The organism is Arthrobacter sp. KNU-44, assembly GCF_051843155.1.
GTDB lineage: Bacteria > Actinomycetota > Actinomycetes > Actinomycetales > Micrococcaceae > Arthrobacter.
Genome location: NZ_JBPXNG010000002.1, coordinates 802208 through 917550 on the forward strand (window position 1 = coordinate 802208; position 115343 = coordinate 917550).

Consider the following 115343-nt stretch of genomic DNA (forward strand, 5'->3'; position numbering starts at 1 on the left):
GTGGGCTGCGGTCCGCGGCGTCGAAGACCTTGTCGCTTTCGGCGAGCAGACCGGCTGGCCGATTGTCTTGAAGACCCCCCGCGGGGGCTATGACGGCAAGGGCGTGCGCATCGTCCATTCCGCCGAGGACGCACGCACCACCGCGGACTGGTTCGAAGCCATGAGCCCGCTATTGGCCGAAGAGAAGGTTGACTTCAGCCGCGAGCTTTCCGCGCTCGTCGCAAGGACCCCCGACGGCGCATCCCGCGCCTGGCCGGTAGTCCACACCGTCCAGGTGGACGGCGTCTGCGACGAAGTGATTGCGCCGGCCCAGGACATTCCCGTGGAAGTCGCTGCGGCAGCCGAAGAGGCAGCGCTGCGAATCGCCAATGAACTCGGAGTCACGGGCGTCATGGCTGCGGAGCTCTTCGAAACGCCCGGCGTCGGAGTCGGGTTCCTCGTCAACGAACTCGCCATGCGGCCGCACAACACCGGCCACTGGACGCAGGACGGCTCCGTCACGAGCCAGTTCGAACAGCATTTGCGCGCAGTCCTCAACCTCCCGCTGGGTGCCACAGATGCCCTGGGCGCGGTGGTGGTCATGAAGAACTTCCTGGGCGGCGACAACCAGGATCTCTACAGCGCCTACCCCAAGGCCCTCGCCTACGAACCTGCCGCAAAGGTCCACTGCTACGGCAAGTCCGTGCGGGCCGGCCGCAAGATCGGGCACGTGAATCTCGTCGGCAACTCGACAGCGGACGTCGACTCCATCCGACGCCGGGCCACCGTAGTGGCCGACATCATCCGCGACGGCCGCATGCCGGCCGAGACCACCTCAGAGGAGACCGCATGAGCACAGGAAACGTCAGTGCCGAGAACGCGATTGCCGGAAACGCGGGCGCGGCGAACGCTGCTCCGATCGTAGGCCTCGTCATGGGCTCCGACTCCGACTGGCCTGTCATGGAAGCCGCGGCGGACGCCCTGGCCGAATTCGGCATCCCCTTCGAAGCCGACGTCGTCTCCGCCCACCGCATGCCCACCGAAATGATCCGTTACGGCCAGGACGCCCATGAGCGCGGCATCCGCGTCATCATCGCCGGGGCAGGCGGCGCCGCCCACTTGCCGGGCATGCTCGCCTCGGTCACCCCGCTGCCCGTCATCGGCGTCCCGGTACCGCTGAAAACCCTGGATGGCATGGATTCCCTGCTGTCCATCGTGCAGATGCCCGCCGGTGTTCCCGTTGCCACGGTTTCCATCGGCGGCGCGCGCAACGCCGGCCTCCTTGCAGTGCGCATGCTGGCGTCCGGAACCGACGAGCTGGCCGTCCGGCTTCGTGGCGAGCTGCTCGAATTCGCCCGGGAGCTCAACAACACTGCTACCGAAAAAGGGGCCAGGCTCCGTGACAAGGTCGCCGAAGTCTTCTCCAGCGCGAACGTCTCCGCCCGCAGCAGCCGCTAAGGGCCTGAGCAGCCGCTAGAAGGTCATCCCCGGCACTCCCGAATGAACCCTCCGCAATGACAAGGATCCCCTGCCGTGTACCAGCTTGAGAATGTTCTCCGCCCCTATGCATGGGGATCGACGACGGCGATCGCCGCTCTGCTGGGAAGGCCCGCCTCGGGTGGTCCGGAGGCAGAGTTGTGGATCGGAGCGCACCCGGACTCGCCGTCCGTGGCCACCCGTCCGGATGGGTCTTCCGTCGCCTTGGACGCCCTGATCAACGTGGATCCCGTGCACTTCCTTGGTGAAACGAGCGTGGCTGAATTCGGTCCCCGCTTGCCGTTCCTCACCAAGCTCCTTGCAGCCGACAAGCCCCTGTCCTTGCAGGTCCACCCTCGCCTGCAGCAGGCCAGGGACGGCTTCGCGAAGGAAAATGCCGCGGGTATGGCAGCGGACGCACCGGAGCGCAACTATCGCGATGACAACCACAAGCCGGAGATGATCTTCGCGCTGACTCCGTTTCACGCCCTCTGCGGTTTCCGTCCCGCGGCCGATTCGCAGCGTGTCTTCGAGCACGTCGGGACCCTCCTGGACCTAGCCGCCGTCGACGTTCCTGATGTCATCACCGGAGTCATCGCGGACCTTTCCGGGTCCGACGAGCCCTCGGCACTCAAAGCTGCGTTCACCCGGCTGATTACCGGCGGGGACGCCGTCTCCGCCGCGACGGATCAGGTGGTTTCCATCCTGAAATCGGGCGCGCCGATGGGTCAGCACGCTGCGGAGCTCTCCACCTTGGTGGACATCAACAGTGAGTTCCCGGGCGATCCCGGTGTCCTGATTTCCTTGCTCTTGAATCTTGTCTTCCTGTCCCCGGGCGAATCGGTGTACCTGCCGGGCGGAAACGTCCACGCCTACCTGAAAGGCCTCGGCGTGGAGGTGATGGCAGCTTCGGACAATGTGCTCCGTGGCGGGCTCACCCCCAAGCACGTCGATGTCCCCGAGCTCCTGAAGACCATCGAATTCGCTTCCCTCGGCGTACCGCGCATCGAACCCCGGACCTCCGGATTCGGCCAGGATCTCTATGTGCCCCCCTTCAAGGAATTCCAACTACAGCGCATCGAGTTGGCTCCCGGAGCGGAACCCGTGCCGATGGCCCAGGCCGGTCCCGCCGTCGTCGTCGTGGTTTCGGGTTCCGTGGTGCTCGACTCCCCCAAAAGCGAGCTCGCCGTGGAGCGCGGCGGGAGTGCGTTCATCCCGGCATCCGAAGAGCCCGTCATGGTGCACCCGGTTGCCGGCGCAACGGGAACGAGCGTTGCCTTTGCCGTCACAACGGGCTTGGGGAACTAGAGCGTGGAGTATTTCCTGCAGACGCCCGCATGGGCGTCCTTCCAGCGATCCCTCGGCCGTACCGTGCACGAGGAGTCCGGCCTGGGCTGGCGTTTCCTCGCCGTGGAGGAAAAGAACCCGGCAGGCAAGGTCATCTACACGCCGTACGGACCCGTGGCCGATTCGCTGGAGGCCTTCGACGAAGCCCTAGCCGCACTCGTGGCGATCGCGCGCCGGAGCCGGGCGGTGTTTGTCCGGATGGAACCGGTCACCGCCGGGTTCGAAGCCACTGAAGCCGGTGCGATCCTGCGGGGACGCGGCCTGCAGCCTGCGCCGTCCAACCAGCAGCCGGAATTGAGCTGGATTGTCGATCTGGAAGGCGATTTCAAGGACGTCCTCGCGGGCATGAAACCCACCAACCGGAACCTGTACCGCAACATCCACAAGAAGGGTGTCACCTTCCGGTCCTCGCAGGATCCTGAAGAGATCTCAGTGCTTCTCAACTTCCTGCACATGACTGCCGCACGCAATGGCTTCAAGCCCCAGAGCGACGACTACCTCGGCTCGGTGGCCCGCTCCCTTATGCCCGCCGGTGCCGCCACCCTGTTCATCGCCGAACTCGAGGGCGAAGCCATTGCCGCTGCCCTGGCGTACGACTCCGTCGACACGCGCACCTACGCCCACGCGGCGCTCGATGACACGCACCGCAAGCTCAGCGCGGGCATTCCATTGCTCGTGACGCTGATGGCGGACGCCAAGGACAAAGGGCTCAAGCACGTCGACCTGTGGGGCGTGGCCCCGGAGGACGAGCCGGACCACAAGTGGGCCGGATTCACCGCCTTCAAAAAGTCCTTCGGCGGCCGCGAAATAGCCTACCCAGGCACGTGGGACCTTCCCGTCAACAAGTTCCGCTACGGCGCCTACCAAGTCGCCCGGAAGCTGCGCGAAAAGCTCCGCTAGGGTTCCTCCGCGCGAACTGGCAGCAGATGACCTCAAAATCCAATTTTGCGGGCATCTACTGCCAACTCGCGGCGTCCCCGCAGCCCCCGGCGGACTTTTTCCACCACTTCTGGCCGGGGCCCGAGCAAATCCTCATGGTGGACCCGGACTTCGCGCCAACCCAGCCGTTCCGTCAACGCCTGGCGCCTGATGTCCCGCTGGTACTGCTCAGCTTCCCCATGGTGCCGCCCGTCGTATTGGAGGGCGACCCGCTCCTTGAGGTAAGCGGCATCGGGCCACACAGCGGGAGCGCCCCATTCGTTGACGATGACGTGGTTCAGCGTGGGTTCAGGCAAACCTGCATGCAGCAATATGAGGCGCATTTGCGTTTCCTGCGGCGAATCCGCGCCGGCTCGAACCAGATCCAGGGCCAGCCGGGCTTTGCGGACGCCTCGCATGCCGGGATGGGCTGACACCATCGCCTTCAAATCCTCAATGGTTGCCAAAGCCTTGCGCGGCCTGGGATGGTTTTCGCCATGCTCGACGACGATCGAGTCGCCCGCCGCGATAATGTCGTCGATACTCATCAAATGGGCCAAGTCCAGCCACGTCCGGGCAGGTGAGGTGAGTCGGACGCCGTCCAGCTTTATCACTTCACCCGGTTTGAACGTGAGTTGGTGCCCAACAACATTGCGCCTCCGTGGTTTCCATCTCTCGCCCGGGCGAGCCAAGTGGATCCGCCAGTCCTCTTCAAGCGCCTTGGGCAAACTGATGCCGAGGATCCGCGCGGCGGAGCCATGGCTCAGGCAACATTCGGGGTCGAACTCGATATAGCCCCGCAAGTGTTCCGCCACCGTCCCCGTGCTGTGCAACGGCAGGCGCAGTCCCCGCGACAACGTGACAATGCCGTCGCGGACCTTCTCCCAGTTAGCCCGACGGAAGTCTGCGGGCGCGCAAAAGGGCGGTGGGATCGTGACAGCGGCGTCAGAATCGACGAGGAACGAGGAGATAGCCGCCGAGCGATCGTGCCGCCCTTTTGCACTAAGCCGGGTCCTACTTGCGGGCGTAGCCCTCCCACTTGCTGGCCTGGTGCTCGCCGTCGACGAAGCGGATGGTGCCGGACTTGGAGCGCATCACGATGGACTGGGTCAGGACCTTGTCCTTCGAGTAGCGCACGCCCCTGAGGAGGTCGCCGTCGGTGATGCCGGTGGCTGCGAAGTAGCAGTTATCGCTCGTGACGAGGTCGTTCGTCGAGAGGACGCGCTCGAGGTCGTGTCCAGCGTCGATGGCCTTCTGCTTCTCGTCGTCGCTCGTGGGCCACAGGCGGCCTTGGATGACACCGCCGAGGGACTTGATGGCACATGCTGCAACGATGCCTTCCGGGGTGCCGCCGATGCCCATCAGGGCGTCGACGCCGGTGCCGGAACGTGCGGCCGCAATGGCGCCTGCTACGTCGCCGTCCATGATGAACTTGGTGCGCGCACCGGCTTCGCGGATTTCCTCCACCAGCGGACGGTGGCGGTCGCGGTCCAGGATCATGACGTTGAGCTGGTTGACCTTAACGCCCTTGGCCTTTGCGATCAAGTGCAGGTTCTGCTTCACCGGCAGGCGCAGGTCCACCATGTCGGCGGCTTCGGGGCCCGTGACGAGCTTCTCCATGTAGAACACGGCGGAGGGATCGAACATGGTGCCGCGTTCGGCCACTGCCAGGACGGCGAGGGCGTTGTTGATGCCCAGGGCAGTCAGTCGGGTTCCATCGATCGGGTCGACGGCGACGTCGCACTCCGGCCCGGTGCCGTCACCGACGTGCTCGCCATTGAAGAGCATGGGAGCTTCGTCCTTTTCACCTTCGCCAATGACAACGACGCCGTTGAAATGGACGGTGTGGAGGAAAGAGCGCATGGCGTCGACGGCGGCGCCGTCCGCCTTGTTCTTGTCGCCGAATCCAACCCAGTGGCCGCCTGCAATCGCGGCGGCTTCGGTAACCCGGACAAGTTCGAGGGCCAGGTTGCGGTCCGGCTCATCGGTCCCGACGGCGAGCGCCGGCGAAATCGTGGAATACTTCTGGGACATTGGCGCTGGAGACACGTGAACCTCTTCTTCGATGACGCGATTCGTGGGACCAGGAATGGCTGGGCTTGTCGGCCTGAATGATTCCTCTAGAAGAGATCATAGTCGGGGCGGGGCGCCTCGGTCATGGGATGACCAAGTCCCGGAACGCCCCTTGCACTGACCGGCCGATGTGTATTAGCCGCTTGGATAGGAGACTATTGAAGCGTGAGTGAAACGCAAGACAAAGCAATTGCCGCCGCCCCCTCCGGCAGCGAAGGCGCGGGCGCAGCTGGTGCCGGCGACGCCGGTCAGCCTGCGGTCAAGCCCGTAATCGCGGCCAAAGCAGCCAAAAGGGCCAACGCTTCGGTCATTGGCATGCTCATCGCGCTGCTCCTCTGCGTGCTGGCGTTCCTGCCGATCGTGCTCATGAATCCGGCGCCAAAGAGCAACGGTTACAAGCCCAACGTGGATGTAGCCGCAACCTCAGCCAACGCGAAAGATGTGGCGGGTTTCACACCCGTGGCGCCGGTTACCGGCGACACATTTAGTCCGAACTACGCCCGCTGGGTATCGGGCACCGGCGACGGCGTACCCACATGGGAAGTCGGATACGTCACGCCCAAGCAGGCCTTCATCGGAATTGTCCAGACCCGCAAGGCCAATCCGACCTGGATTTTCCAGCAGGCCGGCAGCGCTCCGGTGACCGGCACGCGCAGCGCCGGTGGCCACGACTGGGAACTCCATGACACTGCCAAAGGCAACCGCAGCATGGTCCTGAACTACCGCGGCACCACGATCATCCTGAGCGGCAGCGCGGGATTGGACGAGTTCTCCACCTTGGCCGCGGCCGTTGTCAAGGCAATGGACGCGGCTCCTGTCGCTTCCGCGGACGCGAGCACGAAGCCGGGCGACACAGTTTCGCAGCCTGCTACCTCAAAGCCGTAAAGTAGCGCCGTGGCTACTTATCTGACTCCTGCCCTTGCCTGGCGCCGTCTGCGCGAAGGAAACGAACGCTTTGTCGCCGGGGAGTCCTTGCATCCCAACCAAGATGCTTCCCGCAGGCATTCCCTGGTCGAGGACCAGCATCCCTTTGCCGTGATCTTCGGTTGCTCGGATTCCCGCCTGGCCGCGGAAATCATCTTCGACCTCGGTCTGGGCGATGCCTTCGTGGTCCGCACGGCCGGGCAAGTGATCGACGACGCCGTCCTCGGTTCGCTCGAATACAGCATCTCCCAGCTGCATGTTCCGCTCATCGTGATCCTTGGCCACGACAGCTGCGGCGCAGTGACCGCGACCAAGAGTGCCGTCGAGACCGGTGAAATGCCCGCGGGTTTCATCCGTTCCCTGGTGGAGCGCATCACCCCTTCCGTCCTCACCGCTATGCGCAACGAGCAGACGGACGTCAACGAGATGGTCGTGGAACACGTCAAGCAGACGGCCCGCCGCCTCGCCGACAGTTCCCGTGTGATTTCCGACGCGATCGACGACGGCCGGGCCGCCGTCGTCGGGCTTTCCTACAAACTGGACGAGGGCCGCGCGGCGCTTGTTTCCGGGATCGGCAAGCTCTAGTCCGGATGCCGGGCCGCCCCCGAGGGGGCGGCACACAACGGCCGTAGCTTTGCTCCGCCGGTTTTCGGTCAAGCGGCTGCTCGCCATAAGCTAGCCCCATGACTTCCACTCAAGAATCCAACACGGCCGAGTTCCGTATTGAACATGACACGATGGGCGAAGTTCGCGTTCCTGTGAACGCCCTGTACCGCGCCCAGACGCAGCGCGCCGTGGAGAACTTCCCGATCTCCGGCAAGACGCTTGAGCGCGCACACATCGAGGCCCTGGCCCGCGTCAAGAAGGCCGCGGCCCTGGCGAACGCTGAACTGGGAGTGCTCGACGGCGAGCTCGCCGAGGCGATTGCCAACGCTGCCGATGAGGTTGCCGCCGGAAAGTACGACGGCGATTTCCCCATCGACGTCTTCCAGACCGGTTCGGGCACGTCCTCCAACATGAACACCAACGAGGTCATCGCCGAGCTGGCAACGCGCGCCCTCGCGGCCGGCGGGAGTGACAAAGTTGTCCACCCGAACGACCACGTCAACGCTTCGCAGTCCTCCAACGATGTCTTCCCGACGTCGGTCCACGTCGCGGCGACGTCGGCCCTGATCAACGACCTGATCCCGGCCCTCGAGTACCTGGCTGCTTCCCTGGACCGCAAGGCCGTGGAGTTCAAGGACGTCGTCAAGTCCGGGCGCACTCACCTCATGGACGCCACTCCGGTGACCTTGGGCCAGGAGTTCGGCGGCTACGCCGCGCAGGTCCGCTACGGCGTCGAGCGCATCAACGCCGCCCTCCCCCGCGTCGCCGAGGTCCCCCTGGGCGGAACCGCGGTCGGCACCGGCATCAACACCCCGGAAGGCTTCCCGGAGCGCGTCATCGAGCTCCTCGCAGCCGACACCGGCCTGCCGCTCACCGAGGCGCGCGACCACTTCGAAGCGCAGGCCAACCGCGACGGCCTCATCGAAGGCTCCAGCCAGCTGCGCAACATCGCCATCTCCTTCATGAAGATCAACAACGACCTGCGCTGGATGGGTTCCGGCCCCAACACGGGACTTGGCGAAATCTCCATCCCGGACCTCCAGCCTGGCTCGTCGATCATGCCGGGCAAGGTCAACCCGGTCATCTGCGAAGCATCGATCATGGTCTGCGCCCAGGTCATCGGCAACGACACCGCCATCGCCTGGTCCGGCACGAACGGTGCCTTCGAACTCAATGTCGGCATCCCGGTGATGGCTGCCAACTTGCTCGAATCCATCCGGCTCCTGGCCAACACCAGCCGCGTCATGGCCGACAAGATGATCGACGGCATCACGGCCAACGTGGAGCGTGCACGCTTCCTGGCCGAGGCTTCCCCGTCCATCGTGACCCCGCTGAACAAGTTCATCGGTTACGAAGCGGCGGCAAAGATCGCCAAGAAGGCCGTTGCCGAGGGTTTGACCATCCGCGAAGCCGTGATCTCCCTCGGCTACCTTGAGCGGGGCGAACTGACTGAAGAGCAGCTCGACAAGGCCCTCGACGTCACCACTATGACCCGCCCGGCCCACAAGGCCTAGTCTCCCTCCAGCCCCGCTGGCCAGCCCGACGGCGGCCGGCGCCTTCCCCACGGAAGGTGCCGGCCGCCGTCGTCGTTTCCGGCCACAGAAATTTTCTTGCACTTTTGGACAGTAAGTGCAAAACTTTACTTTGTGGAAAATAGTGCAATTAATGACGGCGGACTCCGGGAGCGCAAGCGTGCTCAGACCCGCGCGGCGATCTCCGCCGTCGCAAGGTCCCTGACCGCCCAACGCGGACTCAACGGTTTCACCGTCGAAGAAGCCTGCGAACAGGCCGGGATCTCTCGGCGGACGTTCTTCAACTACTTCCACACCAAGGAGGACGCGGTGATCGGCTCGTTCTCCGACGAGCTTCCCGAGGACGCGCTGGAGGCCTTCCAACGCAACCCCGCCCGTGCCATCGGCACGATCTCCGACTCGCTCTTGTCCGCACTGCGCCGCTTCACCCTGGCCGTCCTCGAGCGGTCCACCGTCAGCCCATCGGAGATCCGCCAGCTCATCGCGGCAGTCACGGCCGAGCCCCAGCTCCTGGGCCGGTTGACCCGCGAAGGCGAAGTCCGCGAGCGCCAGTTCGCCGAGCTCATCGCCGCCCGGGAAGGCCTCACCGCGGACCACCCCGAGATCATCATGGCCGCCGCGGTCTTCGGCGCGGTCACCAAGAAGACGAGTAAACAGTTCTTTTCCGAAGAGAACACCGAGCCCTACCGCGAATTGCTGGACCAGAACCTCAGGGCAGCACGCGCGCTCTTCGCCCAACCGCTGGACACCAACCCCGTCGAACCCCAGAAGGACCAACCGTGAGTACCACTCTCAAGACCAAAGCGGCCGCGCCGCTGCTCTTGACCCAGAGAAGGATCTGGATCATTTTCTCGGCGCTCATCGCCGGAATGCTGCTCTCCAGCCTGGACCAGACCATCGTGTCCACGGCCATGCCCACTATTGTCGGCAAGCTCGGCGGCGTGGAGAACCAGGCCTGGATCACCACGGCCTACTTGCTCGCCACAACCATCGTCATGCCGATCTACGGCAAGTTCGGTGACATCCTGGGCCGGAGGAACCTGTTCCTGATTGCCATCGGTTTGTTCACCGTAGCTTCCATCGGTTGTGCCTTCGCCACCGACTTCTGGGGCTTCGTGGTGTTCCGCGCCATCCAGGGCCTGGGCGGCGGCGGACTGATGATCCTGTCGCAGGCCATCATCGCGGACATCGTGCCTGCCAAGGAACGCGGCAAGTACATGGGCCCCCTTGGTGCCATCTTCGGCCTCTCCGCCGTGGCCGGTCCCCTTCTGGGCGGCTTCTTCGTCGATCACCTGACCTGGGAATGGGCCTTCTACATCAACATCCCCGTCGGCATTGCGGCGTTCACCATCGCTTGGTTCACGCTCACCCTGCCGAACAAGAAGGCCGAAAAGCGCATCGACATCCTTGGAGTCCTGCTGCTGTCTGCTGCCACGGCCTGCCTGATCTTCTTCACCGACTTCGGCGGCAAGAAGGACCAAGGATGGGACTCCCCCCTCACCTGGGCCTTCGGCGCCGGCATGGTGCTCGCTGCCTTCCTCTTCGTCCTCGTGGAGCGCAAGGCAGAAGACCCCATCATTCCGCTGAGCCTGTTCAAGAACCGGATCTTCATCAACGCAACTGCCATCGGCTTCACCCTCGGCCTGGGCATGTTCGCCGCCATCGCTTTCGTGCCGACGTTCCTGCAGATGTCCTCCGGTACCTCAGCCGCCGTCTCCGGCCTGCTCATGCTGCCGATGATGGTTGGACTCATGGGTACGTCCATCTACTCCGGTATTCGCATCTCCAAGACCGGCAAGTACAAGATGTTCCCGATCCTCGGCGCGAGCCTCACGATCGTTGCGATGTTGTGGCTCACCACGCTCACCGCGGCAACTCCGATCTGGGTCATCTGCATCCAGCTGTTCATCTTCGGCGCAGGCCTGGGCCTGATTATGCAGGTCATCGTCCTGGTGGTCCAGAACGCGGTTCCCGCCGAGCAGATCGGCACGGCAACGAGCACCAACAACTACTTCCGCGAGGTCGGGGCTTCGTTGGGCGTGGCCGTTTTCGGCTCGATCTTTACCACGCGGCTGGCCGAGTCCCTCACCAAGGCATTCACGGGCGCCGGGGCTTCTGCTGCACAGGCTGCACAGTCCACCAGCAAGCTTGATCCTCAGACGCTGGCCCAACTGCCGGTTCAGGTCAAGGACGCGATCGTCAACGCCTACGCCGATTCACTGGCACCCGTGTTCTGGTACCTGATCCCGTTCATCGCCATCGCCCTCCTGCTCGCGATCACCCTCAAGCAGATCCCGCTCTCGGACACCGCCGGAATGGTGGCCCGGGGCGAGGCAGTCGGGGGCCAGGAAGCGGAACGCCTTGAAGCCGAACGCCTCGGAGGAACCGCCGAGGGGGCCGTCGGGGCGTCCGTCGACCCAGCCGCTGAGCCGGAGTCCGCAACGGTGGGCGACAATGACGGTGAGCTCGCCCGGCGCTAACGCCAGGACATTCCCGGCCTTGGCTCGGACCAGTGGACATATGGGGAATGTGCCCACTGCCCGGATGCAAAGCCGGGCATGTCCACCGGGCCGGGCGTTTGGCTTAGGCTGGAACCCATGAGTTCAGAGCCCGAAGAATCCGCGAACATCAGCCCGGCCGTTCGATGGGGATTAGGGGCAGTCCTTTTCGGCCTTCTGGCCGTTTCCATAGCCTCTGCCAAGGGAGAATGGTGGACCATCGTGGGTGCTATCGCCTGCGGTGTCGCCGCGTGCCTCTTCGCTGCCCGCGCGATCCTCGCGGCCCGTCAATCGCGCTGATACGCGACGGCGGAGCCCGGCTCCAACGCCAGTCGGATGGTTTCGCGGTGGCCGGCGCTGATCTCAGGCAACTCGTCAAGGGCAAACCAGCCGACGGCGATTGACTCGTCGTCGTTGACGCGGGCCTCCCCCGAGACATAACGGCATTTGAAGGCAATATCCAGGAAGTCGCACACGTCTCCGTTGGGATACGTGACCGGGCCGATCACGCCCACCGCCAGGATGCGCTCGGTTTCGGCCACGACTGCGGTCTCCTCGAAGATCTCGCGGAGCAAACCGGGGGCCGGGTGCTCCCCCGGTTCCAGCATTCCGGTGATCAAGGTCCACCGGCCATTGTCGGCCCGTTGGCACAGCAGGACCCGGTTCTCGTCATCCAGGACTACGCCCCTAACGCCGGGTAGCCACAGCGGGTCGTTGCCGATCTTCTCGCGGATTTCCCGGATGAATTCGGGGATCGCCACGGCCTAGCCCGCTTCCGTTGAAACAGTCATCACCAACAAGAGCACTGCCTCCGCTTCCGGATCGGGCCCTCCAGTAGGGCGAGTATCCCACCGGCGATGCGCGAATGACAGCGGGCAAGCCCGCTCAAACGGTCCTCCCGCGCTCCCTTTCGCTCGCGGCTTCTCACGCCGGCAGGGCAAACATCGCCGCGGCGGCACCCGCGAGCATGAACGGACCGAAGGGTATTGATGATTTCAACGTTCCCCGCCGGGCAGCCAGGACTCCCAGACTCCACAGCCCGCCGAAGAGGAACGCCGCAAACGTTCCCGCGAAAACATGCGCCCACCCCAGATAGCCAAGGTATAGCCCGAGCACACCGGCCAATTTGACGTCGCCGAAGCCCATCCCTGGCGGGTACACCAAGCGCAGGATGAAGTAGAACACCCAAAGCGCTGCTCCCCCGGCCACGATTCCCAAGGCGGGAACGCCCAGGAAGGAGGCACCGCCGTCGGGCGCTGGCCCTGCCGCTCCCTCGGCCAGGGTGACGGCTACCGCTGCGCCGAGCAGCAACACACCGGCGATGGCATAGGACGGGAAGACGATCCGGTTGGGGAGCAGGTGGTGACGCACGTCGATGACCGTGAGCCGGGCAGCCATGACCGCAAAGTACACGCAAGCTGCGAGCAGCAGCCAGAAGGCCGGGACACTGGTCCCCCACAATTCGCCGAGTCTTCGGATCACCCTCGGATGTTATCGGTTTTCTCAAAGCTGCGCCGGTCACGCACCCTTAGACTGTGGATATGGGGCGTTACAGTGCAGAAATCCAAGGCGATTCCGACGCCGACATGTCCTCCAACTTCCGAAACCTCTGCCGTTCCTCCCCGTGGAAATGGACCAGCCTGAGGTTCGAATACCTGGACCGTCCGGGCAACGCGGATGCCACAGTGCGTGCATGGCTGCGCCGCCCGGGAGCGCTTCGGCTCGAGACCGTCGATGGCGCGTTGCTGCATAGCACCACGGGCATCAACGACTCCCGCGACGGGCTTTACCTTGGTTCCAAGCGCAAGTCGTGGCTGTTGCCGGCCCACTTGGTCACCCCCGTTTACGACTCCGCGGGCTTGGTCCGCCGGCGCCCCGAAGCGGCCTACGGCGAACCGTCGTTCGGGAACGGTCGGCTCGCGGCAGCCCTCGATCCTGTCGAGCTCGCCGGGAACGCTCCCGTGCCGATGGAGTTTCCCGAGTCCAATCGGGTGTCGTTCGGCCCCATCCGGGAAGTGGATCACGAAGGACGCCCGGCTCTCGAAACCATCGCGACGCCGGGATCCAGCTACGTGGCGTCTGACGCGGCGACGCCGCTCTGCTTCCCCGGACGCACGCTCTTGCGCGTGGACTCGGGAACGGGCGTGTGCGTTTCCAGCCAATCGCTCGACGGCGATACCGCAGGTCAGGGGCATTGGATGCGGATTCTGGGCGTGGATGAATACATGCTGGACGATCTGTTCCTCGCCGAATCGATGAACCTCACCGACGTCCGGAAGCACATTAGCTGGGACATCGGCCCCCGTTCGTAAGGGCGGGCCCCCAGGAACCCCCGCTCACCTATACGCCCCTTCCGCCCAACCCCCGAAAGTTGTCAAGCTGTGTGGAGTCACTGGGCTAGTTTTTGGGGTGTTTTGGTCTGGGGGAGGTTGATCCCGGCGTATGTGGCGGGGGCCGGTGTGGTGGGTCGGCGGCGGAATCTTCCCGGGTGTCGTTCGTAGTAGTCCTGGTGGACTTTGTCTCGCTTGGTCCAGAGTTCTTTCCACGACCCGTCGTGGACCTGTGATGGTGAGAACAGTGCGATGCCGGAGTGTTTGTGATCGGTGCTGTACCAGTGCACGTAGCAGGTGAGGTACTCCCTGGCGGCCTCGAGATCGTTAAAGATCCGGGGGTAGCCGGGCCGGTATTTCATCGTGCGAAAGCCTGACTCCGAGAAGGGATTGTCGTTGGAGACGTACGGGCGGTTATGGCTGAGTTCCACGCCGTGGGCGGTGAGGGTGTCACGGAGCAGGGTTGATCTCATGGCCGGGCCTGAATCGGCATGCACGATGCGCGGGGCGCCGTGCCGGGCGATGGCTGTCTTGAACATCTGCGCGGCGAGGTGGTCGGACTCGCGTTCCTCCACCCGCCAGCCGACGATTTCCCGGGAGAAGATGTCCATGATGGAGTACACCTTGAAAACCTTGCCCTGCCACTTGGCATAGATGTCGGTGATGTCCCAGGACCAGACCTGGCAGGGTCCGGTGGCCTTGACCACCGGCTTTTCAGAGGAACCACGCGTGCCCCAACGCTTGCGCGGGATGGTTGGGCGGGCCTGCTGGTCCTCGTAGTCTGCCGCGATCCGCCACCACGAGCGGTTGGAGGCGAGCAGCTCGCCGTTGTCCCAGGCTGTGGCGAAGGCATGGTCAACGGAGTTGCCCTTCTCCCAGCTGGCCAGGATGAGCCCCAGGATCCGGTCCTGATGCGCGGAGCTGATCCGGGATTCGTAGGCCCGGTCGCTCTGGTGGATCGGGTGCTGCACCGCCGGACGGGGATTGGACCGGTAATGCCAGGTCCCGCGCGAGAGGCCCGCCAGCTTGAGCGCTGTCCGCTGGGAGCCGATGATCACATGCAGTTCCAGGACCAGAGTGTTCTCGGCCGCTATGAATCGTTGTGAGCGCTCGTCGGGGTTGTATCGGGCTCTGGCACGCTCAACTCGTGCAAGAGCCCGATAGCTTTTCCCAGCGCGGAATTCGTGTCCTCCAGCTCCTGCACCCGCTTCTGGAGTTTTTCGACTTCGGCACGGTGGGCAGCCATTTCCTTCGCGCGTGCTTTTTCGAACGCGGAGAGTTCACGATTCGTCGGGACCATGCCTCCATGCTCCCGCGGAATCAGGCCACGGTCGATATCGCCCTGGACCATCATCTTGCGCCACCGGCGGAACGTCCATTCCGAAACGGACGTCGAGGCCATCCATTCCTTCCTCGACCCGTGCGGCTGCAAATAGTACTCATGCATGAACTCACGGATCTCTTCACGCGTAAAACCCTTGTTATCAACGGCCATCGCCGGCTCCTTCAATCAAAAGGTAATGAATGACTCACAACCAGCTTGACGATGAGGGCCTCGCTCACCTATACGCCCCTTCCGCCCAACCCCCGCTCACCTATACGCCCCTTCCGCCCAACCCCCGCTCACATATACGCCTGCGGCCGTATGGTTTTGTGAGACAGCTTGATGGGAGCCTCAGTTTCAGATGACCACCCGCAGAAAGACATACGACGCCGCGTTCCGGGAGGAATCGGTTCGACTGGTTTTGTCTTCGGACCGGCCGGTGAAGCAGATCGCGCAGGAGATCGGGGTGAAGGAAAGCACGCTGGGAAACTGGGTACACAAGTCCCGGGACAAGCAACCGGACACCCCTGCCCAGCCCGAGGACCGGGGGCCGGTGGCGTGGGATGAACACCAGAAAGCGCTGGCCGAAAACGCCAGGTTGAAGGCCGAGGTCGAGTTCCTGGGAAAAGTCAGCGCCTTCTTTGCCGCGAAGCAAAAGTAGAGGATTTCTACGAGTTCATCGAAGCGGAGAAGGCCAACCATCCCGTGGTGTGGCTATGCCGGAAATTGAACGTCTCCCGGGCCTCCTATTACCGGTGGCGCAAACCTGCCGGCCCTTCACCGCGCACCGTGCGGCACGGGGAGCTGGTCACCGCGGTCACCAAGCTCTACACGAAGGAGTCCGGGCGTGCCGGGCGGGACCAGCTGACCCGGCTCCTGAACGCGGCCGGGACCAAGGTCTCCGCCCCGACCGTGGGGGCCATCATGCGCGAGCACGGCCTGCGGGCCATCCGCACCCAGGCCTGGAAAAAGACCACGCTCCAGGACCCGCAGGCCAAGACCGCCCACATCCAGAACCACATGCTCGATGACCAGGGCAGGCGCGACTTCACCTCCGCGGTGCCCGGGACCCGGCTGGTCGGGGACATCACCTACCTGCGCACCGGCGAGGGCTGGCTCTACCTGGCCACGGTCATCGACCTGTTCTCCGGGATGGTCATCGGCTGGGCCATGGCCGAACACATGCGCGCCAGCCTGTGCACCGCGGCCCTGCGGATGGCCCGGAACCACGGCCACCTCATCGGCGGCCCAGTCGTCTTCCACTCCGACCGGGGCACCCAGTACACCTCGGAGGAATTCCAACGATGGTGCGCCCAGAACGAGGTCACCCAGTCCATGGGCAAGGTGGGGGTGTGCTGGGACAACGCGGTCGCCGAGAACTTCTTCTCACACCTCAAGACCGAGTTCTACCACCACCACCGCTTCGGTTCCAGGCTCACCGCACGGACCGCCGTGATGGACTACATCGAGGGCTGGTACAACCGCCGCCGACCCAACCGACGGGCCGGCGGCATCCCGCCAGCCACCGCCCACGCAAACCACCACACCAGCGTCCAGGAACCCCTGGCCGCCTAACCAAAACAAACAACGAAAATGTCTCAAAAACTTGACGACCGCAGCCCCTTCCGCCCAACCCCCGCTCACCTATACGCCCCTTCCGCCCAACCCCCGCTTGGTCTTGCGCCCCATCCAGGACGCTGACATCCCGGCAGCGGTCGGGGCAGCCCTCAGCGGCATTCACGAGTCAGGGAGGTCCCCCTTCAGCAATCCCTGGACAGAACTGCCCGAAGATGAGTTGGGTGCCAACATGGCCCGGTGGTACTGGCGCTGCCGTGCAGGAATGACTCCGGAATCATGGACGCTCCTCCTCGGCATCTGGCACGACGCCGATTTCATTGGCTGCCAGGATCTGGAGGCGAAGAACTTCGCATCGTTGAAGACTGTGTCCACCGGCTCCTGGCTCAAGAAAGGCGCTCAAGGCCAAGGCCTCGGCAAGGAGATGCGGGCGGCCGCCCTCAGCTACGCCTTCGACTACCTGAATGCAGAAGTAGCGACCTCCGAAGCTGCCATTTGGAACAAGCAATCCTTGGGCGTTTCCGCCAGCCTCGGCTATGAACCCAACGGCATTTACCGCGACCAATGGGGCACCGACGTCGTGGAAGTCCAACGCGTTCGTCTCCCCACGGGGTCCTTCATCCGGCCCGATTGGAAGCTAAAGGTAGAAGGCCATGAGGCCACAGCAAGGTTCCTGGGCATGTGAGCGAGCGTCCGCCCGAAACCCCACATACGTGAGCGAGCGTCGCCAGGAAACCCCACATACGTGAGCGAGCGTCCGCCCGAAACCCCACATACGTGAGCGAGCGTCAACCGGCTCGAGGAAACGATCGAGGATCGGTGAAGGGCCGTGGCCCGGCGAACCCGGCCACGGCCCTCCGCGCAAATGCAGCTTAGATTTCCGCCCCTTCAAGCAGTTCCGTCACGAGGGCCGCGATCGGCGAGCGTTCGGAGCGGGTCAGGGTGATGTGGCCGAACAGCGGGTGCCCCTTGAGGGTCTCGACGACGGCGGCAACGCCGTCGTGCCGGCCCACGCGGAGGTTGTCGCGCTGGGCGACGTCGTGGGTCAGGACGATCTTGGAGTTCTGGCCGATGCGGCTCATGACCGTGAGGAGCACGTTCTTTTCGAGCGACTGGGCCTCGTCTACGATCACGAACGCATCGTGGAGCGAACGTCCCCGGATGTGGGTCAGCGGCATGACTTCGAGCATGCCCCGGTCCATGACTTCTTCGACGACTTCCTGGCTGACGAGTGCACCGAGGGTGTCGAAGACCGCCTGCGCCCAGGGGTTCATCTTCTCTGCCTCGGAACCGGGCAGGTACCCGAGTTCCTGTCCGCCCACCGCGTACAGCGGCCGGAACACAATCACCTTGCGGTGTTCCCGGCGCTCCAGGACGGCTTCGAGTCCCGCACACAAGGCCAAGGCCGACTTTCCAGTGCCCGCCCGGCCGCCGATCGAGACGATTCCGACGCTGGGATCCATGAGCAGGTCGATCGCAAGCCGTTGCTCAGCTGAGCGGCCGTGCAGTCCGAAGACATCACGGTCCCCCTTGACCAGCCGCACTTGCTTGTCCGCGCCCACGCGGCCCAGGGCGGAGCCCCGGTTGGAGAGCAGCACCAGGCCCGTATTGACGGGAAGCTCGGCCGCTGCCGGGATGAAAACCGGTTCGTGCCCGTACAGGGTGGTGATTTCGTCCTCGCTGGCTTCGATCTCCGCCATGCCGGTCCAGCCGGAGTCCTTGACGAGTTCATTGCGGTATTCGTCCGCGAACAGCCCCATCGCGGAGGCTTTGACGCGCATGGGGAGGTCTTTGGAGACGACCGTGACGTTATGGCCTTCGTTGGCGAGGTTCTTGGCGACTGCCAGGATGCGGCTGTCGTTGTCCGCGCCGCGGAATCCTGCCGGCAGCACTTCGGTTGACACATGGTTCATCTCGACACGCAGCGTGCCGCCGTCGGATCCGATCGGGATAGGTTGATTCAACCCGCCATGCTCAATGCGCAAGTCATCCAGGAGCCTGAGGGCCTTGCGCGCGAAGTAACCCAATTCGGGGTCGTGGCGCTTGCCCTCCAATTCCGTGATCACCACGATCGGGACAATGACTTCGTGCTCCGCGAAGCGCAAAAGGGCGTGCGGATCGGAAAGCAACACGGAAGTGTCAATCACATAGCTTCGGCCTGTCGGGGTTCCGGACTTTGCAGTCCGCCCATCGTTGGCCCGCTTGGTGCGAGAGGTAGCTGAACTTTCCCCGTCGGAAACGACTACGGGCAGTTGCTCAGAAATAGCCACATCGACTCCAGCCCCGGGCGAACCCGGCTTATTCGTGAGGCGGCTCGGCCGGAAGGCCGGGCGCGGCCCCCCACGTAACTGGTGCGATGATTCGCTCCATCTACTGGCCTCCCCGATCAGCAGGCGGTTTGCCTACTGATGGGATTAACGTATTCCCGTGCGATTACATTTCCGGTTAGCCCAAACGGCGATTCGTGTAGACAAAATGTGAACTTCCCGTAAACGGGTGCGCACCGGGAAGTTCACCGTCTCAGGAACCGAAGCGGCGCTGGCGGCCGGCATAGTCCCGCAGGGCCCGCAGGAAATCAACCTTGCGGAACGCGGGCCAGAGGGCCTCGCAAAAATAGAACTCGCTGTAGGCGCTTTGCCACATGAGGAAACCTGACAAACGCTGTTCACCTGACGTGCGGATCACCAGATCGGGGTCCGGCTGGCCGCGTGTGTAGAGGAAACGCGAGATATCGTCCACTGAAAGCTCATCGGCCAGCTCGGTGATGTCGCGGCCGTGCGCGACCGCGTCGTGCAGCAGTTCCCGCACGGCGTCGACGATCTCGCGCCGTCCGCCGTACCCGACGGCCACGTTCACATGGAGCCGCTCGCGGATCGGTGTGCGGGCCGTGAGCTTGTTGAGCCGCTCGGCGAGATAGTCCGGAAGGAGCTCCGGCGCACCCATGGCGTGGACCGAGATATCGGCGTCGTCATCCAAGCGATCGAGGGTGTTGGCGATGATTCCCATAAGCAGTTCGAGCTCTTCGCCGGAGCGGTTCATATTGTCCGTCGAGAGCATGTAGAGCGTGACGACTTTGACTCCGAGTTCCTGGCACCAGCCGAGGAATTCGTGGATCTTGTCCGCGCCAGCTTGATGGCCTTCGCTGGTGGGAGCGTTGAATTGCCGCGCCCAGCGGCGGTTGCCATCAACCATGACGCCGATGTGCCGGGGAATCTTCTCTTGTTCGAGCGAACGGAGCAGTTTGCGCTCGTAGAAGCCGTAGAGGAAGCCGGGCCACTCCATCCGGACACTCACCTGACTTCCTTTGAACAGCACGTGAAAAGCGAAACAAACGACGACGGCGGCCAGCCTGGTTGGCAGCCAACCCTTCAGCCAAACAACGATCGGCACCTCGCGACTTCTGCCGTAGGCGCACCACCAAGGCTACCTTCCCAAGGCGGACAGTCGGCACACCTGAGCAGCGGAAAACGATCGCAAAACGTGCTACTCGGCAGTAACTTATCCGCCCGCGGGTTACGCTTTAACGATGTCGGAGCTGCTCACAACCAAACCAAGGTGGCGCGGCTGGATACATGCTGTGGCCACTCCTTTCGCCGTCGCGGCAGGGATCGTCCTGGTGACGATGGCGCCTACGACCGATCGCAAAATCGCGTCCGCCATCTACGCTTTGACGGGTGTACTGCTCTTCGGCGTGTCCGCGGTCTACCACCGCGGCAATTGGGAGCCGAAGACCAGGATGGTCCTCAAACGCCTGGACCACACCAACATCATGCTCGTGATCGCGGGCAGCTACACACCCCTGGCGTGGTCCCTCCTGGAGCGCCCCAAGGCCGTGCTCCTGTTGTGGGTGATCTGGTCCGGAGCACTACTGGGAGTGCTGTTCCGGGTTCTCTGGACCGGCGCTCGACGTTGGCTCTACGTGCCCATCTACGTCGCACTGGGCTGCGGGGCGTTGTTCTATTTGCCGGAGTTCTTCGCCGCGAACGTTCCGGCCGCGATCCTGATCTGTGTGGGCGGGGCCCTCTACATCGCTGGCGCCGTTTTCTACGGGATCAAGAGGCCCAACTTCAGTCCGTTGAACTTCGGCTTCCATGAACTCTTCCACGCCCTCACGGTGCTGGCCTTCGCCGCACATTTCGCCGCAATCATGATTGCCGTGCTGAGCTAGCCTGCGGCCTCAGTCATCGCGTCAAGGCGCTGCACGAGTTCCTCAACGGAGCCAAGCGGCAGGTCACAGACCATCCCCCGGCACAAGTACACCTGTGGCGAGCCGTCCGCGGCAGCCGTGCGGGACTCAAGCAGTGGCACCTCCGGTTCCTTGGCGCGGGACCCGGGCGGCGCGCCGTCGTCGTCGGCTTTTTCGCCAGCCATACCGAGCTGGACGGCCACCACCAGCCCGGGACTCGGCGAAGCCAACAGAGCGCGATGGAGTTCGCGCTGCTTCCCGCCTGGAGGGCCGGATACGGCGGCCTCTATGGGACCGGCCACGGCCGCCTGGGCGGTCGCAAGCAGCCATCCCGCCACCCTGGGCGCCCGCCCGGCTATCGGCGGCAGGAGCGACAGGATGCTGCTTGCCATGGCTCGGTGCTCGTGCGAACCGGAATACGCCGCATAGCTCAGCAACACTCCGGCAAAGGCCGCCGCCCCGCTCGGCGCCGCATTGTCGAAGGGGTCCAGGCCCGCGTGCTGTCCCTGCGCGTTGAATACCTGGGCCGATTCCCCCACGGAGTCCGACAATCTGCCGTCCACCACGAAGCGCGCGCAGGCGCCGCTGATCAGCTCCTCCGCGAACACGTACCAGCGCCGCTGGCCAGTCACGGCGTAGAGAGCCAGGAAGCCTTCGGCACAAAACGCGTAGTCTTCCAGCAGACCGCTGATCCCCCTCGCAACGCCGTCGTGCGAGACCCTGATCAGCACCCCCGCCCCGGGCTTTGAGGTGCCGGCATTTGAGGCACTGAAAGTTTCGGGGCCGGCCGCCGGACGCCAATGCACGCGCATGAGGTACTCGGCCACGCTTTCCGCCGCGGTCACAAGTTCCGGCCTGTCCAGGACCGCTCCGGCTTCGGCAAGCGCTGCGATGGCCAGGCCGTTCCAGCCCGCCACGACTTTGTCGTCCCGGGCCGGCTGGGGGCGGGCCGAGCGTGCGGCGCGCAGGGCGGGCCTGACGCGGTCCCACAACCGCGATTCCGCCCCGGACAGCCGGCGCCCGGGATGCAGCGGAGATCCAAGCTCCGAGACTCTCCCGGACGGCCCCACGTTCATGAGCCGGGCCACGGCCGCCCCGTCCCCCGGTCCAAGCACGGCTTCGAGGCTCGCAGGAGTCCACAGGTAGGACGCGCCTTCATGATGCACTCCGTCCACCACGGTATCGGCGTCGAGCGAGGAAGCGAGTCCGCCCGGGATTGCGGGATCGCCCACACCCAGCGAATCCAGCATCCAGTCCGCCACCCGGGACGCGACACTCGCGGCCTCGCCGGCAGGCAGGACCCAGTCGCCGCTCAGCCGGACCCAGTGGACGTAGGCGCGGAGAAGCTGGGCATTGTCGTAAAGCATCTTCTCGAAATGCGGCACGGACCAATCCGCGGTCACGGAATACCGGGCGAAGCCGCCGTCGAGCTGGTCGCACAGTGCGGAACAGGCCATGGCGGCGAGAGTGCGGCCCGCCATGTCGCGGGCGGCGTCCGAGGTATCCGACGGCACGGCAGCGTGCCGTATCAGGAACTCAAGAACGGCCGACGGCGGGAACTTGGGAGCGCCGCCGAAGCCACCACCGTCGGGGTCTTCCGAGCGGGCGAGGAGACGCACAGCTTCGGATAGCAGGCTTCTGTCCAGGCTTTCGGACGGCCTGTCGAGGAACACCGCCGAGGCGAGCTGGGCATTGGCCATGCCGGCGGCGAGCCGTCGCGCGTTCTGCTCGACGGCGTCGCGGCGTTCCAGCCACGCCTCGTGGACCGCTTCGAGCACCTGGCGGAAGGACGGCCTCCCGGGCTGGGGCGTTGGCGGGAAGTAGGTGCCTGCATGGAAGGCCAAGCCGTCGGGAGTCAGGAAGACGGACATCGGCCAGCCGCCCTCGCCGCTGATGGCCTGGGTGGCTGCCATGTAGATCGAGTCCACGTCGGGGCGTTCTTCGCGGTCCACCTTGATGGCCACGAAGTGTGCGTTCAAGTAGTCGGCGGTGTCTTGGTCTTCGAAGGACTCATGGGCCATGACGTGGCACCAGTGGCACGCGGCATAGCCGATGGAGAGAAAAACGGGTACATCGCGGGCCGCCGCGAACGCGAAGGCCTCATCGCCGAACGGCCTCCAGTGCACCGGATTGTCCGCATGCTGGCGGAGATAGGCGGACGGTTCCAAGCCGAGGGCGTTGGACGCCCCCGGCCATTCCCGGGTGGTGCCCGGGTCAGCGGGCTCCGGAGCCGGCATCGCCGTCGGATTCTTTAACGCCCGGCTTGCCCGGGACGACGCCGCCGGTCCCGGCGCCGCCGATCGCGGTGCCGTCGATCTCAGTGCCCTCAGCCTCAGCGCCGTCGATCTCAGTGCCGTCGATCCCAGTGCCCTCAGCCTCAGCGCCGTCGGCCTCGCCGACGAGGGCTTCCTCAACCTGGGCGCGGTAGCGTACCCGCCGGATCCTACGCACCATGTCAACGATCAGGAAGGTCGTGAGCACCACGATGAAGGCAGTCAGGACGAAACCCCAGGTGCCCGGGGTCACCTGGTCTTCCGACAAGCCGGGGCGCAGCGACGGGGTCGGGGTAGGCGACGGGGTCGTGGCCAGGGCGATGAGAAAGTGGTGCACGGTTCAAACCTTCTATGGGAGTTTCCAGCCGGTGGCGACTTCTACGCTTGATAGAAATCGCCGGCGATCCTATCTTAGCCCTGCGAACAGGTCCTTTTCCGGCAGTTCAGCCGGGATACGGGAGTCGACCAGCGTGTAGTCCTCCCACGGCCAGGCCCTGCGCTGCATCTCCGGGGATACCGCGAAGAAGAATCCAAGGGGATCAATCTGGGTCCGATGCGCCCTGAGTGCGTCGTCACGGGCCTCGAAGTAGTCACCGCAATCCACTTGCGTAGTGGTCTGGTGCATCGGCCTCGGCGGAGTATGGCCTTCCGCATCGGCTTCGAGCCAGGAAGCCAGGCGTTCGGCATAAGGCGATTGCAGGCCCGCCTCTTCGAGTGCGAAATGCAAGGCGCGGAAACGGTCGGGGCTGAAGGCGCGATCGTAGTACAGCTTGCTGGGCGCCCAGCTTTCGCCTGTCCCGGGGTAGCGCTCAGGGTCACCGGCAGCGTGGAAAGCTTCGACGGCGACCTTGTGGGCCATGATGTGGTCCGGATGCGGATAGCCGCCGTTTTCGTCGTAGCTCACGATGACGTGCGGCTTGAAGTCGCGGACCAAGCGGACCAGCGGTGCCGCCGCCCGCTCAAGGGGCTGAAGCGCAAAGCAGCCGGCGGGCAACGGTGGCAACGGATCGCCGTCGGGCAGTCCAGAATCCACAAAACCCAACCAACGCTGCTTGATTCCCAGGACCGCGGCAGCTTGCTTCATTTCCAAGCGGCGGGCGCCTGCCATGTCCCGCTTCGGGTGCGGAGCGGACTCCATGGCCGGGTTCTGGATGTCCCCGCGGGAACCGTCAGTGCACGTAGCCACCATGACCTCCACGCCGGAAGCCGCATACATCGCCATAGTTGCCGCGCCTTTGCTTGACTCGTCGTCCGGGTGTGCGTGGACGGTGAGCAGCCGAAGCTGCGTGTCGGGGCTGGTGGATGTGCTCATCCGGTACGGTTCCTCTTTCCAGGTAATGCTGTTCTGGGCTTGCTGATGGCTTTCAACTGATCAGGTATTTCTAACGCGTGCGACTCCGCTGTGTGCGGGCAGGCGCCAGAAGCCCACTAAACTAGGTGGGTGACTTCGGAAGACCCATCGGGCACGGCGCTGCCGGCAACTACCAGCCTAGCCAATCGCTACGGCAGCCAAAAGCGCGCCTTCGGAGGGAAAACCAAACGGAACATCGTCATCGCCGCCCTCCTCGTGGCCATCGGGCTCTTGTTCTGGGTCACCACGTCTTCCTCGCAGTCGTCTGTGTCGTTCAAGGACATCGGCTACAGCGCCACGGACGCGACCCAGCTGTCGGTCGATTTCCAGGTCACCAAGAATCCCGATGCCACGGCAAAATGCGCGGTCAAGGCCATGGACTCCAAGTTCGCGGTGGTCGGCTGGAAAGTCGTCGAGATCGGGCCGAACGCCCCCAAAGCAGGGGCCGACGGCGGCCAGACAACCGCCCAAAGGACCATCCTTCGCACCGAGTCCGAGGCCGTGTCCGCCGTCGTGGACAACTGCTGGATTGTAAACGGCAGCAAATAGCAAAGGTGTGACCCGCGACTCAGTGAGCTTGGGTTTGTCCACAGGATTGACTACACTGGATCAATACCTTAACCCCGCTGAGTTGGTTGCTGAGTTCCACGAGTGGCCTGCACCGGCGGGGTCTTTGCTTGTCAGATCCATAAGGAGAAGTCCGTGTCGACCACCAACAGCGCGCCTGCAGCTTGGCTTACCCAGGACGCATTTGACCGCCTGAAGGCAGAGCTGGACCACCTTTCCGGCCCCGGCCGTGCGGAGATCGTACAGAAGATCGAAGCCGCCCGCCAGGAAGGCGACCTCAAGGAAAACGGCGGTTACCACGCCGCGAAGGAAGAGCAGGGCAAGATCGAAGCCCGCATCCGCCAGCTGACCGCGCTCCTGCGCGACGCCCAGGTGGGCGAAGCTCCGGCCGACGACGGAATCGTCGAGCAGGGCATGGTCGTGGTTGCCCGCATCGCCGGTGACGAAGAGACCTTCCTGCTCGGATCCCGTGAAATCGCCGGCGATTCCGATCTCAACGTCTTCAGTGAGAAGTCCCCGCTCGGAGTGGCGATCATGGGCCACAAGGAAGGCGACAAAATCAGCTACGTCGCCCCCAACGGCAAGGAAATTCCGGTGGAGATTGTTTCCGCCAAGCCGTTCGCCGGCTGATAGTCCCCACCGCCACCCTCGCCTCGCAAGCTCGGCCAGGGAACCCTGGCGGCGTGGGCCCACGCGGTGTTGTCGTTTCGCCGGCCCACCCCTTCGCGGGGCGGGCCGGCGTTTTGCTTTGTTCCCCCAACTGACTCGCATTTGTTGTCGTTTTGGGCGCCCAAAACGACAACAACTGCGAGCTAGTTGGGCTGGGCCACGGTGCGGCGTCAGTTGGGCTGGGCCACGGTGCGGGGACGCGGGCGCAGCAGCACTGCAGCCACCACTCCCCCGACGGCCCCGCCAAGATGCGCTTGCCAGGAAACGAAACCCATCACGGTGGGCAGCACGCCGAACAAGATGCTGCCATACGCCAGGAAGAGCACCACGGACAGCAGGATTTGCCACCAGCTGCGGTTGAAGAACCCGCGCACCAACAGGAAAGCGAACAGTCCGAAGACCAGGCCCGAAGCGCCCACTGTCACGCCTCCCCCGCCGATGAGCCACACCGTAAGGCCTGAGCCTAGCCAGCTAAACGCGAGAGCCGTCAGGAACACCCGGAGACCGGACAGGAACACCAGGAATCCGAAGATGACCAACGGCAGCGCATTGGACAGAAGGTGGCCGAAATTGGCATGGAGCAAGGGGAACGTCAGGATGTCGAAAACCCCGTCCGCGCTCCGCGGCCGCAGCCCGAAGATGGCGTTGAGGCTGTGAAACATCAAGGTGTTGACCAGTTCGATCACAGCCAACAGCACAACGAAGCCACCCATGAACAGCAATCCGCCCCTGGCACGGATGGCCAGTGAATCCTTCGCCGGTACCCGCCTGTCCCTGTTGTCGTAAAGCGCCATGGCCAGCAGCCCGTCAGTGGACCACGATCGGGTGGAAGCCCTCGGCGCGAAGGGCTGCGAGGACCTGCTCACTGTGCTCGTGGCCTTTGGTTTCCAGGTTGACGGTGATGGAGACGTCGCCCATGCTGATCGCGCCGCCCACGCGGGTGTGGTCCAAGCCGGTCACATTGGCATCGTTTTCGGCGATGATGCGGGCGATGGTGGCCAAGGAACCCGGCCGGTCGTCGAGCATCATGCGCACGGTCATGTAGCGTCCGGCCGCTGAGAGGCCGCGCTGGATCACCTTGAGCATCAGCATGGGGTCGATGTTGCCGCCGGACAGGATGACGGCGGTGGTCCCCGGGTTTTCGATCTTGCCGTCCATGAGGGCGGCGACGCCGACAGCACCGGCCGGCTCGACCACCATCTTGGCGCGCTCCAGCAGGAAGATGAGCGCACGGGCCAAGGAGTCTTCGCTCACGGTCACGACGTCGTCTACGAGTTCGCGGATGATGCTGAACGGCAGCTGGCCAGGGCGACCGACGGCGATGCCGTCCGCCATGGTCGAAACCTTCTTGAGCGGCACCAAGGCATCAGCGGCGAGCGACGGCGGGTAGGCAGCCGCATTCTCAGCCTGCACGCCGATGATCCGGATCTCGCGTCCCAGCTCTTTTGCCCTCGCTTTGACGGCCACTGCGACGCCGGCGAGCAGGCCGCCGCCGCCAACTCCCATGAGGATGGTGTCGACGTTGGGGACCTGATCCAGTATTTCGAGCCCGACGGTTCCTTGGCCCGCCACGACGTCGACGTTGTCGAAGGGGTGGACGAAGACGGCGCCTGTTTCATCCGCGTAACGCTGCGCCTCGGCCAGGGCCTCATCGACGTTATGTCCGTGCAGGACAACTTCAGCGCCGTGGCTGCGGGTAGCAGCAAGCTTCGGAAGCGCTACACCGAGCGGCATGTAGATGCGTGCCTTGATCCCCAGGCTTTTCGCCGCCACTGCAACGCCTTGTGCGTGGTTGCCTGCCGAAGCCGCGACCACGCCGCGCTTCTTTTCCTCGGGAGACAGGCGCGCCATGCGCACGTACGCACCACGGACCTTGAAGGAACCTGCCCGCTGGAGGTTCTCGCACTTGAAGAAGACCTCTCCGCCTACCATGGCTCCCAGGGCCCGTGAGGACTCGATAGGGGTCTTGGTAATAATGCCCTCGAGCAGCTCCCGCGCCTTAAGGACATCGTCCAGGGTGACGGGCAGGGTATCGAGGGTATTCACGGGTTAGTCTCCTTTGTTGGTGTGCTCTGCGGCATCCTTGGGGAATGTCCGTTCCGCAGCCGCGTGCTGACCTGCGGCGCCTTCGCCGCTGTTGGACCGTGCGCCCGCGTCGGCGCCGGGACGGTGGATTTCCTTGATGGTGGGTTCCTCATCGGAGTCCGGTGGTGCAATCCCTGCGCCGGCGTACGCCGTCATCAGTCCTTCATCATGTTCCCACGTCCGCGCGGCAATATAGCGAACCGCCGTATTTGCTACGGCGAGGAGCGGAACGGCGAAGAGCGCTCCCGGAATTCCGGCCAGGTAGGAACCGGCTGCGACGGACAAGATCACTGCGACAGGGTGCAACGATACTGCCTTGCCCATGATGAGCGGCTGGAGGATATGGCTTTCGAGCTGTTGCACGAACAGCACGATGGCCAACATGATGAGCGCGTTAACGGGACCATTGGCCACCAAAGCCAGGAGCACGGCGATGGCTCCCGTCACGAGGGCACCGACCACCGGGATAAATGAACCAATGAACACAAGGACACCCAGCGGCAGGGCGAGCGGAACCTGGATAATCGCTGCGCCGACGCCGATCCCCACAGCGTCCACGAACGCCACAAACATCTGGATGCGCACGTAGCTGACCATGGACGACCAACCGCGCCGGCCGGCGCCGTCGGCGGCGGCGCGTGCAGTCCTGGGCAGGAGCCCGACGATGAACCGCCAGATCCTCGATCCCTCCAGAAGGAAGAAGATCAGGATGAAGAGGGCCAGGACCATGCCCGCCGCAAAATGCCCGGCCGTGCTGCCGAACGACAGGGCGCCGCTGAGGATGCTGCTGCTGTTGTTCTGCAGGGCCGAGGTGGCGCTCTGGATGTAGGTGTCGATCTGGTCTGCGGTCAGATGCAGCGGCCCGTCGGCCAGCCACGCCTGGATTTGCTGGATGCCCGTAAGCGCTTCCTGCCAAAGCTCGCCGAATCCCACTGCGAGCTGCCGGCCGACCAACGCCAGTGCTCCCGCAAGGATCCCGAGGAACCCCACCACCGTGATAGCGACGGCCGCTCCACGCGGGATCTTGAACTTTCTGAGCCACCGCGTGACCGGGTAGAGCAAGCCGGCAAGAAGGGAGGCGACCATGAGCGGGATGATCAGGAAGCTAACCTTCCCCAACAGCCAAATAAGGGCTCCAACTACCACCAAGATGAGGCCCACCCGCCAGGCCCAGGCGGCAGCGATCCGCACTCCATACGGGATGTCCTGCGCAATGTGATGCTCTGACACCGGCCTGGGCGCGGCCGAAACGGGGTCACTTGATGGCGTGGCGTCCTGTGCTGGCGTCATTCCCCCATAATTCCGCAGGGAGTGCCGGATGGGAAACCCATCTAGAGCGTGCCCAAAATTCCCCACCTCATGGTGAAGGTCCCGCCTGGTTCAAGCCACCGGAGCCCCTCCCCCGAGTTGAAGGCGTTGGCGGGACCGGTCATGGGCTCGATCGCAACGGCTTTCGAGCGGCCAGGAAAGGTATCCGTGACGAAGACATGGACGTAGGCGCAGTTTTCGTCCTGCTCCAAGGAGACGCTCCGACCATCCGGCGCCGACAGCGTTTGGCGGGCGATGCCGCCGTCGAACTCCAGATCCGTGAATGCCACATCGACATCCAGGCCGCCCACGCTCCGGCCGCCGCCAAAATCAAAATCGCCCTCGACAGGCACCGAACTACGCGGGATCAGCCGCTCGTCGGCCACGAGCCGTGTGCCGGCGTGGACAGTCAGGACCATCTCTTCCGGCGGAACGTCCCCGACGCGCAAATACGGGTGTGCCCCGAGTACGAAGGGCGCGGGTGCCGCCGAATCATTGATGAAACTCTGGGAGACCCGCAGTGCGAGCCCGGGGTCGATCTCGTAGCGGACCCGGTGCCGGGCAAGGAAGGGGTAGCCATGCTGCGGGAAGATCACGGCTTCGAGGGTCACGGAGAATTCGTCCTCTGCCACGAGGGCGTAGGAGGAGTTGCGCAGGAGCCCGTGGCTCGCGTTGTTGCGGGACACCTCCGTGATGTCCAGTTGCTGCTTCTTTCCGTCGAGGTACCAGATCCCGTCTTCGATTCGGTTGGCCCACGGAGCCAGGGTAATTCCGGTAGCGCCAGGCGGTAGTTGCCCGTCCCCGTAGCTCTCGGTGAGTTGGACGCCGTCGCGGCTGAACAACCGCAAGCCCGCGGCGAGCTCAGTCACGACGGCGAGCGCGTCACCGCGGCGGATCTCGAATTGGCGTCCGCTGGCGAAGCGGCGGGATACGGTCTCTTCGCCCGGCGCGGAAATCGGTGTAGTGGGAGGCATGGCACCACCGTACTGCATGCCGCGCCTTGCTTGACCCCACCCTTAATGTTCTTTTTTGTTAGATATTTTGCCTTTTTGAGCACTCTGTGGCACCATGAATCCATGACTCGCCTTACCAGCACACGCCTCGCCGATGGCCGGGAGCTGATCTATTTCGACGACGCCGGCTCGCCGGAGCGCGATCCCGGCTCGCTGACGGATCACCGTGAGCTGCCGCCGCGAGCTGATCCGGGCGAGCTTCGCTACGACGCGCTGAGCGGCGAATGGGTCGCCGTCGCGGCACATCGCCAAAGCCGCACCCATCTTCCGCCCGCGGACCAATGTCCGATCTGCCCCACCACTCCCGCGAACCCTTCGGAAATTCCCGCGCCGGACTACGACGTCGTGGTTTTCGAGAACCGCTTCCCCTCACTGGGCCCGGCGGTCGGCACGATTCCAGGCACCCCTGCATGGGGAACGGCAGGCCCCGCCTACGGCCGATGCGAAGTTGTCTCGTTCACCCCCAGCCACACCGGATCCTTTGCCGAGCTTGGCGAAACCAGGGCCCGCACTGTTATTGAGGCCTGGGCGCACAGGACCGAGGCACTCAGCGCGCTCCCTGGAATCCAGCAGGTTTTTCCGTTCGAAAACCGGGGCGCGGACATCGGGGTAACGCTCCACCACCCACACGGACAGATCTATGCCTACCCCTACGTCACGCCGCGGGCGGCAAGCCTTGGCGCCGCTGCCAGCCGGCACTTCGACAACTCCAAGGGCCGGGAATCGCTGACGTCCTCGATCCTCAAGGCCGAACGGCGGGACGGGAGCCGCATGGTGCTCGAAGGCGAGCACTTCAGCGCTTACGTGCCGTTCGCCGCCCGCTGGCCGCTGGAGGTGCACCTCGTCCCGCATCGGCAAGTTCCAGACCTCGCCGCCTTGAGCGGCGAAGAACGCGACGAATTGGCCCACGTCTACCTTGAGTTGCTCAAGCGCATGGATGCCCTGTATCCGACTCCCACGCCGTACATTTCCGCATGGCACCAGGCACCCCTCGATGCTGCCTTGAGACCGTCGGGCCACCTGCACCTGCAACTCACCTCCCCACGCCGTGCCGCCGACAAGCTCAAGTACCTTGCCGGTTCCGAGGCCGCCATGGGAGCCTTCATCAACGACACCACGCCCGAATCCGTGGCAGAACGGCTGCGCGCCGTCGCCAGCGATTCGCAGCGCGCCATCCCGGAAGGGGCCCCAGCATGACCTCCACTCCCGACGCCCCGGCCGTGAGTGCCCTGTCCGGGCTTTTCGAGTCGACTTTCGGTTCAGCCCCCGACGGCGTGTGGCAAGCACCGGGACGAGTGAACCTCATCGGCGAACACACCGATTACAACGAGGGTTTCGTGTTGCCTTTCGCCATCGACAAGACCGCGAAGGTTGCAGTCCGGATCCGCCATGATTCACGAGTCCGGCTGCTGTCCACTTTCGGCGGGCAAGGCCTGGTCGAAGCCGACGTCGACATGTTGGTCCCGGAAGCAGCCAAGGGCTGGACGAAGTATCCGCTCGGCGTGGCCTGGGCCTTGCAACAGCGCGGCATCCTTGTCCCGGGCTTCGACCTCCTCATGGATTCGGATGTCCCCCTTGGCGCGGGACTGTCCTCGTCGCACGCCATCGAATGCGCCGTCATCTCGGCCCTCAACGAGCTGACCGGCGCGGGACTGGGCGCCGAAGACATGGTCCTCGCAACGCAGAGGGCCGAAAACGACTTCGTGGGCGCGCCCACCGGAATCATGGACCAGTCGGCGTCGCTTCGCGGGTCAAAGGGCCATGCGGTCTTCCTGGACTGCCGCGACCAGAGCGTCCAACTGGTCCCCTTCGACGCTGAGGAAGCCGGGCTCGTGCTGCTGGTCATCGATACCAAGGTCTCCCATTCGCATGCGGACGGCGGCTACGCCTCCCGTCGGGCCTCCTGCGAGCTCGGGGCCCAAGTCCTGGGCGTCCCGGCGCTCCGCGACGTCGGCATCGGCGACCTGGAGGAAGCCAGTGGCCTCCTGGACAGCACCACCTTCCGGCGGGTGCGGCACATCGTCACGGAGAACGACCGCGTGCTGCAGACCGTGGAACGCCTCACCACGGAGGGCCCCGCCCACATCGGCAGGCTCCTGGATGCGAGCCATGCGTCCATGCGCGATGACTTCGAGATCTCGTGCCCGGAGCTGGACCTGGCGGTGGAAACCTCCCGCGCCCACGGCGCTATCGGTGCCCGGATGACCGGAGGCGGTTTCGGCGGCTCAGCCATCGCCCTCACCCCGGTGGGCCACGAGCAGGAGGTGCGCGACGCCGTCGTACGCGCGTTCGCGGCGGCAGGTTTCACGACCCCGGACATCTTCACCGTGACTCCGGCCGCCGGGGCCACACGCCTCGCCTGACGTCGGTGCATCCGCCGCCTTTCGGCGAGCGGGCCCCGGCGTAAGCTGGGGGCATGACTGAGGCTGTCATCGTTTCCACTGCCAGAAGCCCGATTGGACGGGCCTTCAAAGGGTCCCTCAAGGACGAACGTCCTGACGACCTCGCAGCGGCGATGGTGGCTGCCGCGCTCGCGAAGATTCCGGCCTTTGATCCAGGAGCACTGGACGGCCGCGGCCTCGATGACCTCTACCTTGGCTGCGCCGAGCCGAGCGGCGAGGCGGGTTCGAACATGGCCCGGGTGGTGACCGTCCTGGCCGGCCTGGACACGGTCCCCGCGGCCACGATCAACCGCTTCTGCGCCTCGAGCCTGCAGACCCTCCGGATGGCCTTCCATGCGATCAGCTCCGGGGAAGGCCATGCCTTCGTCTCAGCGGGGGTAGAAACGGTGTCCCGTTACCAGAACTGGGTCGGTGCCGGGGAAACGGACACCAGCCTTCATAACCCCCTGTTTGAAGCCGCGCGCGCCCGCACGGCCGCCCGGGCCGCGTCCAACACGCCGTGGACGGATCCCCGCATGGGTGGACGGATGCCGGACGTCTACATCGCGATGGGACAGACCGCTGAGAATGTCGCCACGAGCCACGGAATAAGCCGGGCGGAGCAGGATCTGTGGGCGGTCCAGAGCCAGAACCGCGCTGAGGCGGCCATTGCCTCGGGCTTCTATGCCCGGGAGATCACGCCGTACACCCGCAGGGACGGCACCGTCGTCGAGCGCGACGATTCACCCCGCGCCGGCGTCACCCTTGAAGCGGTCAGCGCCTTGGAACCGGTCTTCCGCAAGGAAGGGACCGTAACTGCTGGCAACGCATGCCCGCTCAACGATGGCGCCGCCGCTGTGGTGGTCATGAGCGATGTCAGGGCCCGGGAGCTTGGCCTCGAACCGCTGGCACGCATCGTCTCGACCGGCGTCAGTGCCCTTTCCCCGGAGCTCATGGGCATGGGACCCGTGGAATCGTCCCGCCGGGCGCTGGCCTTGGCGGGGCTGAGCATGGCAGACATTGACCTCGTGGAGCTCAACGAAGCCTTCGCTGTCCAGGTGGTGGCGAGCGCCCGCGAACTGGGCATCGATCCGGAGAAGCTCAACGTCCATGGCGGCGCCATCGCCCTTGGCCATCCCTTTGGCATGACAGGCGCCCGCATGACCACCACCTTGCTCAATGGCCTCCGCGAACGGGATGGCACCTTGGGACTGGCGACGCTGTGCGTCGGTGGCGGGCAAGGCATGGCGGTGGTCTTCGAGCGGCTGTCGTAAGCCGCTTCGGAAAGACACGTAGTGCCCCTGAAGACGGATCTTCAGGGGCACCACGCTCAACAAGTCCCGGGAGGTTAGTCGTCGCCGCGCAGGATCGCCAGCAGGCGGATGATCTCCACGTAGAGCCACACGAGCGTGACGGTCAGGCCGAAAGCGGCTGTCCAGGAGTATTTCTCGGGAGCGCCCTGCCGGACACCCTGTTCGATGCTCGTGAAGTCCATGACCAGGGAGAACGCGGCCAGGCCGATCGCCAGGACGCCGATGAAAACGCCCAGCGGGATGCCGAAGATGTGCACGCTGCTGCTCAGGCCGAACGGCGACTGGACGGCGCCGGTCCACACCAGGACCATGTTGATGACTGCGAAGACGAGGTAGCCGAGCGTCGCGATCATGAAGAAGCGAATTGCCTTGGGGGTGGCGCGCACCTTGCCGCTCTTGAAGAGAGCCAACGTGACGCCGAACACCGCGAGGGTACCAATGACTGCCTGCAGGCCGACTCCCGGGAACATGCCATCCAGGAGGCGGGTCAGGCCACCGAGGAACAAGCCCTCAAGTCCGGCGTAGCTCAGGATCAGCGCCGGGGACGGCTGCTTCTTGAAGGAGTTGACCATGCCCAGGGCGAAGCCGCCCAGCGCTCCGACAATCATGAGGAGACTTGCCGTGCCGGGAGCCACGAACAATGTGACGGCTGCCCCAAGCAACAGCACCGCAAGGCAGGCCGCAGTCTTGACGATGACGTCGTCGAAAGTCATACGGCCGGTCTCGGCCGGACCGGCTGCGGGCTGGTTGTACATCTGCTGCAGCTGATCGCTGGTCATCTGCGGCTGTGCCGTCCAGGCGGGCTGGCCGTACTGGTTCTGGCCGTATTGGTTCTGGCCGTACTGGTTCTGGCCGTACTGGTTCTGGCCGTACTGGTTCTGGCCATAGTGGTTCTGGCCGTGGGAATAGCTGGGAACAGGCGGAGCCTGTGTGGCTCCACGGAAATTCTTTCCGTTGAAGATCGGGTTGCCGCCGAGTGCCATGGTGGGTGTCCTTCTTGCCGTGGGTGCGAAGTGATAGTTCACGCTACCAATTCCCACGCTTGGTCCGCACCGAAAGTTCCACCAGGGCTGATGCCGGCACCCTCCTTGTTGTGAGGGTGCCGGCACATGCGGTTATCCGACGCCGAGGTACGCTTCCTTGACCGCCGGGTTGGCGAGCAGCTCCTTGCCGGTTCCCCTGTGCGTAATTGACCCGGTTTCCAGGACAAAAGCACGGTTTGCGCGGGCGAGGGCCTGGTTGGCGTTTTGCTCCACCAGAAGCACCGTGGTGCCTTGCTTGTTGATCTCCGTGACAATCTTGAAGATCTGGCGGATGAACTGCGGAGCAAGCCCCATGGAAGGTTCATCCAGCAGCAAGAGCTTCGGGTTGGACATCAGCGCCCGGCCAATCGCGAGCATCTGTTGTTCGCCACCGCTCATGGTGCCGCCAAACTGCTTGATGCGCTCCTTCAACCGGGGAAACAGGTCGAAGACGCGCTCCAAATCGTCTGACACCTTGGTCCGGTCCTTGCGGCCGTAGGAGCCCATGTCAAGGTTCTCCTCCACCGTCATGCCAGGGAAGATTCCGCGTCCCTCAGGCGCCTGCGAAATACCTTGGACGACCCGGATGTGCGCTTTCATCCTGGTGATGTCCCGGCCTTCGAAGGTGATGGAGCCGGCCGAGGGAGTCAGCAATCCGGAGATGGTCCTCATGGTGGTGGTTTTGCCGGCACCGTTGGCACCGATGAGCGAAACGATTTCGCCCTCCTCCACGCTGAATGACATGTCCGAAATGGCTTGGATCCGGCCGTAGTGGACGGAAACGTTCTTCAGCTCAAGCAAGGTCATCTTCAGGCTCCCCGAGATAGGCGGAAATAACTTTCGGGTCGTCGCGGATAATCTTGGGCAAATCATCCGCGATCTTTTTCCCGAACTCGAGGACCACGATCCGGTCGGTCACGCCCATGACCAACTTCATGTCGTGCTCAATGAGCAGGACGGTGTAGCCGTCGTCACGGATGGTCCGGATCAGGGCCATGAGTTCTTCTTTTTCCGCGGGATTGAACCCGGCCGCAGGCTCATCCAGGCACAGGACCTTAGGGTCGGTGGCCAGCGCCCGCGCGATTTCCAGGCGGCGCTGGTATCCGTAAGGAAGGTGCCGCGACAAGAAATGGGCATGATCAGCGATGCCCACGAACTCAAGCAATGCCATGCCGCGTTCAATGGCGGTTTTCTCTTCCCGGACATGGGTCGGCAGACGAAGGAGTGCCCCGCCGACACTCGTGCGGTGGCGTGCATCGAGACCGACAACCACGTTTTCCAAAGCTGTCATCTCACCAAAAAGGCGGATGTTCTGGAAGGTCCTGGCCAAGCCCCGCCTGGTGATCCGGTGCTGCGGCAGTCCGTTGAGCAATTGGCCTTCGAGCAAGACCTTTCCGGACGTCGGCTTGTATACGCCTGTCATGGCGTTGAAACAGGTGGTTTTGCCGGCACCGTTGGGACCGATCAGGCCGAGGATCTCGCCTCGGTTGATATCGAAAGTGACATTGTCCAAGGCCGTCAGGCCACCGAACTTGATCGTCAGGTTTTGAACCTGGACCAAGGCTTCGCCCACCTTGGTGACAATGTCCCTTTCAGGCGCTACCTTCCCGGCGACCTCAAGGTCCACACCTTGTTCCTTGAGTGCTTCCACATCAATATCCGGTTCAATTGCTTCACTCATTGTCAGCCCCCTTTCCCGGTTCCAAAACGACTTTGCCTGAAGGAGGGATGTCGCCTACGGCGCCCTTGAGCTTGTTGTAAGCCAAGCGTCCGTACGCGAGGAGGCTCTGGCGTGCCGGCAGAAGTCCCCCGGGGCGGAAAATCATGATGACCACCAGCGCCGCACCAAAGATCAGGTACTTGAACTCGGCAATCGCGGTAAAGCGGAGCGGAATATATGCCACCAACGCACCACCAAGAATCGCACCGACCTTGTTTCCCGTGCCGCCCATGACAACAGCAGCGACGAACAGGATTGAGGTGGCGATGTCGAACTTCTGGTTGTTCACAAAACCCACCTGGCCGGCGAACAAAGCACCCGAGAGTCCGCCCACGGAAGCACCAATCGCGAAGGCCCACACCTTGTACTTGAACGTGGGGACGCCCATGATTTCCGCGGCATCTTCATCTTCACGGATGGCAATCCACGCGCGTCCCACGCGGCTGCGCTCCAGGTTTCCGGCGGCCAAGAGCACCAAAATGATGATGGTCAGCGTCAACCAGTACCACGGAGTTCCGCTCGAGTTCAGGAAGATTGGTTGGCCGCTTGAATCCGTTCCCGGAGGGTGTCCGACATTCTGGAAACCAACCTGGCCTTTCATCGCCGGAATGATGGTGGCCAAAATGCGCACGATCTCGCCGAAGCCGAGCGTGACGATAGCCAGGTAGTCGCCGCGGAGGCGAAGAGTAGGCACACCCAGGACCACGCCAAAGAACATGGCAACCGCCATCGCCAGGGGCAGCGTCCACAAATAGGGAATGTGCACATACGGCGAATCCGGGCTGGTAAACATTGCTGCCGTGTAGGAACCCAGGGCAAAGAATGCCACGTAGCCCAAGTCAAGGAGGCCCGCATAGCCGACCACCACATTCAAGCCCACAGCCACCAAGGCATAGACGGACATTTGCGCGAGTGCAATTTGCCAATTGTTGCCCGGTTCCGTCGTGATCAGCGGCGGATTGAGGATGGGAAGCAAGTACGCAATGACCACCACGACGATCAGGATCAGCCATTGGGTTTGGCGCGGGAGAGCGTTCCATTTGTCGCTCAGTCCCGGGAACCAGCCTTTGCGCTGCCGCATCTTGGCTTCGCGGTCGGCGATCTCCTGTGCTGAAGCATCATCGGGAATAAGCGTGGGGCCGTCTGTCGTGCTCATGCCTTACTCTTTCCAAGCGAGCTACCCAAGACACCTTCGGGTCGCACAATCAATACCAACACCAAGACCACGAACGCGACAACGTCCGTCCATTGGGAACTACCCAGGAGCACCTGGCCGTAGTTGCCAATCAAACCGATCAGCAGGCCGCCCAGCAAAGCACCGCGCACATTGCCGATGCCTCCGAGGACAGCGGCCGCGAAGGCTTTGACGCCGAGGATGAATCCGCCGTTGTATTGCACGCCGGACGGGATTTTCATGACGTAGAACAAGGCAGCTGCTCCGGCCAGGATCCCGCCGATGATAAAGGTGGTCACGATGATCTTTTCCTTGTTGACACCCATCAAGGTTGCGGTGTCCGGGTCCTGCGCCACGGCACGGATGCCTCGTCCGGTACGGGACCGCCTAATGAACTGATCAGTGGCGATCATGAGGATAATCGCAGCGACGACAATAACCACCTGCTGCGAATCGACGATTGTCCCGAAGACGTCGAAAATTGCGAGCGGCCGGAACATCGTCAGCGCAGCCTCCGGGCTCGGTCCGCGCCACCAGTAGATCGTGTACTGAATGGCGAAGGAAACACCGATGGCGGTAATCAAGAATGCCAGGCGGGGCGCCTTGCGCTGCCGCAAAGGTTTATAAGCCACGCGTTCCACGATCACTGCCATCAACGCTGAGGCGATAATTGCGACGACGAGGGCGAGGACAAGGTTTCCCACGATGGCCCAAAAACCCAGCCTCGGAGCTGAGGGGCCGAAATTAAGGGCGCTGAGGGTAAAGAACACTCCATAACAACCCGTGATGAACACTTCAGAGTGGGCAAAGTTAATGAGGTTGAGAACGCCGTAGACGAGGGTGTAGCCGAGGGCAACCAATGCGTAAATTGCCCCGAAGGTCAACCCGTCAAAGGTTGAGCTCCAGAAGTTTTGGGTAAACGAGTTTACGTCGAACGTGATCCACGTGTCGTCCACGGGAACCGAGTGGAGCAGGTTGGGAATTACTTCACTGATCATGGCACTTCCTGATGTAATCAAAAGAAATGCTGGGGGTCGGCATGGATGCTAACCCCCAGCATTCATCTGGGCTCGGTGTTATTTTCCGATGACGCCGATGGGAACGATCTTGCCGTTCTCAACTTTGTAGCCGTAAACATCAGGCGTTGCCAGTTCGCCGGTTGCATCCCACTTGTAGTGCTTCGACAGGCCGTCTGCATCGTAGGACTTGACCCAGGAAAGAAGGTCCGCGCGGGACTGCTTGCCCTTGTCGATACCGGAGAGCAGGACCGTGGCTGCGTCGTAACCTTCAATGGAGTAGGTTCCGGGCTCAGCGTTGGCAAGCTTCTTGTACTCGGACTCGAAGCTCGGGATCAACTCGCCGGGGATGCACGGGCAGGTGAAGTACGAGTTCGACGACGCGTCGCCGGCCTGCTTGATGAACTGGTCATCCTTCACGCCATCCGGACCCACGAAGGAGCCTGTGAATCCCTTTCCAACCAGCTGCTGGTCGAAGGGAGCGCCTTCTGCGTAGTATCCGGCGTAGTAGACGGTGTCTGCCTTGGCGTTCATGATCTTGGAAATCACGGCCGAGAAGTCCTTCTGGCCTGTGACAACCTTGTCGGAGCCCACCATCGCGGAGCCAAGGGCCGCGGACGTTGTGGTTCCCAAACCGATGCCGTAGTCAGAATCGTCCTGGACGAGGTAGACCTTCTTTGCCTGCAGCTTGTCCGTGAGGAACTTCGCCGCAGCCGGACCCTGGACGGCGTCATTGCCGAGGGCACGGAAGAAGGTGGTCCAGCCGTTCTTCGTCAGGCTCGGGTTGGTTGCGGAGGGCGTGATGTGCACCAAACCCTTCTGCTCGAAGATGTTGCCGGTGGCTTTGGATTCTCCCGAGAACGGCAGACCCACCACGCCGACGATGTCCGGCTCGGACACAATCTGCGTCACGGGGCCCGTGGCCTTGTTCGGGTCGCCTTCAGTATCGAATTTCTTGAACTGGACCTGGCAGCCGGGGTTCGCGGTGTTGTGCTGGTTGATGGCCAGCTGGATGCCGTTGAAGATGTTGATACCCAGCTGGGCGTTGGGTCCTGTCTCTGCACCGGCATAGGCAAGGGTAGTGGTTGACGGGCATTTTGCTTTGCCATCGCCTGCTGGCAAAACAGCTCCGGCAGGAACGTCGACTTTGGAAATCGCAGGGATGTTGATCCTGCCGCCGCCACCCGAGGTCTCGGTGCCGCTAGGGGCAGTCTGATTCGCACAGCCCGCCACGAGCATGCCAAGGGTGGCTGGCCGCTGCAATCGCCGAAATGACTTTCTTCCTGTACATAAATAGCCTCCGCGGTGCGTCTGATTCGTGGTCATTCGCCCGAAGTCACTTTCACTTCGAACATGTTCCATGAGAGTACTACCAAATATGTGTCGTGGAACACATATATGCAGGTCAGGATCTAATAACGGTGGATCACTGCCACGCCCGGACGGCCCTTCGCATGAACACGGGGTTAATTTCCCGTCACGGCACAGCCTGGCGCAACACGGGGGGCGGCACGGTTCGCATTTCGCGTGCGTGCCCCAGGTGGGACTCGAACCCACAACACGCGGATTTTAAGTCCGCTGCCTCTGCCAATTGGGCTACTGGGGCGCCCGGATAATGGTAACCCAGCGCACTCCCCTCCTTTGCCTCCTAGAGTCCTTGGAATGGCGCGGCATAACGAAAGGTTCCGCTGACGCCGTCGGGCCATGCTTTGAGGGGCAACAGCTGGAAATGGTCCCCCCACCCGGCGTCGGGGGCCATCACGCCCAGCGTGCGGGCGGGTAGAAATCCGAAGCGCGGATAGTACCCGGTGCTGCCCAGCAGCGCGATGCCCGGTTCGCCCGCATCGTCGGCCCGTCGGACGGTTTCCCGCAAGAGCGCAGATCCGATGCCCCGACGCTGCAGGTGTGGCTGGACGCTGATCGGGCCCAGCCCCAAAAGCCGGAGCTCCCCGATCCAGCCGCGGGTACTGATGACGTGGCCTACGATCTCACCGGCAATCTCGGCCACGATGCTGAACTGCGGCAAGTACTCATCGCAGTCGAAGAGTTCACGCAGCAGCGTCACTTCGGCCGGGACTCCTTCGACGGGCAGCCCGGTGACCGGGCTGGTGGAAAAGGCGGCAGCAGTGAGCGCAAGCACGGACTCGCGATCCACCTCCCTCTCCGATCGCAGCACCACACCCTGGCCCAGCAGTCCAAGCACTTCCATGGCGTGCCCGCGTTCGGCAGATGGAACCAACAGGTGGTCGTGATGGAATCCGGCCAGGACGTTGCAGCTGATACCGGCTGCAGTGAGGGCCGCGCTGACCGCCGCGGTGAGCCCCACAGCTTCCAACGCGGAGTGGATCTGAAGGGTGATCCACGCCGCCACGAAATCGTAGGCCAGTCCCAAGCGCCCGGCCTCCTCCCGCCGCACCACCACGGTAAGGCCCTCCGCCTCGCGGACAGCGGCTTCGATATGGCCCTCAAGCGGTTTGCCGTGCGGCCACAACGCGTACACGTAGTCACCGTCTCGAAGCACGGGGTGCATGGATCTCAGGAGAGTCGTCAGATCGCTTTCGCCAGCCATGCTGCAAGTCTAGGACCCGCTATTAAACGACGACGGCGGCCGCCTCCCGCGTGGGAGACGGCCGCCGTCGTCGGTACTACTTGGGGTTCGCTACTTGGCGTCAGCCGTGACCGGAGCCTTGGCTTCAGCAGGCTCGGCAGCCGGCGCGGGTGCGGCGGCCGGCTTGGGAGCCGGGGTGGCAGCGGCCACGAAGGCTCCGCGCGGGTTGTCGAGGTCCAGCAGCTGCGTGGTGTCGCGGCCCATGGTCATGCCCAGGAGCCAGTTGAAGATCACGCGGACCTTGCGCTCACCGGTGGGGATGGCCAGGCCGTGGTAGCCGCGGTGGGCCAGCCAGGCGAGTCCGCCCTTGAGTCCGATACGGCCCAGGATGTTGATGTTGGCAACGCCCTTCCATTCGCCGAAGCCGGCAACCGCACCGAGGTTCTTGTGCTTGTAGTCGCCCATGGGCTTGTCCCAACGGGAGGCCCACAGGTTCTTGGCAAGGCGCTTGGCCTGGCGCAGGGCGTGCTGGGCGTTCGGGACACAGGTGCCGTCCGGCAAGCCGCTGCCCGTGAGATCGGGAACGGCAGCGATATCGCCGGCTGCCCAGGCGTTGTCGATGATGCCTTCGTCGCCCGCAATGCGCAGGTCCGGGAGGACACGGACACGCCCGCGCGGCTCGAGCGGGAAGTCGGTGGAACGGATCATCGGGTTGGCCTGCACGCCTGCGGTCCACACGAGGGTGTCGGCTTCGAACTCCTGGGCAGGGGTCTTGTCCGGCAGGTTGATGAGCTTGAGGCTGCCCTCTGCGTTGTCGAGGGACGTGTTGAGCAGGACCTCGATGCCGCGGCTGCGCAGGTGTTCAACAACCCACTCGGCCTGGGCTGCGGTGACCTCGGGCATGATGCGGCCCATGGCTTCGACGAGAACGAAGCGGACCTCTTCCTGGCGGACGCGCGAGTTGTTCTTGACCGCAGCGCGGGCGAGGTCTTCCATCTCGGTGATGCACTCAATACCGGCGAAACCGCCACCGACGACCACGAAGGTCAGGGCCTTGGCGCGCTCGGCAGCGTCCGTCATGGTGGAAGCGAGCTCGATGCGCTCAAGGACCTTGTTTCGCAGGGCGACTGCTTCTTCGATGGTCTTCAGGCCAATGCCTTCGTCAGCAAGGCCCTTGATGGGGAAGGTCCGGGTAATGGCACCGGCGGCAACCACTACGTCGAAGTAGGGGATCTCGAAAGGCTCTCCACCGTCGGCCGGAGCAACAACGGCGGTGCGGTTCTGGTGGTCGATGCTGGTGACGCGGCCCTGGATGAGTTCCGTCTGCTTGAGGTGCTGGCGGTGCGAGATGACGGCGTGGCGTGCCTCGATGTTGCCGCCGGCAACCTCGGGGAGGAAGGGCTGGTAGGTCATGTAGGGAAGCGGATCGACGACGGTGACGATGCCGCCGGCGTTCGCGATCTTCTTCTGCAGCTTGAGTGCTACGTACAGGCCGACGTATCCGCCGCCGACAACGAGAACACGGGGACGGTCAATGAGCTCAGGGGTGGTTGCCATAAGAATAGAGTACAGCACCTTGTGAAAATCTTCACTAACTATTTCGCGGAGCTACACCCTACCGCCGGGGGCTATTTCGGGCCGCTCGGATCCACGACGTCCACCGCGCCGGTCGCGGACTCGTCGGGCAGTTCCGGTGTGGTCCGGTAGGCGCGCCTCAATTGGACGGAGGCGCCCGCAACGATCGCCACGAAAAGCGAACCGAAGCCGATGACCACAGCGGCCGGAACCGCCGTGTCGGCCTGCGAGGGCGCCTTCGCCGCAGGAACTGTGGGATCCGCCAAGGTGGCCGCAGGTATGCCCGGCTTCGATGTTGACGGAGGTGTGGGGCTGCTGAGGTCGCCGCGCCGATGCACCCGGATCCAGTCCGCAATCGATCCCACCGGATTGCTCGCTACCTCGGGTACATCGGCTTTCAGGGCCGCCTCGGCGTTGAGGATGCCGTACCCGTAGATGGGGTCCTTGCCGGGCGCCCCTGCATCCTCGGCCGTCGACACAATTCTGTTGATGACCTGCTTGGCGCTCATATCCGGCCATTTCGAGCGAATAAGAGCCGCGACTCCGGAGACAATCGGCGCGGAGCCGGACGTGCCGGCCCAGTCTTCATAGCTACCCCCAGGCAGTCCGCCCACCAGTTTTTCCGCGGGCGCCGAGACGCCGATGCTGATTCCCTGCGAAGAGGCGTCGACGCTGGCCGTGCGGTTCCGGTCGAGTCCCGCCACGGTCAGTACACCCGGAATCGTGGCCGGCGCGCCGACCTGGACGTTTCCACCGATCCGGTTGCCCGCCGCGGCCACAATGACCACGTCCTTCTGTTCGGCATAGAGGAACGCCGCGTCCCAGCTCTGGGGCCAATCGGGCGATGTGCTGCCGAGGGAAATATTGATGACCTTGGCGCCGTTGTCCACTGCCCATCGGACAGCTTCGGGAATCTGTTCCTGGTCCGTCTTCCCCGCGGGATTCGGCGAACCGAGCCAAGCGGAAACGGACAGGATCTGGGCCTCGGGCGCGACGCCGACGATTCCGTCCGGGCCGACACTGGAACCGGACGAAGGAGACGACGCCGGCGACGGAGACGAGGGAGCGGTCGATGGACTGGCCGAAGCGTGTCCACGCCCTGCGAGGAGCGTGGCGACGAGGGTCCCGTGCTCGGGTTTGGCGCCGATGCTCTTCTGGCCGTTCGGATCTCCCGCACCCGAAGCGTCGGTTCCGCCGACCACCGCGCCCTTGAGGTCGGGGTGTTGCCCGTCCACTCCGCTGTCGATGATGGCCACCTTCACCCCGGCGCCCTTCGATACCTGCCAGGCGGCGGAGATGCCGTACTCGTTGAGCCAGTATTCTTTGTCCCGCCAAGAGTCGGCGAACGCCGAAGGGGCAGTGAATAGCGCACCTGCAAGGCTTCCCCCGGCCAGCATCGCGGCCAGCGCGGCCGATGATGTCCGGCGGCGCCAACTGTGTGGCAACGTCATCAGCGAATACCCATGCTCAACGGATACTCAGCGCGATACCGTCGAGGATGTCGTGCTCGCTGGAGATGGCAGCAGTGATGGAGCCCTCTCCGAGTTCTGCCAAGCGCTGGAGGATGCGGCGCCATACGAGGGCTCCGGCCCCGATGACGTCAACGCGTCCGGGGTGCATGTAGGGCAGCCGGGCACGTTCCTCGCGGCTCATTTCCAACAAACTTGTGGCCGCGTCGCTGATGGTCACCAGGTCCAGGCTGGCACCGTGGATGAGTGCGGGATCGTACTCGCCCAGGCCCAAAGCATGCGCCGTGATGGTGGTTACGGTGCCGGCAACGCCCACGACGGCGGTGGTCCGGCCCAGCGGGACCGTGCGGGCCACGAGGTCCATGGCTGCGTCGACGTCGGCTTCCGCGGCGGAGATCTGCTCCGGCGTCGGAGGGTCGCTGCGGAGGTGCCGCTCGGTCAGCCGCACGCAGCCGATGTCGACGGATTTGGCGGCAATGACGCCGTCTGCGTCTCCGAGGACGAACTCGGTGCTTCCGCCGCCAAGATCCACTACAAGCACCGGGTCCTTGCCGCGCGAAGGCAGCACACTGCTTGCGCCGGCGAAGGACAGCGAGGCTTCTTCGTCACCCGAGATGACCTCGGGTTCGACGCCCAGCAGTTCCCGGATCCCGTCAACAAAGACGTCCCGGTTACGGGCGTCCCGGCTGGCAGAGGTCGCCACGAAACGGACGCTCCCGGCGCTATGACGGCGGATCAGCTCGGCGTAGTCGGCGGTTGCCGCAAAGGTGCGTTCGAGCGCCTCCGGGGCAAGTTCGCCGGTGGCGTCGACACCTTGTCCGAGGCGCACAACGCGCATCTCGCGGACTACGTCCCGTAACGGAAAGCCTGCGTCCGCGCCGTTCGCATCCGCGATCAGGAGCCGGATCGAATTGGTACCGCAGTCGATGGCAGCTACCCGGTTCATACGTTGGGCTCCCCTGCGGCTGGTTCCCCTGATGGCTCTGATGGGTGGGGGGACTTGGATTTGCGGACCGGGGCGGGACGGCCCACGATGTCCGGCAGGCCCTGCGGTCCGTGGCGGCTGAGGTCCCGGGATGGGGCCTCCCCCGCACTGTCCCACGCGCCGTCGCAATAGCAGCGGTCCGCGGTCCACCATTCGCTGATCGCCCCGATGGCCTCATCGCCAAGCGGATTGACGCCGGGACCGGCGGCCAGGGAATGGCCCACCAGCACGTGCAGGCACTTGACGCGGGTGGGCATGCCACCGGCCGAGACGCCGGCGATTTCTGGAACGTCGCCGGTGCCGGCGCGTCCGGCAATCTCGTCACGTGCCTGGAGATAGGCTTCGTGGGCGCTCCTGTAGGACGCCGCCAAAGGCTCGTCAGCGGTGAGGCGTTCGTTCATCTCATTCATGAGCCCGCCGGCTTCCAGCCGCGACACGGCGGCGGTGATGACGGGGTGCGTCAAGTAGAACGTCGTGGGAAACGGCGTGCCGTTGCTCAAGCGCGGAGCGGTCGCGGCGACCAGCGGGTTGCCGCACACGCAGCGCGCCGGGATTTCGACGACGTCGCGCACCGGCCGTCCGAGCTGACGGCTGAGGATCTCGAGATCGTGTGCTGATGGCTTGCGGGCCTCCTGCGATGCAGGTGCCGAGTTGTCTTCCACTGGCGCTGCCATCCTTCCTGCCCTGTTTGGCCGCGCCCCTCAGGGCGCGACGGCGGCGGGCACCGCGTCTAGTCTGTTGCCGAGCGCCTGATGGATTCCCACAGGCCATCCACCCATGGCAGATTGGACGGGCTTCCGGAGGCTCCCGAGCTGGTGCTTCCGCCCGGTGTCCCGGCGGGAACGTCTCCACCAAACACCCAGTAGCCTGCTTCACCCGGCATAACCATGTTAATGCGATCCCGGGCTTGTTGTTTCACATAGTTGGGGTCCTGCCACCGCGTGATCTGCTTCTGGAGGCTCGCCTGCTCGGCCTGTTTGCTGACAATATCGGCTTCCAAGCTGGAGATTTCCGCCTTTTTCTCCAACCAGATCTTGACTGTGGGCGCGAGCATGATGGTGATCGCGATCATCACCACAGCGAGGGCAAGCATCCGGCCGGAGAACGCCTTCGCGGGCACAGGGCGCGCGCTGTGGTCCTTGTCGGTGTGCGTGGAGCCGGCACCGAACGTTTTGTTGGATGCCTTGCCGACAACCGGGGTGCTTCCCGTTCTGCCCGGAAGCGGACGTCCCGGCTTCGCCGCAGAACCAGCCTTGGATCCGGACTGGGCCTTGCTTTGCGTGCCGTCTTCGTCTTTGACATTGGACGACGTCCTGGACCCGGCGTTAACCGGGTTCTCTCGCTGGGCAGCGCTTGCCTTGCGGGATTCACCGAAGTCGGCACGGATGACATGGCCACCGTCGGCATTTTTTTGGGGCGAGCGGCCGAGGGCATCTGCCCGGGGGACCTTGGGGCGGCGGGTGGCCATGACACTCCTGTAATGCCTGGTGCTTGCCTGGCGGGTTGCTGCGCGTTGCGTGCCTCACGGAGCCTGCGGTTTGCCGAAGTGCTCGCACATTTCGTTAAACAGAACCGGTGGCTATGGTCTTTCCACCATAGCCACCGGTCAGCTGTTTCAGCGGATACTAGCCCTTGAAACGCGGGAAAGCGCTGCGGCCGGCGTAGCGAGCGGCATCGTCGAGTTCTTCTTCGATGCGCAGCAGCTGGTTGTACTTGGCGACGCGCTCGGAGCGGGCCGGGGCACCGGTCTTGATCTGGCCCGCGTTGGTGGCAACGGCGATGTCAGCAATGGTGGTGTCCTCGGTTTCGCCGGAGCGGTGCGAGGTGATGGTGGTGTAACCGGAGCGCTGGGCCAGGGAAACGGCGTCCAGGGTTTCGGTCAGGGAACCGATCTGGTTGACCTTGACGAGCAGGGAGTTTGCCGTGGCAGAGTCGATGCCCTGCTGCAGGCGGATCGGGTTGGTGACGAAGAGGTCGTCGCCAACCAGCTGGACCTTGTCACCGATGGTGTCGGTGAGGGTCTTCCAGCCTTCCCAGTCGTTTTCGTCCAGCGGGTCCTCGATGGAGACCAGCGGGTAGTCGGCAACGAGTTCGGCGTAGTAGGCGCTCATCTCGGTGGCCGAGAGTGCCTTGCCTTCGAACTGGTAGGCGCCGTCCTTGTAGAACTCGGAGGAGGCGACGTCGAGCGCAAGTGCGATGTCCTTGCCCGGGGTGTAGCCGGCGTTCCTGATGGCTTCCTGGATCAGGTCCAGTGCGGCGCGGTTGGACGGCAGGTTCGGCGCGAAGCCGCCTTCGTCGCCGAGGCCGGTGGAGAGGCCCTTGGCCTGCAGGACCGACTTGAGGTTGTGGTAGACCTCAACGCCCCAGCGCAGGCCTTCGGAGAAGGTCTCCGCGCCGATCGGGGCGATCATGAATTCCTGGATGTCGACGTCGGAGTCGGCGTGGGAACCACCATTGAGGATGTTCATCAGCGGGACGGGCAGGACGTGGGCGTTCGGGCCGCCCAGGTACTTGTACAGGGGAAGGTCCGCGGAGGCGGCGGCGGCGTTGGCCACTGCGAGGGAAACGCCGAGGATGGCGTTCGCGCCGAGCTTGCCTTTGTTCGGGGTGCCGTCGAGGTCGATCATGGCCTGGTCGATGCTGCGCTGGTCCGTGGCGTCGAAGCCGATCAGGGCCGGGGCGATTTCGTCGATGACCGCGTCAACGGCCTTCTGGACGCCCTTGCCGAGGTAACGGCCCTTGTCACCGTCGCGCAGTTCAACGGCTTCGTGCTCGCCGGTGGAAGCACCGGAGGGAACTGCCGCGCGGCCGATCTGGCCATCGGAAAGCAGAACTTCAACTTCTACTGTCGGGTTTCCGCGGGAATCAAGGATCTCGCGGGCGTGGATGGCATCGATAAGCGCCATGGACTGCTCCTTATGGTGAAGCGATTTACTGGGAATCTTGAGGGAAATTCTCGACGTCCTCGTCGCCACTAGCCTAGTCGAGACCGGCCAAGGTTACGGAACAGCGTCGGAACCCTCACGTTTTGTGGCTTCGCCGTCGCGGCCCTGGTACCGGCGGACGGCGCCGCGCAAGGCCCGTTCGGCGTCGAAGCCCTTCTCCCTTGAGCCCGCGACGACGGCGAGCAGCAAGTCTCCGAGCGCAGCTTCGGAGTCGGGAACCTCAACCGCCGCCACGTGACGGCCGTCCCGTTCCGGGCCGCCTGCGCGCTCTGACCGCTCGGCACGGTCAAGCGACTTTTGCGCCAGGGCGAGGGCAGGAAGGTGAGGCGGTATTCCTTCGAATGGATCCGAGCGCCCGGGCTTTTCGGCCTTCTTCACGGCGTCCCACTTTTCGACGATCTCCTCCACGGTGGCCGGGAAGGATTCCTGCAAGGACCCGTCCGGCTTGAAGACGTGCGGGTTGCGCCGCACCATCTTCTCCGTGATGGCGCGCGCGACGTCGTCGAACGTGAACTGTCCTTGCTCCTCGGCGAGCCGGGCGTGCAGCACCACTTGGAGCAGCACGTCGCCCAGCTCGCCCCGGAGTTCGTCGGCAGTATCGGAACCGGACGCGCCGGCTTCGATCGAGTCGACCACTTCGTACGCTTCCTCGATCAGGTACTCGACGAGGGACTCATGGGTCAGCGCCCCCATCCACGGACAGTGCTCGCGCAAAGAGGCAATTTTCCCCAGCAGCTCCCCAACCTCGCAAGCTCGGCCGGGGACCCCTGCTGCCGTGGGCCCATCAAGCAGCTCCCCAACCTCGCAAGCTCGGCCGGGGACCCCTGCTGCCGTGGGCCCAACGAGCACGTCTGCGGGCCGTTCAGGAGAACCGACGCCTGCAGGAGTCTGCTCAGCCAAGGTTGGCGTAGGCGTCGTTGATGTACTCCACCAACGCCTCTTTTTCATCCAGCGGCAGGAACGACGACTCGGCCGCGTTGAGCGTCAGTTCGAGAAGGTCGTCCAGATCGTAATCGAAGGTCTCCACGAGAAGCTCGAACTCGTCCGTGAGCGTCACGCCGCTCATGAGCCGGTTGTCGGTGTTGATGGTGACGTTGAAGCCCAGCTGGTAGAGCATGTCCAGCGGGTGGTTCTCGATGCCTTCGCCGAAGTTCGCGATTGCGCCGGTCTGCAGGTTGGACGAGGGGCAGATTTCCAGGGCGATTCCGCGGTCGCGGACCCAGCCGGCCACTTCACCCAAGGTGACCATGCCGACGGTGTCCTCGGCGTCGTCGTCGGCCTCTTCGCCCTCGGCGTCTTCGAACTCAACGGTGATGTCCTCGGCGATACGCACGCCGTGGCCCAAGCGCAAGGCGCGGCCGTCCACAAGGGCGGACTGGATGCTTTCCAGGCCCGCGGCTTCGCCGGCGTGCACGGTAGCCGGGAAGTTGTGCTCGGCCAGGTAGGTGAAAGCGTCCTTGAATCGGGAAGGCAGGAAACCGTCTTCGGCTCCGGCGATGTCGAAGCCGACAGCTCCGTCGTAACGGTGGCGCACGGCGAGCTCGGCAATTTCCTGGCCGCGGTCCGCGTGGCGCATCGCCGTGATGAGCTGGCCGACCTGGATTTGGCGCCCGGATTCCTCAACGGCGTCCACTCCGGCGTCGAGCCCTTCCTGGACGGCGTCCACAACCTCGTCCAGGGTGAGGCCCTTCTGCAGGTGCTGTTCGGGTGCCCAGCGGATCTCGCCGTACACGACGCCGTCGTCGGCCAAGTCCTCGACGAATTCCTTGGCGACGCGCGCCAGGCCTTCCTTGGTCTGCATGACAGCAATCGTGTGATCAAAGGTTTCGAGGTAGCGGACCAAAGAACCGGAGTCGGCGGACTCCCGGAACCACTGGCCCAGGGCTACGGGATCGGTGGAAGGCAAGGTATGGCCGACGGCCTCCGCCAGCTCGATGATGGTGGCCGGGCGCAGTCCCCCGTCCAAGTGGTCGTGAAGGGAAACTTTCGGCAGGCTCTTCAGGTCGAAGTCAAGGGCAGGGGCGGCATCAACAATAGGCTCAGTCACGTCTCAACTCTAGGGGGACGGAAGAAGCTTAGCCAGCAGGGTTTGAGCGGTCGACACCGGACGCCGCGTTAACCGCGGTACCCGCGTCTGCTGCGGCTGTTTCCGGGGAAGCGGCTTCCTTCTTCTCGCCGTCCTTCTTTTCGAGGTGCTTGTGCCACCAACGCAAGGTGTGGTCCACGATGACGCCGAGTACCACGGCGAATGCCACGGCAATCCCCACGCCGAGGAGCGGGTTGTTGTGCACCCAGTGGCCAGCCAGCGATCCAATGCCGATCGAGTAACCTACCCAAGTGAAGCAGGCGAAGGCATCCAGGAAGAAGAAGGTCTTGTGGCGGAAGCCAGTCTGTCCGGCGACGTAGTTGACCGCCACCCGGCCCCACGGTATGTATCGGGCCGTGAAGATGAGCACGGCGCCGCGCTTGTCCAGCTCATAGTGCGCCCAAGCGAACATCTTTTGGACCTTCGGCTTGCGCATCCATTTCCAGCGGTCCAGGCCGATCTTGCGGCCCAGCATGTAGGCCATGTTGTCGCCGGCCATGGCCCCGACAAGCGCAGTAGCGCCGAGGAGCCACAGGTTGGGCTCACCCCGGTGCATCGCAAGGGCCGAAAGCCCGACGATCGCGGTCTCACTGGGAAGGATCGTGGCAAAGCCGTCGATGAAAAAGAAAACCAGGAGCACCGGGTAGATCCACGGTTGCCCGGCGGCATGCTCGAGCATGTGGTTCATGAATTCCACGCAGGCATTGCTCCTCAAGGAAAGTCACACGGTCGCGTGACATAGATCGCTATCCAGTGTCCCACGGCCCGGGCGTCGTTCGCTACGCCCCGGCCGGGGTAGAACACACTTTAAGGCTAGCTCGAAAGTCGAAGTGGAAGCATCCACCCGTGGAGGGATCTTCCGGTGCCAAGGGCTCATACCAAGGGAGGAGACGGCTCCCCTTGGCTACGCCTGCTACACGACGGATTCCTCTTCGGGCTCCCCGGTTTCTTCGCCCTCTTCGGTGGAAGGCGTGGCCCCGCGGACTTTGCTGATGATCCGGTCCACGATGATTCCCAGGATGACGGCCGCGCCGATCGCGATGACCGCTCCGAGCAGGTGGTTGTGCTCGAACCATTGGCCGAAGAACACGCCGATGGCGACCGAATAGCTGGCCCACAGAACGGCGGACATGGCCGTGAGCGCCACAAACATGCCGTGCGGGAAGTGGGTTGCTCCGGCTGTGAGGTTGACCGCCACACGGCCGATGGGGATGAACCGGGCAACCATGATCAGCGACGCGGCCCGGCGTCGAAGTTCCCTCCCGGCCCAGCGGAAGGCACCCTGCATCCTTTGGGAACGCATCCACCGCCATCGGCGAACACCTACTTTGCGGCCGATCAAGTAGGCGATGTTGTCGCCAGTGAAAGCCCCAAGGGCACCCACCAGGATCAACAGCCACGTGTTGGGCGTCCCGGCGGTCACGGAGACTGCCGCGAGTCCCACTACCATCGACTCGCTCGGAATGGGCGGGAAGAAACCGTCGATCACGCGGCAGGCGAAAACCAGAAGCAAAACCCAAGGCTGCCCGGCCGCGGCGAGGATGAAGTCGTTGATGGCTTGCACGGTCTTCCTAACGAATGGCCGCAGGGATTGTCTCCCGGGCATCCCGAATTGCCCGGGAGATCAGCCTAGGAGATCCGGTCGATGATGAGCCGTTGCGCCGGCCGTGAGCCTTCCGGCGCAATGAGCACAGCGCCTTCCAAGGCTTCCGTTGCCCTGTCGAACTTTTCCGGGGTGTCGGTCAGTAGGGTCATGAGTGGTTCCCCCGCCCGGACCAAGGCGCCCGGTTTGGCGTGCATGCGCACTCCTGCGCCGGCCTGGACGATGTCTTCCTTCCGGGCACGTCCGGCGCCCAGGCGCCACGCAGCCACGCCCACGGACAAAGCGTCGAGCCCCACGAGGACGCCGTCGGCCGGAGCCTGGATGACCTCGGATTCCTTGGCCACCGGCAGGGCGGCACGCGGATCGCCGCCCTGGGCTTCAATCATGCGGTTCCAGACATCCATCGCGCGGCCGTCCTTGAGGGCGGCCGCGGGGTCGGCGTCGTGCACTCCGGCGCACGCGAGCATCTCTTCGGCGAGCCTGACGGTGAGCTCGACGACGTCTTCCGGGCCGCCGCCCGCAAGCACCTCCATCGATTCCTCCACCTCGATCGCATTACCCGCGGTCAAGCCCAGCGGCGTGCTCATGTTGGTAAGGAGGGCCACCGTGTTGACGCCCGCATCCTTGCCAAGGGCCACCATGGTTTCGGCCAGCTCGCGGGCGCGGGCTTCGTCCTTCATGAACGCCCCCGAGCCCACCTTCACGTCGAGTACAAGGGAGCCTGTGCCTTCGGCGATCTTCTTGCTCATGATGGACGAGGCAATCAGGGGAATGGCTTCCACGGTGCCCGTGACGTCGCGCAGGGCATAGAGCTTCTTGTCCGCCGGAGCCAAACCCGTGCCGGCGGCGCAAATGACAGCGCCCACGTCCTGCAGCTGGGCCAGGATTTCCTCGTTGCTCAGGTTCGCCCGCCACCCGGGAATTGCCTCGAGCTTGTCGAGCGTGCCGCCCGTGTGGCCCAGTCCCCTGCCGGAAAGCTGGGGAACCGCCACCCCGAAGACCGCCACAAGCGGCGCAAGCGGAAGGGTGATTTTGTCCCCGACGCCCCCGGTGGAGTGTTTGTCGGTGGTCGCTTTCACGCCACCGTCGGGCCGCCGAAGGCTCGAGAAGTCCATCCGCTCTCCCGAGGCGATCATCGCCTCGGTCCAGCGTGAGATCTCGGCACGGTCCATCCCGTTGAGCAGGATGGCCATGTTCAGGGCCGCCATTTGCTCGTCGGCAATGACGCCGCGGGTATAGGCGTCGATGGTCCAGTCGATCTGCTCCGGGCTCAGGGTTCCCTTGTCCCGCTTGATGCTGATGATCTGTACGGCGTCGAACGCTTCAGTCTGTGTCACCGGTTCTCCTCCAGGTTGTCGGGACCGAAGGCATCTGGCAGCACTTGGTCCATGGTCTTGATGCCCTGCGTTGTCATGAGTTGCATGCCGGGTGCCCGGAATTCATACAGCAATTGCCTGCACCGGCCACATGGCATGAGGACATTGCCTTTCGCGTCGACGCAATAGAACGCCCGCAATCTGCCGCCGCCACCCATATGGAGGTCCCCCACGAGGGCGCATTCGGCGCACAGGGTGAGTCCATAGCTTGCGTTCTCGACGTTGCATCCGCTGACGATCCGCCCGTCCTCGGTGAGGGCGGCAGCCCCCACCGGGAACTTCGAATACGGAGCGTAGGCCTTCCCCATGGCGGCGACTGCAGCGGCCTCGAGGGCCGCCCAGTCTACGTCGGTATCCGTGAGCGCCATGGTCAGCCCTTGACGTACGGTATGCCGCTTGCCGCCGGCGGCCGGGACCTGCCCACCAATCCAGCGACGGCGAAGACAGTCAAGGCGTAAGGCAGCATGGCCATGAACTGGCTCGGCACGGGCGATCCGATGATGGTGATGACGCTCTGGAGGTTGTCCGCGAAGCCGAACAGCAACGCGGCCAGGAAGGCACCGATCGGGTTCCAGCGCCCGAAGATCAGCGCCGCCAGGGCGATGTACCCGCGGCCACCGGACATGTCCTTGCTGAACGCATCCACGGACACCAGCGTGAAGAACGAGCCGCCGATGCCCGCGATCGCACCGCCCATGAGTACGTTCCAGAATCGGGTCCGGTTGACGTTGATGCCCACGGTGTCGGCTGCCTGCGGGTGCTCGCCGACGGCCCGCACGCGCAGTCCCCATTTCGTGTGGAAGAGGCCAAGGTAAACCACGATCACTGCGATGTACATCAAATAGCCCACTAGGGACTGGTGGAACAGGATGGGGCCGATGATGGGGATATCGGACAGGAAGGGGATGTCCACCGGAGGCAAGCGCCCCGGCTTGTTGAGCCCATCAGGGTCAGCCGTCAGCAGCGTCGAAAAGAGGAAGCTCGTCAGTCCGCTGATGAGGACGTTGAGCACGACGCCGACGATGATCTGGTTGACGAGGTACTTGATGCTGACCACGGCCAGGACCAAGGAAACAAGCGTCCCGGCGACGGCCGCCGCGACCAGCCCGGCGTAGACGTTGTGCGTCACCGTGGCAACAACGGCTGCGGAGAATGCTCCCAGCAGGAGCTGTCCTTCAATGGCAATGTTGACCACGCCGACGCGTTCGCACAGGACGCCGGAAAGGGATCCGAAGACGAGCGGCACGGCCAAGGTGACGGATCCTGCGATCAGTCCGGCGAGGGAGATCGACGGCTCATTGCCATTTCCGCCAGCGACGATCCAGACCATGAACCCGATGAGGAACACTGCGGCAAAGGTGCCGCCCACCCAGCGGGGTGCAGCCCTCTTCGCCTGGGTGAGATACACCGTGTAGCCGGCCAGGCCAAGAAGGATCACCGCAGCGATCCAGCCGATGGCCGCGGAAGGGAGCGTGATCTTGGAAACCTTTGCCACTCCGAGCGCGGCAAGGCCAAGGACCACGACGGCGGCGACGGTGGATGGGGGCAGCCAACCCGGTACCGTGCCTGAACCTGACCCCGTGCCTGAACCGGAGGTGAGGCCTGAACGACGGCGGACGAACCACAGGTATCCGAGACCAACGGAAAGCAGAAGGGCCAGGACGAACGTGACCAAAGCAGCGACACTGGAGGCCGCTTCATTGGCGGCCTCGGCAATGCCGAAGCCTGCCGACTTCGAGTTGGACATGAAGCCGAACAGCACGGTTCCCAGGATTGCGAGCAGGGATAGTCCAATGCCGGCCTTCCAGCTCACCAGCTCGGTGGCACCCGTTTTTCCCGGGCCCGCCGGGGCGTTTCCGGCGGGGGTGCCACCGCCGGGCTGAGTTGTTGTGGTGCTCATGCTGTTGCAGCTCCGCTCTCGATTTTTCCGGAGGGGATGGTTCCGGAGCCGGGGCCGCCAGTGGCCTTCTTCTTTTTCCGCGGGTTCAGCCCGAAGATTGCCCGCACCAGCGGCGGTGCAGCAATGAACAGGACGATCAACGACTGGATGACCAAGACGATGTCGATGGGGGTCTGGGTTTCAGCCTGCATTGCGACGCCTCCCGCACGGAACGCGCCGAACAGGAGCCCGGCGAAGAATGTTCCCCACGGCGTTGAACGACCGAGCAGCGCGACCGTGATGGCATCGAATCCGATGGAAGCAGCGACACCTCCGGAGAGGTATTTCTCCGTTCCGGATACCTGCGCAATGCCGGCCAGGCCTGCAAGCGCACCCGCAATCGCCATCACGAGGATTACGGCGCGGGGAACGTTGATTCCGGCGGTGCGTGCCGCGCTCTGGTTGGCGCCCACGGCCCTGAATTCAAAGCCGAGCGTGGAGCGCTTCAGGAGCCACCAGACGAAGACCGTTGCCAGCACGGCAAGGAGGAAGCCCGCGTGGAGCCTGAACTGGGGGCCGAGCAACTCCGGGAACAGTGCCGACTGGTCCAGGAAGGGCGAGATCGGGTTGGTCGAGCCCTTGCGCTGGAAAGCGGGAGTGGTCAGGAGGAACAGGAGCAGGAAGTTCGCGATGTAGTTCAGCATGATGGTCACGATGACCTCATGCGCACCGGTCCGGGCCTTGAGGAGGCCGACGACGCCGCCCCACACCGCGCCGCCGACAAATCCGGCAACGATGACAAGCAGCAGGTGAACCAGGAAAGGCAAGTGCCAGGTGAAGCCCACGTAGGCGCCGAACAGGGCGCCGAAAATGATCTGCCCCTGCGCACCGATGTTGAACAGGCCCGCACGGAAGGCCAAGGCCACGCCGAGTCCTGCCAGGATCAGGGGCGTGGACACCGTCAGGGTTTCAGTGATCGGGTACAGCTGGGCTGCGGCGTCGGCCCCGGCCCAGTTGAATATCGCGCCCTGGACCAACGCCACGTAGGGCCTGAAGACCTCGGTGAGCATGTCCCCCGGCTGCGCGAAGAAATAGCCTGCCGTTTCGGCAACTTTGGGGTTCGTCACGGCCATCAGGATGCCGCCGAGCACAATGGCGAGCAGCACGGACAACACCGAGACCATGGCGTTTCCGGTCACGATCTGCCGGAAGACCGAACCACCGGCGGCGTGCGGGATCTGTCCGCCTTGGCTGGCAGCCGGAATTACTGACGGGGCCATTGCACCGTCCGCCGTGTCCAGCGCGACATCCAGGACGGCCTCGTCGTCCAATGTTTCCGGGCGCTCCGGCTCGACCTCGTTTTCCTGCCGAGGGGTATTGGACTCAGACATGGGTTCCTCCCTCGAGGGTCTTGTGCGCAGTCAGTTCTGCCTCATGTTCGGGAACGCCGGCCATCATCAAGCCCAGCACATCGCGGGACGTACCGGCGGGAACGATCCCGACCAGCTTTCCCCGGTAGAGAACGGCGATCCTGTCAGCGAGCTCGAGGACTTCATCGAGTTCCGTGGACACGATCATCACCGGAGTTCCGTTGTCCCGTTCCGCAATGACCCTCTTGTGTACGAATTCGATGGAGCCGACATCGAGCCCTCGGGTGGGCTGCGATGCGATGAAGAGCCTCAATGGCCTGGACAGCTCCCGGGCCAGGACCACCTTTTGCTGGTTGCCTCCGGAGAGCGTACCCACAGCGACATCGATCGACGGCGTCCGCACATCGAACTCCTCGACCTTCTTCTCCGCGTGCGAAGCGATCAAGGCCGGTTTCATGCCGATGCCTTGGGCGAAAGGCGCCTTGTCGTAAAGGTCCAGGATCATGTTCTCGGAAATGGAGAACGTTCCCACCAGGCCGTCGATCTTGCGGTCCTCCGGGACGAACCCGACGCCGGCGGACAGGACCTGCTTGACGCTCTTGCCCAGCAGTTCGACGTCGTCGAGGACGATGGACCCGGTGACGTGCTGCTGGACGCCGAGGATGGCTTCCGTGAGCTCCGTCTGGCCGTTGCCTTGGACACCGGCGATGGCAAGCACTTCACCCTTGGCGATGTCGAAGCTCAGCCCGTCCACGACGTGCTGGCCATTGTGGTCCACAACGGTCAGGTCCCGGACCTTGAAGGTCGCCTCACCCGGCTGGGCGGGCTTCTTTTCCAGGGTCAGGCTGACCGCCCGGCCTACCATCGCCGAGGCGAGTTCCGTCGGGGACGCCGAGGGATCGGCCGAGCCGACTACTTTGCCCCGTCGGATCACCGTGATGATGTCCGAAATTTCCTTGACCTCGCGCAATTTGTGCGAAATGAAGACAATTGACTTTCCGGCGGCTTTGAGCTGCCGGATGATGTCCAGAAGCTCATCGGTTTCCTGCGGAGTGAGAACCGCGGTCGGTTCATCGAGAATCAGGACTTCGGCGTCGCGCACGAGTGCCTTGATGATCTCGACGCGTTGCTGCACACCAACGGGCAGGTCTTCCACGAGGGCATCGGGGTCGACGTGGAATCCGTACTGCTTGGAAATCTCGGAGATCCTGCGGCGGGTTTCATCCAGGTTCAGGAAACCGGCCGCCTTGGTGGCTTCGTTTCCCAGCGCGACATTTTCCGCGACGGTGAATACCGGAATCAGCATGAAGTGCTGGTGGACCATTCCGATCCCCGCCGCCATGGCATCGCCCGGCCCCTTGAAAACAACGGGTTTTCCGTCGACCAGGATTTCGCCGTCGCTGGGGTCGTAGAGTCCGTAAAGGACATTCATCAGGGTGGATTTGCCGGCACCATTTTCGCCCAGGAGGCAATGGACTTGGCCGGGTTCAACCACGAGATCGATGTGGTCATTGGCTACGAGGGATCCGAAGCGCTTCGTGATCCCTTTCAGTTCGAGTTTCAAAACTCCAACCCATCTATAAAGGATGGCTCCTCGTCATCACCGTGCTCCCAGCATAGTGCTCGGCATAGGAGTGTCGAAGAGCAAATTGAAGGCAACGCAGAACGCGCTGCCCTTCTGCCAAAACTCGGCTGAAGGGCAGCGCGATGCGGTTTAGCCCGGATTTTTACTTGGGGCTGGACTTCGATTCGACCTTGACTGCGCCGGAGATGATGTCCTTCTTCAACTGGTCAAGATCGCTCTTCATGTCTGCCGGAACAGCGGAGTCGAGATCGTGGAACGGGGCAAGCGCCACGCCCCCGTTGTCGAGCGTGCCGACGTACGGGCTGGGGTCGAACTTGCCGTCCTTGTCGGCCTTGATGACCGTTTCGACGGCGGTCGCCATGGTCTTCTGGACCGAAGTCAGGATGACCGACTTGTAGGCGGGTGCGGTCAGGTAGCCATCCGAGTCGACCCAGATCAGCTTTGCGTCCGTGCCCTTTGCCTTGGCGTCAAGGATCGCACTTCCGGCGCCCGCTCCAACCGGTCCAGCGACGGGAAGGACGACGTCGGCCCCTTGGTCCAGGAATCCCTGGGTGAGGACCTTGCCCTTGTCGACCTGCTTGAAGTCGCCGACGAACGTTCCGTCCTGCTTGTCCTTGTCCCAGCCAAGCAGCTGGACGGACTTGCCCTTCTTCTGGTTGTAGTACTTCACGCCGTCGGAGAAGCCGTCCATGAAGATGCTCACGGTGGGGATGTTGAGGCCACCGAAGGTCGCAACCTTGCCCGTTTTGGAAGTGCCGGCGGCGAGGTACCCGGCCAGGAACGCGGCCTGGGCCGTGTTATAGACAATCGGCTTGACGTTCTTCGGGAAGGTGGGGTCCGAGTAGTCGATGATGGCGAAGTGGCTGTTGGGGTTCGCCGTCGCGATGTTCTTCGTGGCGTCGCCCAGCAGGAAGCCGACCGTAACTGTCAGCTTGCAGCCTTGCTGCACCATGGAACGAAGGTTGGGGTCGTAGTCCGTGTCGGCCTTGGACTGGACGTGCTTCTCCTGGATGCTCAGGTCCTTGGCTGCTGCCTGAAGGCCCTCGTAGCCTGACTGGTTGAACGACTTGTCATCGAAGCCGCCGGAGTCGGACACCATGCATGCGGTGTAGTCCGACTTGGTGGCGCTGCCCGAGCTCGAAGCAGACGGTGCGCTACCGCAGCCTGCCAGCAAAAGTGCAGCGGCGCCCGCAGTTGCGACGCCTGCAAATGAACCGCGCTTTAATGTGGCACGCAGTGATTGCTTCAATTTTCCTCCAGGAAGAAAGTGATTGATGCTACGACAGTTGGTCAATGAGTGTCCGTTTCGAAAACTCGAGTCTGAAATTCTGTTTTCACTGATGCTTCGCAGCACTGCGCCTGGGGCGCACTGATGGCACAACTTTAGTGGGATTGAACACACCCGGGTAACACAAAAGCCCAACAACCCGAAGATTGTTGAGCTTTTGTTACCAAGCAGTAGTGGAACTCCCAGCGAACGGTCCTAGGATGCCCGCCCGCTGCGGCCGGTACTCAGTGCGGGATCATACTCAGGGCAGGCGGACCAGCATCTTGCCGGTGTTGGCTCCATCCAGGAGGTCGATGAAAGCCTTCGGCGCGTTTTCCAGTCCATCAACGATCGTCTCGTCGTAGCGGACCGTTCCATTGGCCAGCCATTCGGCCATGTTCTGGGCGAACTCGGCGGCGTGCTGTCGCTGGCCACCCACGAGGAAGCCGCGCAGGGTCAGTTGCTTTCCGATGGCCACGGCCAGGTTCCGGGGGCCCGATGCGGGCTCTGTGGAGTTGTACTGCGAAATGGCGCCGCACATTGCCACGCGGCCACCCACTGTGAGGACGGCGAGGGCAGCTTCGAGGTGCTCGCCGCCCACGTTGTCGAAGTAGACATCGATGCCGCGCTCCCCCGCAGCCTCACGAAGTTGCTTCACGACGGGACCGTCGTCGTAGTCGAAGGCCGCGTCGAAGCCGAGTTCCAGCAGGCGAGCCACCTTCTCCGGGGAACCGGCGCTGCCGATCACCTTGGAAGCGCCCATGGCCTTGGCGACCTGACCGACGATCGAACCCACTGCGCCTGCGGCACCGGAAACGAAGACGACGTCCCCGGCTTTGAACTCGGCCACCTTGAGCAGCCCGGCATATGCCGTCAGGCCCGTCATGCCAAGTGCTCCGAGGAACGCCGAAGTCGGCGCCAGGCCGGCCGGAACCGGCGTCGCGCTTGCCGCATCCACCACCGAGTATTCGCGCCAGCCGAGCTGGTGCACGACGACGTCACCCACCTTGAGTGCCTCGGAACGGGACGCGATCACCTCACCCACCGCACCGCCGTCGAGCGCTGCGTCGAGCTGGAAAGGTGCCGAGTAGGACTTCGTGTCATTCATGCGGCCGCGCATGTAGGGATCGACCGACATGAACTCGTTGCGGACCAGGATCTGGCCCTCCTGCAGCTCCGGCAGATCGGTCTCGGCCAGCCGGAAGTTCTCTTGGACAGGGCGTCCTTGCGGGCGGGATGCCAGCCGGATTTCGCGGGTGCTCTTGGGAAGTGCCGAGCTCATGCTGCCACCTCCACAAGCTTGATGTCGACGGCGATGTTCCCAAGGGTCGCGTTGGAGTAGGGGCAGATCTGGTGGGCTTTGGCCACGAGTTGCTCGGCGGTTTCCCGGTCGAGGGCAGGCAGCGCGATCTCAAGCTCCGCGGCGAGGCCGTATCCCTCGCTGCCCTCCAATGCACCGAAATGGATCTTGGCGGCGACGGCGGAATCGGTCAGATCCACCCGGGCCTTGCGCCCTACCAGCCTGAGCGCCGAGTGGAAGCATGCCGCGTAACCGGCGGCGAAGAGCTGCTCGGGGTTGGTGCCCTGGCCGTTTCCGCCCAGTTCCACCGGGCTGGCGAGAGCGACGTCCAGCTTGCCGTCGTTCGTGCGGGCGTTGCCTTCGCGGCCTTCACCGGAGGCAAGTGCCTCGGCTATGTACAAAGTCTTCACTGTGGTTCCTTTTCCTTTGTTGGGATGGACGTTTTGGGATGGACGTTTTGGGATGGACGATCAGATGGCTGAATGGAGGGCGGCAGTGAGCCGGCCCAGAGTGTCGTGAAGCTGCGCAAGCTCCGCGGCGCTCAGGCCGGCGGCGTCGGCGAGGCGTTGCGGCACAGCGCCCGCCCGGGCACTGAGGGCCCGCCCGGCGTCGCTCAGGTGGATCTCGACGCGTCGCTCGTCCTCGGCTGAACGCCGGCGCTCCACGAGGCCCAAGGCTTCAAGCCTCTTGAGCAGCGGTGACAGGGTGCCTGAGTCGAGTCCCAGCTCGGTACCCAGTTCCCGGACGCTTCGAGGCTCGTTTTCCCAGAGCACCAGCATCACGAGGTATTGCGGATACGTCAGTCCAAGCTCGTCCAGGACGGGCCGGTAGACCGCAGTGGCGGCCTTGGAGGCGGAGTAGAGGGCGAAACAGACCTGGCGGTCGAGGCGGGGGGCTTCACTCATGGGAATAACGATAGCTCACAATTAAATTGTGCACAACTCAATTGACCCCGGCAACGCCCGCTCACAAACAAGCCCACCCCCAACAACGCCCGCTCACAAACAAGCCCACCCCCAACAACGCCCGCTCACAAACAAGCCCACCCCCAACAACGCCCGCTCACAAACAAGCCGAAACAACGGGATCCTCTTGCAGATGATCTGCAAGAGGATCCCCGGCGTTTCGACCAAAAGTGAGCGAGCGTCCGGTCAGAACCCGGCATAAGTGAGCGAGCGTCCGGCCAGAACCCGGCAAAAGTGAGCGAGCGTCCGGCTAGAACCCGGCATAAGTGAGCGAGCGTCCGAGGCTTAGAGATCCCGGATGGTTCGCAGCGCGGCGGCGGCCAGGACCTGGATCGCGAAGCCGAGGGCACGCTCGTCCACAATGAAGTCACCGCGGTGGAGATCGTATTCCTCACCGCCGGGGGTGTGCGTTCCGAGCCGCATCATGGCACCCGGCAGGTCGGCCAGGAACCAGGCAAAGTCTTCGCCTCCCATGGACTGGGGGGTCAGGACGACGGCGTGCTCGCCGAGTTCCGCACGCGCCGCCGCCTCGATGAGGGCAGTCTCGTGTTCCGAGTTGACCACGGGAGGGACGCCGCGGGTGTGCTCAAGGTGCACGTCCACCCCGTACGGCGCGGCAACTTGCTGGACGACGTCGTCGAGCAACTCCCCTGCGCTGTGCCAGGCGTCCCTGTCGAGGCAACGCATGGTGCCGGCCATGTATCCGTTGGCGGGGATGGCGTTGGGTGCGGACCCTGCCGCGATCTGACCCCACACCACCGAAACGCCGCTGCGCACGTCCACCCGACGGGATAGCACGGCCGGGACGTTGACGGCGATTTGGGCTAGCGCGAAGACCAGGTCTTCGGTCAAATGCGGACGGGAAGTATGGCCGCCACGTCCGGTCAGTTCGATTTTGATGGTGTCCGACGCCGAGGTGATGGCGCCTATGCGCGTGCCGATCTTGCCGACGTTGATACGCGGATCACAGTGCAGCGCAAGAATCCGCGGGACACCCTGGAGCACCCCCTGCTCGATGCAGGACAGGGCACCGCCGGGCATGGTTTCTTCTGCTGGCTGGAAGATGATGCGCACCGTGCCGCCCAAGGGGGATTCCTGGTGCATGGCGTGCAGCACCAAGGCAATGCCAAGCATGCTCGTGGTGTGGACATCATGCCCGCACGCGTGGGTGACGCCGTGGTTCTTCGACGCGAACGGAAGCCCGGTCTCTTCGATGATGGGGAGCGCGTCGATGTCGCCGCGGAGGGCCGTCGCGATAGGCCCCTCGCCGACGTCGACTGTCAGCCCCGACCCTTCCAGCCGGCGGGGTTCAAGCCCCGCCGCTTCGAGCCGTTCAACCAACTTGTCCGTGGTGCGAAATTCCTTGAAGGAAAGTTCGGGGTGCGCATGCAGATCCCTCCGGAATTCAAGGAGTTCCGGCAAGAGATCGTCAAGCCACGGCTTCACCACTGGGGTCGGCTCGGTTTCGGTAGTGAAATTGCGCACCTCACAACTCTAGCCATCCACGCCCCCCGAATAGCGAAAGGGGTCTCTTGGTTACGGACAGCGCCGCAAGAGGGCGCTAGAGAACGTCTGTGTCGCCGCTCGCCTTGAGTGCGTCCACCGCGCCCTTGACCCGCTGGGCGTGTTCCTTCGTGGTGACAAGCAAGGCGTCCGGCGTATCAACGATCACGACGTCCTTGATCCCGATAAGGGCGATCACGCGCTTGGTGTCGGAGACGACCACGCCGCTGGCGTTCTCGGTGAAGACACGGGCGCCTTCGCCCAGGACGGTCACCTCATCGACGTCGCCGGCATTGTTGAGTCGACCGATTGCGGCGAAGTCTCCGACGTCGTCCCAGCGGAAGGTACCGGGCACGACGGCGACATCCCCCGCCGCTGCGGCGGGTTCAGCCACTGCATAGTCAATGGCAATCTTCGGCAGGGTGGGCCACACCCGGGCAGTCACTTCGTCGCGTTCCGGCGTGTCCCAGGCGTTGGCAATTTCCTCCAGCCCGGCAAACAGGACCGGCTGGTTTGCCTCCAGGTGCTTGAGCATGAGCGCGACGGGGGCGACGAACATGCCCGCATTCCAGACGTAGTCGCCCGTCTCGAGGTATTTCTTGGCAATGTCCTCGCTCGGCTTCTCGACGAATTCGACCACGGCATGCGCGTTCGGTGCGTCATCGATGTTGAGCAAGTCCCCGGTGCGGATGTAGCCGAACCCGGTCGAGGGGTGCGTGGGCTTGATGCCGATGGTGACGATCTTTCCGGCGGCCGCAGTGTGGATGGCCTCACGGACAGTTTCCTGGAAGAGGTTGTCCGGGCTGATGACATGGTCGGCTGCGAAGGAACCCATGATGGTGTCCGGGTCGCGACGGTACAGGATGGCGGCGGCGAGGCCGATCGCCGCTCCCGAGTCCTTCGGTTCGCTTTCGAGGACCAATTCGTTTTCGCCCACTTCGGGAAGCTGGCGGCAGACAGCAACCCGGTGCGCCACACCCGTAACCACCAGCACGCGGTTGCCGGCCAATGGTTCGAGGCGGTCGTACGTAGCGCGCAGCAGGGTGCTTCCCGAACCCGTGAGGTCATGCAGGAACTTGGGCGCAGCAGCACGCGAAAGCGGCCACAGGCGCGTGCCCACTCCGCCAGCCGGAATAACCGCATGGAAGTGACGCAATGGCGATTCGAGGCTTGCAGCGTTTTCTATACTCACCGCAACACCTTATCCGACACACGCGCAACTCCCACTTTGTGGTCTTCGTCTCACCCGCGGGGCGAAAAGACCGGAATTCAGGCGAACACCCGCACTCTCGTTACAAGAAGGGGTGCCTAAATTGAATAAGCTGTGAGCGAAGCCTAGATTTAGGCTGAGCTACGAGTGCTCTCGCAGCTGGCGTTTCCCCCGCATGGATCCCGTGCCAGCGCCGCTGTGTTGCAGGAAGGTTTATTCAGTGCCGACAAAACCAGCTGGCACCTTGTACCGCGGCCGTGAAGGCATGTGGTCCTGGGTTGGACACCGCATTACCGGTGTTGTGATCTTTTTCTTCTTGTTGGTCCATGTGCTGGACACCTCATTGGTGCGTGTGTCCCCGGAGGCCTACACGGCCGTTATCGGCGCCTACAAGAACCCCCTCATGGCCCTCGGCGAGACGGGCCTCGTCGCAGCGATTGTTTTCCACGCCTTCAATGGTCTGCGCGTCATCGCCATTGACTTCTGGAAGAAGGGCGCGAAATACCAGCGCCAGATGCTGTGGACCGTCCTGGTATTGTGGCTGGTCACCTTCGGGGCCTTCGCCATCCGCCACCTGTCCCTCGCACTGGGAGGCCACTAAGCCATGAGCACTGATATTCAAACCCCACGCAGTGGAAAAAACAGTGGTGGAAAAATCGGCAGTGGGAAAATTGCTCCGCAGTACCGTCGCGGCACCGGTTCCAAGGGGAACTTCGAGATGTTCGCGTGGCTGTTCATGCGGCTCTCCGGCGTCGTGCTCGTGGTCCTGATCTTCGGCCACCTCTTCGTGAACCTCATGGTAGGCGAAGGCATCCACGGCATCGACTTCGGTTTCGTGGCCGGCAAGTGGGCCGACCCGTTCTGGCAGTTCTGGGACCTGGCCATGCTGTGGCTCGCCATGCTGCACGGCACCAACGGCGTCCGCACCATCATCAACGACTACGCCGAGAAGGACGCCACCCGCCTGTGGCTCAAGGTGGTCCTTTACGCGGCTACGGTCGTCATCGTCGTCCTTGGCACTTTGGTGATCTTCACGTTCAACCCGTGCCCCGTCGTCAACGGCGTTCAGCTGCCGGGCGGGTTCTGCCCGGCGCCGTAGCGGCTCCGCTGCACCACCGGCTTAGTCCGGCTGTGCACAACACGCGGAGCAGGCTCCGCCGACCATCTGACTTAGAGAGAAAGAGCATCTGGTATGCAGGTCCATAAGTACGACGTCGTTATTGTCGGTGCCGGCGGCGCCGGCATGCGCGCCGCGATCGAATCCGGTCAGCGCGCACGCACTGCAGTACTGACCAAGCTCTACCCCACCCGTTCCCACACTGGCGCAGCCCAGGGCGGCATGTGTGCAGCCCTGGCCAACGTCGAAGAGGACAACTGGGAGTGGCACACGTTCGACACCATCAAGGGTGGCGACTACCTGGTAGACCAGGACGCAGCCGAGGTCATGGCGAAGGAAGCCATCGACGCCGTGCTGGACCTGGAAAAGATGGGCTTGCCGTTCAACCGCACGCCCGAAGGCCGCATTGACCAGCGCCGTTTCGGTGGCCACACCCGTGACCACGGCAAGGCTCCGGTCCGCCGCGCCTGCTATGCAGCAGACCGCACTGGCCACATGATCCTGCAGACGCTGTACCAAAACTGCGTCAAGCACAACGTTGAGTTCTACAACGAGTACTACGTCCTGGACCTGCTGACCGTCGAGGAAGACGCCGTCCGCGAAGACGGAACGCCGTACAAGCAGAAGCGCGTAGCCGGCGTCGTGTCCTACGACCTCGCCTCCGGCGAGTTGCACGTTTTCCAGGCCAAGTCCGTGGTGTTCGCCTCCGGCGGCGCAGGCAAGGTCTTCAAGACCACCTCCAACGCCCACACCCTGACCGGTGACGGCATGGGCATCGCCTTCCGCCGCGGAATCCCGCTGGAGGACATGGAGTTCTTCCAGTTCCACCCGACCGGTCTCGCCGGCTTGGGCATCCTCCTCTCGGAAGCTGCCCGCGGCGAAGGCGCGATCCTCCGCAACTCCGAGGGTGAGCGTTTTATGGAACGCTACGCCCCCACCATCAAGGACCTCGCTCCCCGCGACATCGTGGCCCGTTCCATGGCAAACGAAGTCCGTGAAGGACGCGGCTGCGGCCCGAACAAGGACTACGTCCTCCTGGACCTGACCCACCTTGAGCCGGCCCACATCGACGCGAAGCTTCCGGACATCACCGAATTCGCGCGCACTTACCTCGGTGTCGAGCCGTACACGGAACCGGTTCCGGTGTTCCCGACGGCGCACTACGCCATGGGCGGCATTCCCACCAACATCACCACCGAGGTCCTGCAGGACAACGACACCATCGTGCCGGGCCTGTACGCAGCCGGCGAGGTTGCTTGTGTCTCGGTCCACGGCTCCAACCGCTTGGGCACCAACTCGCTGCTGGACATTAACGTCTTCGGCAAGCGTGCAGGCATTGCCGCAGCCGAATACGCCAAGACTGCTGACTTCGTGGAGCTCCCGGAAGACCCGGAGGCGTACACGCTGGATCTGCTGAACCACGTCCGCACTTCCGATGGCGGCGAAAGGGTTGCCGCGATCCGCAAGGAACTGCAGGACACCATGGATGCCAACATGCAGGTGTTCCGTACTGCGGACACCCTGAACCAGGTGCTCACGGACATCGCGTCCCTCGAAGAGCGCTACCAGCGCATCAGCGTCCAGGACAAGGGAAAGCGCTTCAACCTTGACTTGCTCGAAGCAGTGGAACTGGGCTTCCTGCTGGAACTGGCCAAAGTCATGACAGTTGCTGCCCTGCACCGCGAGGAGTCCCGTGGAGGCCACTTCCGGGAGGACTTCCCGGAGCGCGACGACGAGAAATTCATGAAGCACTCCATGGCGTATAAGGATGAGCACGCCCCGGCGGACGGATCTGCGGAAGCAATCGCGGGCATCCGACTCGGCACCAAGCCTGTTGTCTTTACGCGCTACGAGCCGATGGTGAGGAAGTACTAAGATGTCTGCTGAACTTGCTGAGCCAGCATCCAAGATCGAGCTGCCCGCGCACATTGGTGGAGGCGGGGAAATTCCCACCTTCAACATCACGCTGCGCGTGCGACGCTACAACCCCGAGGTCTCGGAAGAGCCCGTATGGGAAGACCACCAGCTGACGATGTACGGCACCGACCGCGTGCTGGACGCCCTGCACAAGATCAAGTGGGAGATCGATGGCTCGCTGTCCTTCCGCCGTTCCTGTGCACACGGAGTCTGTGGATCCGACGCCATGCGCATCAACGGCCGTAACCGCCTAGCGTGCAAGACCCTGCTGAAGGACCTGGACACCTCCAAGCCCATCACCGTTGAACCGATCAAGGGCCTCCCGGTGGAGAAGGACCTGATCGTGGACATGGAGCCGTTCTTCCAGTCCTTCCGCGAGGTCATGCCGTTCCTGATCAACAAGGGCCACGAGCCCACCAAGGAACGCCTGCAGTCGGTCGAGGACCGGGAACGGTTCGACGACACCACCAAGTGCATCCTGTGCGCTGCGTGCACGTCGTCCTGCCCCGTGTTCTGGACGGACGGCCAGTACTTCGGCCCGGCCGCCATCGTGAACGCGCACCGCTTCATCTTCGATTCCCGCGACGATGCCGGTGATATGCGCTTGGAGATCCTCAACGACAAGGAAGGCGTGTGGCGCTGCCGCACCACCTTCAACTGCTCGGAGGCTTGCCCGCGTGGCATCCAGGTGACCCAGGCAATCGCCGAGGTCAAGCAGGCCATCCTGGCACGCAAGATCTAGTCCAAAATTTAGAATACGACGACGACGGCGTCCCCTTGGCGGGGTCCGCCGTCGTCGTTGTTTAAGACTCGCTCGCAAAACGAAAGGCGGACAGGGTGTCCAAGTCCACGAAGATCAGCTTCGAAGGCAGTACCGGAGATCTCCTGGCAGGGATCGTGGACGTGCCTGAGGGCCCGGTCCGGGGCTGGGGTGTGTTCTCCCATGGTTTGACCCTCGGCAAGGACAGCCCGTCAGCCTCGCGTATCTGCAAGGGCTTGGCGGATCTCGGCGTCGGCATGCTTCGCTTCGACAACCTTGGACTCGGCGACTCCTCCGGCGATTGGTCCGCAGGATCGTTCAGCGTGAAAGTGGCGGACACCATCCGCGCCGCCGAGTTCATGCGTGCTGATGGTAAGGAAATCTCCCTGCTTGTTGGCCACTCCTTCGGCGGGGCCGCTGTGTTGGCCGCCGCCCTCAGCCTCCCCGAGGTACGGGCGGTAGCGACTGTCGGCGCCCCATTCCAGCCCAGGCATGTGGAGCACATGTTCGACGCCGAAGTCAGCACGATTCTCAGCGAAGGCAGCGCAAAGGTCAATTTGGGCGGCAGGCGCATGGAGATTCGCCGCCACTTTGTTGAGGACGTGGAGAAGGCCGACCTCAGGGACTGCATCCGTACCCTGCACAGACCACTCATGGTGCTGCACTCCCCCACAGACAACACTGTGGGCATCGACAATGCCAGCGAGATCTTCCAAACGGCACGGCACCCGCGGAGCTTTATTTCGCTTGAAGGCAGTGACCACCTGTTGACGGGCAAGGGGCAAGCCGCCCGGGTCGCGGGGATAATCTCGGCCTGGGCCGGGCAGTACCTCGGCGACTAGCAGGAGACCCAGCCCAACTGACTAGCAGTTGTTGTCGTTATGAGCGCTCAAAACGACAACAACTGTTAGTCAGTTGGGGCTCTGGATGCCGTCAGGACCCTTTTGCGTGGAACGTGCGCGGCGAAGGGTGCCGTGATCCGAGGGCCGGCTTGGGGTGCTCATGAGCGCCGGTATCCGCTTCCCTGACGGCGGCCCACGCCCCGGAGACCAAGTAGACCTGGCTGACAAGGTTGAACCAGATGAGAAGCCCGATGATGATGGCGAATGAGGCCAGGATGGGGTTCCGTCCGGCGTTCGCCAGCAATTCCGTGCTGAAGATCTGGAGGATGGTGGTCCCGATGCCGGCCAGCACTGTTCCTTCCACGAACGCTTGGCGGCGAAGTTTCAGGCGGCCTGCGAAGCGGAACATGATCACCGCGGTCGCCCAGTTGAGGACAAGTGGAACGGCCGTGCGAACGAGCCACGTGACGGGGCCGGCGACGGCGTCGGCCAACCCGAGCCGTTCGATGATCCATCCGGCCGCTGTCCCGAACACGAGCGAAACACCGGCGCTGACCACCAAGGCTGCGCCGAGCAGCAGGAGGGTCCCGGCGTCGCGGGCCTTCATCAGCAGGGGGTTCTCTTGTACGGACTCCAGCCCGGAGACTCCGCGAAGACCCTCCCGGATCCCGGCGATCCAGCCGAGCGCGGTAAAGACCGTGACGACGGCGGCTATGACGGCCGTCCAGCCAAGGCCTGTGGGGTTCAGGAGATCGTGCGGATCCACCAGGCCGTTGCCTCCGCTGGTTTTCAGGAGTCCCGGGGCCGCCGTGGAGACGCTCGAGACGATTGAATCAACCAGTTGGGGCTGCCCATTGAGGACCAAGCCGGTCACCGCGAATCCTGTGGCCAGCAGGCCTGTGATGGAGAAGAACATGGTGAAGCCAATGCCCGCGCTCAACAGTGGACCATGGCGCAGGTTGTAGAGGTTGAAGGCACGCATCGGCCGGAAGTTGCTCAGCCGGGCGAGGGCCAAGTTGATGAACGCCGGAATCGTGGCGCCCCTATGTCCTGAGCGCCGGGCCTTTCCCCATTCGACCTGACGGTGAATGAGCTGCAGCTTCAGCTGCGCCCCTTCAGTCGGTAGCGGTGGCCTTTCCGCCTGCTGCCGGTCGTTGTGCTGTGCTTTTCCGTGCTTGGTCTGCGTCGCCGCCAAAGTCGAGCTCTTCCCGTAGCTGCCAAATGCCATTGTCGTCGTGCTCGTAAAGTCCCATGCTAACCACAGGGAAGGTGGCGCTGTAGTTCTTGAGCACCGTTTCGGCTTCGTCCAGGCTTTCAGGAGCGACGTCGTGCGCTACCGTGACGTGCGGGTGGTAGGGGAAAGGAAGGTCGCGTTCGAGGGGGCCGGTCTGCAGTTGTTCGTGCAGGCCCACACACTCCTCGAAACCGTCTTCGACCTTCAGGAACACCACCGGGGACACCGGACGGAAGGAGCCCGTGCCGGAAATCGTGATCTTGAAAGGTGCCTGGCGCCGGGCGACATCGCGAACGTGCTCGAGGGTGGCTTCCCAGTCCTGGGCAGGCGTCGTCGTGACGAGGGTGATGTGGGCCGGGATGACTTCCGCCATGGGATCACCGAAGGATGCACGCCATTGCTGCAGTTCCTGGGCGACTTCCCTGGGGAAACCCAGGATGACCCCTACGCACATATTGTCCCCGCACGCGCTGGCAGACTGGTGTGCGCCCGTGGCCGGGTGGGCGTCAGCGGCCTGGCCGGCTCCCCTTGAAAGAGAGCCGACCTGGACGCTGATCTTGCCAGCTGCGCACATGGTTTTAGCGGATTCCTTGTGGTCCGCCGTAAGGCAGGAAGCCCACCTTGGCGTAGACGTCCGCGAGCGTGGCCGAGGCGATCTCGCGGGCCTTGTCCGCTCCGTGGGCGAGGAGCCGGTCGAGCTCGGCCGGATCGGCCAGCAGCTCGTTGGCGCGGTCCCGGATTGGCCCGAGATGGGCAGCAACGAGTTCAGCGAGGTCAACCTTCAGGTGACCGTACATCTTGCCTTCGTAGTCCGCGACGATCTTCTCCACCGGCTGGCCGCTGATGGACGAGTAGATGCTCAGCAGGTTGGACACCCCGGGCTTGGCTTCGCGATCGAAGCGGATTTCCGTCTCGGTGTCCGTGACGGCCGACTTGATGCGTTTGGCCGTGACCTTCGGGTCATCGAGAAGGTTGATCAACCCGGCCGGCGACTCCGCGGACTTGGACATCTTCGCCGTGGGGTTCTGGAGATCGTAGATCTTGGCCGTTTCCTTCTGGATGAAGGCCTGCGGCACCTGGAACGTCTCGCCGTAGCGGCTATTGAAGCGCTGGGCGAGGTCGCGGCTGAGTTCAATGTGCTGCCGCTGGTCCTCGCCTACGGGTACCCCATGTGGCTGGTACAGCAGGATGTCGGCCGCCTGCAGTATCGGGTACGTGAAGAGCCCGACGCTCGCGTGGTCGGAACCGTGTTGCAGCGACTTGTCCTTGAACTGGATCATGCGCGAGGCCTCGCCGAAGCCGGTGATGCAGCCCAGGACCCACGCCAGCTGGGCGTGCTCAGGAACCTGGGACTGGACGAACAGCGTGCACTTGTCCACATCTACGCCGCCGGCGATGTACTGCGCAGCGGTGACGCGTGTCCGGCGGGCCAGCTCGGCAGGATCCTGCGGCACCGTAATGGCATGCAGGTCCGGGATGAAGAAGATGGCGTCATACTCGTCCTGCATGCGGACCCAGTTGACCAGGGCACCAAGGTAGTTGCCCAAGTGGAGGGAGTCGGCAGAGGGCTGCATGCCGGACAGCACACGGTGCTTTGCCCCGGCGGCCAGTTTGGTGGATGTTGCCTTGGCTGCGGCTGCAGCGGGTTCGGTCGTGGTGGAACTGGTCATGAGGAAACTTTCGAAAGCCTAGAGCTGGTAGTCGACTACCAGCGGTGCGTGGTCGGAGAAACGGGTGTCCCACGACGGCGCCCGGTCAACGACGGCCGAAAGAGCGGCTGCCGCGAGTCCAGGAGTGGCCATGTGGTAGTCGATGCGCCAGCCTGTGTCAGTGTCAAAGGCCTTACCGCGCTGGGACCACCAGGTGTAGGGGCCATCGACATTTCCTGCCAGGCCCCTGTGGACATCCCTCCATCCGATCTCGTCGCCGAAGAAGCGGTCGAAGTACGCGCGCTCCTCAGGAAGGAAACCGGCACGCTTGGTGTTGCCCTTCCAATTCTTGATGTCGAGCTCGGTGTGGCCCACGTTGAGGTCGCCGACCACCAGGGCATGCTCACTGTGCTTGGCCAGTTCCGGAAGCCTTGTGGTCATGACGTCCAGGAAGCGGTACTTGTCCACCTGCTTGGGCGTGTCCGCTTCGCCGGAGTGCACGTAAGCGCTGACGACCGTCAGCGTAGTGTCCTTGCCGCCGCCGTCCCGCACGACGTAGTCTGCCTCGACCCAGCGTCCGGTCGTGGCGAAATAGTCGTCGCCAATACCCACGCGGGTAGCAACGGGTTCCTGCCTGGAGGCAATCGCAACGCCGGCGCGGCCCTTGGCCTCGGCTTCGGCGTGCAGGATGTACCAGCCTTCGCCGATGAGCTGGTGGACCACCTCATCGGGCGCGCGGACTTCCTGCAGGCACAGGATGTCGACGTCGCGCGGTTCCAGCCACTCTGCCATGCCCTTCTTGTAGGCGGCGCGAATGCCGTTGACGTTGACCGTTGCGATGCGAAGGAAGTCCTTCTTCAATGCCGAGCTCACCCCGCCTACTCTAGTCGATGATGGTGCCCGAGACGGGCTCGTCGCCGCCGCCGGAGGACTTGATCATGTCCCGGGCATTGCTCGACGTGATGGCGATGGTCTCCAGGGCGCGATCGATGGTGTCCTGGTCGGCGGCGTCGCCCTTGGCCCGTTCGTCCTCGACCACTCGTACTTGCACCTGGACGATCTTGAAGGAGTGGTCCAATTTGAGGTCCCGGATTTCATCCGCTTCGTTCCGTTCCGAGACCACCCGGGTGCCACCGTGGTCGGCGCTCGACGACGACGGCGCGCGGCCGGTTGCCGCGTTGAAAGCGTTCTGGGCTTCGGTGAGTTTTTCACCGGCCCGCCTGGCAGCCTTCTGGATGCTGAAGACCACAAAGGCGGCGAGCGCGAGCCAGCCGAAGGAGACAACGGCGACGATCCAACCGACGACGTCGTTATGGTTGGCGGCGAAGATCACGGCCACCAGGAAGGCGATGAGCACCACTGTCATGCCCAGTCCACCGATGCGGAAGCCTTTGAAAGGGCTCCGGGCGGAAGCGGACGAGGGAACAGATGACGGGGAGTCGCCGAGGGATCGCATGCACCCATTGTCGCAAACTCCGCGCGGCGAACCGCTCTCTTCCACCCCCGGCGAACAGCCTGCCCGGCTATTTCAGGAAGAGCTTGCGCAACCTTCCGGTAGTGAGCGTGATGCCGAGGGCGATCATCACGAGGTAGTAGGCGACATGAACTGCCGTGGCCGGGCTGAAGGAACCGATGCTGATCTGCCGCAGGAGTTCCACGCCGTGCCATAGCGGCATTGCTTGGATGAGCCACTGGATGTATTGCGGATAGACACTCAGCGGGTAGAAGGTGGCGCTGAAAAGGAACATGGGCAGCATGAAGAAGTTGATCCAGTCCATCTGTTGGAAAGTCTTCATGAAGCTCGTGATGCCCATGCCGAAACTCGCAAAGCCGAAAGCGATCAGCACCGAGGCCGGAATGACGAGGATGGCCCATGGCGTGGTGATGAGTCCCATGACGGCCATGACGGCCGTGAACCCTGTGGCATACAGGAGTCCGCGCAGCAGGGCCAGGAAGATCTCCCCGATGGCTACGTCCAACGGCCCGAGGGACGTGTAGAGCATTCCCTGGTACAGCTTGGCGAAGTTCATCTTGAAGAAGACGTTCCAGGTGGAGTCATAGACAGCGCCGTTCATGGCGGACACGGCCAGGAGCGCGGGAGCGATGTAGGCCGCATAACTGATTTCCTGGCCGCCCGGTCCCGCCACGGTTCCCACAATCGGGCCGAGTCCCACGCCCATGGAAATCAGGTACAGCACCGGCTCGAAGAACCCTGAGACGAGGATCAACCAGGTGCTGCTTTTCGCTGCCATGAGGCCCCGTGACACAACAGCAAGCGCGTTGCGGGAGTACAGAGGGCCGAAGGTGCGTTCCCGGGCAGCGTCGGTGGCGCTATGGCCTCCAGTAAGAACGCTCATGTCCCCATCCTCCTGACGAACTGGCGCCGCGTCAGCGTCCAACCTGCAGCGGCCGCGCCCACGAGGAACACGACGTGGGTCAGGGTCAACAAGGGATTCTCCTCGAGTCCATAGGTGAAGACGCGGCCCAATTGCGTTCCATGCCACACCGGGGAGATCCAACCGATCCAGCGCACCCCGAGCGGCAGCGAATCCAGCGGGAAGAACGTGCCCGAGAACAGGAACAGCGGCACCACGATGAAACGCTGCACCAACGCGAACTGGCCGGAGTCTTTGGTGATGGTCGAGGCGTAGGCCATGAGCGGCAGCCCGAAGGACAAACCGGCCACTGTCGCAACTATCGCCGACACCCAGCCCCACGGACTCGGCGAGGCACCGAACATGGCCACGATGGCGAAGTACACCGCTGATTGCACAAGGAATTTCAAGGCACTGGCCATGATGTGCCCCGCGGCGATCTGCTGCGGTACGAGCGGTGAGGCGTGCGGGCCATAGAACACGCGGCGCCATTTGAAGCCGTCCATGATCGGGTAGGAAAAGTCCCCTGACGCAGTCATGACGGCGGATGAGACCAACAGTGCCGGCGCGATGAACGTCAGGTAGTTCACGCCCCCGAACACGGCCGCGCTGTTCGCATCCACGAGGCTCGCCAGCCCGACGCCCATCGCGAAGAGGTAGGCCACGGGCTGCCCCACGCTGTACAGGAAGACGGACCAGCCGTAGCCGCGCATCACTCGCAGGACCTGCTCGGCGTAGAAGAAGGATCCCCAGCGCCTCGCCCGGCTGGCGGAAACGGCCGGCGAGTGGGCGCTAGTCAACGAGGCTCCGCCCGGTCAGCCGGAGGAAGACGTCCTCCAGCGAAGAACGCCGCACGAGCGAGGTCAAGGGACGGAGCCGGCGGGCGGAGACTTGCTCCAGGGCCGATTCGCCGTCGTTCGCGTAGATGAGCACGCGGTCCGGTAGCGTCTCGACGCGTTCGCCGATGCCTGCAAGTTCGACGCCGATGGTGGCGTTGCGTTCAGAGCCGAAGCGGAGTTCCAGCACCTCGCGTGTGGAGTATTCGCGGATCAGGCTGGCGGGCGAGCCTTCGGCCATGATCCGTCCTTTGTCCACTACGATCAGCCGGTCGCAAAGTTGTTCGGCCTCGTCCATGTAGTGGGTAGTGAGGATCAGCGTTACGCCTTGTTCCTTGAGCCGGAACAGCCGGTCCCAGAGGATGTGCCGGGCCTGCGGGTCCAGTCCCGTGGTGGGCTCGTCCAGGAGCAGGATCTTGGGCTCGTTGATGAGCGAGCGGGCAATCGTGAGACGCCGTTTCATGCCGCCCGAGAGGGCATCGACCCTGGACTTGGCTTTGTCTGTCAGTTGGGCGAACTCGAGCAGTTCGTCGGCCTTGGGACGCAAGTAGCTCAACGGCAAGCCGAAGTAGCGGCCATAGACAATCAGGTTTTCGCGGACCTTCAGTTCCTCGTCCAGGTTGTCCTGCTGCGGCACCACCCCGAGGTGCGCACGGACTTCCGGCCCATGGGTTTCCGGGTCCAGGCCCATGATGCTGAGCTTCCCGGACGTCCGCTGGGAGACGCCGCCGATCATTTTCATGGTGGTCGATTTGCCGGCGCCGTTCGGGCCAAGCAGGCCGAAGGACTCCCCCGCCGGAACCTCGAACGAGATACCGTCGACGGCGGTGAGCTCGCCGTAGCTCTTGGTGAGGTTTTCGGCTGTGATGACTGCGGGTGGGTTCATCTGGAAGCTGGCTGACGTGGAGAAAGAGCGGGTGGCTTCATTGTGCACCCCAGCAGACTAGTAGAGCCAAGGAATACGTGAAAGAGGTATTCCGCAATTTTCTGGAGTAACTCGCGGGACCCTGCGGGACATTCTGCGAGATCACTCCAAACCTCAGGCCCTGGAACCGCGTGATTCCAAGGCCTGATGGTTTATCCAGACGAGTGATCCAGCAGAATCGTCCGGTTCCCTACTTCGTCGGATGTGCCCGCAGCACTTCCAGGCGCTGGCGGTACTCGGTCTCGTCGATTTCGCCGCGTGCGTAGCGCTCCCTCAGCACGCTTTCGGCGCCCTGGGTTGCTGCCCAGTAGTGGTTCCGACGCCACATCCGGCGGCCGAAGAAGATGAAGCAACCGATGACCAGGAACCAAAACAGCGGGATCAGGAGGAAAAACGGCCAGAAGACGAATCCGTCCCCCGGCCCATGGACGACGTCGGCGGGAAGCTGCGCGGCCGCGGCGCCGATGGTGGTGCTCAGTGATGTCAACATGTCCAGTCCAAACTCTCAACAGGCCGTATCTCGGCTCTGGTTCCAGTCTGGTTTTTGGCCCATCGAAAGGCGTCGGCCACAGGGAGTCACTTGCGCCCTGCCGCCTACTCCCCCGGGAGACAGCGGGCCAAGGCTAGCTGCTCCAGCCCGGCCGGACCAATCCGGATTCGTACGCCAGCACTACCAATTGCGCACGGTCCCGGACCAGCAGTTTGGTCATGATCCGTGAAACGTGCGTCTTCGCTGTCAGAGGAGTGATGAACAGCCGCTCGGCGATCTCTGCGTTGTTCAGGCCCTCGCCCACGAGCGCCAGGACTTCCCGCTCGCGCTCGGTGATTTGGCCCAGGGGCACTGTCTTCGACGCAGCCTTGCTGTGCAGGGCCAGCTGGGCCATGATGCGGCGGGTCACGGACGGCGAAAGAAGGGCATCGCCGTCGTGCACCACCCGCACGGCGCGGATCAGTTCCTCCGGTTCGGTGTCCTTGACGAGGAAGCCGGCGGCACCCGCGCGCACGGCCTCGGCGATGTATTCGTCCAGCTCAAACGTGGTGAGGATGATGATGCGGGTGTGCGCGAGGCGGGGGTTGGCCAGGATTTGCCGCGTTGCGGCGAGCCCGTCGCCATCAGGCATGCGGATGTCCATGAGCACGACGTCGGGCGCCTCACGTTCGGCCAGCCTGACGGCGTCCCTGCCGGTACCCGCTTCCGCCACCACTTCCATGTCCGGTTCAGCGTCCAGGAGGGCCCGGAATCCCGCCCGGATGAGGTTCTGGTCGTCGGCAAGCAGTAAGCGGATCATAGCTGGCGTTCTCCCTTGTTGGAGTTCAGAGGGAGGTTCGCTTCCACGCGCAGCCCGGGCTCCAGCGGCGTCAGGCCAAGCGTGCCGCCAAGGGCCTCGATGCGCTCCCGCATGCCCCTGAGCCCGTTTCCGGCGGGCGCTCCCCGGAGGCCGCCGCCGTCGTCGTCGATCCTCACCCTCAGCGCATTCCCGGCCAGTTCTAGAAGTACGACGGCGGACGCCGCGCCGGCGTGCCTGCGGACGTTGCTCAGCGCTTCCTGGACGATCCGGTAGGCGGCTTCCTGCTGCGCTGGGCCAAGGTGTTCGGGGCCTGCCCTGTCCGCCTCTACGGAGTTTTCGAACCGCACTTCCAAGCCGCCTCGCCTCGCGTCCTCCACGAGTTCCGGGATCCGCCCCAGGCTTGGCGGCGCCGCGGGACTCAGCGGGGCGTCGTCGCGCAGCACACCGAGGAGCTGACGGACTTCGGCCAGGGATTCCTTGCTGGCGGCCTTGATGGCTTCCAGCGCCGGGCGGAGCTTCTCGGGATCGTTCGTTCCCAGATGGAGCGCCACGGAAGCCTGGACGTTGATCATCGAGAGGGAGTGGGCCACCACATCGTGGATATCGCGGGCGAGCGTGAGACGGTACTCGTCCCGTTCGGCCTGTTTCGCGGCCTCCCGCCGTCGCCGGTATTCGGCCATCCGCTCGCCCCGCCGTCGGAAGCCTTCACCGATCAGGACAAGGATCGCCGCCCAGGCAACACCGGCAGAGGCCCGGACCAGCCCCGTCTCATCCCCTGCGAGGACAGCCATCAGAACGACGGCTGCAGCACAAATTCCCGCCCCAAGCCAGGCCTGCCAGCGCAGCCCCGCGGCGGCGGTGAGGACGATCGAGCAAGCCAGGGACAGCACAATCGGACCCCAGGCGTAACCGAGGAGTAAATAGCTGGACGTGGCCGCGAGGGTGATCGGCAGCATGACAGCGGGCCTGCGGGTCCGGAAAGCCAAGGCCGCGGGGCCCGCCAAGAGCAGCATGAAGGCGAGCGGATCCAGGGGGCGCAGGGCAGCCTGATGGCTCGCCGAAAACACAGTCCCCAAGACCTGGATCAGGGCCACCGCGATCACGATGAAACTCGTGGGCGGACCCTGGAAACGCCGCTGCATGCTCCGAGCCTAGCCGCGGAGGGCGCCGGCGTCGTCGGGTTAACGGTGTAGGGCGCCTACTCCGGCGGGAGTAGGCGCCCTACACAGCGCTGTGGAGCACAATCAGGCGATGCCGGAAACGCTTCCCGCTGCCAATTGGCGTTCCGCGGCTTCCACCACGTTGGTCATGAGCAGCGCCACGGTCATGGGCCCGACGCCGCCAGGGTTCGGCGAAATCCACCCGGCCACATCGGCAACGGCGGGATCGATGTCGCCGTGGACTTTGCTCTTGCCCGTCTCGGGGTCGGTTTCACGGGTGACACCGACGTCGAGCACGGCCGCGCCCGGCTTCACGTCCGCAGGCTTGACGATGTGCTTGGCACCCGCCGCGCCTACAATCACGTCCGCCTGCCGCAGCAGCTCCGAGAGGTTCTTGGTGCCGGTGTGCGTCAGCGTGACGGTGGCGTTCACGGCCCGCCGGGTGAGCAGCAGACCGATCGAGCGGCCGATCGTGACGCCGCGGCCGACAACCACAACGTGCTTGCCGGCGAGGCTGTAGCCGTTGCGCTCCAGGAGCTCGATGACGCCGCGGGGTGTGCACGGCAGCGGCGAGGTGATCTCTCCGTTGACGTTGAGCACCAGCCGGCCCAGGTTGGTCGGGTGCAGGCCGTCGGCATCCTTGGCGGGGTCGATCCGCTCAAGGATCGCGTCTGTGTCCAGGTGCTTGGGCAGCGGCAGCTGCACGATGTAGCCGTGGCAGGCGGGGTCCGCATTGAGTTCGTCGATGAGGGCCTCAACCTGGGCCTGGGTGGCGTCCGCCGGAAGCTCACGCTGGATCGAGTTCATCCCGATCTCCACGGACTGCTTGTGCTTCATGGACACGTAGAGCTGCGAGGCAGGGTCCGCACCTACGAGCACGGTGGCAATGCCCGGAGTTACGCCGCGGGCCCTCAGGGCAGCGACGCGCTCAGTCAGCTCGGACTTGATGGCGGCTGCGGCTGCTTTGCCGTCAAGGATCTTCGCGGTCTGCGCCATGGACGGGTTTACCACTGCTCGTGCTGCGGGTACAGCGGGAAGTCGGCGGCGAGCTTGTCGACGCGGGCCTGCAAGGCTTCGACGTCGGTAGCGGAGCCGGACTTCAGCGCCGAAGCGATGATCTCGGCAACTTCGGTGAATTCGGTGGCTCCGAAGCCGCGGGTAGCCAGTGCCGGGGTACCGATGCGCAGGCCGGAGGTGACCATCGGCGGGCGGGGGTCGAACGGAACGGCGTTGCGGTTGACGGTGATGCCCACGGAGTGCAGGAGGTCTTCGGCCTGCTGGCCGTCCAGCTGCGAGTTGCGCAGGTCCACGAGGACCAGGTGGACGTCGGTGCCGCCGGTCAAGACGGAAACGCCGGCTTCAGCGACATCGGCCTGGTTGAGGCGATCGGCGATGATCTTGGCGCCTTCGAGGACGCGCTCCTGGCGCTCCTTGAATTCCTCGCCGGCAGCGATCTTGAAGGCGACAGCCTTGGCGGCGATGACGTGCATGAGCGGGCCGCCCTGCTGGCCCGGGAACACGTTGGAGTTGAGCTTCTTGGCCCACTCCTGCTTGGCGAGGATTACACCGGAACGGGGGCCGGCCAGCGTCTTGTGCACCGTGGAGGTGACGACGTCGGAGTGCGGCACCGGGCTCGGGTGCAGGCCTGCTGCGACGAGGCCCGCAAAGTGGGCCATGTCCGTCCAGAGGAGCGCGCCAACCTCGTCGGCGATGGAACGGAAGGCTGCGAAGTCGAGGTGGCGCGGGTAAGCGGACCAGCCGGCGATGATGACCTGCGGCTTCTCGGCAATGGCCTGTTCGCGGAGCTTGTCCATGTCCACGCGGAAGTTGTCTTCTTCAACCTGGTAGGCAGCTACGTTGTAGAGCTTGCCGGAGAAGTTGAGCTTCATGCCGTGGGTCAGGTGGCCACCGTGGGCGAGGGAAAGGCCGAGGATCTTGTCACCGGGAGTGATCATGGCGGACAGGGCTGCGGCGTTGGCCTGCGCGCCCGAGTGCGGCTGGACGTTGGCGTACTCAGCGCCGAAGAGCGCCTTCACGCGGTCGATGGCCAGTTGCTCGGCGATGTCGACGTATTCGCAGCCGCCGTAGTAGCGGCGGCCCGGGTAACCTTCGGCGTACTTGTTGGTCAGGACCGAGCCCTGGGCCTCCATGACGGCGCGGGGCGCAAAGTTCTCGGAAGCGATCATTTCCAGGGTGCCGCGCTGGCGGCCGAGTTCCTGTTCCAGAACTGCTGCGATCTCGGGGTCGAGCTCGGAAAGCGGCTGGTTGCTGATGGTCGCGGAGGTGATGGTGGTGGTGGTCACGAAGATCTCCTGGATAGGCAACGGGTGTTTCTACAGGTCAGGCTACCGGCTGGGTTTTTTCAATGCCTTTGATTACGGGGCATGGCACAGCGACAGTAAAACGTGACCCTCGGCCCAGGCGTACGATCCGTGGTCTTCATCAATGCCGCTCCCTGGTGGTACACCACCCAACGCCAGTCGCGACGACTTAAACAGTACAACAGGTGCGCAACGGTAGGCTTGATCGTGTGACTGACTCCACCCTGCCTACGTCTTTTGTTGTAACCCTGTCCTGCCCGGACCGGCCCGGAATTGTGCACGCCGTTGCAGGCGCTTTGTTGGAGGCCGGCTGCAACATCGCCGATTCCCAGCAATACGGCAGCCCCAGCACGGGAAACTTCTTCATGCGGGTGGAAGCCACGACGTCCTCGACCCAGGCTGAACTGAGTTCCGCGCTGGCGCCGGTGGCCGAAGCATTCGGTATGAAGTGGCAGATCAACCCCGTGGGCCGGAAGGTCCGTACCCTGATCCTGGGATCAAAGGACGCACACTGCCTCAACGATCTGCTCTTCCAGCAACGCACTGGCACCCTCCCCATAGAGGTGCCGGCCATCGTGTCCAACCACAGGGACCTCGAAGGCCTGGCGGAGTTCTACGGGATCCCCTTCCACTACATCCCAGTCACTCCGGACACCAAGCCCCAGGCCGAGGCGAAGCTGCTCGAACTCATCCGTGAGCATGGCATCGAGTTGACCGTCCTGGCGCGCTACATGCAGGTCCTCTCCAACGAACTCTGTACCGAACTCAGTGGCAAGGCCATCAACATCCATCACTCCTTCCTGCCGTCCTTCAAGGGCGCGAAGCCCTACCACCAGGCGCATGCCCGGGGCGTGAAGATCATCGGAGCCACTGCCCACTACGTCACGGCAGACCTCGACGAGGGTCCGATCATCGAGCAGGAAGTCATCCGGGTGGACCACGCCCGCACAGCCGAGCAATTCGTGCAGATGGGCCGCGACGTCGAGGGCCGCACCCTGGCGCAGGCGGTGCAGTGGCACGCCGAGCACCGCGTCCTGCTCGACGGCACCCGCACGGTGGTGTTCAACTAGCGCCCGTCCCCCTCCCAACTAGCTCGCATTTGTTGTCGTTTTGACGCCTCATAACGACATCTACTGCGAGCTAGTTGGGTGTTCTACGCTGGGTGCATGGACGGGACCCGGAGGGCCTTCAGCGACGAAGCCGACTATCACGAGGCGAACCTGGCGGTTTACTACGACCGGCAGGCTGGAATCCAGAACACCCGCGCCATGACCCCGCATCGGACGGAATGCCGCGACTGGTTCATCCGCTTGCTCAAGGACGAACACAGGCACTCGCTGTTCGAACTAGGCTGCGGCACCGGCGTCGAAGGTTTGGAATTCGTGAGGGCGGGACTGCACTACACCGGCGTCGACCTGTCCGAGGAGAGCATCCACGTTGCCCGCGCCAAAGGGCTCAACGCCAGCGTTGCCAGCGGCCGGTCCCTGCCGTTCGCCGATGCCACTTTCCCGGCCGTGTGGACCATGAGCACCCTCCTGCACGTCCCCAACGCGGTAATCCACGACGTCGTTCGTGAACTCGTGCGGGTCAGCGCGGCTGGCGCGCCGATCGCCGTCGGGCTCTGGTCCGGTGACGATGAAGAAGTCCTCAACCCCGAGGACCAAGACGAGCCGCGGCGGTTCTTCAGCCGCCGGAGCGACGACGCCGTGCGCCGCATCTTCGGCGCGCACGGCGACGTGGAGCACTTTGAGACCTGGCCCGAGGGCACGGGAGCCGAATCCGGGCCGGGTGCGGGGAATTGGACACAGCACTACCAGTTCCTGGTCCTCCGGACGCGTCCCGATTCAGCCAAGTGACTCGCATTTGTTGTCGTTTTCAGGGCTCATAACGACAACAAATGCGACCCAGTTGGGATGGGTGGACCGGACGCCGTCATCTAGGCTTGCCCCATGGCTCCCATTTACACCTTTGCCGGCGATACCCCGGCCATCCATGACACCGCCTTCGTGGCACCCACGGCTTCCATCATCGGCAAGGCCACCCTCGGCGCGGACTCGAGCGCCTTCTATGGCGTGTCGGTCCGTGCCGACACCGCCGCCATCAGCGTCGGTGCCGGCTCGAACCTCCAGGACAATGTGGTCCTGCACGCCGACCCCGGATTCCCCTGCACCGTCGGCGAGCGCGTCAGCGTCGGGCACAGCGCAGTCGTCCACGGCTGCACCGTGGAGGACGACTGCCTCATCGGCATGAGCGCCACCATCTTGAACGGCGCCGTCATCGGTACCGGTTCGCTCATTGCCGCTGGCGCGGTCGTGCTTGAGGGGACTGTCATCCCGCCGCGCTCCTTGGTTGCCGGCGTGCCCGCCAAAGTGCGCCGCGAACTGAGCGAAGAAGAGCTCGACGGCGTGAAGCGCAACGCGGCGCACTACCGCGAGCTGGCGGCAGCGCACCGCGAGATGCACGCACAAGGCTAGTCCAGGCTGACCGGACCCAGTTCGTCCAACAAGTCACCGGGACCGGGGTTGCCTGCCACGGACGAACCACCAAGATGGTTCACGACGCCCCACACAGCGTTCAACCCTGTGGTGACGGCGCCTTCGGCCCAGCCAGCAGTGAACGAGACGTCGTCGCCGGCCAGGAAGATCCCGCGCTGGCTCTCCGGCAGCTTGTCCTGCTTGAAGTGCGTAAACAGTCGCTGCTGGTAGCGGTAGTGCCCGGGCAGGTTGGCCTTGAAGGCACCCATGAAGTTGGGGTCGGCCTCCCAGGAAACGGTGATGGGCTGGCCCACGATGTGGCTCGCAATGTCCACACCGGGGTAGATCTGCTCGAGCGAGTGGAGCATGAGCTTGACTCGTTCCTCGGCGCTGAGCGAGAGCCACTTCAGGGCGTCGTCGTTCCACGTGTAGGAAAGGAGGATGACGGCAGGCTTGTCCGGGCCGTCGTCGAGCAGGTACGTTGCCCGGTTGAGCCGGTCGGTCAGGGTCATGGACAACACCTCCCGGCCCGTTTCGGGGTCGATGTCCTTCCAGAACGGCCGGTCCACCATCACGAAGGTCTTGGACGACTGCATGTAGTGCGAGCGCTCGATCGCGGTCCACAGTTCCGAGGGGAACAGCGATTCCTGGGTGTGGATGCGCGTGGACAGCAGCCAGGACTGGCACGTGGTCACGACGGCGGAGTACCCGGTCTCGCGGCCCCAACGCTCGCGCACCATGAGATCGCCGTTGCCTCCGCGCTCGATGCGGTCCACGGCTCCGCGAGGGGAACCGGAATGCAACGATGCGAGGGAAGTGCCCTCGGGCCAGTGAGCCATGCCCGACGGCGCGTGGTGCCACAGTGCCTCGGGGAGCCGTTGCGCTCCCCCGGTGATGAGCCGGTGCTGGTCATCAGCGTCGGTGTAGACGACGCGCAGGATCTCGAGGATCGAGTTGGGGAAATCGGTGTCCCAGCCGCCGGTGCCGAAACCTACCTGCCCGAAGGCCTCGCGGTGCGCGAATCCGGCCTCCTTGAAGGACTTGCTTGCGGCGATGAAGCCGTAGAAAGTCTGCTCATCCAGGAGCGGGAGCAGCTCGTTCCACAGCTCCTTGATGCGTTTGGTGTCGCGGGCCCGGATCGCCTCCTGCATTTCCTGGAACGCAGCGCCGTCATTCACTGCGGCCTTCCACGCCGCGGCAACCTCGTGGAAGAACTCCGGCAGCTCAGCAGAGGTGGCGGCGTAATGCTTCTGCCCGGCCAGCTCGATCACGGTGCTCGATGTTGCAGGCGCGAGCGGGTTGGGGAATTCCTGGGTGTCCAGGCCGAGGAGATCCACATAGTGGTAGAACGCCTTGCCTGACACGGGGAATCGCATGCCGCCGAGGTCTGCCACCACTCCGGGAGCCGAGGGGAAGCTCGCGGTGCGCAGCCGCCCACCGATCTGGTCGGCCTCGTAGACCACGGGTCGCAGCCCGAGCTTCATGAGCTCGTAGGCCGTGACGAGTCCCGACAGGCCGGCACCGATCACCGCGACCTCCGTCCCGTACAGTTCCGGCGGAACAACCGCCAGGCCGTCGGCGTGGGCCAGGTAGTGGTCGTAGCTGAACGGGAAGTCCGGGTTCAGCATGGTGATGGGAGCGTCGGCCGGCGTTGCTTGGGAAGTTCCCGGGTGCCCGGCGCGGGGTGTGGGTTCCGTCGGCAATTCGGTGGCGATGGTCATGAAAGTTCTGCCTTCACAGTTTCCGGGTCGGCGACCCTGGCGGATAGTTCACGGTATTCCTGTTCGGTCAGGGCCGCTACCTTGGAGTTCCGGCGTCCGTAGCCGAAGTAGAGCGCGATCCCGACGAGCATCCAGCCGCCGAATACCACCCAGGTGTCAGCACCCAGGTTGGCCATGAGGTAGGCGCACATCAGCGTGCCGAGAACAGGAGTGATCGGGTAGAGCGGCACGCGGAAGCTGCGCTTGAGCTCCGGGCGGTTGCGCCGCAGGTAGATGACGGCGACGTTCACGAGCGCGAATGCGAAGAGGGTGCCGATGCTGGTGGCGTCGGCGAGCGCGCCGAGCGGGACGAGGCCCGCTGTGAGTGCGACGGCGGTGCCCACGATGAGCGTTCCGGCCACCGGAGTGCCGGTTCGCGGAGAGATACGGCCGAAGACCTCCGGGACCAGTCCGTCGCGGGACATGGAGAGCAGGATGCGGGTCTGGCCGTAGAGGACCGTCAGGACGATGCTTGCGATGGCGAGCACGGCTCCGATGGAGAAGACGAGCGCGATCCAGGGCTGGTGGGTGGTTTCCTCGAGGATCTGGACGAGGGCTGCCTCGGTGCCGCCGAACCATTCCCAGGGGCGTGCGCCGATGGCGGCCACGGCAACCAGGACGTAGATGCTGGTCACGATGACCATGGATAGCAGGATAGCGCGGGGCATGTCGCGCTTCGGGTTGCGGGCTTCCTCACCTGCCGTGGAAGCGGCGTCGAAGCCGATGTAGGAGAAGAACACCCGGGACGCGGCAGCCGAGACGCCTGCGGCCCCCATGGGCATGAGCGGTTCGAAGTTCCCGGCGTTGAACGCGGTGAACGCAACTGCGCAGAAGAACAGCAGGATAACAATCTTGATGCACACGATCACAGTGTTGATCCAGGCGCTTTCCTTGGCGCCGCGCACCAGCAGGATCATCGCGAGGACCACGATCGCCATGGCCGGGATGTTGACCACGCCGCCGCTGCCCGGTGGCTGGGACATCGCGTCCGGCAGGAACTGTCCGAACGCGGCAAGGGTTTCGTTCACATATTGCCCTGCGCCGACGGCTACTGCAGCCACAGAGACCGCGTATTCGAGGACGAGGCACCACCCACAGATCCAGGCCATGCCCTCGCCCATCGTGGCGTAGGAGTAGGAGTAGCTGGATCCGGCAACGGGCACGAGGCCTGCCATTTCGGCGTAGGACACTGCGGAGAACAGGGCGGCCAGGCCCGCGACCACGAAGGAAATCCAGACTGCTGGACCGGCCAGCGGCACGGATTCACCCAGGATCACCAGGATGCCGGTGCCCAGCGTCGCGCCGACACTGATCATCGTCAGTTGGAGCACGCCGAAGCTGCGGACGAGCGGCGTACCGCTTTCGCTGCTTCCGGCTTCGCTGACCATCTGCCCGATCGGCTTGCGGCGCAGGAGCTGCGAACCGAGTCCCGGGCGGCGGGCGGCATTGCCGGCATCTGTATTCGTGGCGTGCGTTGGCTTGGTCTGGGTGGAGGTAGGCACAGTCACCGTTGACGTCCCTTCAGAGTAGTTGGCGGTTTCCCCTGACAACCGTAAGCCTGTGAGCCAGCTCTCACGGCGGTGCAAAATGACCTATAGTGATCAACCATGAGACGTATTGCACAATCAGAAACGACGCCGGAAGCGGCGCTTTCCGGGCAGGTCAGCGTTGACCTGTCTGCGATTTCAGACAACATCAAAGCACTCAAGAAGCGCACCGCAGCGCCGCATTTCATGGCCGTCGTCAAGGGGAACGGCTACGGTCACGGCCTCGTGGATGTGGCCCGGACGGCGGTGGCGGCAGGCGCTGATTGGCTGGGAACCGCCCAGTTGAGCGAAGCCATTGCACTTCGCCAGGCGGGCATCACCGTGCCGGTCCTGTCGTGGCTATATCTGGCATCCCAGACCAGCGCAACGATCCGTGAGGCACTCGAGTACGACGTCGACGTTTCGCTTGGGAGCGTTGGTCAACTTGAGGTCCTGGCAGGGATCGCGAGGCAATTGGGCCGCCCCGCCGTCGTGCACCTGGAGCTGGACAGCGGCCTCAGCCGCGGCGGCGCGCGCAAGGAAGACTGGTCCGAACTCGTGGCCCAGGCTCACAAGGCCGAGGAGGACGGCACGGTGTTTGTCCGCGGCATCTGGACCCACTTGGCCTGGGCCGATGTACCCGCCCACCCTGGCAACGCCGCAGCCGTGGCGGAGTTCGAAGACGCCGTTCGCGAAGCCCGGGCTGCCGGCCTGGACCCGCAGCTGCGGCACGTGTCGAGCTCGGCAAACATCCTGGACCGGCCCGAATTCCACTTCGACATGGTCCGCGCCGGACTGGCGATCTACGGACTCGCCCCGGCGGACCATTTGGATCCCGCCGACTTTGGACTTCGCCCCGCCTTGAGCGTCACCGCGCCGCTCGTCATGGTCAAGAAAGTCCCGGCAGGGACTGGCGTCAGTTACGAACACCAGGCCATCACGCATGAGCCCCGCTATCTCGGCCTCATTCCCCTCGGCTACGCCGACGGCATCCCCAAAGGCATCAGCGGCCGGAGCCTGGTCCAGATCGCCGGCAGGAAAGTCTCCGTGATCGGCAAGGTGTGCATGGACCAGTTCATGGTGGACCTCGGCCCGGACGCGTCTGGAATCGAGGTCGGAGACACGGCAGTCCTGTTCGGCGATCCTGCCGAAGGGGCTGCGAGCGCCGACGATTGGGGCGCCGCCATCGGAAGCCACGGCGACGAGATCATCAACCGGATCGCACCGCGACTCCCCCGCGTGTATGAGTCCGCTGCGTACGAGTGCCCCGATTACCAGGAGGCACCGAGCGATGTCGCCTGAGCCCACCCCCGGCCGCCTCAGTTTCGTCACGCTTGAGCAGTTCCTGAAGCAGCTGCCGCCAGAGTTGGAGATACTCCACGACGGCGGCAGCGGCGGGGAGCTGCTGCGCTGGGTTGAACCCAGCGAACTGGACGATCCCACCCCCTACCTGCCGGAGGGGGAGTTCCTGCTGACCGCGGGACTCCCTTTCCTGGGTGATGGCGGGTCCAGGGAAAACGTCGATGCGTACGTGAAGCGGCTGGTGGGGGCCGAGGTGGCGGCGCTGGGGTTCGGGATCAGGCCGTATTTCGACGCCGTCCCGGCCGAGCTGCTCAAGGCGTGCCGACGGCACCAGCTCACCTTGATTGAGATCCCGGAGTCCATCCCGTTCGCCGCGATCGGGCTTGAGTTCTCCCAGCTCCTGGAATCGGACAACGCGAAGGTCTTCCGCCAGCTCGCGGACACCAACAGGCAACTCATGCGGGCAGTCCTCTCCCCTCGGCCGGAACACGAGCTGCTCGCCGCTTTGGTCCAGAAGGTGCCTGTCTGGGCACTTCTCGTCGGAGCGGACGGGCGTGTACGTGCGCGCGCCCACGCTGCCGGCGGCAGCACCGGCGTCGAGCACTCGTTACTGGAGCCCATGCTGGGACGACTCCTTTCGGGCAGCGGACCGCGGGTTGAAGTGGACGGCTTTGAGCAGCCGGGATCGGCGATGGTCTTCGGCCACCCGCTGCGCAGCACCAAGGACGCCAACCTGGGCGCCCTGATCCTGGGCTCGGACACTGCGCTGACACCCGCCCAGAACAGCGTGGTGCAGTCGGTGGTGGGGCTGCTGGAGTTGCTCGTCCGCCAACGGACCAGCGGTTCGCTCGCGCCAAGCCAATTGGCGACGGCGTTGCTGCTGCACCCTGAAAGCCTTGCCAGCGGCGGAACCCGGCACGTCAACGGGCTCAAGGACCTCCTCGCGCAAAGCCTGTCCTCCACGCGATCCGCTCCCCTGCGCGTGGTCCAGGGCATCAAGGTGGACTCCCCCGAATGGCCTGCAGGTGACAGCCCGGTGCGCGAGCTTTTGCAGTGGCGGCGCCTCTTCGACACCAAACTGGTGGAAATCACCGATTACGGATTCGCTGCAATCACCCGTTTGAAGGTGGACGACGCGCTCCTGGCGGACATCGAAAAGCTCGGTTGGCGGCTCGTCATTGGAGACGCGACGGAACTGACTGGCCTCGCCGCAGCGCATCAGCGGGTGACGTCGCTCCGTTCACGGGTCCAGTCCAGCGGACGGAGCGCCCGCGTCGATGAGGTGACCTGGTCCGTCACCGGGCTCCTGGGACGCGAGGCCGGGTCCATGCTGGCCGCGAGGCTCCTTGAACCGGTGCTTGCCTTGGAAGCTGATCGGCGCGATCCCCTCCTGGCTGTGCTCCGGGGCTGGCTGAGCGAAAACGGCAGCTGGGACGCCTCCGCCAAACTGCTGGGGTTGCACCGCAACAGCGTGCGCCGCCAGATCGGCCTGCTCGCCGAACTGCTCGACACGGACCTGAACCAGGCTCAAGTGCGCGCGGAGCTTTGGATCGCGCTGCAGTACACGGACGGTTTGGTGGGCGGAGGGGACGGCTAGTCTTCCCACTCCCGGTACAGCTCGGGGCGGCGTTCGCGCAGGTAGGGCACCTGTTCCCGGGCTGCCTTGACGCTTTCCGTGGAAATCTCGGCGAAGAGCAATGCCGTGCCATCACCGGCGGCAGCGAGCAATGAGCCGCCCGGACCGGCGACCACGCTTCCGCCAAGGAAGTCACAACCGTCCTCTTGGCCGCTGTGGTTCGCGTAGGCCACGTTGAGTTGGCTCTCCATCGCCCGGGCACGGATAAGGACCTGCGGTACGGCGTCGAAGCCCGCAGAGAGTGCGGTGGGAACCAGCAGAAGTTCAGCGCCTCGCATGGCCGCAGCGCGGACGCTTTCGGGAAACTCGACGTCGTAGCAAATCAGCAGCGACGTTTTGATCCCGTTGAAGTCCACGACGCCGGGAGCAGCTTGGGCGGCTGAGAACGCCTTTCGCTCCTCCTCGCCGAAGAGGTGCACTTTGTCGTAGTCCAGGAGCACGGTTCCGTGCGCGTCCAGAAGAGTGGCGGAGATATGCCAGCCGCCATCGGCAGCAGGTGCGGGAAGGCTGTAAACGAGTCCGATGCCGTGCGTGCTGGCGATGTCCGCAAGGCGCCCCCGGATACTTGGGAGAACTGCAGGATCCAGCTCGGTGTGGAGCCTCAGCGGCGCATAGCCTACCGGGAAGAGCTCGGGCGTCAGCAACAAGGAGGCCCCCGCCGCGGCAGCGCGCTGCGCCGCCGAATCGACCGTCTTTAGATTGGCGTCGATGTCCAGGACAACAGCGTTGGCCTGCAGAACGGACAGCAGCATCATTACCACCTCGATAGCACCTTGCATCCCCCGTCGGGCGTTCATGTGAGACACGCCCGGGATTACTCGTGATTCCAGCCTAGCCAGCCGCAGGCCGGCCCCACAGGACAAATGGACCTGCGGACGGCCCGCCGGGGATGGATCGTACAAATCTGCCGCATAGTTCATGACGCCGATGCAAGTTTGCTCCATTGCGTTAACTTCTTGACTGCAACTGTGATTTGAGGCACGCTTCTTGTCATGCCCGCAACATCCAGCTCGACGAAGAGCCATCGCAAAAACCCCGGCTCGCAATCAGCGCTGCGCCATCTGAACCAGCAGCGGCTCATCGAATGCCTGCTGAGCGGGCCATCCACCCAGGCCGAACTCGCCAGGCAGACCGGTCTTTCCACGGCAACGGTGTCCAACATCGTCAAGATCATGCAGGACGCGGGGCTCGTCTCCACCGAACCGATCACTAGCTCCGGACGCCGGGCACTGAACGTCAGGCTCAACAGCAACGGTGCTGTCGCCGTCGGGATCGATTTTGGCCGGCGGCACCTGCGGGTGGTCCTGGCCTCGCTGGGCTATCACATCATCGTCGAGGAAACCGTCACACTGCCCCTTGGCCACCACGCCGAACAGGGCATCAGCGCCGCCGTCGCGCTCCTCAACAAACTCTTGCTCGAAAGCGGGGTTGACCGAAGCGCGGTAGTTGGCGCGGGCGCCGGCATAGCCGGTCCCATCGACCGCCGTTCCGGCACTGTGGCGCAGGGTGCCATCCTGCCCGAATGGGTGGGGATCCAGATTCTCGAACGACTGGAGGAAGCCCTTGATCTTCCCGTATACGTTGACAACGACGCCAATCTCGGTGCCCTCTCCGAGGTCACATGGGGGCCGCACAGCGGGATCAGCAACCTCATGTTCCTCAAGATCGGTTCCGGCATTGGAGCGGGCCTCATCATCAATGGCGCACCCTACTACGGGGCGGTGGGAATCACGGGAGAAATCGGCCATGCGACCATCCACGAATACGGCGCCATCTGCCGCTGCGGCAACCGGGGCTGCCTGGAAACGATGGCTTCCACCACCACCATGATCGAGCTGCTCGGGAAGGGCTCGGGGCTGCACCTCGAGCCCGAGGACATTGTCCGAAACGCCCTGGCGAGGGATCCGGCGACCCTTCGCGTGGTGGACGATGCGGGGCTCGCGGTGGGGCGGGCACTGGGCAATGTGGCGAATCTCATAAACCCCGAAGTCATCGTGGTTGGCGGCCCCCTGGCCGGGCTCGGCGACATCCTCCTGGACCCGATCAGGCGCGGTCTAGTCCGCCACGCAGTGCCCGTAATCGGCGAGACAACGCACTTGGCGATGTCTTCGCTCGGCGCCCGGGCGGAGGCCCTCGGGGCCGCCGCTTTGGTGTTCCAGCACGCCGGAATCAAGCAGGGCTGAACATTTCGTTACCACGCTGTTATCGCCGTCTTGCGTTAAAGTCTTGACGACAAGCGGTGTGATCCAGTTTACTTTCTCATCAGATAGGCTCGCCATCCCCGAGCCGACAACGACGTCAAACATTGGAGGCGCAAGCGTATGTCGACCCCCATTACGCACCAGGATCCGGTTCTCCTCGAGATGCGGTCCATCACCAAGGAATTCCCCGGCGTGAAGGCGCTCTCGGACGTTAGCCTCCGGGTCAAGGTGGGCGAAATCCACGCGATCTGCGGTGAAAACGGTGCAGGCAAGTCCACGTTGATGAAGGTGCTCTCCGGGGTTTACCCCTACGGCAGCTACGACGGCGACATCGTGTACCAGGCGGAAGTCCAGCAGTTCAAGGACATCCGGGCCAGCGAACATGCGGGAATCGTGATCATCCACCAGGAACTGGCGCTGATTCCCGAGCTGTCCATCATGGAAAACATCTTCCTCGGCAACGAACCGGTCCGTCGCGGCATCATCGATTGGGCCGAGGCACGCAAGCGCTCAATCGAACTGCTCGCACGGGTTGGCTTGCGCGAGGACCCGGATACCCCCATCAAGGAAATCGGCGTCGGCAAGCAGCAGCTCGTGGAAATCGCCAAGGCCCTGAACAAGTCCGTCAAGCTGCTCATCCTCGACGAGCCCACCGCGGCCCTCAACGAATCGGACTCCCAGCACTTGCTGGATCTGATCCTTGGCCTCAAGGGCCGGGGCATCACGTCCATCATCATTTCCCACAAGCTCAATGAGATCGAGCAGATCGCGGACGAGATCACCATCATCCGCGACGGCAAGTCCATCGAGACGCTCAACGTCGTGGAAGACGGCGTCGACGAGGACCGGATCATCAAGGGCATGGTCGGGCGGACGCTCGAGTCCCGCTTCCCGGACCACACCCCGAAGATCGGCGAGGTGTTCTTCGAGGTCAAGGATTGGACGGTCGGGCATCCCCAGATCCAGGACCGCCTTGTCTGCAAGAACTCCAGCTTCCATGTGCGCCGCGGGGAAATCGTCGGCTTTGCCGGCCTGATGGGTGCCGGCCGCACCGAGCTTGCCCGCTCCGTCTTCGGCCACTCCTACGGCCGGTTCATCTCGGGACAGGTGTACAAGGACGGCAAGCCGATCACGATGCGGAGCGTCCGCCAGGCGATCGACGCCGGTCTCGGCTACGTCACGGAAGACCGCAAGAGCCTGGGACTGAACCTCCTGGATGACATCAAGACCACCACGGTGTCAGCCAACTTGAAGAAGATCAGCCGGGGAATTGTCGTGGACACCAACAAGGAATTCATGGTGGCCGAGCAATACCGGAAATCGCTGCGCACCAAGACCCCGTCAGTGGAGGAAGGCGTATCGAAGCTCTCCGGCGGAAACCAGCAAAAGGTGGTTCTCGCCAAATGGATGTTCACCGATCCGGACCTTCTCATCCTGGATGAGCCCACGCGCGGAATCGATGTCGGGGCCAAGTACGAGATCTACGGAATCATCCAGCAGCTGGCCAACCAAGGGAAGGGCGTGATCGTGATTTCGTCCGAGCTTCCCGAGCTGCTGGGCCTCTCCGACCGTATCTACACCATCTTCGAGGGCTCCATCACTGGCGTACTCAACAAGGACGAAGCCAGCCAGGAAAGCCTCATGAAGCTCATGACATCCAGCCGCAAAGCTGCCTGACCCCGGTCACCTCCAGAACCACACGGACACAAGGACCCAAAACAATGAACGCGCTCAAGAAGCTATTCGGTGGCAACACCCGCCAATTCGGCATGATCTTCGCCCTGGTTGCACTCGTCATCTTCTTCCAGATCTTCACCTCGGGCCGCACGCTCACCCCGGGCAACGTCATCAACCTCTTCAACGGCAACTCCTACATCCTGATCCTGGCCATCGGTATGGTCCTGGTCATCATCGCCGGCCACATCGACCTTTCCGTAGGTTCAGTAGCGGCCTTCGTCGGTATCTCGGTGGCCCTCGCCATCAGGGACTGGCACCTGCCCTGGTACGTAGCAGTCCTGTTCGGGCTCCTGCTCGGCGCCCTGATCGGAGCCTGGCAAGGATTCTGGACGGCATACGTCGGGATTCCGGCATTCATCGTGACCCTTGCGGGCATGCTGCTGTTCCGCGGCTTCAACCAGTTCGTCGGCAAGTCCAACACCGTTCCGGTCCCGGAAGACTTCCAGTACCTGGGCTCCGGGTACCTGCCCGAGATAGGGCCGAAGACGGGGTATAACAACCTGACAATCCTGCTGGGCCTTATCGCCGTCGCATTCGTGATTGTCAGTGCGATTCGTTCCCGCCGCACCGCCCAGGCACTGGGCGCCGAAGTACAGGAAGGCTGGGTGATGGTCACCAAGCTCGTGCTCGTCAATGCAGCCATCCTCTACGCCACGTACCTGTTCGCGACTGGCCGCCCCGGCACCTCGTTCCCCATCCCGGGCCTCATCTTGGCCGTGCTGGTCCTGATCTACGGTTTCATTTCCGCCAAGACGGTCATCGGCCGCCACATCTACGCAGTCGGCGGCAACCGCCACGCGGCCGAGCTCTCCGGAGTTCAGTCCAAGAAGGTCAATTTCATGGTCATGATGAACATGTCCATCCTTGCTGGCCTCGCCGGCATGATCTTCGTGGGCCGCTCCACCGCTTCGGGTCCGTTCGACGGCGTCGGCTGGGAACTGGATGCGATCGCTGCGGTATTCATCGGTGGCGCAGCGGTCACCGGCGGCGTGGGCACCGTGATCGGCTCCATCGTTGGTGGCCTCGTCATGGCTGTCCTCAACAACGGCCTCCAACTGCTCGGCGTCGGCGCGGACCTCACCCAGATCATCAAGGGCCTGGTGCTGCTGGCAGCCGTTGCCTTCGACGTCTACAACAAGACCCAGGGCAAGAAATCAATCATCGGAATGATGATGAAAAACTTCGGCCGGAGCAGCGAAAACGCCCCGGACGAGACGACCTCAACCAAGGAAGTCATCTCCAAGGAAGCCTGACCGGCTTCAAGACGGATTGTTCCATCCACAACAAAGAAAGCGAACCAAGATATGCGAATGTTTGGTAAAGCAGGAAAGGCAGCAGCAGTAGCTGCGATCGCGGCACTGGCGCTGACGGCCTGCGGCCGTACGGACAGCGGCACCTCCGGTGGTTCATCCAGCGGCAGCGAGGCATTCCCCAAGGGTTCCTCGATCGGCGTCGCGCTCCCCCAGAAGACCAGTGAGAACTGGGTCCTGGCGGAGAAGCTCTTCAACGACGGGCTCACGAGCGCAGGTTTCAAGCCGGATGTGCAGTTCGCCAACGGTGGCGTTTCGGAGCAGCAGAACCAGATCAGCGCGATGATCACCAAGGGCGACAAGCTCATCATCGTCGGTGCCATTGACGGCGCCCAGCTGGGCACGCAGCTCAAGCAGGCCAAGGACGCCGGCGCTACGGTCATTGCATATGACCGCCTGCTCCTGAACACCTCCAACGTGGACTACTACGTGGCCTACGACAACTTCAAGGTCGGCGTGCTGCAGGGCCAGGCCCTGCTGGACGGACTCAAGGCCAAGAAGCCGAGCGGCCCGTACAACATTGAGCTGTTTGCAGGCTCCCCCGATGACGCCAACGCGAAGGTCTTCTTCGACGGCGCCATGAGCATCCTGCAGCCGAAGATCGATGATGGAACCCTCAAGGTCGTGTCCGGCCAGAAGTCGTTCGAACAGGCCGTCACCCAGGGCTGGAAGGCAGAGAACGCCCAGAAGCGCATGGATACCCTGCTCGCAGGTACCTACACCAGCGCTTCGCTGGACGGCGTACTTTCCCCGAACGACACCCTGGCCCGCGCCATCCTGACCTCGGTCAAGGCGGCCGGCAAGCCGCTTCCGGTCGTGACCGGCCAGGACTCCGAAGTTGAGTCGGTCAAGTCCATCCTTGCAGGTGAGCAGTACTCCACCATCAACAAGGACACCCGCAAGCTCGTTGAGCACGCCATCACCATGGTCCAGGACGTCCAGTCCGGCAAGACCCCGGAAATCAACGACACCAAGTCCTACAACAACGGCGTCAAGACCGTGCCGGCATACCTGCTGCCCCCGGTCATCGTGACCCTCGCCAACGTGAAGACGGCTTACGTGGACGATCCGATCCTCGGACCGATCACCAAGTAACACTTCCCATTCAGACACCAACGACGGCGGCCATCCCCACTCAAGGGGGTGGCCGCCGTCGCTGTGTCCGGATCCATCCGCCGTCGCGCAATTCTTCACAGGCCCCGCATAGCAACAGCAGCACAACCGCACAGCCGCGGTGAGCACTGTTAGGTGAGCAGGCGCGCCGCTGGGGCGGGCCAGGTCCAGAAGGAGAAACGTGAGCGTCCTCGCCCGGAGTGTAGGCAATGCCTTCCGCAACAAGATAAGAACCGCGGCTGTAGTGGCAGTGCTTGCCGTCGCGATCGGGCTGGCGCTGGCCATGCTCGTGGCCAACCAAGCCGTTGGCGGCAAGGTCCAGGAGCTCAACGCCTCCGTGGGTACAGTCCTGACTGTGAACCCCGCCGGGGCGCAGGGCTTCGACGGCGGCGGCGAGCCGCTCACCACGGCCCAGACCGCGACGGCGGCAGCCGTACCGAACGTCGTTTCCGTGGTGGGCACCAAGGCGCTGCGGCTGGAGGCCGCATCGGCGGCCTCCACCACCGGCACCACCGGCACCACGACGCAACAAGCGGGACCGGGCGGCGGCCCCGGCGGCGGTACGAGCGTCACCACGAACCTTCAGGCAGCCATCGACGCCGGCACGCTCGGCAACCGCAACAACACCAGCGGCAGCACCGGATCGGGAAACACGCCAACAGGCAGCACCGGAACCGCGCCGGCGTTCTCGCTGCCCATCACGGCCACTGGTATCGGCGCCGAGGTGGACACCGCCGGCAAGGCCTTGAACATCACCAGCGGCACGGGCCTGGGCGACTACACGGTGGCCGGCACCAAGGCCCTCGTCGGAACGACGCTCGCGACAAAGAACAACCTCAAGGCCGGCTCAACGTTCACCATCGCCGGCACGACGTTCATGGTGGCGGGCATTTTTGACGCCGGCACCACTTTCGGCAACAACGCCGTGTACACGACACTCGCCGAAGCCCAGGCCCTCGCCGCAACACCCGGCGAGCTCTCCAGCATGGTGGTGACGGTCAACAGCATGGCAAACGTGGATGCCGCCAAGACAGCACTGCAGACCGCCCTGGGCTCGGGTAAAGCCGACGTCACGCAGGGCCAGCGGAACCTCGAAACCGCGGTCAGTTCCCTGGACAGCGTCAAGAACATTTCACTCGTGGCCTTCATCGCGGCCCTCGGCACGGCCGGCCTCATCATCCTGCTCATCATGGTCATGCTGGTCCGCGAGCGCCGCCGTGAGATCGGAGTCCTGAAGGCCATCGGCGCCCGCAACCGCACCATCGGCTTGCAGTTCGTGCTCGAAGCCCTCGTCCTCGTGGCGCTTGGCAGCGTCGTTGGCGCTGCCATCGCATCCTTCGCCAGCGGCGGCATCGCATCGGCACTGATCAGTTCGAACAGCTCGACGGCGGCCACGAGCCAGCGCGGCCCCGGCGGCGGAGGCTTCGGCGGTCCCGGTGGAAACCCGTTCGGCGGAGCCTCCCAGCTGCTCACCTCGGTCACGGCGAGCGCCTCCCCCGGCGTCATTGCCGCCGGCATTGCCGCGGTCTTCGGCGTCGCCGTCGTGGGCGCCCTGGTACCAGCGCTGCTCACAGCCCGCATCCGCCCCATCGAAGTCCTCCGAGGAGAATAGCCATGATTGAAGTCAAAGACCTGGTCCGCCAGTTCAAATCCGGCGACCGCACCATCAAGCCCGTCAACGGCGTGAGCTTCGAGCTCGAAAAGGGGACCCTTGCCTCGATCGTGGGAAAGAGCGGCAGCGGCAAGAGCACCCTGCTCTCCCTGCTCGGCGCCTTGGACAAGCCCACCAGCGGGGACGTCGTAGTGGACGGGGTCAGTCTGGCCGGGCTGCCCGCCGGCAAACTCACCGAATACCGGCGCCGGGACATCGGCTTCGTTTTCCAGCAGTTCAACCTCATCCCCAACCTCTCGGCAGTGGACAACGTGATGCTGCCTATGGAGTTCGCCGGAATGCGGAAGGCGGCCCGGTTGGAGCGGGCGCGGTCCCTCCTGGAGCAGGTGCAGCTGGATCCGGAGAAACAGTCCCGTCGCATCAACAAGCTCTCGGGCGGTGAGCAGCAGCGGGTTGCCATTGCCCGGGCGCTGGCCAACGAGCCCAAGCTCATCCTTGCGGACGAGCCCACCGGCAACCTTGATGAGCAGACCGGTGAGCACATCATCGAACTGCTCAGTTCCTTGAGCCGGGACCACAACACCACCATTCTGGTGGTAACGCATGACCGCAGCCTGGCTCAGAAGACCGAGCGCCGCTTCAGGTTGCAACAGGGCAAACTGAGCGAGGAAGCTGTTCGTCCACGCGTAGCTGCCGGGGCCTGACCACGTTTTCCAAACAACGGAAGGAGGGCCGGGAACCCCAAGGTTCCCGGCCCTCTTTCCGGGTGCGCCGAGCTCGGCTCCTTAGAAGCGAATCGCGTCGATAACCTTGACGCGCACCGCCACAAGTGCCGGGATTGCTCCGGCCAGCGCTCCCACCAGCACAGCTGCTCCGAAACCGAGCATGGCCGCTTCGATGGGGAACGGAGGGTACTGGCTGAGGGCTGGCGCAACCTTTGACTGGATCCAGGGGTGTTTGACCACCGCCACGGCCACCATGACGCCGGCCAGCCCGGCCACTGCGGTGGCAACGACGGACTCCATCATCACGCCAAGGAAGATCCGCCCCGAGGTCGCTCCAAAGCTCCTTCTAATACCGATTTCCCGCACCCGGTAGCGGACCGTGACCATCGAGATGTTCAACATCCCCACCGCGCCCAACAAGAGGACCAGGCCTGCAATACCGCCCACCACCAGCTGCACCGGAGCCAGGGGATCTCCGTGTGCCGCAAAGTCCATCCGCTGCGCCGTGATGTACGTTTCCGGGAACTGTTGCGCCAGATCGGCTTGGATGGCGGCCGAAAGCATTTCTGCTTGCCCGTCCTGCACCCACACTTTGAACTGCCCACCTAGCTGGTTGACTCCCATTTGCTTGGCAGCGCCCGACAGTATGTACGCCGCTGGGGGTGCATCCGGCCGAGTGTCCGGCACGACGCCGATGATCACTGCATTCGATTCCTGCTCGCCTGCGGTCTTGATGCCGGGTTGCAAGGCAAGGTCAGGCCTCCCAGCCGCGTTGTAGAACGCTTCAGTGACGACGACGGCGGGCGCCAGCCGCTGTTCGTCGTCGCTGGCAAACCAGGACCCTTGCCGTACCTCCAGCCGGTGAATGACCCCATATCCGGGGTCCACCACCATCAATTGAACAGACTGGACACCGCGAGGGAACTGGAACGGCTGCTCGGCGTGGGCCTCGTGCGAGGAGAAGGCAATGCCGTAACGGTCAACGATGGACTGATACGCCGCATCCAGACGCCCTGGATCCGGCCGGGTTGGACCGTTGACCCCTAGTCCGAGCGTCGCTGAGCGTCCTCCTGTGCGCTCGGACGAGGCTTTGAATCCTTCGCGTGCAAGATTGCCGACGCCTACCACGGACGTGAGCGCCGCGACGGACAAGGCTACGCCCAGCAAAGCCAGCAGGATCCGGACTTTGTTGATCCGCAGTTCCTGCCAGGCTTCCACGATGGCTGACATGAAACCGATCATCGATCGACCTCCGAGGATGTGGGCCCGAACAGCGCCGGAGCCGACGAAGCCAGTGCCGACAAAGCCGGTTCCGGCAAAGGGATCCCCGAGTTCGACTCGCCGTCAAGGGGATGCAGAACGCCAGAGTCCAGACGGAAGCGGGACCGTGCTAGTGCAGCTACATTGCTGTCGTGGGTGATGGTCACGAGTGCCGCGGCGGACTCCGTGGCCACCTGGTCCAGAAGTGCCATGACCGCTCGCCCGGTCTCTACATCGAGCGCGCCCGTGGGTTCGTCGGCAAGGATCAGACGGGGCCGCCGGACCAAGGCCCGCGCGATGGCAACCCTCTGCTGCTCACCACCCGAGAGCATGTTCGGCATGGTGTGGGCGCGGCCGGCAAGTCCCACACGGTCCAGCATGTCCATGGCCAGTTCACGGCGTCGCAGGAAATCGCGGCCGCGGGCGTAGAGGAGCGGCGTGATGACATTGTCCAGTGCGCTACGGCCGGGGAGCAGGTTGAATTGCTGGAACACGAAGCCCACCATGGTGCCTCGAAGCCGTGCACGCGCGTCGCCACCGAGTTGTAGCACAGGCGTGCCAAGAAACTGGATTTCGCCGGACGTGGGCACGTCCAGCAGACCCAGGAGGTTCAGCAACGTTGACTTCCCGCAGCCCGAGCGGCCGATGATCGCAGCGTGGTCGCCGGCGGAAATCTCAAGGTCGATCCCGCGGAGGATATGAAGCTTCTGATCGTCAGGCAGCACCACCGTGCGCGTGACACCGCGCAAACTCACGAGGCTTTCCATGCCTAGCCTCCCGCCGGACGGTACGCCGCCGGGCCCGGCCCGTAGCCTTGCTGGGAAGGAGCAGCCGGGGCGCCGGGAACGAATTCAAGCACCCGTTCCCCTTCGGCGAGGCCGGACAGCACCTCCACCTTGTCACCGTCGTTGAGACCCAACTTCACAGGCCGTTGTTCCGGAGCTTTGCCCTCGGCAGCCGCGCCGGCCATCCAAACAATGCCTTCTTTGACGCTGCCCTTCACCGAGGTCAGGGGAACTGTCACCACGTCCTTGGCTTCGCCCGCACTCACCGTCATGGTTGCTCCCAAGCCGGCGAAGACTTCCGTTCCGGCCGGCACAGGACAACTGATCGTCCCGGTGCTCGCGCTGTCACTTTGCGTTGCCCCACCCGGTCCAGCCGCGGCTAACGACAGTCCGCCACCTGGCACGGCCATCCCCACGCCGCCGGTTCCGTTCGCGCCGGCAGTGGCTCCGGCGTCGTTGGCGTTGTTCTTCAGCGTCACTGCAGGGCAGCCGAACGGAGCAGGCCCGCCCACCAGCGAGATCTGCGCTGAGCTCGGCTTGGCAAGAAGCCGATACTGTTGGGCGGCGTTGACCGGGCCGGACACCGTGAAGGTCCCGGGATCGACTTTGCCCACAACTTCGCCCACGCTTAACTGCTGGTCAAGGAGGGCCGTCAGTTCATTGAGCTTTCCGGCGGCAGGGGCGAGCACGTCGGTGTACACGTACACGGGTTCCGACGTGGTCTTCTCCCCGGGCGTTGTGCCGGTGCTGGCAGGCTTGGTCCGCTGGGACTTGACTTGGAAGAGCTGGTCCCCCTTGGCCACGGCAACGCCCGGCTCCACATAGAGGTGGACCACCATTCCCGCCGCCGTGCTGCGGACACCGACAATGGGGTCGCTCTGAACGGTGGCTTTGATCTGCACAGTATTGGTGACCGTTGCGCGCGCCGCGGGCACAACAGGCGTCTCCACCCTGGCCATCGGGGCCGGCTCGGCACCCTGCGGCTTTAGCCCATCCACAAAGGCGATCTTCACCAAGGCCACGGCGATCACTGCAAATACCAGCAGCCATGCCACAGGCAAAATGACGCGTCGAAAAACACCCATCCCTACTCCATTCGGTAACTCCCCACAGAGCCTCTCTGCGAGGGATGATGACCATCAGCCTAGGCGATGGCTCCGACGAAATTCAGATGGCCCGTGACTTGAGCGTGTGCCGTATAACGCTTGCGGCGGAATGAGAGGATAGGCCGCATGAGTCTGCATATCGCCAAGCCATGGTTGTTCAGCCAGCCGAACCAGGATCCCCGCGCAGCCACCGGCAAGGCCCTGAACTGGGGCATTATCGCCACAGGAGGCATCGCTAAGACCGTGAGCAGTGACCTCGCCCAGCTCGAGGACGCAAACCACTACGCAGTGAGTTCGCGGCGCCAGGAATCGGCGGACGCCTTTGCTGCCGCGCATGGGGTCACGAAGTCCTACGGGGACGACGGCGGCGTGCCCGGCTACCAGCGTCTGCTCGGCGATGACGCCGTCGACGTGGTCTACGTGGCCACCCCGCATGCCCAGCATTTCGAGATCGTCAGGGAGGCCCTCAAGGCGGGCAAGCACATTCTGTGCGAGAAGTCCTTGACCATCAACGGCCGTGAAGCGGCAGAGCTCGTCGCTTTGGCCCGGGAACGGAAATTGTTCCTCATGGAAGCCGTATGGAGTCGGTTCCTGCCCAGCATGCAGAGGGCTTTCGCCATTGCCGCGTCGGGCGAACTGGGCGACATCAAGTGGGTCAGCGCCGACCTTGGGTTCCCTGCCCCCTACGATCCTTCCGCCCGGATCTGGGCCCCGGCGGCCGGCGGCGGGGCACTTTTGGACCTCACAGTATACGCTCTGCTGTGGCCTTTGGGCACCCTCGGTTTCCCGCAGTCAGTCAGCGCAGTGGGTACTTTGACGGACGACGGCGTCGACTCCCAGAATGCGCTCACGCTGGCTTACGACGGCGGTGCCATCGCCCAACTGACCTCTTCGTTGCTGGCCCATGGTCCTCGCTCGGCGTCCGTTGCGGGCTCCAAGGGCTTCCTCCAGACGCAGGGGTCCATCAACAATCCGCGCGAGCTTCTGATTCGAACAGGCTGGGATGAACCACGGACCGAACGCTTCGACGCGGTAGGGATCGGCTACACCTACGAGCTGCGTGAGGTTACACGCTGTGTTCAGCAAGGACTGACCGAAAGTCCTGTGATGCCCTTGGACGATTCATTGAACACGATGCGCCTCTTCGACGGGGTGCGATCCCAGCTCGGAGTCCGGTACGCCAACGACGCCCGCTGAACTGAATGACGAATCCGTCCTCCAACGTCTGGACTAGTTAACTAGCGAGGCCTACGATGGGAGCGATCGCCTATCGAAGCTGACGCTGGGGGGTGTCGAGATGGAAGCAGAGCAAGGCAAACCGCGCGTTCTTCATGTTCTCCGCTCCGTCCTGCTCGCCGGCGCCGGCGCCGTCGTTTGGATAGCCCTCTCCTCCACGGCAGCCAACGCTGATTCCGGGAACACCAACAACCACACCCTTTTGGGCGGTGCGGGCTCCGCAGTGTCAAACGTTGTACACAACGCTGCCAAGGGACTTCCCGGAACCCCCGGCAATGCCGTTGCGGCAGTTGTCGCATCCGTGCCGGCCCCGGCCGTAGTATCCGTTGCAGTCCCCGGGGTCCAGCTACCAGCGGTCCAGGTGCCGCCCCCGGTAGTCAACGCACTTCCCCAGCTGACCGGGAGCGTCGACCAGCTTCTGGCCAACACGCCCGTGGTCAGCGCAGTCCTCCCTGAGGGGACCGTTGGTGCCGTGAGTGCAAGCGTTGTCTCGCCGGCAGCGAGCGCGGTTGACGGGGTTGGGTCAGGCATCGGTTCCTTGATCGGCGGCCTTCCGGTCACGGTCCAAGTGATAGCTGTCCCTTCCATCCACGTCCCCGATGTCACCGGAATAGTTGAGGCCCTTGCAGCGGGACCCGATGTAATTGAGCCCGCTGCCGGAGTCCCTTCAACGGTGGCTCAGGATGTCGCGGCTCCGCTGCTCAGCCTCGCTGGCTACAGTGGCCCGCCGGGCCTGAATGGGACTCCTTCGAAGGCGGCAGTCCGCGGTACTAGCGGTTCCAACGATTCTCCCGCGTCCCGGTCCGACGGCACATTCCCGCCCGGTACGCCAGGCGGCAGCGACACCGTCAGTGGATCTGCAGTCCTTTCCAGCAATCCATCGGGGGCTGCCGCTGCGTGGCTCCAAGGCACGAACCTTTCTTACCCGTTGACTGGGACCCTCGTGTCCACAGCTGCTGCTGGCAGAGTTCCGGCTCCGGTGTCGTTTGACCCGGGTTCTTCACCTGACTAGTTCCGAGCCCCGCCGCTTTCCCGGAAGTTCATTCCGGGCCGCGGCAAACGGCCGATCCGGGCGCTCCTATGCGCCTTTTGGAACTACTCGTTCAGGAGAACAACATAATGCACAGCATGATTCGCAAGGGGCTGCTTGGCACCCTCTTTGCCGGTGGGTTGATAGCCCTCGGCGCAACTGCCGCGAACGCGGCAGACACCACTACAAGTGCGCTAGGCAATGCCTCAGGCACTCAAGTCGTTGCACCGGTATCCATTCCGGTGAACCTCGGGTCGACGTCGCTCTCAATACTTGGAAATTCGGGCGCCGCGACCACCACCCCTGCACTCGCCCCGGTTCCGGCCCCGGCGATCAATTCCGGCGGAGCAGCCGTCCCGTCCGGAACCCAGGTGGTGGCTCCGATATCGGTCCCTGTTGATATCGGAGCCACCTCACTGGCAGTTCTGAGCAATTCCGCCCCTGGAACGGCCCCTGGCGCCCAGGCGACGGCTCCCGTCAACACGCCTGTAACCGCTCCTGTCACCGTGGGTGACACCTCGGTCAACGTCCTCAGCACGACGCCGACCGGAACCGCACCGGCAGGCGGTACGACCGGAGGCACCGGCGTCGCGGCACCGGTAACCGCTCCTGTCACCGTGGGTGACACCTCGGTCAACGTCCTCAGCACGACGCCGACCGGCACGACCGGAGGCGGTACGACCGGAGGCACCGGCGTCGCGGCACCGGTAACCGCTCCTGTCACCGTCGGTGACACCTCGGTCAACGTCCTCAGCACGACGCCGACCGGCACGACCGGAGGCGGCACCACCGGAGGCGCCGGCGTCGCGGCGCCAGTAACCGCTCCTGTCACCGTCGGTGACACCTCGGTCAACGTCCTCAGCACGACGCCTGCAGGCACCACCGGAGGCACCGGGGTCGCGGCGCCAGTAACCGGACTGGCCACCGTGGGTGACACCTCGGTCAACCTGCTTGGCACCACGCCGACAGGTACAGGCAGCCTCTCGGGGACCGGCCTCATCTCAGCCTTGGGTCTTCCGCTGATGATCGACACCGCGTCGGTAGGTTTGGGTCTGCCTTCTGGCGCCACGAACCCGTCGACAGTCACCCCGCCCGTCGTGAACCAGCCGATCGGTTCCCAGGGCTTCGTCGATCCGGCTGCAGCCGCTCCTTCGGTTGAGACGCCGTCGGCAATCGCATCCGGAACTGCCGCACAAGCCAATGCGGCCTCTGCCAGTGCAGCGGTTGCTGTTGGGGCTGGAACGGCCCTTCTTGCAAGCACCGGCTTCAATGGCCTGTGGTTGCTGTTCGCGGCAGCGCTGCTGTTGCTTGGCCTCATCGTGATGGTAGGTAGCCGGAAGATCCGGGCAACAATTCCCGCATAATCACTGGCTTGGGCTTCTCCACCGCATTGGATGTAGCCCGCTCCGGGCTCCTCCGCAGGGCAAACAGCCCCGCGGAGGAGCTCATGCGTGGAACCACGGAGAGATCCCACCCTTCGGTGCGTTACGCCGTCGTGCCATGGATCCGAACCGACGCCGGGGCGTAGACCGGGGGAAACAGCTCGGACGCATTGCGCCGCCGGTAGTCGCGTTCGCCGTAGGCTTCCACCACCTGTCCAAAAAGCTGCTGACCCTCCCCGCGCAGTTCATCCAGTTCGATGCCCGGGAGGGAGCCGCCAACAACTACGGGGCGGCCTGCAACGTACGTGTCGGTGACATTGCGTGCCGAACCGTTGAGGATTAGCGTGCGCAATGGATCTTCCACGACCCCATCACGGAAGTCCCCCAGTGAGGCGACCATGATGTCTGCTTGGGCGCCCGGACACAGGCGTCCCAGGTCGTCGCGGCCCAATGCCTTGGCACCACCCAAAGTGGCAGCGTCGAAGAACGCCGACACCGTGCCGGCGTCCCGCCGACCCTCCGCGATGCGCGCTAGGTGCGTGCCGATATCGATGCCCTTGATCAGGTCCGGCGGGAACGAATCGGTTCCCAGACACATGTTGACTCCGGCAGCCGCGAAGGCGTCAAAGGACTTGAGCATGCCTGAGTAGTGGAACGACGTCAGGGGGCAGTGGATGATGCTGACGTCATGCCGGGCCAGCACATCCAACGGGCCGCCCTGTGCGCCGGAGGACGGGTCGGTGCCGTCGATGACAACCCCATGCGGGATAAGGAGCCGTGTGTCCAGCAGGCCGGAATCCGCGAGCTGCTCCAGGACGGTGCGCCCGGTGAGCTTGACGAGGAACCCGTCTTCATTCGCCCCCTGGAGGCAATGGAGGCGGACCAATGCGTTGCGTTCGGTGGCCAGCTCAGCAGTCCGGCGCATCAGTTCGTCCGAAAGTGTCTCGATTCGGCACGGCAGCAGGACACCGGTAAGCAACGGATGCCCTAGCTCGTCGGCGTAGTCGAGGAACCGTGCGGCGTCGGCGAATCCTTTATGTCCCTCCTCCTCGTCGAAGAGGATCACGCGTTGGCCGTCGTCGTCGGTGACGTTGATCCCCGAGCGGTACGCGGGGCCCAGGAAACCGCGCAGGCCGAGCTCGATGCTGGACTGCGCCATCCCTTTGAGTTCTTCGAAGGTTTCAGCCCATGAGCTGTGGATCTCCGAAGCAATCGGCATGTAAGTGGTCACGCCGTGCAAGGCCAGCTGCGCCAGTGCGAACTTTCGCACGCTCTGGCGCTGCGCCGCGGTGAAGACATCGCGCCGGCGGTTGTGGAAGTAGTCCTCGGACCATTGCAAGCCCGGGGCGGTCTCGTCCGTGGGCCAGGAGTCGAAGATCATGTGATCAATGTCCGTCAGGGCATCAAGATCGATGAGGCCAGGCGTGATGAGGCTCTGTCCAAAGTCCCGGCGTTCGTCAACGGGCCCCGTGTAGTCGGTACCGACATAGACGATCTCGTCGTCCCGCATCACGACCTGCCCATCCTTGTGCATCACGTGCCTCGTCCCGTCATAGCCAAGGACGTACCGGGCAGAAAGCTGAGTGATCATAAACCCTCCAAATTTGGTATCCCAGGTCAGATGGCCGCAGATCAAGTTCGAAGTTGGCCAAGCATATGGACGCCTTCAATTACAGGATTATGAGCGGCATTTGTGACATGTCTTGCATTGCGATGTGATCCACCTTACCATCTTTGGTATACCAAATGGCGCGGGCGGCTCCGTCTTCGCCACTGCAGCACACGAAGGGTGCACAACAATGAAGAACCAATCCACAACCACTCCGGAGGTGGATACGCCCGTAGTCAATGTCGATCACGGACCGGTCCGCCTCTTCACCCCGACCGCACGGCAATGGGGATCGATGATCCTGCTGTCCACTGCCGTCTGCGCCGTGGCCATCCTGGCCGGAACGCACAAGATTCCCCTGGGAAACGCCGCTATCGTGCTCATGCCCGTCTTGTGGGCAGTGCTGATGGGCGCCGTCATCGGCGTCCATCAGGTGCGCCCCATGTCCGGCCAAAGCCGTGCCGTGGCCTCGGTATTGCTCAACGTCAGCATCGTCATGTTCCTGGGGGCCCTCGGCACCCAGGTGGGACCTTCTTTCGCCAAGCTGACCTCGCTCGGCCCGGCCATTCTGCTCCAGGAAGTAGGCCACATCTTCGGAACGGTCATCATCGCCCTGCCGGTCGGCGTCGCGCTGGGCATGGGCCGCACGGCGATCGGTGCCACTTGGGCAATCGACCGCGAATCCTACTTGGCCTACGCATTGCAACGCTTTGGCGTGAAATCCCCGGTCTACCGCGGCGTGTTCTCCGTGTGGCTTCTGGGCAGCGTCTTCGGTGCAGTCTTCATCTCCCTGCTGGCCGGACTGCTCGGCGGGATGGGTATTTTCGACCCGCTTGCACTGGCGCTGGGCCTGGGCCTCGGCTCGGGATCCATGATGCTTGGCGGCGTGGCGGCCCTGTCCATCCTTTATCCGGGGCAAGCACCGGAGATCATGGCGCTGGCGGCCCTGTCGAACCTGGTGACGAACCTTGTGGGCTTCTACGCCGGGGCCTTCCTTTCGTTGCCGATGTCCTTGCGGCTCTACAAGTTCTGGGCGCGCCTCTTCCGCCGCGATGACGAGGGCAAGCGTCTTGACCGCCACGGGAACGCTGTTGCCGCGAAGCTGCGCAGGCCACAGGCCCGAAACAAGGTGGACGTTTCGGCTGTGCTCCAGGACCCCGAGGTGCGCACGAAGCCTTCAACATGGATCATCGCTTTCGTTGCAAGCATCGCCGCAGGCGTGGTCCTCAACGCCTTGGGCACCAAGTCCATAAGCGTCAATGACGTCATTGGCGTGGTGATCCTTGGCCTCCTTACCGCTCTGGCATTCGTACTCGCAAAATACGTCCCGGCCGTGCCGTCGAGCGTATGGGTCCTTGCACTCGCCACCTTGGCGACGGCTCCGATCCTGCCGTTCAGTGGCATGATTGTCTCCTTCACCCACAACCTTGACCCGCTCTACGTGGGCCTTGGCTCGATCGCCTTGCTCGGCCTGAACGTCGGGCGCGACATCAACGCGCTGAAGACCCTGAACTGGCGCACGGTGATTGTGGCGACAATCACATTCTCCGCAAGTTTCATAGCAGCTGCGGCACTTGCACAATTCGTCATCCATGTCTGAGTGCTGACGCCGAACAACTGACGCCGAACAAGGGCGGTGGAATGGACTCCTTCCTTCATTCCACCGCCTTCTCGTGTCTCTGCTCCCGCCCTCGGCGGCGCGTCCGGGTGATGTTCGACGCATCGCGGTTCCTTCACGCCCCGGGGCTGCGCGACATACCGCGTCAGGTGAACGGCGGAAGGACACCAGACCACCTGTGGCTTGCTAAGATCTAAAGGCTCAACCCGGCCCCCGGGAGAGCCCCCCATCAACTGGTCCGGAACGGACGTGCCCCCACGCGCCCGATACCGGCCCCTGCCCGACCCCAGGAGACCCCTGCTCTCATGACCGCATTGGCCGAACCGGACTTTTTCGAGGTACACGACGAGGATTACCGCAGCGAACTGGACTCGCGGTACGAGGAAGGTTTCGGGCGCGGCCCCGAGCTCGACGACGACTACGGCAGCAGCTACGACGAACTCGACAAGCTCTTCGATGGTTTGTTCGACGACGAGGATGACCTGGACGCACCGGCCAAGGCCGAAATGAAGGCTCCGGCCCGGAAAGACGCTCCGAAGGCCGCCGCCGTCAAGACGGCGCCGAAGAAGTCTTCCTCGATTTCGATGCCCAAGGCCAGCCCGGTCGTTACCCGCAAGGTGGAACCTGGTGCCGCTCCCGCCGTCGAAGAGACGCCGACGGTAACCGTCGTCGAGCCGGCCGTCGTCGAGCCCGCCGTCGAGCCCGCCGCCCTCGAGCCGGCCGCCGCAGCGGCTCCCGCAGCGGCTCCCGCCGAAGAAGCCATGACTCCCTCGATTCCGGACAGCCCCTTCTTCGCCCCGCACATCGCCCCGGTCAACGCGCATGTGGAGTTCCTCCGCAAGCTCCGCCCGGGCTTTGAGGTCCCCTACGTGGATCCGATGCACTCCGTGGAGGACTGCCGGATTGTCACCCTGTTTTCCAACACCAGCGAGGCCTCCTCGCGGGGCGTTGTCTGGGCCGGCGACGACGCCGCCGCCACCCGGCTACTGGGCCTGCAGTTCCAACTCGGCCTGCGCCCGGAATGGATGATGCCGTGGAACACCCACCCGTGGTTCACTCCCGGCGAGGCGAACGGAAAGCTGACTCCGGAGCAGGTCGCCGCCGGCCTCAAGCCGCTCCTCGCTTTCCTCAAACTCGTTCCACGCGCCTCGGCGATCGTCGCCCACGGAACGGAAGCCAACCGCTTGGCGCAAATGCTCCTCAAGACCGACAACCAGCTGATCTGGCGCCGCGGCCTGAAGGTCTACAAGGCCCGTTCGCTGCACGGGCGCGCCTTCGCAGGTTCCAAGGAGCGCCAGACCGAATGGCTGATAGAAATGGGCCGCTCCTACGCGGACGCCATGGCGCGCGCGGGTCTCCAGGCCGGACGACGCTAGGGCGCCTAGCGCCGTGACTTCCGGGCTGGCTTCCCTGCAAACAGTTTCCGGTCCAGCGAAAGCGCCCCGGAACCGATGAAGGCAAACGCCAACGCCAACGCGATATACAGAATGAGCAGCTCCGCGTTGATGCCGGGACTATTGCTCAACAATGGCTTGCCTGATTCGGTGACAAACCAGATCCCTGCGTACATGAGGGCCGCCAGGAAGCCAGCCACCCTGGTCAGCGCGCCGAGCACCAAAAGCGCGCCCAAACCGGTTTCGCCCCAGATGACGAGCCAGGACATCAGCTCCGCTTTTTGAACACCCATGGCGGCGATGGTTGCCTCGAACGCAGGCTGCCCCGCGAGCAGCTTCTGGACCCCATGAAGCAGCAAAAGGCCGCCGAACACGATCCTCAGAAACGCGATGCCACGCGAGGATGAGATCTGCGAGGGAAGGAGGAATTTCACCCGGTCCAATCTTCCATGCCTTGGGCACAGCTCAAAACAGCCGCTCCGTCCACGGCAGAATGGAACTGCAGTGGACCTCGATGGGAGGCCGCAGGACAGGATGGGTGAATCCAGGATGGATGTTGACGTCGTCGTAGTCGGCGGAGGTGCAATGGGATCAGCTGCGGCGCGGCAGCTCGCACTCAGGGGGCGATCGGTGGTCCTCCTTGAGCAGTTTGAGGAGGGGCACCATGTGGGCGCTTCGCACGGAGCCACGCGCAACTTCAACACGGCCTACGCGGAGGACGACTATCTCGCCTTGGTCAGCGAAGCGAGGGACCTCTGGGACGGGCTCGCAGAGGAGACCGACACGCAATTGTTGGATCTTGTGGGTCTGGCCAACCACGGAAATGTTGCCCGGCTCCGGGAAGTCCGTACCGCGCACGCAGAGCGGGGCATCGCAAGCCATTTCATCTCCGCCAAGGAGGCGTCACAGCGTTGGCCAGGCATGGTGTTCCGAAGCGATGTCCTCTTCGTGCCGGAATCGGGCCGGGTGCGGGCGGGCGAGGCCCTCAGGGCCCTGCGCACATCGGCCGAGGCACACGGTGCCCGCTTCGAGTATTCGACCCCTGCTCGCGAGATCCGCGTCCTCGGCGAGGATCGCGCCGTCGTCGTGACTGATTCGCTGGAGATCACCGCGCGCCGGGCTGTCATCACGGCGGGCGCCTGGACCAGCAAGCTTGTCGGGGCGCAGGTACCGCTCCCCCGTTTGGTGGTCACCCAGGAGCAACCTGCCCATTTCGCGCCCATCGACGATTCCCAGTCCTGGCCGAGTTTCAACCACGCTCCGGACCCCGGAGATCCCCGTGACGACTATTGGTACAGCCCTGTCTATGGGATGCTCACGCCGGGCGAAGGGGTCAAGGCGGGCTGGCACGGCGTAGGGCCGGTTACCGATCCTGATGCCCGCACGTTCCAACCCGAGCCGGTCCAGCTGGAGGCCCTCCGCCGCTACGCTCGTGATTGGCTGCCAGGGGTCGACGCCGAATCGGCGGTTCCCATCAGCTGCACCTACACGAGCACGGCCAACGAAGACTTCGTGCTCGACCGTTTTGGACCGCTGGTGGTCGGGGCCGGGTTCTCCGGGCACGGATTCAAGTTCACCCCTGCTATCGGCCGAGTACTTGCCGATCTTGTCGACGGGCTCGACGCGCCGCACCGCTTCCGCCGCGCTTAAATGCAACTGACCCGCAGTTGTTGTCGTTATGAACCCTCAAAACGACAACAACTGCGAGCTAGTTGGGTGGGGTGGGACGCTTAGTTCAGCGTGGCGACAACCTCGTTGAGCTTTGCGGAAGGACGCATCACGGCCTCTGCCTTTGCGGCGTCGGGGCGGTAGTAACCGCCGATGTCGACAGGCGAACCCTGGACTCCGAGCATCTCGGCAATGATGGTTTCCTCGTTGGACGTCAGGGCCCCGGCAACGGCGGAGAACGCCGCGGCGAGCTCGGCGTCGTCGGTCTGCTGGGCAAGTTCCTGCGCCCAGTACTTGGCGAGGTAGTAGTGGCTGCCTCGGTTGTCGAGTTCGCCCACCTTGCGCTTAGGGGACTTGTTGTCCAGCAGGAACGTGCCCGTTGCGCGGTCCAGCGTGTCGGCGAGGACCTGGGCCCGCGCATTGCCGGTGGTGGTGGCAAGGTGCTCGAAGCTAACGGCCAGCGCGAGGAATTCGCCCAGGCTGTCCCAGCGCAAGTGGTTTTCCTGCAGGAGCTGCTGGACGTGCTTCGGAGCCGATCCACCGGCACCGGTCTCGAAGAGGCCGCCGCCATTGATCAGCGGGACCACGGAGAGCATCTTGGCGCTGGTGCCAAGTTCGAGGATCGGGAACAGGTCGGTGAGGTAGTCACGCAACACGTTGCCAGTCACCGAGATGGTGTCTTCGCCCTTGCGGATCCGCTCCAGCGTGAACGCGGTGGCCTTCTCCGGGGACATGATTTCGATCTGTAGGCCCTCGGTGTCGTGGTCCTTCAGGTATTCCTTGACCTTGGCGATTAGCTGGGCGTCGTGGGCGCGGGTTTCGTCGAGCCAGAAGACAGCCGGCATCTTTGAGGCGCGGGCACGGGTGACGGCCAACTTGACCCAGTCGCGGATCGGCACGTCTTTGGTCTGGCAGGCGCGCCAGATGTCGCCCGGGGAGACCTGGTGTTCGATCAGCACGGTTCCGGAGGAATCCACAAGCTGCATGGTGCCCGCATACTCAACCTCGAAGGTCTTGTTGTGGCTGCCGTATTCCTCAGCTGCTTGTGCCATCAGGCCGACGTTCGGAACCGTACCCATGGTGGTGGGATCGAAGGCGCCGTGGGCACGGCAGTCATCGATGACCACTTGGTAGACATCCGCGTAGCAGCTGTCCGGGATGACCGCGAGGGTATCGCCTTCTTTGCCGTCCGGTCCCCACATGTGGCCGGAGCTGCGGATCATTGCCGGCATCGAAGCGTCAACAATGATGTCGCTGGGAACGTGCAGGTTGGTGATGCCCTTGTCGGAATCGACCATGGCCAGTGCCGGGCCGTCTGCCAGGCCCTTCTTGATGGCCGCCTTGATGCCTTCGCGGACGTCCTCCGGGAGTTCATCGAGGCCGTTGAGGATGGAAGCGAGGCCGTTGTTGGCGCTCAGGCCGGCAGCAGCGATCTGCTTGCCGTAGGTGTCGAAAAGCTCGGAGAAATACGCCTTGACGACGTGGCCGAAGATGATCGGATCGGAGACCTTCATCATGGTGGCCTTCAGGTGTGCCGAGAACAGCACGCCTTCTTCCTTGGCGCGGACCACCTGGGCAGCCAGGAACTCGTCCAAGGCCGCGGCGCGCAGAACTGTGCCATCCACTACTTCACCGGCGAGGACGGGGAAGGCCGGCTTGAGGACCTTGACGGTGCCGTCTTCGCGGACAATTTGGATCTTGACGGCGTCATCGGCGGGGATGACCACGGACTTCTCGTTGGAGCGGAAGTCGTTCTCCGTCATGTGAGCGACGTTGGTCTTGGAGTCCGCGCTCCAGGCACCCATGGAGTGCGGATTCTGGCGGGCGTAGTTCTTCACCGACAGGGGCGCGCGACGGTCCGAGTTGCCTTCACGCAGGACCGGGTTCACGGCCGAGCCCTTGATCTTGTCGTAACGCGAGCGGATGTCCGTCTCTTCGTCGGAGGAGGGGTTGTCCGGGTAGTCCGGAAGTGCGTAGCCCTGCCCCTGCAGTTCGGCAACGGCTGCCTTCAGCTGCGGGACGGACGCGCTGATGTTGGGGAGCTTGATGATGTTTGCTTCGGGCTTCTTTGCCAGTTCACCCAGTTCGGCCAGCGCGTCACTGATGCGCTGCTCTTCAGTCAGGTAGTCACCGAAGACGGCGATGATTCGGCCGGCCAGCGAAATGTCGCGGGTCTCGACCTCAACGCCGGCCGTCGAGGCGAAAGCTTCCACAATCGGCAGGAATGAGTACGTCGCCAGCATCGGCGCTTCGTCAGTGTGGGTATAGATAATCTTTGCCATTGGCGGGGCATCTCCCTGAAAGTCTGCAGATTTCAACATCTCTAACTTACCTGAGGGGGCCGGATTGCCGCGTACCGGGACGGCCCCGTTCGAGCTGTGCTACGTCATACCCCGCCGCACCTTATGTACCTCCGCGCCAAATCGGAGTAGGTTCATGGGGTCAAACTGTGGCCGACGACACGTGGCCGCCAAACGATTGGCAGGACAATCATGACAAAGAAATCACTCCCCATCACTGGTCTCCTGAGCCTCCTTACCTCCGCCGTTTTGACCCTCTGTGCCGCTGGAGGGGCGGCAGCCGCAACGCCTTTCACCGCGGTTTCGAGCTTCGCAGCGCCTGGGACGCAGCAGCTCGTCAGCTTGGCGACAACAAACACCGACCCCACGGGGTACTGGACTCCCGAACGGATGCAAGCGGCAATTCCTGGCGATGTCCTAGCTGGCAAAGCCCTCGCACGAGGTGGCACCTCCAGCACCGCCAACGGCACGGTCGAAACCGGACCGCCAGTGAAAATCTCCAGCGCCAAAGGCGGCAGCGCGAGCCTGCACCAAGACGAAGACCCCATTGACCACGTCGGCAAGGTCTTCTTCACCATGGGTGCCTTCGCCTACGTCTGCTCCGGCAACGTGGTGGTGTCGGACAACGACAGCACCGTGGCGACCGCGGGCCACTGCGTCAATGAGGGTCCTGGCGCATTCGTGAAGAACTTCGTCTTCGTTCCGGCTTATCTCAACGGCAAGGCCCCTTACGGCATTTGGCCTGCCAAAGCCCTCTACACCACACCCCAGTGGCGCACCGCGGGCGACATCCGCTATGACACGGGCTTCGCAGTCACTGCCACGGTGAACGGCAAGCACTTGGCCGACGTCGTCGGCGCGTCCGGCGTCGAGTTCAACCAGGACCGGGGGCTCAGCTACCAAGCGTTCGGCTACCCTGCCGCCCCGCCGTTCGACGGGCAATCGCTGAAGAGCTGTTCGGGTGACGCCACCAAGGATCCGATCAATCCACAGTTCAAGGCGCAGGGCATTCCCTGCGATATGACGGGCGGATCATCAGGCGGACCATGGATGGTGGACTCAGGCCGGGATTCCTACCAAAACTCCATTACGAGCTACGGCTACCCCGGCGGCCCGGCTGTGATCTACGGGCCTTATTGGGGCTCCGTCATCCGGGAAGCCTACGAGTCGGCGTCCGCGTCCTAGGTCCTCCGGCTACTCGGAAATAGGGCAGAATTCGCATCTTGTCAAAACGAAAGTCAAATCTCACAAAAGTTTCACAATCTCTTTACATGCTTGTCATGGCTTGGGTAGTTTCGGTTCCGTCAGTCGGCGGCCACCACCAACCGACCGCCTTCCCCTCGATATCTAGGACAACTGTGACGAGAACGAAGACCCTGGCCACAAGCCTGCTGAGCCTCACTGCCGCCGCCTTACTCGCACTGGGCGCCGGCAGCGGGGCCACGGCGGCTCCGTCCATGAACAATGGCGCCGATGCGTCGACCGTCAGCAGCAATTCGGCGTCGGACGCCAACACCGCTGACTTTTGGACTCCTGAACGGATGAAGAACGCCGTCTCCGGCGACGTTCTCGCGAGCAAGGCGCTCACGCGGGCACAGGCCGCAGTGGGCCGTTCCGACCTCCCGGTTTCTCCCGAGCAGGTATTTTCCGGCTTGGGGAGTGCCCTGACCACAATCGAAGGCCAGAAAGCCGCCAGCCCGGCAGCGCCGTCCCCGGCCGTGGACCGCGAAACGAACGCAAGTGAGTCGTCCGTTTCGCACATCGGGAAGGTGTTCTTCACACTCGGCGGGGTGAACTATGTCTGCTCC

General features: G+C 63.9%; 108 protein-coding genes, 1 tRNA gene and 1 riboswitch (2 of these 110 running past the window's edge). Of the genes, 43 read left to right on the forward strand and 66 right to left on the reverse strand.

Annotated elements, in window-relative coordinates; translation table 11 throughout:
* The 4 genes from ACSVHC_RS04455 to ACSVHC_RS04470 all read left to right on the forward strand — a co-directional run.
* Positions 1–832, forward strand: the 3' portion of a protein-coding gene (locus tag ACSVHC_RS04455; protein WP_437773979.1) for a 5-(carboxyamino)imidazole ribonucleotide synthase. Its footprint begins 308 nt before the window's first position; 832 of the gene's 1140 nt are visible here — the last part of the coding sequence; the start codon falls outside the window, past its left edge; the stop codon is at positions 830–832.
* Between the two features lie 80 nt (positions 833–912).
* Positions 913–1437 carry a 5-(carboxyamino)imidazole ribonucleotide mutase gene (purE, locus tag ACSVHC_RS04460; protein WP_437773978.1) on the forward strand — a complete coding sequence of 175 codons (525 nt, stop codon included), beginning with the start codon at positions 913–915 and terminating at the stop codon, positions 1435–1437.
* Positions 1438–1512: 75 nt separating this feature from the next.
* Positions 1513–2763, forward strand: a complete 1251-nt coding sequence (manA, locus tag ACSVHC_RS04465) for a mannose-6-phosphate isomerase, class I (RefSeq protein ID WP_437772903.1) — start codon at positions 1513–1515, stop codon at positions 2761–2763.
* 3 nt (positions 2764–2766) lie between these two features.
* Complete coding sequence (locus tag ACSVHC_RS04470; protein ID WP_437772902.1) at positions 2767–3702, forward strand: lipid II:glycine glycyltransferase FemX; 936 nt, start codon at positions 2767–2769, stop codon at positions 3700–3702.
* A 32-nt stretch (positions 3703–3734) separates the two neighbouring features.
* On the opposite strand, the gene ACSVHC_RS04475 is transcribed toward ACSVHC_RS04470, so the two are convergent.
* Both ACSVHC_RS04475 and glpX read right to left on the reverse strand, forming a co-directional pair.
* Positions 3735–4268 (reverse strand): endonuclease domain-containing protein, encoded by a 534-nt coding sequence (locus ACSVHC_RS04475; protein WP_439180618.1) that lies wholly within the window; start codon positions 4266–4268, stop codon positions 3735–3737.
* A gap of 466 nt (positions 4269–4734) precedes the next feature.
* Positions 4735–5754, reverse strand: coding sequence for a class II fructose-bisphosphatase (glpX, locus tag ACSVHC_RS04480; RefSeq protein ID WP_437773977.1), 1020 nt, complete (start codon positions 5752–5754; stop codon positions 4735–4737).
* A gap of 204 nt (positions 5755–5958) precedes the next feature.
* Here glpX and ACSVHC_RS04485 point away from each other — a divergent pair, with 204 nt between their 5' ends.
* The 6 genes from ACSVHC_RS04485 to ACSVHC_RS04510 all read left to right on the forward strand — a co-directional run bounded on the left by ACSVHC_RS04485 (position 5959) and on the right by ACSVHC_RS04510 (position 11653).
* Positions 5959–6678, forward strand: a complete 720-nt coding sequence (locus ACSVHC_RS04485; RefSeq protein ID WP_437772900.1) for a DUF4245 domain-containing protein — start codon at positions 5959–5961, stop codon at positions 6676–6678.
* A gap of 9 nt (positions 6679–6687) precedes the next feature.
* Positions 6688–7302 (forward strand): carbonic anhydrase, encoded by a 615-nt coding sequence (locus ACSVHC_RS04490; protein ID WP_078105935.1) that lies wholly within the window; start codon positions 6688–6690, stop codon positions 7300–7302.
* A 98-nt stretch (positions 7303–7400) separates the two neighbouring features.
* Positions 7401–8837 carry a class II fumarate hydratase gene (locus ACSVHC_RS04495; protein ID WP_437772899.1) on the forward strand — a complete coding sequence of 479 codons (1437 nt, stop codon included), beginning with the start codon at positions 7401–7403 and terminating at the stop codon, positions 8835–8837.
* Positions 8838–8969: 132 nt separating this feature from the next.
* Complete coding sequence (locus tag ACSVHC_RS04500) at positions 8970–9638, forward strand: TetR/AcrR family transcriptional regulator (protein ID WP_437772898.1); 669 nt, start codon at positions 8970–8972, stop codon at positions 9636–9638.
* Entirely contained in the window at positions 9635–11335 is a 1701-nt protein-coding gene (locus ACSVHC_RS04505) for an MDR family MFS transporter (RefSeq protein ID WP_437772897.1), read from the forward strand. Before ACSVHC_RS04500 ends, ACSVHC_RS04505 begins: the two co-directional genes overlap by 4 nt.
* Positions 11336–11452: 117 nt before the next feature.
* On the forward strand, positions 11453–11653 hold the full coding sequence (locus tag ACSVHC_RS04510; protein ID WP_437772896.1) for a hypothetical protein: 201 nt from the start codon (positions 11453–11455) through the stop codon (positions 11651–11653).
* On the opposite strand, the gene ACSVHC_RS04515 is transcribed toward ACSVHC_RS04510, so the two are convergent.
* A complete protein-coding gene (locus ACSVHC_RS04515; RefSeq protein WP_345450176.1) occupies positions 11641–12114 on the reverse strand; it encodes an NUDIX hydrolase in 474 nt (157 codons plus the stop codon). The genes ACSVHC_RS04510 and ACSVHC_RS04515 overlap by 13 nt on opposite strands.
* A gap of 163 nt (positions 12115–12277) precedes the next feature.
* The gene (locus ACSVHC_RS04520) at positions 12278–12835 is read right to left on the reverse strand and encodes a prepilin peptidase (RefSeq protein WP_437772895.1); all 558 of its coding nucleotides are present in this window, start codon (positions 12833–12835) and stop codon (positions 12278–12280) included.
* 59 nt (positions 12836–12894) lie between these two features.
* On the opposite strand from ACSVHC_RS04520, the gene ACSVHC_RS04525 reads away from it, so the two are divergent.
* A complete protein-coding gene (locus tag ACSVHC_RS04525) occupies positions 12895–13665 on the forward strand; it encodes a hypothetical protein (RefSeq protein WP_437772894.1) in 771 nt (256 codons plus the stop codon).
* A gap of 77 nt (positions 13666–13742) precedes the next feature.
* On the opposite strand, the gene ACSVHC_RS04530 is transcribed toward ACSVHC_RS04525, so the two are convergent.
* Complete coding sequence (locus tag ACSVHC_RS04530; RefSeq protein WP_437771022.1) at positions 13743–14741, reverse strand: transposase; 999 nt, start codon at positions 14739–14741, stop codon at positions 13743–13745.
* A gap of 32 nt (positions 14742–14773) precedes the next feature.
* A complete protein-coding gene (locus ACSVHC_RS04535) occupies positions 14774–15178 on the reverse strand; it encodes a hypothetical protein (protein WP_437771023.1) in 405 nt (134 codons plus the stop codon).
* A 190-nt stretch (positions 15179–15368) separates the two neighbouring features.
* Between ACSVHC_RS04535 and ACSVHC_RS04540 the strand changes: the two genes are divergently transcribed.
* Positions 15369–16582 (forward strand): IS3 family transposase gene (locus tag ACSVHC_RS04540; RefSeq protein WP_437771182.1). Its coding sequence is split into 2 segments (ribosomal slippage): positions 15369–15630 and positions 15630–16582, totalling 1215 coding nucleotides; the frame shifts between segments, so codons are not numbered across the junction.
* 31 nt (positions 16583–16613) lie between these two features.
* Entirely contained in the window at positions 16614–17267 is a 654-nt protein-coding gene (locus ACSVHC_RS04545; RefSeq protein ID WP_437772893.1) for a GNAT family N-acetyltransferase, read from the forward strand.
* A 187-nt stretch (positions 17268–17454) separates the two neighbouring features.
* Here ACSVHC_RS04545 and ACSVHC_RS04550 read toward each other — a convergent pair whose 3' ends face one another.
* Positions 17455–18852, reverse strand: a complete 1398-nt coding sequence (locus tag ACSVHC_RS04550; protein ID WP_236816243.1) for a PhoH family protein — start codon at positions 18850–18852, stop codon at positions 17455–17457.
* Positions 18853–19102: 250 nt separating this feature from the next.
* Positions 19103–19864, reverse strand: coding sequence for an isoprenyl transferase (locus ACSVHC_RS04555; protein WP_437773976.1), 762 nt, complete (start codon positions 19862–19864; stop codon positions 19103–19105).
* Between the two features lie 244 nt (positions 19865–20108).
* Between ACSVHC_RS04555 and trhA the strand changes: the two genes are divergently transcribed.
* A complete protein-coding gene (trhA, locus tag ACSVHC_RS04560) occupies positions 20109–20750 on the forward strand; it encodes a PAQR family membrane homeostasis protein TrhA (protein ID WP_437772892.1) in 642 nt (213 codons plus the stop codon).
* Here trhA and ACSVHC_RS04565 read toward each other — a convergent pair.
* The 3 genes from ACSVHC_RS04565 to mca form a co-directional block, all read right to left on the reverse strand.
* On the reverse strand, positions 20747–23005 hold the full coding sequence (locus ACSVHC_RS04565) for a thioredoxin domain-containing protein (protein WP_437772891.1): 2259 nt from the start codon (positions 23003–23005) through the stop codon (positions 20747–20749). The genes trhA and ACSVHC_RS04565 overlap by 4 nt on opposite strands.
* Positions 22983–23378: a hypothetical protein gene (locus ACSVHC_RS04570; protein ID WP_439180619.1), complete on the reverse strand. Its 396-nt coding sequence runs from the start codon at positions 23376–23378 to the stop codon at positions 22983–22985. The genes ACSVHC_RS04565 and ACSVHC_RS04570 overlap by 23 nt, the downstream gene beginning before the upstream one ends.
* A 69-nt stretch (positions 23379–23447) precedes the next feature.
* Positions 23448–24353 (reverse strand): mycothiol conjugate amidase Mca, encoded by a 906-nt coding sequence (gene mca, locus ACSVHC_RS04575; RefSeq protein ID WP_437772889.1) that lies wholly within the window; start codon positions 24351–24353, stop codon positions 23448–23450.
* 129 nt (positions 24354–24482) lie between these two features.
* Here mca and ACSVHC_RS04580 point away from each other — a divergent pair, with 129 nt between their 5' ends.
* Positions 24483–24941 carry a DUF4307 domain-containing protein gene (locus ACSVHC_RS04580; RefSeq protein ID WP_437772888.1) on the forward strand — a complete coding sequence of 153 codons (459 nt, stop codon included), beginning with the start codon at positions 24483–24485 and terminating at the stop codon, positions 24939–24941.
* Between the two features lie 153 nt (positions 24942–25094).
* Positions 25095–25589: a transcription elongation factor GreA gene (gene greA, locus ACSVHC_RS04585; RefSeq protein WP_437772887.1), complete on the forward strand. Its 495-nt coding sequence runs from the start codon at positions 25095–25097 to the stop codon at positions 25587–25589.
* Positions 25590–25798: 209 nt separating this feature from the next.
* Here greA and ACSVHC_RS04590 read toward each other — a convergent pair whose 3' ends face one another.
* Genes ACSVHC_RS04590 through ACSVHC_RS04605 form a run of 4 tightly spaced genes read right to left on the reverse strand, consistent with a single transcriptional unit; the run spans position 25799 to position 29995 of the window.
* Positions 25799–26422, reverse strand: coding sequence for a rhomboid family intramembrane serine protease (locus tag ACSVHC_RS04590; RefSeq protein ID WP_437772886.1), 624 nt, complete (start codon positions 26420–26422; stop codon positions 25799–25801).
* A gap of 13 nt (positions 26423–26435) precedes the next feature.
* Complete coding sequence (gene ilvA / locus ACSVHC_RS04595) at positions 26436–27674, reverse strand: threonine ammonia-lyase (RefSeq protein ID WP_437772885.1); 1239 nt, start codon at positions 27672–27674, stop codon at positions 26436–26438.
* Between the two features lie 3 nt (positions 27675–27677).
* The gene (locus ACSVHC_RS04600; RefSeq protein WP_437772884.1) at positions 27678–29003 is read right to left on the reverse strand and encodes an AI-2E family transporter; all 1326 of its coding nucleotides are present in this window, start codon (positions 29001–29003) and stop codon (positions 27678–27680) included.
* A gap of 41 nt (positions 29004–29044) precedes the next feature.
* Positions 29045–29995: an aldose 1-epimerase family protein gene (locus ACSVHC_RS04605; protein WP_437772883.1), complete on the reverse strand. Its 951-nt coding sequence runs from the start codon at positions 29993–29995 to the stop codon at positions 29045–29047.
* Positions 29996–30097: 102 nt separating this feature from the next.
* Between ACSVHC_RS04605 and galT the strand changes: the two genes are divergently transcribed.
* Genes galT through ACSVHC_RS04620 form a run of 3 tightly spaced genes read left to right on the forward strand, consistent with a single transcriptional unit; the run spans position 30098 to position 33689 of the window.
* The gene (gene galT, locus ACSVHC_RS04610; protein WP_437772882.1) at positions 30098–31231 is read left to right on the forward strand and encodes a galactose-1-phosphate uridylyltransferase; all 1134 of its coding nucleotides are present in this window, start codon (positions 30098–30100) and stop codon (positions 31229–31231) included.
* Positions 31228–32397: a galactokinase gene (galK, locus tag ACSVHC_RS04615; protein WP_437772881.1), complete on the forward strand. Its 1170-nt coding sequence runs from the start codon at positions 31228–31230 to the stop codon at positions 32395–32397. The genes galT and galK overlap by 4 nt, the downstream gene beginning before the upstream one ends.
* Positions 32398–32450: 53 nt before the next feature.
* Complete coding sequence (locus ACSVHC_RS04620) at positions 32451–33689, forward strand: acetyl-CoA C-acetyltransferase (RefSeq protein WP_437772880.1); 1239 nt, start codon at positions 32451–32453, stop codon at positions 33687–33689.
* Between the two features lie 74 nt (positions 33690–33763).
* Here ACSVHC_RS04620 and ACSVHC_RS04625 read toward each other — a convergent pair whose 3' ends face one another.
* The 29 genes from ACSVHC_RS04625 to ACSVHC_RS04765 all read right to left on the reverse strand — a co-directional run bounded on the left by ACSVHC_RS04625 (position 33764) and on the right by ACSVHC_RS04765 (position 64308).
* Complete coding sequence (locus ACSVHC_RS04625) at positions 33764–34711, reverse strand: Bax inhibitor-1/YccA family protein (protein WP_437772879.1); 948 nt, start codon at positions 34709–34711, stop codon at positions 33764–33766.
* A 132-nt stretch (positions 34712–34843) separates the two neighbouring features.
* On the reverse strand, positions 34844–35557 hold the full coding sequence (locus tag ACSVHC_RS04630; protein WP_439180620.1) for an ABC transporter ATP-binding protein: 714 nt from the start codon (positions 35555–35557) through the stop codon (positions 34844–34846).
* Positions 35544–36431, reverse strand: a complete 888-nt coding sequence (locus ACSVHC_RS04635) for an ABC transporter ATP-binding protein (RefSeq protein ID WP_437772877.1) — start codon at positions 36429–36431, stop codon at positions 35544–35546. Before ACSVHC_RS04635 ends, ACSVHC_RS04630 begins: the two co-directional genes overlap by 14 nt.
* A complete protein-coding gene (locus ACSVHC_RS04640) occupies positions 36424–37626 on the reverse strand; it encodes a branched-chain amino acid ABC transporter permease (RefSeq protein WP_234751306.1) in 1203 nt (400 codons plus the stop codon). The genes ACSVHC_RS04635 and ACSVHC_RS04640 overlap by 8 nt, the downstream gene beginning before the upstream one ends.
* Positions 37623–38642 (reverse strand): branched-chain amino acid ABC transporter permease, encoded by a 1020-nt coding sequence (locus ACSVHC_RS04645; RefSeq protein WP_234751305.1) that lies wholly within the window; start codon positions 38640–38642, stop codon positions 37623–37625. The genes ACSVHC_RS04640 and ACSVHC_RS04645 overlap by 4 nt, the downstream gene beginning before the upstream one ends.
* Positions 38643–38720: 78 nt before the next feature.
* Complete coding sequence (locus ACSVHC_RS04650; RefSeq protein ID WP_439180621.1) at positions 38721–39923, reverse strand: branched-chain amino acid ABC transporter substrate-binding protein; 1203 nt, start codon at positions 39921–39923, stop codon at positions 38721–38723.
* Positions 39924–40192: 269 nt separating this feature from the next.
* Positions 40193–40266 (reverse strand) — tRNA-Leu (locus ACSVHC_RS04655).
* A gap of 42 nt (positions 40267–40308) precedes the next feature.
* Positions 40309–41229, reverse strand: a complete 921-nt coding sequence (locus ACSVHC_RS04660; RefSeq protein ID WP_437772875.1) for an N-acetyltransferase — start codon at positions 41227–41229, stop codon at positions 40309–40311.
* 90 nt (positions 41230–41319) lie between these two features.
* Complete coding sequence (locus ACSVHC_RS04665) at positions 41320–42765, reverse strand: NAD(P)/FAD-dependent oxidoreductase (protein WP_437772874.1); 1446 nt, start codon at positions 42763–42765, stop codon at positions 41320–41322.
* 71 nt (positions 42766–42836) lie between these two features.
* Positions 42837–44234 carry a S8 family serine peptidase gene (locus ACSVHC_RS04670; RefSeq protein WP_437772873.1) on the reverse strand — a complete coding sequence of 466 codons (1398 nt, stop codon included), beginning with the start codon at positions 44232–44234 and terminating at the stop codon, positions 42837–42839.
* Between the two features lie 16 nt (positions 44235–44250).
* Positions 44251–45198 carry a Ppx/GppA phosphatase family protein gene (locus ACSVHC_RS04675; protein WP_437772872.1) on the reverse strand — a complete coding sequence of 316 codons (948 nt, stop codon included), beginning with the start codon at positions 45196–45198 and terminating at the stop codon, positions 44251–44253.
* Positions 45195–45911, reverse strand: a complete 717-nt coding sequence (locus ACSVHC_RS04680) for a DUF501 domain-containing protein (protein ID WP_437772871.1) — start codon at positions 45909–45911, stop codon at positions 45195–45197. Before ACSVHC_RS04680 ends, ACSVHC_RS04675 begins: the two co-directional genes overlap by 4 nt.
* Positions 45912–45967: 56 nt before the next feature.
* Positions 45968–46705, reverse strand: coding sequence for an FtsB family cell division protein (locus ACSVHC_RS04685; RefSeq protein ID WP_437772870.1), 738 nt, complete (start codon positions 46703–46705; stop codon positions 45968–45970).
* Positions 46706–46862: 157 nt separating this feature from the next.
* Complete coding sequence (eno, locus tag ACSVHC_RS04690) at positions 46863–48143, reverse strand: phosphopyruvate hydratase (RefSeq protein ID WP_437772869.1); 1281 nt, start codon at positions 48141–48143, stop codon at positions 46863–46865.
* A gap of 93 nt (positions 48144–48236) precedes the next feature.
* Positions 48237–48875 (reverse strand): MazG nucleotide pyrophosphohydrolase domain-containing protein, encoded by a 639-nt coding sequence (locus tag ACSVHC_RS04695; protein WP_437772868.1) that lies wholly within the window; start codon positions 48873–48875, stop codon positions 48237–48239.
* Positions 48876–49074: 199 nt separating this feature from the next.
* Positions 49075–50229 carry an adenosine deaminase gene (locus ACSVHC_RS04700; protein WP_437772867.1) on the reverse strand — a complete coding sequence of 385 codons (1155 nt, stop codon included), beginning with the start codon at positions 50227–50229 and terminating at the stop codon, positions 49075–49077.
* Between the two features lie 28 nt (positions 50230–50257).
* Positions 50258–50947: a DedA family protein gene (locus tag ACSVHC_RS04705; protein ID WP_437773975.1), complete on the reverse strand. Its 690-nt coding sequence runs from the start codon at positions 50945–50947 to the stop codon at positions 50258–50260.
* A gap of 234 nt (positions 50948–51181) precedes the next feature.
* A complete protein-coding gene (locus tag ACSVHC_RS04710; protein ID WP_439180622.1) occupies positions 51182–51832 on the reverse strand; it encodes a DedA family protein in 651 nt (216 codons plus the stop codon).
* A gap of 65 nt (positions 51833–51897) precedes the next feature.
* Entirely contained in the window at positions 51898–53208 is a 1311-nt protein-coding gene (locus ACSVHC_RS04715) for a thymidine phosphorylase (RefSeq protein WP_437772865.1), read from the reverse strand.
* Positions 53205–53615 carry a cytidine deaminase gene (locus ACSVHC_RS04720; protein ID WP_437772864.1) on the reverse strand — a complete coding sequence of 137 codons (411 nt, stop codon included), beginning with the start codon at positions 53613–53615 and terminating at the stop codon, positions 53205–53207. Before ACSVHC_RS04720 ends, ACSVHC_RS04715 begins: the two co-directional genes overlap by 4 nt.
* Positions 53616–53617: 2 nt before the next feature.
* On the reverse strand, positions 53618–55147 hold the full coding sequence (locus tag ACSVHC_RS04725) for an ABC transporter permease (protein WP_437772863.1): 1530 nt from the start codon (positions 55145–55147) through the stop codon (positions 53618–53620).
* On the reverse strand, positions 55144–56517 hold the full coding sequence (locus ACSVHC_RS04730; protein ID WP_437772862.1) for an ABC transporter permease: 1374 nt from the start codon (positions 56515–56517) through the stop codon (positions 55144–55146). The genes ACSVHC_RS04725 and ACSVHC_RS04730 overlap by 4 nt, the downstream gene beginning before the upstream one ends.
* Positions 56510–58060 carry an ABC transporter ATP-binding protein gene (locus ACSVHC_RS04735; RefSeq protein ID WP_345450105.1) on the reverse strand — a complete coding sequence of 517 codons (1551 nt, stop codon included), beginning with the start codon at positions 58058–58060 and terminating at the stop codon, positions 56510–56512. Before ACSVHC_RS04735 ends, ACSVHC_RS04730 begins: the two co-directional genes overlap by 8 nt.
* 163 nt (positions 58061–58223) lie before the next feature.
* Positions 58224–59330 (reverse strand): BMP family lipoprotein, encoded by a 1107-nt coding sequence (locus tag ACSVHC_RS04740; protein ID WP_236816176.1) that lies wholly within the window; start codon positions 59328–59330, stop codon positions 58224–58226.
* A gap of 280 nt (positions 59331–59610) precedes the next feature.
* A complete protein-coding gene (locus ACSVHC_RS04745) occupies positions 59611–60630 on the reverse strand; it encodes an NADP-dependent oxidoreductase (protein WP_437772861.1) in 1020 nt (339 codons plus the stop codon).
* Positions 60627–61058 (reverse strand): organic hydroperoxide resistance protein, encoded by a 432-nt coding sequence (locus ACSVHC_RS04750; RefSeq protein WP_437772860.1) that lies wholly within the window; start codon positions 61056–61058, stop codon positions 60627–60629. The genes ACSVHC_RS04745 and ACSVHC_RS04750 overlap by 4 nt, the downstream gene beginning before the upstream one ends.
* Positions 61059–61118: 60 nt before the next feature.
* Positions 61119–61553: a MarR family winged helix-turn-helix transcriptional regulator gene (locus ACSVHC_RS04755; RefSeq protein WP_437772859.1), complete on the reverse strand. Its 435-nt coding sequence runs from the start codon at positions 61551–61553 to the stop codon at positions 61119–61121.
* A gap of 345 nt (positions 61554–61898) precedes the next feature.
* Entirely contained in the window at positions 61899–63098 is a 1200-nt protein-coding gene (locus tag ACSVHC_RS04760; protein WP_345450094.1) for an amidohydrolase, read from the reverse strand.
* A gap of 76 nt (positions 63099–63174) precedes the next feature.
* Positions 63175–64308 (reverse strand): mannose-1-phosphate guanylyltransferase, encoded by a 1134-nt coding sequence (locus ACSVHC_RS04765; RefSeq protein ID WP_439180623.1) that lies wholly within the window; start codon positions 64306–64308, stop codon positions 63175–63177.
* A 238-nt stretch (positions 64309–64546) separates the two neighbouring features.
* Between ACSVHC_RS04765 and sdhC the strand changes: the two genes are divergently transcribed.
* The 5 genes from sdhC (at position 64547) to ACSVHC_RS04790 (ending at position 68962) form a co-directional block, all read left to right on the forward strand.
* Positions 64547–64927: a succinate dehydrogenase, cytochrome b556 subunit gene (gene sdhC / locus ACSVHC_RS04770; RefSeq protein WP_084784381.1), complete on the forward strand. Its 381-nt coding sequence runs from the start codon at positions 64547–64549 to the stop codon at positions 64925–64927.
* A 3-nt stretch (positions 64928–64930) separates the two neighbouring features.
* A complete protein-coding gene (locus ACSVHC_RS04775) occupies positions 64931–65425 on the forward strand; it encodes a succinate dehydrogenase hydrophobic membrane anchor subunit (protein ID WP_437772857.1) in 495 nt (164 codons plus the stop codon).
* A 93-nt stretch (positions 65426–65518) separates the two neighbouring features.
* A complete protein-coding gene (sdhA, locus tag ACSVHC_RS04780; RefSeq protein WP_234751269.1) occupies positions 65519–67318 on the forward strand; it encodes a succinate dehydrogenase flavoprotein subunit in 1800 nt (599 codons plus the stop codon).
* A 1-nt stretch (position 67319) separates the two neighbouring features.
* Positions 67320–68102, forward strand: coding sequence for a succinate dehydrogenase iron-sulfur subunit (locus ACSVHC_RS04785; RefSeq protein WP_078105990.1), 783 nt, complete (start codon positions 67320–67322; stop codon positions 68100–68102).
* 95 nt (positions 68103–68197) lie between these two features.
* Positions 68198–68962, forward strand: a complete 765-nt coding sequence (locus tag ACSVHC_RS04790) for an alpha/beta hydrolase family protein (RefSeq protein WP_437772856.1) — start codon at positions 68198–68200, stop codon at positions 68960–68962.
* 91 nt (positions 68963–69053) lie between these two features.
* Here ACSVHC_RS04790 and ACSVHC_RS04795 read toward each other — a convergent pair whose 3' ends face one another.
* The 13 genes from ACSVHC_RS04795 to glyA form a co-directional block, all read right to left on the reverse strand.
* The gene (locus ACSVHC_RS04795) at positions 69054–70190 is read right to left on the reverse strand and encodes a YihY/virulence factor BrkB family protein (protein WP_437772855.1); all 1137 of its coding nucleotides are present in this window, start codon (positions 70188–70190) and stop codon (positions 69054–69056) included.
* On the reverse strand, positions 70078–70650 hold the full coding sequence (locus ACSVHC_RS04800) for a 2'-5' RNA ligase family protein (RefSeq protein WP_437773974.1): 573 nt from the start codon (positions 70648–70650) through the stop codon (positions 70078–70080). Before ACSVHC_RS04800 ends, ACSVHC_RS04795 begins: the two co-directional genes overlap by 113 nt.
* Positions 70651–70774: 124 nt before the next feature.
* Positions 70775–71866, reverse strand: a complete 1092-nt coding sequence (trpS, locus tag ACSVHC_RS04805; protein WP_437772854.1) for a tryptophan--tRNA ligase — start codon at positions 71864–71866, stop codon at positions 70775–70777.
* Between the two features lie 18 nt (positions 71867–71884).
* Entirely contained in the window at positions 71885–72718 is an 834-nt protein-coding gene (locus ACSVHC_RS04810) for an exodeoxyribonuclease III (RefSeq protein ID WP_345450080.1), read from the reverse strand.
* A gap of 10 nt (positions 72719–72728) precedes the next feature.
* On the reverse strand, positions 72729–73301 hold the full coding sequence (locus tag ACSVHC_RS04815) for a hypothetical protein (protein WP_364538339.1): 573 nt from the start codon (positions 73299–73301) through the stop codon (positions 72729–72731).
* 67 nt (positions 73302–73368) lie between these two features.
* Positions 73369–74202 (reverse strand): ABC transporter permease, encoded by an 834-nt coding sequence (locus ACSVHC_RS04820; protein ID WP_437772852.1) that lies wholly within the window; start codon positions 74200–74202, stop codon positions 73369–73371.
* Positions 74199–75020, reverse strand: a complete 822-nt coding sequence (locus ACSVHC_RS04825) for an ABC transporter permease (RefSeq protein WP_439180624.1) — start codon at positions 75018–75020, stop codon at positions 74199–74201. The genes ACSVHC_RS04820 and ACSVHC_RS04825 overlap by 4 nt, the downstream gene beginning before the upstream one ends.
* Positions 75013–75942 carry an ABC transporter ATP-binding protein gene (locus ACSVHC_RS04830; protein WP_437773973.1) on the reverse strand — a complete coding sequence of 310 codons (930 nt, stop codon included), beginning with the start codon at positions 75940–75942 and terminating at the stop codon, positions 75013–75015. Before ACSVHC_RS04830 ends, ACSVHC_RS04825 begins: the two co-directional genes overlap by 8 nt.
* A 229-nt stretch (positions 75943–76171) precedes the next feature.
* Complete coding sequence (locus ACSVHC_RS04835; protein WP_345450074.1) at positions 76172–76471, reverse strand: SHOCT domain-containing protein; 300 nt, start codon at positions 76469–76471, stop codon at positions 76172–76174.
* 133 nt (positions 76472–76604) lie between these two features.
* A complete protein-coding gene (locus ACSVHC_RS04840) occupies positions 76605–77270 on the reverse strand; it encodes a response regulator transcription factor (RefSeq protein ID WP_437772850.1) in 666 nt (221 codons plus the stop codon).
* Complete coding sequence (locus tag ACSVHC_RS04845) at positions 77267–78412, reverse strand: sensor histidine kinase (protein ID WP_437772849.1); 1146 nt, start codon at positions 78410–78412, stop codon at positions 77267–77269. Before ACSVHC_RS04845 ends, ACSVHC_RS04840 begins: the two co-directional genes overlap by 4 nt.
* A 102-nt stretch (positions 78413–78514) precedes the next feature.
* Positions 78515–79426 (reverse strand): bifunctional methylenetetrahydrofolate dehydrogenase/methenyltetrahydrofolate cyclohydrolase, encoded by a 912-nt coding sequence (locus ACSVHC_RS04850; protein WP_437772848.1) that lies wholly within the window; start codon positions 79424–79426, stop codon positions 78515–78517.
* Positions 79427–79434: 8 nt separating this feature from the next.
* Positions 79435–80748 carry a serine hydroxymethyltransferase gene (gene glyA, locus ACSVHC_RS04855; protein ID WP_425550536.1) on the reverse strand — a complete coding sequence of 438 codons (1314 nt, stop codon included), beginning with the start codon at positions 80746–80748 and terminating at the stop codon, positions 79435–79437.
* Positions 80749–80838: 90 nt separating this feature from the next.
* Positions 80839–80924: riboswitch (ZMP/ZTP riboswitch) on the reverse strand.
* Positions 80925–80960: 36 nt separating this feature from the next.
* Here glyA and purU point away from each other — a divergent pair.
* From purU to ACSVHC_RS04870, 3 genes are all read left to right on the forward strand, one after another.
* Complete coding sequence (purU, locus tag ACSVHC_RS04860) at positions 80961–81821, forward strand: formyltetrahydrofolate deformylase (RefSeq protein WP_437772847.1); 861 nt, start codon at positions 80961–80963, stop codon at positions 81819–81821.
* Positions 81822–81917: 96 nt separating this feature from the next.
* Positions 81918–82607: a class I SAM-dependent methyltransferase gene (locus ACSVHC_RS04865; RefSeq protein WP_437772846.1), complete on the forward strand. Its 690-nt coding sequence runs from the start codon at positions 81918–81920 to the stop codon at positions 82605–82607.
* 93 nt (positions 82608–82700) lie between these two features.
* Positions 82701–83225, forward strand: a complete 525-nt coding sequence (locus tag ACSVHC_RS04870; protein WP_437772845.1) for a gamma carbonic anhydrase family protein — start codon at positions 82701–82703, stop codon at positions 83223–83225.
* On the opposite strand, the gene ACSVHC_RS04875 is transcribed toward ACSVHC_RS04870, so the two are convergent.
* Both ACSVHC_RS04875 and ACSVHC_RS04880 read right to left on the reverse strand, forming a co-directional pair.
* Complete coding sequence (locus ACSVHC_RS04875; RefSeq protein WP_437772844.1) at positions 83222–84946, reverse strand: flavin monoamine oxidase family protein; 1725 nt, start codon at positions 84944–84946, stop codon at positions 83222–83224. The genes ACSVHC_RS04870 and ACSVHC_RS04875 overlap by 4 nt on opposite strands.
* Complete coding sequence (locus tag ACSVHC_RS04880) at positions 84943–86373, reverse strand: amino acid permease (protein ID WP_437773972.1); 1431 nt, start codon at positions 86371–86373, stop codon at positions 84943–84945. Before ACSVHC_RS04880 ends, ACSVHC_RS04875 begins: the two co-directional genes overlap by 4 nt.
* A gap of 219 nt (positions 86374–86592) precedes the next feature.
* On the opposite strand from ACSVHC_RS04880, the gene alr reads away from it, so the two are divergent.
* Both alr and ACSVHC_RS04890 read left to right on the forward strand, forming a co-directional pair.
* On the forward strand, positions 86593–87813 hold the full coding sequence (gene alr, locus ACSVHC_RS04885) for an alanine racemase (RefSeq protein WP_439180625.1): 1221 nt from the start codon (positions 86593–86595) through the stop codon (positions 87811–87813).
* Positions 87803–89410, forward strand: a complete 1608-nt coding sequence (locus ACSVHC_RS04890) for a PucR family transcriptional regulator (protein ID WP_437772842.1) — start codon at positions 87803–87805, stop codon at positions 89408–89410. Before alr ends, ACSVHC_RS04890 begins: the two co-directional genes overlap by 11 nt.
* Here the strand turns inward: ACSVHC_RS04890 and ACSVHC_RS04895 are convergent.
* Entirely contained in the window at positions 89407–90204 is a 798-nt protein-coding gene (locus tag ACSVHC_RS04895) for a carbon-nitrogen hydrolase family protein (protein WP_437772841.1), read from the reverse strand. The genes ACSVHC_RS04890 and ACSVHC_RS04895 overlap by 4 nt on opposite strands.
* Before the next feature lie 237 nt (positions 90205–90441).
* Between ACSVHC_RS04895 and ACSVHC_RS04900 the strand changes: the two genes are divergently transcribed.
* The 6 genes from ACSVHC_RS04900 to ACSVHC_RS04925 all read left to right on the forward strand — a co-directional run bounded on the left by ACSVHC_RS04900 (position 90442) and on the right by ACSVHC_RS04925 (position 98126).
* Entirely contained in the window at positions 90442–91632 is a 1191-nt protein-coding gene (locus ACSVHC_RS04900; RefSeq protein ID WP_437772840.1) for an ROK family transcriptional regulator, read from the forward strand.
* A gap of 138 nt (positions 91633–91770) precedes the next feature.
* On the forward strand, positions 91771–93327 hold the full coding sequence (mmsA, locus tag ACSVHC_RS04905; protein WP_284992025.1) for a multiple monosaccharide ABC transporter ATP-binding protein: 1557 nt from the start codon (positions 91771–91773) through the stop codon (positions 93325–93327).
* A gap of 44 nt (positions 93328–93371) precedes the next feature.
* The gene (gene mmsB, locus ACSVHC_RS04910; RefSeq protein ID WP_437772839.1) at positions 93372–94640 is read left to right on the forward strand and encodes a multiple monosaccharide ABC transporter permease; all 1269 of its coding nucleotides are present in this window, start codon (positions 93372–93374) and stop codon (positions 94638–94640) included.
* A 51-nt stretch (positions 94641–94691) separates the two neighbouring features.
* Positions 94692–95792, forward strand: coding sequence for a sugar-binding protein (locus tag ACSVHC_RS04915; protein ID WP_345450042.1), 1101 nt, complete (start codon positions 94692–94694; stop codon positions 95790–95792).
* Positions 95793–95991: 199 nt separating this feature from the next.
* Positions 95992–97422 carry an ABC transporter permease gene (locus ACSVHC_RS04920; RefSeq protein WP_437772838.1) on the forward strand — a complete coding sequence of 477 codons (1431 nt, stop codon included), beginning with the start codon at positions 95992–95994 and terminating at the stop codon, positions 97420–97422.
* Positions 97423–97424: 2 nt separating this feature from the next.
* Positions 97425–98126, forward strand: a complete 702-nt coding sequence (locus tag ACSVHC_RS04925) for an ABC transporter ATP-binding protein (RefSeq protein WP_059388016.1) — start codon at positions 97425–97427, stop codon at positions 98124–98126.
* 81 nt (positions 98127–98207) lie between these two features.
* On the opposite strand, the gene ACSVHC_RS04930 is transcribed toward ACSVHC_RS04925, so the two are convergent.
* From ACSVHC_RS04930 to ACSVHC_RS04940, 3 genes are read right to left on the reverse strand one after another with little or no spacing between them, the layout of a single operon-like run.
* A complete protein-coding gene (locus ACSVHC_RS04930; RefSeq protein ID WP_437772837.1) occupies positions 98208–99377 on the reverse strand; it encodes an ABC transporter permease in 1170 nt (389 codons plus the stop codon).
* A gap of 8 nt (positions 99378–99385) precedes the next feature.
* A complete protein-coding gene (locus ACSVHC_RS04935) occupies positions 99386–100174 on the reverse strand; it encodes an ABC transporter ATP-binding protein (RefSeq protein WP_437772836.1) in 789 nt (262 codons plus the stop codon).
* Positions 100175–100176: 2 nt separating this feature from the next.
* The gene (locus ACSVHC_RS04940) at positions 100177–101277 is read right to left on the reverse strand and encodes an efflux RND transporter periplasmic adaptor subunit (RefSeq protein WP_437772835.1); all 1101 of its coding nucleotides are present in this window, start codon (positions 101275–101277) and stop codon (positions 100177–100179) included.
* A 147-nt stretch (positions 101278–101424) separates the two neighbouring features.
* Here ACSVHC_RS04940 and ACSVHC_RS04945 point away from each other — a divergent pair, with 147 nt between their 5' ends.
* The 3 genes from ACSVHC_RS04945 to ACSVHC_RS04955 all read left to right on the forward strand — a co-directional run bounded on the left by ACSVHC_RS04945 (position 101425) and on the right by ACSVHC_RS04955 (position 104928).
* A complete protein-coding gene (locus tag ACSVHC_RS04945; RefSeq protein WP_437772834.1) occupies positions 101425–102495 on the forward strand; it encodes a Gfo/Idh/MocA family protein in 1071 nt (356 codons plus the stop codon).
* Between the two features lie 100 nt (positions 102496–102595).
* Entirely contained in the window at positions 102596–103546 is a 951-nt protein-coding gene (locus tag ACSVHC_RS04950; RefSeq protein WP_437772833.1) for a hypothetical protein, read from the forward strand.
* A gap of 107 nt (positions 103547–103653) precedes the next feature.
* Positions 103654–104928, forward strand: a complete 1275-nt coding sequence (locus ACSVHC_RS04955) for a hypothetical protein (RefSeq protein ID WP_437772832.1) — start codon at positions 103654–103656, stop codon at positions 104926–104928.
* Positions 104929–105049: 121 nt separating this feature from the next.
* Here ACSVHC_RS04955 and ACSVHC_RS04960 read toward each other — a convergent pair whose 3' ends face one another.
* Positions 105050–106537 (reverse strand): chlorohydrolase family protein, encoded by a 1488-nt coding sequence (locus tag ACSVHC_RS04960; protein WP_437772831.1) that lies wholly within the window; start codon positions 106535–106537, stop codon positions 105050–105052.
* 208 nt (positions 106538–106745) lie between these two features.
* Between ACSVHC_RS04960 and ACSVHC_RS04965 the strand changes: the two genes are divergently transcribed.
* Together ACSVHC_RS04965 and ACSVHC_RS04970 are read left to right on the forward strand one after the other, a co-directional pair.
* Positions 106746–108155 (forward strand): DUF3100 domain-containing protein, encoded by a 1410-nt coding sequence (locus tag ACSVHC_RS04965; protein WP_439180626.1) that lies wholly within the window; start codon positions 106746–106748, stop codon positions 108153–108155.
* A 779-nt stretch (positions 108156–108934) separates the two neighbouring features.
* Positions 108935–109549 (forward strand): uracil-DNA glycosylase family protein, encoded by a 615-nt coding sequence (locus ACSVHC_RS04970; RefSeq protein WP_437773971.1) that lies wholly within the window; start codon positions 108935–108937, stop codon positions 109547–109549.
* Positions 109550–109554: 5 nt separating this feature from the next.
* Here ACSVHC_RS04970 and ACSVHC_RS04975 read toward each other — a convergent pair whose 3' ends face one another.
* Entirely contained in the window at positions 109555–110001 is a 447-nt protein-coding gene (locus tag ACSVHC_RS04975; protein WP_437772829.1) for a DoxX family protein, read from the reverse strand.
* Between the two features lie 115 nt (positions 110002–110116).
* Between ACSVHC_RS04975 and ACSVHC_RS04980 the strand changes: the two genes are divergently transcribed.
* Positions 110117–111217, forward strand: a complete 1101-nt coding sequence (locus tag ACSVHC_RS04980) for an FAD-dependent oxidoreductase (protein ID WP_437773970.1) — start codon at positions 110117–110119, stop codon at positions 111215–111217.
* 80 nt (positions 111218–111297) lie between these two features.
* On the opposite strand, the gene ACSVHC_RS04985 is transcribed toward ACSVHC_RS04980, so the two are convergent.
* Positions 111298–113517 carry an NADP-dependent isocitrate dehydrogenase gene (locus ACSVHC_RS04985; protein ID WP_437772828.1) on the reverse strand — a complete coding sequence of 740 codons (2220 nt, stop codon included), beginning with the start codon at positions 113515–113517 and terminating at the stop codon, positions 111298–111300.
* 210 nt (positions 113518–113727) lie between these two features.
* Between ACSVHC_RS04985 and ACSVHC_RS04990 the strand changes: the two genes are divergently transcribed.
* Positions 113728–114720, forward strand: coding sequence for a trypsin-like serine peptidase (locus ACSVHC_RS04990; protein WP_437772827.1), 993 nt, complete (start codon positions 113728–113730; stop codon positions 114718–114720).
* A 173-nt stretch (positions 114721–114893) separates the two neighbouring features.
* Positions 114894–115343 carry the 5' portion of a trypsin-like serine peptidase gene (locus tag ACSVHC_RS04995; RefSeq protein ID WP_439180627.1) on the forward strand. It continues 585 nt past the right edge of the window, so only the first 450 of its 1035 coding nucleotides appear in the window; its start codon is at positions 114894–114896; its stop codon lies beyond the right edge, outside the window.

Coding starts and splice junctions, on each gene's coding strand:
- purE (WP_437773978.1), top strand. CDS start 913: ATGGGCTCCGACTCCGACTGGCCTGTCATGGAAGCCGCGGCGGACGCC.
- ACSVHC_RS04475 (WP_439180618.1), bottom strand. CDS start 4,268: ATGAGTATCGACGACATTATCGCGGCGGGCGACTCGATCGTCGTCGAG.
- glpX (WP_437773977.1), bottom strand. CDS start 5,754: ATGTCCCAGAAGTATTCCACGATTTCGCCGGCGCTCGCCGTCGGGACC.
- ACSVHC_RS04495 (WP_437772899.1), top strand. CDS start 7,401: ATGACTTCCACTCAAGAATCCAACACGGCCGAGTTCCGTATTGAACAT.
- ACSVHC_RS04510 (WP_437772896.1), top strand. CDS start 11,453: ATGAGTTCAGAGCCCGAAGAATCCGCGAACATCAGCCCGGCCGTTCGA.
- ACSVHC_RS04525 (WP_437772894.1), top strand. CDS start 12,895: ATGGGGCGTTACAGTGCAGAAATCCAAGGCGATTCCGACGCCGACATG.
- ACSVHC_RS04535 (WP_437771023.1), bottom strand. CDS start 15,178: ATGGCCGTTGATAACAAGGGTTTTACGCGTGAAGAGATCCGTGAGTTC.
- ACSVHC_RS04555 (WP_437773976.1), bottom strand. CDS start 19,864: ATGGAGTGGCCCGGCTTCCTCTACGGCTTCTACGAGCGCAAACTGCTC.
- trhA (WP_437772892.1), top strand. CDS start 20,109: ATGTCGGAGCTGCTCACAACCAAACCAAGGTGGCGCGGCTGGATACAT.
- ACSVHC_RS04565 (WP_437772891.1), bottom strand. CDS start 23,005: ATGCCGGCTCCGGAGCCCGCTGACCCGGGCACCACCCGGGAATGGCCG.
- mca (WP_437772889.1), bottom strand. CDS start 24,353: ATGAGCACATCCACCAGCCCCGACACGCAGCTTCGGCTGCTCACCGTC.
- ACSVHC_RS04590 (WP_437772886.1), bottom strand. CDS start 26,422: ATGGCGCTTTACGACAACAGGGACAGGCGGGTACCGGCGAAGGATTCA.
- ACSVHC_RS04600 (WP_437772884.1), bottom strand. CDS start 29,003: ATGACGCCAGCACAGGACGCCACGCCATCAAGTGACCCCGTTTCGGCC.
- ACSVHC_RS04605 (WP_437772883.1), bottom strand. CDS start 29,995: ATGCCTCCCACTACACCGATTTCCGCGCCGGGCGAAGAGACCGTATCC.
- galT (WP_437772882.1), top strand. CDS start 30,098: ATGACTCGCCTTACCAGCACACGCCTCGCCGATGGCCGGGAGCTGATC.
- galK (WP_437772881.1), top strand. CDS start 31,228: ATGACCTCCACTCCCGACGCCCCGGCCGTGAGTGCCCTGTCCGGGCTT.
- ACSVHC_RS04620 (WP_437772880.1), top strand. CDS start 32,451: ATGACTGAGGCTGTCATCGTTTCCACTGCCAGAAGCCCGATTGGACGG.
- ACSVHC_RS04625 (WP_437772879.1), bottom strand. CDS start 34,711: ATGGCACTCGGCGGCAACCCGATCTTCAACGGAAAGAATTTCCGTGGA.
- ACSVHC_RS04630 (WP_439180620.1), bottom strand. CDS start 35,557: ATGACCTTGCTTGAGCTGAAGAACGTTTCCGTCCACTACGGCCGGATC.
- ACSVHC_RS04635 (WP_437772877.1), bottom strand. CDS start 36,431: ATGAGTGAAGCAATTGAACCGGATATTGATGTGGAAGCACTCAAGGAA.
- ACSVHC_RS04640 (WP_234751306.1), bottom strand. CDS start 37,626: ATGAGCACGACAGACGGCCCCACGCTTATTCCCGATGATGCTTCAGCA.
- ACSVHC_RS04645 (WP_234751305.1), bottom strand. CDS start 38,642: ATGATCAGTGAAGTAATTCCCAACCTGCTCCACTCGGTTCCCGTGGAC.
- ACSVHC_RS04660 (WP_437772875.1), bottom strand. CDS start 41,229: ATGGCTGGCGAAAGCGATCTGACGACTCTCCTGAGATCCATGCACCCC.
- ACSVHC_RS04665 (WP_437772874.1), bottom strand. CDS start 42,765: ATGGCAACCACCCCTGAGCTCATTGACCGTCCCCGTGTTCTCGTTGTC.
- ACSVHC_RS04670 (WP_437772873.1), bottom strand. CDS start 44,234: ATGACGTTGCCACACAGTTGGCGCCGCCGGACATCATCGGCCGCGCTG.
- ACSVHC_RS04675 (WP_437772872.1), bottom strand. CDS start 45,198: ATGAACCGGGTAGCTGCCATCGACTGCGGTACCAATTCGATCCGGCTC.
- ACSVHC_RS04680 (WP_437772871.1), bottom strand. CDS start 45,911: ATGGCAGCGCCAGTGGAAGACAACTCGGCACCTGCATCGCAGGAGGCC.
- ACSVHC_RS04685 (WP_437772870.1), bottom strand. CDS start 46,705: ATGGCCACCCGCCGCCCCAAGGTCCCCCGGGCAGATGCCCTCGGCCGC.
- eno (WP_437772869.1), bottom strand. CDS start 48,143: ATGGCGCTTATCGATGCCATCCACGCCCGCGAGATCCTTGATTCCCGC.
- ACSVHC_RS04695 (WP_437772868.1), bottom strand. CDS start 48,875: ATGGGGGCGCTGACCCATGAGTCCCTCGTCGAGTACCTGATCGAGGAA.
- ACSVHC_RS04705 (WP_437773975.1), bottom strand. CDS start 50,947: ATGCTCGAGCATGCCGCCGGGCAACCGTGGATCTACCCGGTGCTCCTG.
- ACSVHC_RS04720 (WP_437772864.1), bottom strand. CDS start 53,615: ATGGCGCTCACGGATACCGACGTAGACTGGGCGGCCCTCGAGGCCGCT.
- ACSVHC_RS04725 (WP_437772863.1), bottom strand. CDS start 55,147: ATGAGCACCACAACAACTCAGCCCGGCGGTGGCACCCCCGCCGGAAAC.
- ACSVHC_RS04730 (WP_437772862.1), bottom strand. CDS start 56,517: ATGTCTGAGTCCAATACCCCTCGGCAGGAAAACGAGGTCGAGCCGGAG.
- ACSVHC_RS04745 (WP_437772861.1), bottom strand. CDS start 60,630: ATGAGCTCGGCACTTCCCAAGAGCACCCGCGAAATCCGGCTGGCATCC.
- ACSVHC_RS04755 (WP_437772859.1), bottom strand. CDS start 61,553: ATGAGTGAAGCCCCCCGCCTCGACCGCCAGGTCTGTTTCGCCCTCTAC.
- ACSVHC_RS04775 (WP_437772857.1), top strand. CDS start 64,931: ATGAGCACTGATATTCAAACCCCACGCAGTGGAAAAAACAGTGGTGGA.
- sdhA (WP_234751269.1), top strand. CDS start 65,519: ATGCAGGTCCATAAGTACGACGTCGTTATTGTCGGTGCCGGCGGCGCC.
- ACSVHC_RS04785 (WP_078105990.1), top strand. CDS start 67,320: ATGTCTGCTGAACTTGCTGAGCCAGCATCCAAGATCGAGCTGCCCGCG.
- ACSVHC_RS04795 (WP_437772855.1), bottom strand. CDS start 70,190: ATGGCATTTGGCAGCTACGGGAAGAGCTCGACTTTGGCGGCGACGCAG.
- ACSVHC_RS04800 (WP_437773974.1), bottom strand. CDS start 70,650: ATGTGCGTAGGGGTCATCCTGGGTTTCCCCAGGGAAGTCGCCCAGGAA.
- trpS (WP_437772854.1), bottom strand. CDS start 71,866: ATGACCAGTTCCACCACGACCGAACCCGCTGCAGCCGCAGCCAAGGCA.
- ACSVHC_RS04815 (WP_364538339.1), bottom strand. CDS start 73,301: ATGCGATCCCTCGGCGACTCCCCGTCATCTGTTCCCTCGTCCGCTTCC.
- ACSVHC_RS04820 (WP_437772852.1), bottom strand. CDS start 74,202: ATGAGCGTTCTTACTGGAGGCCATAGCGCCACCGACGCTGCCCGGGAA.
- ACSVHC_RS04830 (WP_437773973.1), bottom strand. CDS start 75,942: ATGAACCCACCCGCAGTCATCACAGCCGAAAACCTCACCAAGAGCTAC.
- ACSVHC_RS04835 (WP_345450074.1), bottom strand. CDS start 76,471: ATGTTGACATCACTGAGCACCACCATCGGCGCCGCGGCCGCGCAGCTT.
- ACSVHC_RS04840 (WP_437772850.1), bottom strand. CDS start 77,270: ATGATCCGCTTACTGCTTGCCGACGACCAGAACCTCATCCGGGCGGGA.
- ACSVHC_RS04845 (WP_437772849.1), bottom strand. CDS start 78,412: ATGCAGCGGCGTTTCCAGGGTCCGCCCACGAGTTTCATCGTGATCGCG.
- ACSVHC_RS04850 (WP_437772848.1), bottom strand. CDS start 79,426: ATGGCGCAGACCGCGAAGATCCTTGACGGCAAAGCAGCCGCAGCCGCC.
- ACSVHC_RS04865 (WP_437772846.1), top strand. CDS start 81,918: ATGGACGGGACCCGGAGGGCCTTCAGCGACGAAGCCGACTATCACGAG.
- ACSVHC_RS04870 (WP_437772845.1), top strand. CDS start 82,701: ATGGCTCCCATTTACACCTTTGCCGGCGATACCCCGGCCATCCATGAC.
- ACSVHC_RS04875 (WP_437772844.1), bottom strand. CDS start 84,946: ATGACCATCGCCACCGAATTGCCGACGGAACCCACACCCCGCGCCGGG.
- ACSVHC_RS04880 (WP_437773972.1), bottom strand. CDS start 86,373: ATGGTCAGCGAAGCCGGAAGCAGCGAAAGCGGTACGCCGCTCGTCCGC.
- alr (WP_439180625.1), top strand. CDS start 86,593: ATGAGACGTATTGCACAATCAGAAACGACGCCGGAAGCGGCGCTTTCC.
- ACSVHC_RS04890 (WP_437772842.1), top strand. CDS start 87,803: ATGTCGCCTGAGCCCACCCCCGGCCGCCTCAGTTTCGTCACGCTTGAG.
- ACSVHC_RS04895 (WP_437772841.1), bottom strand. CDS start 90,204: ATGATGCTGCTGTCCGTTCTGCAGGCCAACGCTGTTGTCCTGGACATC.
- ACSVHC_RS04900 (WP_437772840.1), top strand. CDS start 90,442: ATGCCCGCAACATCCAGCTCGACGAAGAGCCATCGCAAAAACCCCGGC.
- mmsA (WP_284992025.1), top strand. CDS start 91,771: ATGTCGACCCCCATTACGCACCAGGATCCGGTTCTCCTCGAGATGCGG.
- mmsB (WP_437772839.1), top strand. CDS start 93,372: ATGAACGCGCTCAAGAAGCTATTCGGTGGCAACACCCGCCAATTCGGC.
- ACSVHC_RS04915 (WP_345450042.1), top strand. CDS start 94,692: ATGCGAATGTTTGGTAAAGCAGGAAAGGCAGCAGCAGTAGCTGCGATC.
- ACSVHC_RS04925 (WP_059388016.1), top strand. CDS start 97,425: ATGATTGAAGTCAAAGACCTGGTCCGCCAGTTCAAATCCGGCGACCGC.
- ACSVHC_RS04930 (WP_437772837.1), bottom strand. CDS start 99,377: ATGTCAGCCATCGTGGAAGCCTGGCAGGAACTGCGGATCAACAAAGTC.
- ACSVHC_RS04935 (WP_437772836.1), bottom strand. CDS start 100,174: ATGGAAAGCCTCGTGAGTTTGCGCGGTGTCACGCGCACGGTGGTGCTG.
- ACSVHC_RS04940 (WP_437772835.1), bottom strand. CDS start 101,277: ATGGGTGTTTTTCGACGCGTCATTTTGCCTGTGGCATGGCTGCTGGTA.
- ACSVHC_RS04945 (WP_437772834.1), top strand. CDS start 101,425: ATGAGTCTGCATATCGCCAAGCCATGGTTGTTCAGCCAGCCGAACCAG.
- ACSVHC_RS04950 (WP_437772833.1), top strand. CDS start 102,596: ATGGAAGCAGAGCAAGGCAAACCGCGCGTTCTTCATGTTCTCCGCTCC.
- ACSVHC_RS04955 (WP_437772832.1), top strand. CDS start 103,654: ATGCACAGCATGATTCGCAAGGGGCTGCTTGGCACCCTCTTTGCCGGT.
- ACSVHC_RS04960 (WP_437772831.1), bottom strand. CDS start 106,537: ATGATCACTCAGCTTTCTGCCCGGTACGTCCTTGGCTATGACGGGACG.
- ACSVHC_RS04965 (WP_439180626.1), top strand. CDS start 106,746: ATGAAGAACCAATCCACAACCACTCCGGAGGTGGATACGCCCGTAGTC.
- ACSVHC_RS04970 (WP_437773971.1), top strand. CDS start 108,935: ATGACTCCCTCGATTCCGGACAGCCCCTTCTTCGCCCCGCACATCGCC.
- ACSVHC_RS04980 (WP_437773970.1), top strand. CDS start 110,117: ATGGATGTTGACGTCGTCGTAGTCGGCGGAGGTGCAATGGGATCAGCT.
- ACSVHC_RS04985 (WP_437772828.1), bottom strand. CDS start 113,517: ATGGCAAAGATTATCTATACCCACACTGACGAAGCGCCGATGCTGGCG.
- ACSVHC_RS04990 (WP_437772827.1), top strand. CDS start 113,728: ATGACAAAGAAATCACTCCCCATCACTGGTCTCCTGAGCCTCCTTACC.